Source organism: Frigoribacterium sp. NPDC087798, assembly GCF_044742985.1.
Classification (GTDB): domain Bacteria; phylum Actinomycetota; class Actinomycetes; order Actinomycetales; family Microbacteriaceae; genus Frigoribacterium.
Window position 1 is genome coordinate 1072607 of the sequence record NZ_JBIUVP010000001.1, and the last position, 112959, is coordinate 1185565.

Below are 112959 nucleotides of genomic sequence, written 5' to 3' on the forward strand. Positions count from 1 at the left end.
TGGGGCGTGACCCTCGGCCCCGTGCACCCACCGGTCGCCTGCCGGGTGTTCGCCGTCGTCCGGTCCGCCACCGACATCGGCTTCGGACACGCCGCCCTGGTCGGCCACCCCCAGCGCGGCTGGGAGAGCTACCGCGTGCACCACCACGACGACGACCGCGTCACCCTCGACATCCGCGTCGTCTGGCTCCCCGCCGCGTGGTGGATGCGGGCCGCCGGGCCGGCGTCCGCTTTCGCCCTCTCGCTGATCCTGCGGCGCAACCTCCGTGCCCTCGACGTCGTCGTGGCCTCCGCCTGACGGCACCGCGCCCTCACCGGACGGCCCGGTCACCCCTCCGTGGGGACGAGGAGGCACGGCTCACGAGAACAGGTCGTCGAGCCACCTCTGCCAGGCCGACCCGGTCGCGGCGGCGTCGGCCCCGTCGGCGAAGTCGTGGACGCTGACGCTCACCCCGGCCCCCCAGGCCTCCCGCCCGAAGACGCGGACGAGCGCGCTCGCGGTCCGCAGCCCCACGAACGACGCCGTGCGGTACGAGAGTCCCGCGGCGACCGGACCGACGCCGGGCAGGTCGACCACGACGGCGTCACCGACCTCGACGTCGTCGGCCAGGTCGAGGGCCTGCAGCACCCGGGCGGCCGATCCCGCCGCCCGCGACGACTCCGGGGCGTCGACGCTCGTGAACGTGGCCTCCCGGCCCCTGAACCACGCGACGTACTCGGCGAGGGTGTGCAGGTAGAAGTCGGTGTGCTCCTCGACGCCGGGCACCTGCCCCTCGTCGAAGACGCTCGAGTGCCGGTAGGTCAGCCGGGTCGCCTCCTCGGTGTCGTCGCCTGCCTCGAGGGCGAAGTCGAGCTCGTTGAACCAGCCGCCCTCGCCCTCCATGCGGTTGGCGTAGTGGCGACCCGGTCGCCAGGCCGTGACCACCCCGCCCGGCCCGGCCGCGCCTCCCACCCGGGGTTCGACCTCGCCGGGCCAGAGCCACCCGCCGGTGCCCGTGGTGACGGCGTCGAAGACCACGGCGGGAGAAGCGGCGAGGGTGACGGTCCGGACGATGTCGGCAGCGGGCACGATGACTCTTCTCTCGTCGAGGCGGGTGGGTCGGAGGCGGTGGGCCGCGGGTGGGACCCGGCGGGGTCAGCCTGCCACCGGGGACCCCGCCTGCGCCAGCGTCCCGGGCTCCGAGCCCACCGTGCCACACTGATCCGATGACCCCTCGACGTCGCCACGCCGGTTCGCCACGGCGTGCGGCCGCCCGCGACGCCTCGCGAGCGGGGGACGTCGACACGACCGTCACCGTGCGTCGCGTCGAGCGGGGCGACCTCTACGTGCGGGTCAACACGATCGGCGACACCGGCGACCGTCCGTTCGTCCTCGTGCCGGGCATCGGCGTCTCGTCCGACTACTTCGAGCGCCTCGCGCCGAACCTCAACGAATTCGGCCCCGTGCACGCTCTCGACCTGCCGGGCTTCGCCGGGGTGCCGCACCCGGGTCACGCCCTGAGCATCCGCGAGTACGCCGACCTCGTCGGCACCGCCATCGACGAACTGGGACTCCACGACCCGGTCGTCGTCGGGCACTCGATGGGCACGCAGATCGTCGTCGACCTCGCCGCGCGCCGACCCGACCTGTCGACCGTCGTGCTGATCGGGCCGGTGATCGATCCGGCCCATCGTCACGTGCTCGAGCAGGCGGTGCGGTTCGCCCGGGCCGCCTGGCACGAGCCCGGCCGGGTGAAGTTCCTGGCCCTGAGCGCCTACGTGCTCTGCGGGGTGCGTTGGTTCTCCCGCATCCTGCCGAAGATGATGACCTACCCGATCGAGCGGCACCTGCCGCAGATCGCCGCCGACACCCTGGTCATCCGGGGCGAGCACGACGCCGTCGCCCCGCGCGAGTGGGTGCGCCGCGTCGGCGAATTGTTGCCCGTGTCCCGCCTGTGGGAGATGCCCGGGGCCGCCCACTCCGTCATGCACGCCCACGCCGAAGAGGTCGCCAAGCTCTGCGTCGAGCACGCCCAGCAGCCGATCCGACACGACGAGGGCGTCGAGCTGCACCACTACGTCGATGCGGGGGACGGCGACGAGAGCGACGACTTCAGCCCCAGCCCGGCCGACTTCGTGAAGGCCGTGGGGGCGCGCCTGCGTTCGACCGCGGCGACCATGCGCGGTGACGACGAGGCCCTCGCGAAGGCCAAGACGGACCACGCCGAGTCGATGCAGGCGGCGTTCGACCGTCGCCAGGCCGAGAAGGCCGCGGCCGGCGCCGACCCCGACGACGGCCCGCACATCGAACCCACCACCGGCGGCGCGGACCGCTGACGGTACGGCTCGTCCCGGCCGCGCCGAGTCGGGGCGGGTCGGGTCGGGTCGGGTCGGGGCGGGTCGGGAACGCAGGAGGCGCGGGTCGCCTCGCCGCCGGACCCTCACGCCCCCGAGACGGTCAGCCCGATCAGCACGAGGTTGAGGGCCACGACGACGACCACGGCCACCCAACCGGCGATCCGCGTCCCGACGGCGTTGACGCCCGTGCCCATGAGCGACCGGTCGCTCGTCGCGACGACGAGGGGCACGAGGGCGAAGGCGATGCCGAAGCTCAGCACGACCTGGCTGAGCACGAGCAACCACGTCGGGCTGATGCCCGTCGCGAGCAGCACGAGGGCCGGGATCAACGTGACGACCCGGCGCACCATGAGCGGCACCTGCACGTGCAGCAGGCCCTTCATGATCTCGGCGCCCGCCATCGCCCCGATCGACGTGGACGCCAGACCCGACGCGAGGAGGCCGACGGCGAACAGGACGCCGATCACCGGTCCGAGCGCCGCCGCGATGGCCCGCTGGGCCCCGGGGATCGTGTCGGTGCCGCCCTGACCCGACAGGGTCGAGGCTGCGAGCACGAGCATGGCGATGTTGACGCCGCCGGCGACGAGCAACGCCAGCACGACGTCCCACCGGGTGGCCTTCAGCACGCGGGCACGATCCGCCCCCTCGGCCACGACGCCGTGGTGGTCGCGGGTGAGTGCGGAGTGCAGGTAGACCGCGTGCGGCATGACCGTCGCGCCGAGCATCGACGCGGCGAGCAGCACGGCCGTGCTGTCCTCGAAGCGGGGCACGAGACCGGCGAGCATGCCTCCGGCCGACGGCGGGGCGAAGAGCAGCCCCGCGCAGAAGCCGAGCGTGAGGACGGCGAGCAGGGCGATGACGACGGTCTGGAAGACTCGCCCGCTGCGGTACCTCGTGAGCAGCAGCAGGCCGAGCGAGACGAGGCCGGTGATCAGGCCCCCGACGACCAGCGGCACCCCGAAGAGCAGCTGGAGCGCGAGGGCTCCCCCGATGATCTCGGCGACGTCGGTCGCGGCCGCCACCAGCTCGGCCTGACCCCAGTACGCCAGCCGGAGGGGCCGACGACGGAGGCGCGTGCCCATCACCTCGGGCAGCGACCGACCCGTGACGATGCCGAGCTTCGCCGACAGGTACTGGACGAGCACCGCGATGGCGTTCGCGAGGACGAGCACCCAGAGGAGCGTGTACTGGTACGCCGCCCCGGCCGTGAGGTTGGCGGCGACGTTGCCGGGGTCGACGTACGCGATCGCGGCGACGAACGCCGGGCCGAGCAGGGTGCCGCGGGGTCGGGCGTGCACGACCTGCGGGGCACGGCCGTCACGGGGGTGGTCGGCGTCGGCACGGCGGGTGTCGGACGAGCTCATGCCTCGACCCTAGCAAGATTTCGGTGTCCCGAAACCTGGGTGTGAGGCATCCGTAACCCGCGCGCAGGCCGCACGCCGCGCCCGCACACCGAACGCCGCGCCCCAACGCCGAGAACCCCGTTCACGAAGACGAACCACGATTGATCGGGGTTCTTCTTCGCGAACGGGGTTCTTCTCGGTGATCGGCTACGTGCCCGATCGGACGAGCGGAGGTGTTACTCGGTGGCGGCGGTGATCTTCGCGACGCCGACGAGCATCTCGTCCTGGACGGCGTCGGTCCCGAAGGTCTCGTTCAGCAGCGACGCGGCGGCAGGGCTGACGTGCACCGTCGTGCCCTCGAGCACGGCGTTGCCGTCGACGACCTCGAGGGGCTTCAGCGTGCCACCGTAGAGGTTGAAGAGGTAGGCGTCTTCGGCGGCGACGGTGCCGTTGGCGGTCACGGTGCCGTAGAGCTTGCTCTCGCCCGGGTCGATGCGGAAGTCGGTGAGTTCGACGACGGTGCCGTCGGCCGAGGTCAGCGACAGGCCGGAGCCGTCGTGGTCGATCTCGCCCTGGACGTAGGGGCGCACGTCGCTGTCGGGGCCGTAGTAGTCGACGTTGCCGCCCGTGATCGGGAAGGCGAAGGTGCCGTCGGTGAAGGTCGCGGTGCCGACGACGCCGGGGGTCAGGCCCAGGCTCGTGAGGGCCTCGACGAAGGACGCGTCCACGGCGACCTGCGTGTCGACGCCGTTCGACAGATCCGGGATGGACGCCTCGGGCAGCATGCTCTCGCCGGGGCCGGGTTCACGGGTCTGGTTGACGGGGTGCGTCGGGGCCGTGTTGTTGCTCTCGGAGTCCGAGGTCGAGGCGCAGGCCGCGAGCGAGAACACGAGGGCGCCGGTGGCGACGACGCCGAGGACGCCTCGACCGAGGGAGGAACGGAAGGGGGTGCGCATGAATGGTCCTTGTCTGTGCTGCCCGGTGGGGTTGATCGGTGTTCGACGCCCGGGCCGCGTCGGATGGGGCGAGGGGGCGACCCGGCCGGGACGCCCCCTCGCGACGCTCAGTCCTCTTCGGAGAAGAAGCGGTCGACCTTGCGGTGGTACCGCTGACCCAGCAGGCCACCGAGGACGGCACCGGCGAAGCTCAGGACGACGACGAGGCCGAGGCCGATGAGACCGGCGAGGGACGACGACTGCAGGTCGTCCATCGAGGGCACGAACGGGTTCGGCGACGACGAGTCTCCGGTCTGGGTGCCGACGACGCCGACGACGATCGCCAGGACGATCGTGATGACCAGGCCCCAGAGCCAGGTCGCGAGCCCCTGCTTGAAGCCGCTGAAGCGGGCGATGCGCGACGCCGTGTAGCCACCGATGAGGTACCCGAAGAAGATGATCGCTAGCACCACGATGCCCGAGGTCAGCGCGAGCACGTCGGCGTTGTCGGTCGTGAAGCTGCGCAGGTCGGCCATGGCGGTCGAACCGGAGGCGACCCCGCCCCAGGCCGCGAGGACGCCGCCGAAGATCGTGATCATGACGAGGCCGAAGCCCGTCGCGGCGAACCAGCCGAGCAGGCCGGCGCCGAAGCGGATGCCGCCGAACTCCTCTTTCTGCTGGGCGAGCAGCTCACGGCGCACCGACACGTGGTCGATGCCCGAGTCCTTGACGAGGGGGTAGGCGTGGGAGCCGGTGTCGCGACCCGCGGCGGCTCCTGCGGCCGCGCCTCCGGCTGCCGCCGCGGTGGGCGCGACGGCGGTGGGGGCGTCCTGACCGAACGAGGGCTGACGCTCGGCCGCGGCGCGGTCGGTGGCGTCGCGTTCGGCGTCCGAGCGGTCGTCGACCCACCCGTCGTGCGAGGACGAGGAGGCGCCGGTCGCCGCGGTCGCGGACGCCGCGGTGGCCGTGTCGTCCCCTCGGTCACCGGTGGCGGGCTCGCCGGCGCGGGCGGCCTCGGCCGCACGGAGGGCCTCGTCGTCGTGCAGCGGACGGCGCGTGCCGTCCGAGGAGGCGGACCAGGCCCGCTGGGCGGGCTCGGTCGGCGCCACCATGGGAACCGCCTCGATGGGACGGCCGGTCGAGGCCGCGTCGCGGTCGGACTCCGAGAGGACCTCGGTGTCGCGGCGGTCGGCGTCGGTCGACGCGTCGGCGTCGGCGCGCTGGTCGGACCCGGTGTCGCCGGGGACGTACTCGGCGGGCACCGAATCGGGCAGCGCCTCCTCGTCGGACGACGCGGGAGCCTCGTGCGCGTCCAGGCCGGACGCCTCGGGGTTCGCGGGGGCCTCGGCGACGACCGGGCGGTCCTCGGCGTCGGCGACGGGGGCCTGCTGCGTCGGGGCGTCGGACCCGAAGTCGACGGCGGGCTGCTGCTGCGTCGGGGCGTCGCCGCCGAAGTCGACGGCCGGGGGCTGCTGGGTCGGGACCTCGGAGCCGTACGGCACCTCGGTCGGCTCGACCGTCTCGCCGGTCTCGTCGGACCGCGGGGCGTCGTTCGTGTCGCCGTACTGGGGATCGCGTCCCTCGTGGTCGGGGCGGTCGCGCCGCGGATCGTTCGCGTCGGTCATGGCTCACTCCTGTCGGTGGGGTCGTTCCCTGGATCTGTGATCCGCCTGAACGTTACGCCCGAACGGCACCCCGGGCCGGGAGCCCCCGCCCGTGCCCGCGGGACTCACGGGCGCGGACGAGCCGGTAGCGTGGACCGGACCGCCGAGCGACGAAGGACGACGACGTCATGACCGACACCAGCCAGACCCCCTCCGACCCGACCGCGACGGCCTCCGGCGCGACCGACTCCGCGGCGACGGGCCGCCGGGCCGCGGCGGCCGCCCGCACGCGACCGAAGGCCGACATCGCCCGTTCGTGGCTGCTCGTGCCGGGCACCGCCCCCGACCGTTTCGACTCGGCCCAGGCGTCCCGCGCCGACCAGATCGTCCTCGACATCGAGGACGCGGTCGACCCCGCCCGCAAGCCAGCCGCACGCGACGACGTCGTCGCCTGGCTCACGGGCGGCGGCGAGGCCTGGGTGCGCATCAACGACCGATCGACCGACTTCTGGTCCGACGACGTCGACGCCCTGATGGGCCTGCCCGGACTGCACGGCGTCATGCTCGCCAAGACCGAGGCGCCCGAACACGTCACCGAGACCTTCGACCGACTCGGAGGCGCGGTGCCGGTGCTCGCGCTCGTCGAGTCGGCCCTCGGCATCGAGGAGAGCCCCGCCATCGCCAAGGCCCGCGGAGCGTTCCGCCTCGCGTTCGGAAGCGGCGACTACCGCCGCGACACCGGCACGAGCGCCGACGACCTGGCCATGGCTTACCCCCGCTCCCGCCTCGTCGTGGCGAGCCGCATCGGCGGGCTGCCCGGCCCGATCGACGGCCCGACGGTGGGCAGCAGCCACCCCGTCCTGCGCGAGCAGTCCGGGGTCGCGGTCGCCCTCGGCCTCACCGGCAAGCTCTGCCTCGACGTCGAGCAGCTGCCCGTGATCAACGAGGTCATCAGCCCCACGCCGTCCGACGTCGCCTGGGCCCAGGACTTCCTCGCCGACTTCGAGGGACGCGGCCGGGTCATCCGCGACGGCAGCGACCTGCCCCGCCTGGGCCGGGCCCAGAAGATCGAGAAGCTCGCCTCGGCGTTCGGGGTGCAAGCCGCGAACTGACGGCTCGACGGAAGGAGGCGCGTCCCACTCGGGACGCGCCTCCTTTCTTTTTGCCCGGATATCTGGCAGACCGTTGACAGACGATAGTCAACGACATATCTTTTACACATCGCGACAGCACGTCGCGACCTCGATCTCTTCCCCCCGACCCGAGAGGAGTACCCCATGGGTACCGACTTCACCCCCGAGAACCACGGCGACCCCCGTCGCCGGCACCACAACTCCCCCGACGCCCGACACGACCCGATGGGCCGCGGCGAGGGTCACGGCCGCTTCGGCCGTCCGTTCGGCCGCGGGTTCCGCCCCGGTCCGGGCTTCGGCGGCTTCGGCCCCGGTTTCGGCCCCGGCGGCCCGGGCTTCGGTCCCGGCGGCTTCGGACCGGGCCGCGGAGGACGCGGCCGGGCACGACGCGGCGACGTGCGCCTCGCGATCCTCTCGCTGCTGTCCGACGCCCCGTCGAACGGCTACGGCCTGATCAAGGCGATCGCCGAGCGCACCGACGGCACGTGGAAGCCCAGCCCCGGCTCGGTCTACCCCACGCTGCAGCAACTCGTCGACGAAGAGCTCATCTCGTCCGACGAGACCGCGACCAAGAGCGTCTTCACGCTGACCGACGCGGGCCGGGCCCACGTGGCCGAACACGCCGACGAGATCGAGAAGGCCTGGGCCGCCACGGCGGACGACGCGAGCGACACCGACCGCGAGTTCCAGACCAGCCTCATGAAGCTCATGGGCGTCGTCAAGCAGTTCCACCACGACGGCAGCGACGCCCAGCGGGCCGCCGCCACCGCCAAGCTCGACGAGGCACGCCGCGCGCTCTACACGATCCTGGCCGACTGAGCCCCGGCGGGCCGGGGCTCGGCCGACCGAGCCCCGGCGGGCCGTCCGCCGGTGGCGGCCGGACCGATGTCGGGGGCCGTCGGCATGATGGGGCCACGAGCACGACGACCCCGCCGGAGGCGCACATGAGCACCGCAGACGACCCCACCACCGCGAGCACCGCCGACCTCGCGCAGGCGGGGTACGACCCGTCCTTCCTCACGGTCGACGTGCCCCTGCCGGCCGTCCACGCCACCGTCCGCGAGCTGCCCTACGTCCACTTCACGGTGCTGCTCGACCCCGTCCGGCGGTTGGCCGCCCTGACGGCCGTCAACATCGACGGGTCGTCGCTGGTCGACCTCGGCCGGGGCGACGACTGGCACCTCGACGAGCGCGTGCCCGACGACGAACAGACGGGTCCCGAGGTGTACGCCTCGAACGACCTCGACCGGGGGCACCTCGTGCGTCGGCGCGACCCGGTCTGGGGCGAGCGAGCCGTCGCGGCCGCGGCGAACGTCGACACCTTCAGCTTCACCAACGCCGCACCCCAGGCCGCCGAGTTCAACCAGTCGAAAGAACTGTGGCTCGGCCTCGAGGACCAGGTGCTGCAGTACGCCTCCACGCATCGGCAGCGGCTGACGGTCTTCACGGCGCCCGTGCTGCTCGACGACGACGCGCCCTACCGCGGCATCCGCCTGCCCCGTCGGTTCTTCAAGGTCGCGGCCTGGACGACCTCCGACGGCGGTTCGTTGCGCAGCGCGGCGTACCTGCTCGACCAGTCCCCCGAACTCGACGGCGTCGACCTCGAGGCGGCCTTCGCCCGCGCGCACGAGCAGGGCGACCCGCCGCCCCTCGGGCCGTACCGCACCTACCAGGTGCCCGTCCGCGACATCGCCGAGATGACCGGTTTCGACCTCGCCCAACTCGCCGAGGCCGACACGCTCCGGCCCGTGCCCACGATCGAGCCGCCGGACGGCATCCGCGCGGGGTGGGTGCCGCTGACGTCGGTCGACCAGCTGTCGTTCTGACCGCCAGGCGACGCGACCCCGGCTCGTCCAGGCGGCTCGCATCGGGCCGTGCCAGCATTCTCGGGCCATGGCACCGAACGACCGAGATCCCGTCGACCCCACAGACGCCCCGTCACCCCTGCCGCCCGAGATGCCGCGCAGCCTGACGGTCCTGCGCGACGAGGACGCCCCACCCGTGCGGGCCACACCCTGGCGAGAGGTCCGGGTGGACTTCTTGGTGCCGACCACCTCGACCGGTGCGGCCTCCGGCGTCCGGCACCTGCTCGACGAACCCGAACTGCACTTCTCACCCGGGCTGCGCCAGGGGACGCTCGCCCTGATGCCCCGACGGTCGGCACTCCTCCGCGTCGTGCTCGCGTGGGAGTGGTCGGTCGAGGCAGCGTCGTTCGCCGTGCACTCCTTCGAGCCCGAGCCCTTCTCGTCCGACGAACGAGACGCCCTCGAGGCATGGTTGCGGGCGACGGCGCGGCGGTTGCAGCTGTTCGACGGCGCCCTCGCGCGTGCCGTCGCCCGGGTCGACCACGACGTGGTCCGAGGCGTCGACACGAGCTCTCCCGAGGCCTCGCTGGCCGGCGCCGCCGCTGCGGCCCGGGCGGCAGCCCCTGCGGCCGCGGGTTCGCCCGCCTCGGGCCCGGTCGGGGGCCGTCCGGTGCCCCACCACTCCGACCCGGTCGACCTCTCGGCGGCCGGGCCCGCCGCCACGACGATGCGGACGGCCACCCTCGGGACGAGACTCGCCTCCCCCGCCGTCGGCGCCGCCCACCCCGTGGTCGACGTCACCCTGCCGGACGCGAGCGACCCCGGCTGGGAGGTCTTCGTCGACGCCCTGAGCCGCCAGACCCTCGGTTACCGTCGCACCCTCGACGACGGCGGCAGCGCCTACGCGTTCACCTACCTCGTCGCCGACGACGTCGACGACGTCACGCCCGACGACCTGGTCGACTGGCACGACGAACACATCCAGCGGCAACTGCTCGTCGAGGACGCCCGCCAGGCGTACGTGCACCTGCTCGCCGGGCTCGAGCCGCCCGTCTCGGTGCAGTACACGGTCTGACCGACGCGGCGCGCGCCTCCCGGGCAGGCAGTCGGGTCAGGGGGCGACGTCGACGATGGCGACGAAGCGGGTGCCGACGCCGTCGACCTCGGCGCGCACGACGCCCGGCTCGGGCTCGGGCAACTCGTCCGCACCGTGGTCGTCGCAGCTGAGGTAGGTGTACTCGGGCCACCACTTCTTGGGGCGAGCCGCCTCGTGGTAGCCGCAGACGACGCACTCCAGTTCGACCCAGACCGGCTTGCCCGTGCGGTTCGCCCTTGACTGCACCAGCCAGGCCGGCGGCGTCCGCTCGATCGCGACGAGTTCGTCGACCGTCATCTTCGGCGGCAGGCCGTGGCGCTTGGCCATCTCGAGCGGGATGTCCAGTCGCAGGGCGGCGTCTCGTCGCGTGATCACCCGCACACGCTACCCGTCCGCCCCCACCCCTCGCGAGCACCGGCGCTGTTGCCACGCGCAACACACGCCGTCAAGTCGGCCAGAGTGCCGACTTGCCCCCGAACGAGGGCCAGGCGGAAGCTCGACCCAGGCGGCACGTGTCCGATCCACCCGGTCGGTCGATCACCGGACCGCCCGGCAGGCACCATCCGACACGCACCACACGAACCAAGGGGAACCACATGAAGACCTCCGTCGCCGCCGCCCTCACCGCCGCAGCCCTCGTCGTCGGATCGCTCGGGGTCTCGACCTCGGCCGTCGCCGCCGGGCCCGTCGACACCATCCGGTCGACGGACGTCGTCGGCGGCGAGAAGGCTCCCACGACGCCGTGGGCCGTGCAGCTGGTCTTCCGGACCGGCGGCACCGCGAGCTACGCCTGCACCGGCGAGCAGATCAACGCCAGCTGGGTGCTGACCGCCCGCCACTGCATCGACGGCGTCACCTCGATGCAGGTGTACCACTCGAACAGCACGACGAACCCGGGCACCGCGATCGCCGTCGACCGCGTCGCCGCCGCCCCCGCGGGCGACATCGCGCTCGTGCACCTCGGCCAGCCGAAGGCGCTCGGCAGCTACCCGACGCTGAACCTCGGGTTCCAGGCGACGTCGTCGGGCAGCGGCACGATCATGGGCTACGGCCTGCGCGCGAACTCGGTGCAGTCCGACGGCCTGTACCAGGCGACGGTGGGCCTGACCGGCCGCAGCACCGACGCCTACGGCGGGGCCGCACAGCACCTGACCGGCACCACCGGCGCGGCGAACCACGGCGACTCGGGTGGCCCCCTGATCGTGGGCGGCCAGATCGTGGCCGTCTGCTCCACCGGCGACGAGGCCGACCCGGGCGCGAACACCCGCGCCGGCTCGAACTACGCCGTGCTGTCGCAGAGCGCGACCTGGATCCGCTCGACCGCAGGCCTCTAGTCCGCGACCTCGGGCGGGTCCGCCGGCGACGGGCGGCCTCGGACGCAGGGCCCGTACGGACACGCCCACCCACGGAACGCAGGAGGCGCGCCCCGGTCACGCGACCGGGGCGCGCCTCCGTCGTCGTGTCGACCCGCGCCTCCTCGGGGGGGGCGTCGGCCGCCGGACGTCAGACGATCGGCTTCTCGAAGCAGATCGACTGCGGGATGGTCGTGACGTAGGGCTCGTAGGTCGGGATGCGGGTGAAGCCGATCTTCTCGTAGAGGGCGACGGCGTCGGGCTGACGGTCCCCGGTCTGCAGGATGAGCCGGCGGGCACCGCCCTCACGGGCGACCGCCTCGAGCTCGGCCATCAGCAGCCGGCCGATGCCGCGGCCGCGCTGACCGTCCGCGACGATCACCCGCTTGACCTCCCATTCGCCGTCCCGGCTCTGCACGAGGGCGTGGCCGACGGGCGTGCCGCCGTCGGCACCGTCGTCAACGACCACCAGCACGGTGGCCAGCACGTTCGACGGGTGCACCGTGAGGGCGGCGTTCCGGGCCTCGACGACGTCGACGGGTTCGACGACGTCTCGGTGGTAGCGGACGGTCATCTCGGCGTCCATGGCGTCGCGCAGGGCGACGGCACGGGGATCGTCGAAGGCGACGCGTTCGAGATGCAGCGGGGGCAGGGCGGAGGGAGCGGTGTTCGTCACCAGACGATTCTGCCCCCTCGTGGGGTGCCTAGAGTCGCACGCCCCGCGCGGCCATGAACGGCACGGGGTTGGTCGAGGCGCCGCCGACGCGGGTCTCGAAGTGGAGGTGGCAGCCGGTCGAGTTGCCGGTCGAACCGACGAGCGCGATCAACTGGCCCGCGACGACGCTCTGCCCGCGGGACACCTTGATGCCCCCGTTGACGATGTGGCCGTACGCGGTCGAGACGCCGCCGCCGTGGCTGACCTGGATGTAGTTGCCGTAGCCGCCGGTCAGGCCCGCGAAGGTGACCGTCCCGGAGGTCGCCGCGTAGATCGGGCTGTTGCAGCCGGGGGCCAGGTCGATGCCGTCGTGCATGCGGTACACGCCGGTCACGGGGTTCACGCGCATGCCGTAGCCGCTCGACATGTACCCGGCGCTGGGGCGCACCCAGCCCGAGCCGCTCGAGGCACCGCCACCGCCGGACGAACCGCCGCCGGCGGACGGGGCGGGCGCGGGTGCGGAGGGCGTCGAGGGCCGGGCAGCGGCGGCCGCGGCAGCCGCGGCGCGCTGCTGACGGAGCGCCTCGGCCTGGCGGGCGGCCTCGGCGGCAGCGGCGGCCTTGCGGGCCTCTTCGGCCTGACGCGCGACCTCGACGCCGGTGGCGTAGTCGGCCTCGGTCTGCAGGCTCTGGTCTTGCAGCACGGCGAGCTGGCCCTGGAGGCGCGACTCGTTCTCCTGCTGGGCGGCGACGGCGGCCGCGGCCGCGTCGGACGCGGCCTGGGCCTCGTCCATCGAGACCTGGGCGGCTCCCTGCAACTTCACGAGCGCGTCCGAGGCGACCTTGGCCTGGTCGGACAGCGACTGGGCCACGTTGCGGTCGTTCACGGCCTGCTGACGGATGCCGTCGGTCTGCTCGGTGAGCTTGCTCATCGCGCCGAGGCGGTACAGCAGGTCGTCGGCCTGCTCGGTGTCGCCCACGAGCTGCGACGAGACGTCACCGCCACCGGTGCGGGCGAGCTGGGCCGAGACCTGACCGGCGCGCTGTTCGCTGGCGTCGGCCACCGCAGCCTTCTCGTCGGCCTGCGACTGCAGTTCGGCGAGCTTGGCGGCACCGGCGTCGGCGTCGGCCTGGGCCTGCTCGAACTCGGCACCGAGACGTTCGGCCTCGGCCTGGGCGGTGGTGGCGTCGCTCGCGAGCTGGTCGAGCAGCCCCTGGATGCGGCTGACCTCGGAAGCCTTCGCCGACTCGCTCGACCGGGCCGCCTGGACGTCGTCCCACGTCGGGTACGAGGCGGCCTGTGCGGGCGAGCCCCCGAGCACCGCGCCCGACGCGACGAGCGTGAGGCTGAGCAGCACCGTCGCCACGGCGGCGGCGACGCCCTGACGGCGGGGCAGGGACACGGGCGAAGTCACGGAGGAGCACCTATCTGTGGTCGGTCCTGAGCCCGCTGGACGCGCCGGATCGACGGTCGTCGGGGGTGGGGAACCCGCTCAGCCTACGGGCGGAACCGGGAAGGGTAAACCCGCACCTCAGGGTTTCTCGTCATCGGCATGTCCCCAGTCAGGGGTTCACAGGGGGATGCACGACATGACTCCAGTCACATCCTTCACACGATCTGTACCCCGATCGACGAGGAGGCGCGGGTCGGCGACACCCGTCGCCCACCGCGACGGGCATCGCCGTTCCGGGCCGGGCCGGGGCCGGGCCGGGCCGGGCCGGCCATCGGGCACCCGGCACCGGGCACGGGCGCCGAGCCGCCAGGCGGGTCAGTCGACGAAGGCCGAGTTCAGACGGTGGAGCGCCGCGGCCAGCGCGTCGACCTCGGCGGCCGTCCATCCCTCGAGCCGGTCGGCCAGTGCGGACCGGTTGGCGTCGACCGATCGGGCGAGCAGGTCACGACCACGGGCGGTCAGCGTGAGCGCCTGGCCGCGGCGACCCTCGACCGCGGCCCCCGCGCCGGGCTCGACCAGGCCCAGCTCGACGAGTCCGCCGAGCTGGCGCGAGACGGTCGAGCGGTTCAGCCCGAAGTCGGCGGCGATGTCGGTGGCGCGGCAGCCGGGGTGGGTGGCGATGAAGGTGACGAGAGAGTGCTCGACGAACGACAGCGGGGCACTCTTGTGCCGGGCACGGGCGACGGCCCGTCGGGACACGGTCTCGAGCTCCGAGTAGACCGTGTCGATTCCTCGATGCCCCCGCTGGTCCGTCACGTGTTCAGCCTAACGGCGGGTGGTCGGGAACACCGAGGGGGTCGTTTGTGTTGCATAATGCAACTGTAGACCGACGGGCAACGGCGCCCCCGACCCCGAGGAGCCCCGTGACGACCACCGACCTGACCCTGCACCGCCCGGACGACGGCGCGCGCCCCGACCACGACCCGTTCCGCGCCGACGCGCTCCGGGGGCGGGACGACCGACCCGACCCGCGCCTCCACCGGGCTCACCAGCACGCCGGGCCCACGACCGCGCGCCGCCCGCGTCCCGACGCCGCGGCCTGGCGGTCCCTCGGCCTGCACGTGCTCATCCCGCTCTTCCTGGCCACCGGCATGGCCCTCGCCTACCTCGGCGCCTTCGGCCACCCGACCCCGCACCACGTGCCCGTCGCCGTCGTGGGCAGCTCGGCCCAGAGCGAGGTCTTCGCCCAACAGCTCAACGACGCCGACCCGGACGCCCTCGACGTGCGCACCGTCGCCGACGCCGACGCGGCACGCAGGCTCATCACCGACCGCGAGATCTCGGGTGCGTTCGAGGTGGGCGCCACCGACGCGACGCTGTACGTCTCGTCCGCCGCGTCGGACACGACCGCGAGCGTCCTGCAGAAGGTGTTCGGTCCGGTCGCCTACCGACTCGGGCTGCCCCTGAAGGTCGACGACGTCGTCCCGAGCGGCGAGGGCGACCCGACCGGACAGGGCCTGTTCTTCCTGCTCGTCGCCCTGAGCGTCGGCGCGTACGCGAGTGCCGCAGCCATCTCGGCGGCGAGCGCCCGGCTGGGACTCGGCTCGCGCCTCCTCGCCGGGGTCGTCACGGCGGCCGTGATCGCGGCGATCGGCACCGTCGTGGTCGGCCCCGTCTACGGCATCGTCACGACCGGCCTCTGGGGCGTCGCCCTCGTCAGCTGGTTGTACGTGACCGCCGTCGTCGTGATCGGCATCGGCCTGCACCCCCTGCTCCGCCACTGGACGACGCCGGCCCTGACCATGCTCTTCGTCATGCTGAACTTCACCAGCTCGGGCGGAGTCTTCTCGTCGCAGCTCGTGCCGCCCTTCTTCGGCGCGTTGGGCGCCTTCTGGAACGGCTCGGCCTGGCTGCACGCCACGCAGTCGATCGTGTACTTCCCCGGCCAGGGATGGGGCCGGGCCGGTCTGACGCTCGCACTCTGGCTGGCCGCGGGGCTCGCCCTCGCCGGACTCACCCACCTCTGGAGCGTGCGCCGCACCCGGCTCGCGAACGAGCGCGTGGCCGTCCGCGAGGACGAGGAGGGCATCGCCGCCTGAGCCGCAGGGCGTCGGGGACGCCGGGGACGCCGGGCGCGGCGGTGACGAGTGCGACACCGGGCCCCGGGCCCGCCGGGCACGCGTGCGAGACTCGACCGGTGACGACGACGCACGAGACCCTCCGGCCACCCCGACGCGACGAGCGCAACTGGGCCGACAGCTTCAGCTACGGGGCGACCCGGGTCGTGCAGCCGACCACGATCGACGAGCTGAGCGAGCTCGTCGCCGGGGCCCCGCGCATCCGGGCCCTGGGCACGCGCCACTCCTTCAGCGACGTGGCCGACGGACCGGGGTTGTTGGTCTCGACCACGGCGTTGCCCGCCGACCCGGTGATCTCGGACGACGGCCACGGCGTCACCGTCGGGGCCGGCACGAACTACGCCGTCGTCGCGCAGCACCTCGACCGACACGGACTCGCCCTGCTGAACATGGGCTCGCTGCCGCACATCTCGGTGGGTGGAGCGATCGCGACCGGCACCCACGGCTCGGGACTCGGCCTCGGGAGCCTGTCGAGCGCGGTGTCGGCCCTCGAGATCGTCGGGCCCGACGGGTCGCTCCGGACCGTGCGTCGTGGACAGCCGGGCTTCGACGGCAGCGTCGTGGCCCTGGGCGCCCTCGGCGTGGTGGTCCGGGTGACCCTCGACGTCCAACCCGGGTTCCGCATGCGACAGGACACCTACGTCGACCTGCCCTGGTCGAGCGTCGACGACCACCTGGTGGACGTCATGGGAGCCGGGTACAGCGTCAGCTTCTTCCACGAGTTCGACCACCGCATCCGCGAGGTGCTGGTCAAGTCGCGCGTGCCCGACGGCCTCGCCGACGTGTCGATGCCCCGTGACCTGTGGGGCGCCCGCCCCGCCCCCGTCGACGAGCACGCCGAGGTCACCGGCACGAAGTCGACGCCGATGGACGGCAGCGTGGGGTCGTGGGCCGACCGGTTGCCGCATTTCCGCATCGACGCCACCCCGTCCGTGGGTTCCGAACTGCAGAGCGAACACTTCGTCGCCCTCGAAGACGGTGCGGCCGCCCTCCGCGCCGTACGACGCGTCGGCGACGAGCTACGCCCGCACCTGCACACCTGCGAGACCCGCACCGTCGCGGGCGACCCGCTCTGGTTGAGCCCGACACCTCAGGACAGCCTGGGCATCGCCTTCACCTGGAAGAAGCACCCCGCCGAGGTCGCGGCCTTGATCCCCCGGGTCGAGGAGGCGCTGGCCCCGTTCACCCCGCGCCCCCACTGGGGCAAGCTGTCGGCCCTGCCGCACGCGGCGATCGTCGCGGCCTACCCGAGACTGACGGATTTCGCCGACCTCGTGCGCGAGATCGACCCCGAGGGCAAGTTCGGCGGCCCGGCCGTGGAGCGCCTGCTCGCCTAGCTGCGACGGCGTGGAGCGCGTGCGCGCCTAGGCGCGACAGGTGGTCGACGGGTCGGGCCTGGAATCCGGCCTCGGGTCGGGCACCGGATCGGGCTTGGGGTCGGGCTTGGGGTCAGGCTTCAGTAGGACTCGCCGGTGGGGTCCGCCGCCTCGAGGTCGAGCAGCTCGGCCCCGCCGACGGGCAGGCCCTGCCAGGTCTGCAGGCGCCAGCCGCCCTCGACGCTGCCCTCGAGGGTGACGACCCCCGTGTTCTCGAGCAGGTGCTGACGGATGAACTCGTCGTCGGCGTTGACCGCCCGCGAGCCGACCCAGGCCCGGATGGCCGCACCGTGACTGACGGCCGCGACCGTCTCGTGCCCGTCGCCCTCGGCCCCGGCGATCAGGTCGGCCAACGCGGCGTCGTACCGCGCGTAGAACTCGTGCCCGTCCTCGGAACCGGGCACCCGGACGTCGAGGTCGCCCGATGCCCAGGAGAAGACGCAGCCGACGTAGGCCGTGACCGCCTCGGTGTCGCGTCGGCCTTCGAGGTCGCCCGCCTTCACCTCGCGCAACCCGTCGAGCACCGTCGGCGCGAGGCCCCGGGCGGCGGCCAGGGGAGCCGCGGTGAGCTGCGTCCGCACGAGCGTGCTGACGGCGAGGGCACCGATCGTCTCGTCGGCGAGGGCGGCGGGCAGAGCCTCGGCCTGCCGTCGACCGAGGTCGGTGAGCCCGACGCCGGGCGCGACGGTGCCGAGGACGCCCTCGACGTTGTCGGGGGTCTGACCGTGGCGGATCAACAACAGGCGCATGATCGTCAACCCTACGGTGGACCCCCGACACCGGCGGTCGGTCAGGCGTCGGGCCAGAGGCGACCGGCGTCCACGACGACGTCGGCCCGGGCGCGGGTGGCCCGCACGAGCCGGGCGTTCGCCTCGTCGGGACCCGCGGCCCAGGCCTCGGCGGCTCCGGGCGTCATGCCGAAGCGGACGTGGCGGGCGACGAGCCAGCGCCGTCGCCGCTCGGCCGGGGTGTCGACGAACCACACCTCGTCGAACGTCGCGCGCAGCGCGGGCCAGGGCGTGATCTCGGCCAGCAGGTAGTTCCCCTCGCTGACCACGACCTCGACGGACGGATCGACCTCGACCGCGCCGCCGATCGACTCCTCGACGCCCCGGACGTACTCGGGTGCCCACACCGTCCCCGACCGGGACCGCAGCCGCTCGAGCAGGGCGAGGTAGCCGTCGGCGTCGAAGGTGTCGATCGCGCCCTTGCGGTCGAGGCGGCCGAGCCGGGCCAGGGTGGCGCCCGCGAGGTGGAACCCGTCCATCGGCACGACCACGGCCCTCACCCCGACCCGCGTGAGCCCCTCGACGACGGCCGCGGCGACCGTGCTCTTGCCGCCGCCGGGCTCGCCGGCGACGCCGATCAGGGTGCGGACGGACGTCGGGGCGGGACCGCCGGGGGACGCGAGGCCCGCGGAGGAGCCGCGCCGCGCCTCCTGCGTCCGGGCGTGGACCGCCAGGGCTCGGGCGACGAGGTCCTCGACCGAACCGAGCGGCGTACCGGTCACTCGGGGCGGCCGGCCGAGCCCGGACCGGTGCCCGCCTCGTCGCCGACGTCCGCGGTCCGCAGCTCGGTGAGGGCCGCCTCACGCCGCGACCGGCGCCAGGCGAGCAGGGCGTGCAGGGCGATGGGCACGACCGACAGCACGACGAGCACGACCGCCAGCACGTCGATGTGGTCGCGGATGAACGGGATGCCGCCGAGCAGCGAGCCGAGCACCGTCATGCCCACGGCCCAGAGGAAGGCGCCGGTCACGTTGAAGAGCAGGAACCTGCGGTACCGGTAGCCCGCGGTCCCCGCGGCCAGCGGGACGTAGGTGCGGACGATCGGGACGAACCGACCGAGGATCAGGCTCGTGCCGCCGTACTTCGCGAAGAAGGCCTCCGCACGCTCGAGGTAGGCCGTCTTCAGGATGCGGGCGTCGTCCTTGAACAGGCGTCGGCCGAAGCGGTTGCCGAGGAAGTAGCCCACCTGGTCGCCGAGGACCGCGGCGACGAAGGCGCAGAGGGCGATCACCCAGACCTGCAGCCCCAGCGCCTCGTGCAGCACGCCGGCGGTGAAGAGCAGGGAGTCGCCGGGCAGGAACGGGAACAGCACGCCCGACTCGATGAAGACCATCAGCGAGATGCCGGCGAGGGCCCAGGGCCCCAGGGCGGGCAGCAGCTCGTCCGGGTTGAACAGGACGAACCCCCCGCCGGTGGAGGCGGGCAGGGCGGCGAGCAGGGTGTCGGCGATCACGAGGGACGACTGTAACGGGTCGACCCCGGGACGCGGCGTCCACCGAGCGGACCACTGGCACATCCACCGGTCTCGGCCGGGCGGGGGATGCCCCCGGGCGCACCGCGCCCCTAGCCTGGGGCGATGCGGACACCCCTCAGCATGCCGACGACAGGACGCACGCGATGATCGAAGCCCGGAACCTCACCAAGATCTACGGAGACAAGCGCGCGCTCGACGACGCCACCTTCACGGTCCGACCCGGCCTCGTCACCGGGTTCCTCGGCCCGAACGGCGCCGGCAAGTCCACCACCATGCGCATGATCGTCGGGCTCGACCGCCCCACCAGCGGCAGCGTCACGGTCAACGGCAAGCGGTTCGCCGACCACGCGGCCCCCCTGCACGAGGTCGGCGTCCTGCTCGACGCCAAGGCCGTGCACACCGGTCGCAGCGCCCACGACCACCTGCTCGCCATGGGCGCCACGCACGGCATCGGCAAGAAGCGCGTCGACGAGGTGATCGCCCTGACCGGCCTCGAGTCGGTCGCGAAGAAGCGCGTCGGCGGGTTCTCGCTCGGCATGGGCCAGCGCCTCGGCATCGCCGCCGCGCTGCTCGGCGACCCGGCCACCGTCATCCTCGACGAACCCGTCAACGGCCTCGACCCCGAGGGCGTCGTCTGGGTGCGCACCCTGGCCCGCTTCCTCGCGAGCGAGGGTCGCACCGTGTTCCTCTCGTCGCACCTGATGAGCGAGATGGCCCAGACCGCCGACCACCTCATCGTGCTCGGGCGCGGCAAGGTGCTCGCCGACTCCCCCATCTCGGACGTCATCTCGCAGGCGTCGGGCGACGCCGTGCGCGTCCGCAGCCCGCACGCCGACCACCTCGTCTCGCTGCTGCAGGGGCCGGACGTCGCCGTCACGGCCGTCGAACCCGGCGTGGTCGAGTTGCGCGGCATCACCGCCGAGCGGGTCGGCGACCTCGCCGCCTCGTCCGGCGTCGTGCTGCACGAGCTCACCCCGCTGGTCCGCTCGCTCGAGGACGCGTACATGACCCTCACGCAGGACTCCGTCGAATACCACGCAGGAGGCGCGGCGCGAGGCAGCCACGTCGCCCCCGACACGCAGACCCCCCAGGGAGCGACCCGATGACCGCCACGACCCCCACCCGTCACCGCGACCGACCCGTGCGCCCGACCTCGAAGCTCACCTTCGGCGGCGTGCTGCGCAGCGAGGTCATCAAACTGCGTACGCTCCGCTCGACCTGGTGGTGCCTGGCGATCATGGTCGTCATCATCGTCGGCTTCGGTGCCCTCTTCGCCCTGAGCGCGGGCCTGTTCCAGGCCGGCGAGGCCAGCACCGAGCAACAACAGCAGATCGTCGCGCAGTCCGTCTCGGTCGGCGTGGTGTTCGGCCAACTCGTCGCGTCGATCCTGGGCGCTCTCGTCATCACCGGTGAATTCGGCACGGGCATGATCCGGTCGACCTTCGCCACGGTGCCCAAGCGCCTGCCCGCGGTCGTCGCCAAGCTCGTCGTCGTCGCGCTGACGCTCTTCGTGGTGTCGCTGGTCGCCCTCGTCCTGACCCTGCTGATCAACAGCGCGATCCTGCCGTCGAACGACATCACGGTCGACTTCGGCGACGGTGCCCTCTGGCGCAGCGTGGTCGGAGCCGCGGCCTCGATCGCCTTCATCGGCATGATCGCCTTCTCGCTCGGGGCGATCATCCGCAACGGCGCCGGCGCCATCGCGGCCTCGGTCGGCCTGGTCTTCGTGCTGCCGATCATCGTGCAGATCTTCACGGCGTTCGTCGACGCCGCCTGGGTCTACACACTGGCCGAGATCATCCCGCCGAACGCCGCCGCCCGGCTCTACGACTACGTCGTCTCCGGCCAGTCGGCCATGGCCCTGCCGAGCCCCGACGGGGCCCTCGTCCTCGAGCCGTGGAGCGCCCTGCTGGTGCTCGTCGGCTGGGTCGTCGTGCTCTTCGGTCTGGCGCTCGCGCTCGTGAAGCGACGCGACGTCTGACCGACGGGCATCGCGCCTCCTCGGGGTGACGGCGACGCGATCGGACGGATCGGGAAGAACCGGACCGTCTCGTACGTTCGGTCGCACAGGCACACCGCCGTCACCTCCGAGGAGCCCCATTTGAGCATCGACCCCTCTCCCCCGACGACCGTCGGCGACAGCCGAGCCGGCGAGAGCCGAACCGGCGACACCGCGACGACGGGCGCCGACGGCGACCAGGCCGGCACCGAAGCGCGCAACAAGCTCGTCATCGGGCTGCTGCTCGTGTCGGCCTTCGTCGTGATCCTCAACGAGACGATCATGGGCGTCGCCCTGCCGAGCCTCACGCGCGACCTCGACATCACCGTCACGGCGGGCCAGTGGCTGACCACGGGCTTCATGCTCACCATGGCCGTCGTCATCCCGATCACGGGCTTCCTGCTGCAGCGCTTCAACACCCGCCCGGTGTTCATCACCGCGATGAGCCTCTTCAGCCTCGGGACGGCCATCTCGGCGATCGCTCCCGGCTTCGGCGTGCTGCTGCTCGGCCGCGTCGTGCAGGCCTCGGGCACGGCGATCATGATGCCGCTGCTGATGACCACCGTGCTCACCCTCGTGCCGCCGGCCACACGCGGCCGCACGATGGGCAACATCTCGATCGTCATCTCGGTCGCACCGGCCATCGGCCCGACGATCTCGGGCGTCATCCTGAGCGTGCTCGAGTGGCGCTTCATGTTCATCCTCGTGCTGCCGATCGCCCTCGTGGCGCTCGCGCTCGGTGCCGCCCGCGTCAAGAACGTCACCACGCCGAAGAAGGTGCCCCTCGACGTCACCTCGGTGATCCTGTCGGCCTTCGCCTTCGGTGGCATCGTCTTCGGGCTCAGCTCGATCGGCGAAGGGGCCGAGGCCGCCGTCCCCGCCTGGGTGCCGCTGGCCGTCGGCGTCGTCGCGCTCGTCGCGTTCGTGCTGCGTCAGCGCTCGCTGCAGCGTCGCGACCGCGCCCTGCTCGACCTGCGCACGTTCTCGTCGCGCACCTTCACGATCTCGGCGTCGGTGCTCGGCGTCGGCATGATCGCCCTCTTCGGCACCCTGATCGTCCTGCCGATCTACCTGCAGAACGTGCACGGCCTCGACCCGCTCGCCACCGGACTGCTGCTGCTGCCCGGCGGTCTCGTCCAGGGCCTGCTGTCGCCCGTCGTGGGACGCCTGTTCGACAAGTACGGTCCGACCGTGCTGCTCGTGCCCGGCACCACCCTGGTCAGCGCGGTGCTGTGGTTCATGTCCACGGTGTCCGAGTCCACCCCGATCCCGATGGTCCTCGCCGCCCACGTCGCCCTCAGCATCGGCCTGGCCTTCATGTTCACGCCGCTGTTCACCTCGGGCCTCGGGTCGCTGCCGTCGAACCTGTACTCGCACGGCAGCGCGATCGTCGGCACGGTGCAGCAGCTGGCCGGCGCCGCCGGCACCGCCGTGTTCGTCACCGTGATGACCCTGGCCGCCACCGCGGCGGCCAGCCAGTCCGGTGCCGGAGCCGCCGCCACGGGAGCCGGCGTGCGCGCCGCGTTCCTGGTCGGCGCGATCATCTCGGTGTTCGCCGTCGTGGGGTCGTTCTTCGTCCGGCGCCCGCCGGTCGTCGAGGGCGCCGAGCCGGTCGTCGCGCACTAGCCTGCGCGCGTCGCGCGCGGCGCGTGTCGCGTGGCGAGACGTGCGTCGGCGCTGCCGAGCTGCCGAGCTGCCGAGCTGCCGAGCTGCCGAGCTGCCGATGGTCACGGCCTCCCCCTCGGGGAAGCGCCGGCCGTCGGCAGCTCGTCGTCGCATCAGCCGTCCGTGAGGTCGTGGACCGTCGCGCAACCGACGTCCCGCGCCGCGTGATCCCGTCCCCCGACTGCCCCATGGCCGGCGGTGCGGCCTGCACCACCCGCGCCTCCTCAGCCCCTCCGGATTCAGTGCGGGTGCGGGTGCGGGTGCGGGCAACTCCTGTCTCGGGGCGCGCCCTGCCTCCGGGTCCCTGTCTTCTCCGCCCACGCCTCCTCGGAAGTCCTGCGTTGTCGACACGCGCCTCCTCGGCGGTCCTGCGTTGCCCGTGCGCGCCCTCATCTGCCCCTGCAGGTGCGGGCAACTCCTGTCTCGGGGTGCGCCCCACCTCCGGGCCCCTGTCTTCTCGGCCCGCGCCTCCTCAGGAGTCCTGCGTTGGCGACACGCGCCTCCTCGGGTATCTGCTTCCTCGACGTGCGGGCCGACGCGGACACGGGCTCCGAGCGCGAGTAACGTCCGGGCACGTGCAGATGATGCAGACTTGCAGGCTGCGCACCCGACGTCACGCATCCCCGGGAGGCCGACCCATGACAAGCTCACCCACCACCGCGTCGAACGGCGGCCCGAGCGGAGGCACGCGCAGCCTCGTCCCGGCTCGGATGGACCGTCTGCCGTGGACGAGGTTCCACTGGTCGATCGTCGTGGGCCTGGGGTTCTCTTGGGTGCTCGACGGGCTCGAGATCCAGATCGTGGCGTCGGCCGGGTTCCAGGCGGATCTCGGGCTCACCGCCGCCGAGGTCGGGCTGCTGGGCACGATCTACCTCGTCGGCCAGGTCTTCGGGGCCCTCATCTTCGGGCGGATGGCCGACAGCCTCGGCCGCAAGAAGCTGTTCATCCTGACCCTGGCGATCTACCTCGTGGCGAGCGCCATCGCGGGACTGTCGCCGAACTTCGTCTTCCTGGCCGTGTTCCGGTTCTTCGCCGGTGCAGGGATCGGCGGGGAGTACGCCGCCATCAACTCGGCGATCGACGAACTCATCCCGTCGAAGTACCGCGGACGAGTCGACATCGCGATCAACGGGACGTACTGGGGCGGCGCGGCCCTGGGCGCGACGGCCAACATCTTCTTGCTCGACCCCGACCTGTTCGCCGAGAACGTGGGCTGGCGCATCGGGTTCTTCATGGGGCCGGTGCTCGGCCTCGCGATCATCTACCTGCGCCGCCACATCCCGGAGAGCCCGCGGTGGCTGATGACCCACGGACGCGAGAAGGAGGCCGAGGCGACGGTCGACGACATCGAGGCCCGCGTCGAGAAAGACAAGGGCACCGACCACCTCACCCCCGTGTCGGACGACCAGGCCATCGAGGTGGTCGCGGCGGGGCGGATCGGGTTCGGCACCATCATCCGCACCCTGGTACACGACTACCCGAAGCGGACCTTCGTCGGCGCCGCGATGATGATCACGCAGTCGTTCCTCTACAACGCGATCTTCTTCACCTACGCACTCGTGCTGCAGAACTTCTACGGCACGAGCCCCAGCAGCACGCAGTACTTCTTCCTGATCTTCGCCGTGGGAAACCTGCTCGGGCCGCTGGTGCTGGGGCCGCTGTTCGACAGCTGGGGTCGACGACAGATGATCTTCCTGACGTACGCCGTGTCGGCGGCGGTGCTCGCCGTGTCGGCGATCCTGTTCCAGGCGGACGTGCTGAACGCCGCGACGCAGACCGCGTTCTGGAGCGTCTCGTTCTTCTTCGCCTCGGCAGGCGCGTCGTCGGCCTACCTGACGGTGAGCGAGATCTTCCCGCTCGAGCTACGGAGTCAGGTCATCGGCTACTTCTTCGCCCTCGGCCAGATCGTCGGCGCCGTCGCTCCGAGCCTCTACGGCGCCCTCATCGGCGACGGGAGCGACCGGGGTCCCCTCACGGGCGGGTACTTCTTGGGCGCCGGCGTCATGCTGGTCGGCGGCGTCATCGCGTTGATCTTCGGTGTCGACGCGGCTCGCAAGTCGCTCGAGACGATCACCACTCCGCTGTCGGTCGTCCCCTCGTCGAAGCAGTCGCCGCGGAGCTGAGGTGGGCCGGGCCGGCGGGCGGCTTGGCCAGGCCGGGCGGGGCTGGGCTGGGCTGGGCCGGGCCCGCGGGCGGGGTGGCTTCACCAAGCCGGCGGGCGGCTTGGCCAGGCCGGACGGCGGCCCGTGCCGCGGGCCGTGCCTCGCGACCGGCTTGGCCGGGCCGTGCGGCGCGATGAAGGCCAGCGGCACGGGACCCGAGCCCCACCGTTAGGTCCCCCCGATCGGGAACTCCTGACCGGCGCGCCGTCGGGGAATCGCCAGCCGCCACGATCGGCGACCCCGGGGTCCGAGCACTCGCGGCAACGAGGAGTTGCCGACATCCTCGGCGCGACGGGGGCCACCCGCCGTGAAGATCAGCGCATCGATCGCCTCAGCCGTCGACCGCCACCTTTTCTTCACCATCATGGCGCTCGCCCGGAACGGCACCCGCCCCTCACGGGCGATGTCGGAGTCCTTGACCCGGTCCTCGTCGAAACGCCGTTCGTGGTGTGCTCGTCCATCGGTCTCGAATCCGATGATGCCGTCGACCACCATGTCGATGATCTTGTTCGTCCCCGAGACGGGGATCTGACGCACGACGTGGCGTCCCGCGCGTCGGAGTCTCGTTCCGGCGGCGCTCTCGAGGATGCTCTCCGCGCCTCCTTCACTCCATGCTACGAGGCCGGCAGCGTCCACCCTCTTGCGGGACAACACCTCGGCGGCGTCGTCATCGTCCTGGACGATGCCTGCCTCCCTCGCCCAGTCGACGAGGATCACCGCGTCCTCGAAGGATGGCGCCTCGACGACCGCCCGTGCCAGGGCGTCGCGAGGATCGACCGCCCAGGTCGATCCGCGGCTGCTCAGGTCGACGGGGTCCCAGACGACACGGACCCCTCGGCGCCTCCGGAGGCGCGAGGCCGTCATCGGAACCGACACGGTGACGGGCGGTCGGCGCGACGACCACGACCACGCCCCGAGCAGGTGGAGGGCGGAGGCTCCCGTGAGCCGGCCACCGACCGCCACCGCGACGTAACGGGGGTCATGGGGCGACCACGTGGAGTACCACCCCCGCCGGGGCCGGACGACGCTGCGGGATCGCACGGCGACGGTGAGGTGACGGTCGGTCGCGCCGTGGGCGACGAGGTCGCGCTTGTGGAGCAGGCCTCCGGCGGACGAGACCAGTTCGGCGATCGTGGTCATGTCCACGAGCGTGTCGAAATCGCGGTAGCCAGCACCTCGGCGCGACTCGTATCGGGGACGCACGGCGGCGGCGGGCCCGTGGGGACGAGACGACGCCGAACCGGTCAGACCTTCTCCGCGGTCGGGACCGGGCTGCCGTCGCCAACTCCTGTTTCCAGCCCAGACCCGATGTCGTGCGAGAGTTCCGGCCCGGTGGCGATGCCCTGGGGGCAGGAGTTGCCGATCGTGCTGGTGCGGTGTCGGGAACTCCTGCCTCGGGCGTCGGCGTCGCGAGGGAGGCGCGAGGGCTCCGCCTCGGGAAGCCGACAGCCAGGAGTTGCCGACCGGGCCAGACGCTTGGCGGTGACAGCAGGCGGAACGGACAGGACAGGACATGACGAGACGGAACGGGGCAGTAGAGGGACGGGACAGGGACAGGGGCGGGACGAGGCGAGGCGGGGGCGGGACGAGGCGGGGCGGGGGCGGGGGCGGGGCGGCGATCAGGGAGTCGTGACCGCCGGGGGCATGCGCGCGAGGTCCGGACCGATGCCGATGTCGACGAGCACGACGCGTCCGGCTCGCTCCGCCCCCGGGCTCACGACGAGCCCGACCTTGTGCCCGCCGAACGTGACGGTGACGTCCGCGGGCAGCACGTGTGGCGGATCGGGGAGGGCCCCGTCGTCCACCCCGATGCCGCTCGGAACGTCGACCGCGATCACTCGTGGTGCGGGCTCCGTGACGTCGCCGTCCGCAGCCGAACCTCCGCCCGGGGACGTCCCTGCGCCCCTCCCCGTCACGGATGCCACAGCCGCCTCTGCACCCGCACCCCATGTCGCACCAGTGACCACCGGCAGCACCGCCTCCACCACGCGCAGCGAATCCCCCCGGAGCCCCGCACCGTTCGAGCCCGTCCCGACCAGTCCGTCGAGCAGCACGTCGTACGCGGGCAGAACCCCCGCCACGACCGCAGCATCGCACCAGGCTTCGACGTCGTCGAGCACGGCCCCTGCCGCGAGCGCCGCGGCCAGGGCGGCCTCGTGCACCCGTGACCCCACGGGCACGACCGTCACCGCGCCGCCCTGTGGCACGAGCTCGCGGGCGAGCGACTCCCCGGCGTAGAGCGCGTCACCGCCGTTGTTGCCGCTTCCGACGAGCAACAGGATGCGGCCCGCACGACCGTCCCGAGAGGACGAGGAGGCGCGCAACACGTCGCGCACGACGTCCGCGAGACCGTCGGCCGCCCGCCTCATCAAGGGTTCACCGGCCTCCAGGTGTGGGCGCTCCGCCTCGCGGATCTGTGCCGCCGTCCAAGCCTCGACCATGCGTCCACCCTCCTCCCCTCGACCGCCGGAAGACCGGGCCGCCCACCCCGGTCCGCCACGGCGCCGGGCCCCGCCGTGCCGCACCGCGCCGAGGAGGACCTGCTCGTGCGGCACCGCGCCGAGGAGGACCTGCTCGTGCGGCACCGGCCGAGTCGGTAACTCCGGGCCTGTGACGCGCAGGCGGCCGAGGGCGCCGCCCACGGGAGGCACGGGCGGCACGAGGGAGGAGTTGCCGACATCGCGCGCCACTCGGTACCTCGGTCGACCCGACCGCGAGCCGACCCGAGTCGACCGTCACGCGACCAGAACGGCACGACGAGCGGGAGGCGCAGCGGGCACGACGAGAGGGACGCGCAGCGGGCACGACGCGAGAGACGCGCGCAGGGGGCACGACGAGCGGGGCGCGCAGCGGGCACGACGAGCGGGACGCGCGCAGCGAGCGGGACGCGCGCAGCGAGCGGGACGCGCAGAGCGAGCAGAACGAGCACAGCGAGCACTACGACCACAACCGTCACGAGCTGTGTGGCGCTGCCAGACTGTCGGGATGCGTGCGACCACCCCGAACCCCGTCGACGGCACCGAGATCGCCTACGAGGTCGACGGGGACGGTCCGCCGCTCCTGCTCGTGCACGGCTCGGGCCTCTCGCGCGGCACCTGGCGGGGGCTCGGCTACCTCCGGGACCTGCAGCGCGACTTCACGGTGGTCGCCCTCGACATGCGCGGCCACGGCAAGAGCGGCAAGCCCCACGACCCCGAGTCGTATGCGATGGACCTGCACCGTGGTGACGTCGGCGCCGTGCTCGACGCCACGGGCCTCGAGCCCGCGCACTACGTCGGTTACTCGTTCGGCGCCCGCATCGGGCTGTCCGTCGCGGCGCACGAGCCCCGGCGCCTCCGGACGCTGACCACGATCGGTGGCAGCTGGGCCCCGATGAACGGCAACATCGGCGCGACCTTCACGCCCGACTGGCACGACGCCCTGACGACGGGTGGCATGGCCCGCTTCGTCGACCGCTGGGGCGAGACGATCGGCCGTCCGATCGATCCCGAGACCCGCCTGGCCTTCATGCAGGACGATCCGATCGCCCTGGCCGCCTTCTTCACCGCGGCCGAGACCGGTGGCGGCCTGACGGTCCCCCAGCTCGACTCGGTCGAGGTCCCCACCCTCTTGCTGGCGGGCACGCGGGACGTCGACCGCCACCGCGAGTCCCAGGAGGCCGCCCGCCGGATGCCGGCGGCCGTCTTCTACTCGCTCGTCGGCCAGGACCACGCCTCGTCGCTGCTCCCCGTCGACCAGGTGACGGACCTGCTGCGCACCTTCCTCGAGACCGTCGACGCCTGAGGCCCGCCCCGACGGGTCGTCGACCCGGAGGCGCGGCGCCCGAACGCAGGACGCCACCAGGAGGCGCGGCGCCCGAACGCAGGACGCGACCCGGAGGCGCGGTGCCGGTGCGCAGGACGCCACGGGACGACCCCGGCGAGCGCCGGTGCGCGCCGACTGCGAGAATGGACGCACCATGGGCATCAGTCGGCGAGCGTTCTTGACGGGATCGGTCTCGGGGGCCGCGATCCTCGTGCTGTCGGCCTGCACGACGGACTCCCCCGCGCCGACGGCCAGCCCCACCCCGTCCGCGACCACGCCGACCCCCACGCCGACGCCGACCTCGTCGGGCACGGTCGCCCCCGCCGCCTTCCGCCGCAGCTCGTGGGCCGACGATCCCTACTCCCTCGGGGCGACGAGCCACCTCACCCCCGGCACCTCCGACGCCGACCGCCGGTTGCTCGGCACCCCGCTCGACGAGCGCCTCTTCTTCGCCGGAGAAGCCGTCGCCTCGACGATGGGCGGCACGGTCTACGGTGCACGCCAGTCGGGCTTCGACGTCGCGGCGCAGGTCGCCGGGGTCGCCGCGGCCGACGAGCGCATCGCCGTGATCGGCGCCGGCATCGCGGGCGCGACCGCGGCGCGGTCCCTCGTCGACCGGGGCTACGACGTCGTGGTCGTCGAGGCCCGCGGCCGGGTCGGCGGCCGGGTGCACAGCGTGCACGACGACGACTGGCCCTACCCGGTCGAACTCGGCGTCGGCCTGCTCGAGGGCCCCGGGTCGGTGGCCCTCCAGGCTGCCCTCGCCCTCGCCCGCGTCCGCACCCGGCCGCTCGACGACACCGTCGAGGTCCGGACGTCCGACGGTGCGGTCGACTCCCTAGGCGACGCCGCCGACCGTCTCGATCGGGCCGCGTCCTGGGCCGCGGGGCGCTCCACCACGACCGACGCCGACTCCGGCACGAGCGTCGCCGACGCCCTCTCCGGCTCGGGGGCCGACGAGGTCTCGGCCCTGCCCGGTCCGGACGGGGTCTCGGACGCCGACCGTCTCGCCCTCGTGCTCGACGACCTCCTCCCGGCCCGCTGGGGGGTCGGGGCCGACGACCTCGCCGCCTCGGCCCTCGGCGACGACCCCGCGGGCGACCTGCTGCCCACCGGCGCCTCCGTGGTGACGGGTGGCCTGTCGGGCTTCGTCGCGGGCCTGCTCGACGGCCTCGACGTGCTCCGCGACAGCAACGTCGTCCGCGTCCAGTACGGCGACCAGGGCGTGGGGCTGAGGCTCGCGACCGGCGAGTCGCTCTCGGTCGACCGCGCCGTGTCGACCATCCCCCTGGGCGTGCTGAAGACCGGCGTGCCCGAGTTCTCACCCGACCTGCCGTCCACCCACACGGACGCGATCGAGGCCCTCGGCGTCGGCACGCGCGAGGTGCTCTGGTTGCGCTTCGACGAGGCCTTCTGGTCCACCCAGGCCACGGTCTGGGCCGTGCTCGACGACGACGCCCCCTACCGGCTCTTCGTCAACCTCATGCCGGCGACCGGCGCACCCGTGCTCGTCGCGCTGACCGGTGGCGACGCGGCGGCCGAGGTCGCCGGCCTCGACGACGACGACGCGGCGGTGGCCGCGGCGATGCAGAGCCTGGCGCCCTACCTCGACCTCGTGGCCGCCGGGTCCCCCGCGCCCACCGACGAGCCGACGGCCGACCCGACGTCCTGACCCGCGCCTCCTCGTCCGTCGACCGCAGGAGGCGCGGTGCCCGTCACCGACGCCGGCCCGCCACCCTGCCGTGCCCGCGCGTGCGGCCGCACGTGGCTCAGCGCGACGAGCCCCACGAGCACCCCGACGATCGTGCCCAGGGCGATGCCGTTGTACAACAGGAACTCGCCCGGCCAGGTGACCTGCGCCGGGTCGAGGAAGAAGTACGGGTACCAGCCGACGTCGGCGCCGCGGACGATCGTGAACACGCCCCACACGAGCGGGAAGACCAGCACCACCGAGAGCACCCGCCACCGAACCCGCGGCCGGTCGGGGCCGAACACCCAGTCCACGAGCACGAACGTCGGGATCACGAAGTGCAGCAGCTGGCTCGACCAGGGCACCTCGATGCGGTAGTCGTGACTCGCCGACTCGGCGACGATGATGCCGAACACGATGCCCGACACGATCACGTAGGTGCTGACCAGGGCGTGGACTCCTGCGAACCAGCCGGGCTCCTGCCGCCCACGCAACGACACGACGCCCGCGAAGGCGAGCACCACGACGTTCGCCATGTTGCTCTGCTGCGTGAAGTAGCTGAAGTAGTTGATCGAGCTGAAGGTGCTGAAACCGAGCACGTAGACGAAGTCGGCGACGAGGGCGACGACGCCGACGGCGGCCGCGAGCAGGCGTAGGACGCCGACGATCCGTCGCACCGTGTCACGCCCTCCGGATCTGGTCGGCTGTGGTCGGGGGAAACGTCGATCGTACTAGGCGCCCGCGCGACGCCTCGACGTGCGGAGGCCGGGCCCGCTCGTCGTGACGACGTGCGGACCCGGCCTCTGTGCCTCGGCGTCGCGACCGAGCGCGACGTCGTGCCGATCAGGCGATCAGCTGGGGATGTAGTTGAACTCGTCCGGGTTCGGACCCGTGCGCTCGTCCTTGTTCAGAGCGGTGATGGCGGCCACGTCGGCGTCGGTCAGCTCGAAGTCGAAGAGATCGAAGTTCTCTTCCACGCGAGAGCGCGTGACCGACTTCGGGAAGACGATGTCGCCACGCTGGATGTGCCAGCGCAGCGTCACCTGCGCGGTCGTCTTGCCGACGCGCTCGGCGATCTCGGTGATGGTCTCGTCCTTGAGCACGCCGCCCTGGGCGATGGGCGACCAGGCCTCGGTGTGGATGCCCTTCGAGACGCCGAACTCGCGCAGCGCGTCCTGGGTCAGGTAGGGGTGGACCTCGATCTGGTTGACGACCGGGACGACCGAGCCCTCGTCGAGGACGCGCTCGAGGTGGGGCTGCTGGAAGTTCGAGACGCCGATGGACTTCGCGCGGCCGCTGGCGTGGATCTCCTCGAGGGCCTTCCAGGTCTCGACGTAGTCGACGTCGATGCCGGGCAGCGGCCAGTGGATGAGGAACAGGTCGACGTAATCCTGCTTCAGCGCGTCGAGCGTGCCGTCGAACGCCTTCAGCGCGTCGTCACGCTTGTGGAAGCCGTTGTTGAGCTTCGAGGTGACGAAGATCTCGCTGCGGTCGATGCCGCTCTCGGCGATCGCCTCGCCGACGCCCGCCTCGTTGCCGTACATCTCGGCGGTGTCGATGTGGCGGTAACCGACCTCGAACGCGGTGAGGGTGGCGTCCTTGGTCTCGGCCGGGTCGACCTGGTAGACGCCGAACCCGAGCTGAGGGATCTGGATTCCGTTGTTCAGGGTGATGGTGGGGATCGTGGTCATGTGTAGAGCCAACCACTCACCCCCGTCGAACCTTCCGAGGAAACACTGGTGGACGTACCCCGGGCGTGTTACTGTGGTGAGTCGCTTGGGCCCCTCTTCTCAGAAGTGCCCCGTGCGGTGACGACCGAGTCCACACCGGTGCACCGCCCGAACAGCCTCGCGAGACGACCTCGCCGGATGCGCACGATGACCACCGATCATCGTTGCCCTACTTCTCCGGCCGCCGTCACCGCAGGCCCGACCACCGCCGTCAGGCGGACCACGAGCGCCCATCCGGCATCTCGTGCCACGGATTCTGTCGCAACACAGAGCACACATCGAAATCGAGCATCATGAACGACATCATCAGCATCACCGGCACGGTCATGACCGCGCCCACCCTCACCACCGCCCGCCTCGTCGAGTTCGTCGTCGTCGACGACCGCGGCACCCAGTTCGCCGTCCGCGCCTGGCGCGACGACGTCACCGCCGCCGTGCGCGTCGGTGCGTCGGTCGTCGTCGACGGAGCGGCCGGCTGGGTCATCCCCGGTCGCAGCTGGCGCCACGAGCCCAGCCGCACCATCGTGCAGGCCTCGTCGGTCGAGACCCGCGAGCTCGCCCTGGCCGCCTAGGCCCCGGCGGCGCCTGCGGGCGCGACGACCCGAGGAGGCGCGGTGAGGCTGTCGGCCGCACCGCGCCTCCTGCGGTTCCGGCCCCGAGGAGGCGCGGTGAGGCTGACGGCCGCACCGCGCCTCCTGCGGTTCCCGGCACCACGACGACGGGCCCGGCCACCGAGGAGGTGACCGGGCCCGTCGTCGTGTGCGGAACCCGCGAGGTCAGAGCCCCCGGGCGCGGACCAGGATCGGACGGTGGTCGCTGATGCCGGCCGGCAGGGTGACGACGTCCTCGATCTTGAGGTCGTAGCTCGTCGCGAAGTCGAAGTGGCCCTTCACGTACTTGTAGCCGAGGTAGGTCGGGGTCGAACTGCGGGTCAGCACGAAGCCGTCCCGCTCGATGTGCTTGCGGAGACCGCCGTGGAACCACGGGTAGTTGAAGTCGCCCACCATGAGCATCGGCACGCCGGGCGCCAGCGCTCGCATGAGGCGGTGCGCCGACTCGACCTGCTTCTTCCGCAGGGCGTTCGTGGCGGTGAGCGGGGCGGCGTGGAACGAGCCGATCAGCACGTCGCGTCCGCTCTGCCGGTCGGCCAGGTGCATGGCCAGGAGACGCTCGTGCGCCGGCGACATCACCCGGTCGTGCATCGACTTCTTCAGCGCGTAGACGTTCGTCCCCAGCAACTCGAAGCGCGAACGGCGGTAATAGGCCGCCAGCCCGAGACGGTTGTTGTGCGTCGACGCCGCGAGGGCGAACTCGCCGAACTCGTCGGGGATGTCCTTCGTGTCGGCCTCTTGCAGGCAGAGCACGTCGGCGTCGTTGTCCTCGGCGAGCGACCGGATCTCGCCCTTGGCCGTGTGCTCGCGAAGGTTGTAGCTGACGACGCGCATCGTGTGTCCGTTGTCTTCTGTCACGAGTAGCGAACCTAGTCCACGTCTGTTTCGGGGAGGTGCAGGTTGGACGAAAGGGGGGTGCCGGGTGAGGCGGACGTCGTGTCCGCCGCACCCGGCACCCCCTGGCGGTCGGCTACTCGCCGCGGTGGCTGCGGTCGGCGTCACCGGTCAGCGCCGCGCGGGCCGCACGGCGACGGGCCGAGACGACGAGCGCTGCACCGAGCAGGGTCAGCAGTGCGGCCAGCGTGACCGGACCGGCCAGCTCGGCCCCGGTGAAGGCGAGACCGGTGGTCGCTGCCGCGGCGGCCGGTCGAGGCGTCGACGCGGCCGGGGCGGTCGGGCCCGCCGCGGGGGCGGCGACCGCGGCCGGGGTCGTCGTCGGGACGGACGTCGGCGTGGTGGTCGCGCCGGAGACGCGGGCGAACCAGGCGTTCGAGGACGTCACGGCCTGGCCCGACTCGATGCCCCGCGCCGTCACGGTGCCGACGTCGTGGTGGTCGGCGGTGCCGGCCGTCACACCCGCGAGGGCGGCGGTGCAGTCGAACGAGGCGCCGACCGCGAGCGGGCCGGCCCAGGTGACACCGGTGGACGGTCCGCCCAGGGCACTGAAGTCGCAGCTCAGGCCCGTGACGGTGCCGTTGGCGACGACCGCGTCCGAGACCGAGACGTCGGCGAGCGCGTCGGCACCCGTGTTGGTCACCCGGTAGGCCAGCGAGGCGGTCCCGTCGGAGAGGACGACGGCGGCGTCGGCGGTGTCGGCCGCGTGGCCCGCGGCGTCGCCCTTCGTGATGGTCACGGCGGAGACGGGGACGTCACCGCTGCCCACTCCCCCGGCGGAGGCCTGGACCTTCGAGGCCGTGACCCGGCTGGCGGCGGCGACACCGGCCCGGACGGTCGATGCCGTCGCGGCGTTGGTGAAGGTCTGCGGGGCGGTCGCGGTGCCGGTGGGGGCGGCGAGGCTCACGGCGACGGCGGCACGGTACTGCGCGGTCCGCGTCTGCGCGCCCCACGAGACCGTGTACCCGGAGTCGGTGCAGTCGAACGAGGCCGGGGTCACGGCGACCGGGGCGGCCAGCGATCCGTCGGCCTTGGTGCGGATCTCGGTGAAGACGGCGGTGTCGCAGTCGAACGACCACGCCTCGCCGGCGGGGACCGAGTCACCGACGGTGGCCGAGTCGAACGGCCCCATCGGCGTGTTCACGCTCCAGACGAGGAAGTCGTCGGCCACGAGTCGACCCTGGTCGGCACGGGTGTAGGTGCCGAACTTCGTCACGACGTCCGAGCCGCGCAGCACACCGGTCGGAGTGACGACGGTCGTGAAGTCGCGACCGTCGTTCGTGGTCGACGTGAAGGGGGTCGGCACGCCCGACGGGGTGGTGCGTCCCTCGAAGTCGGACGTGACGAAGGCCTGGCCGCTGACGTTGAGGTGGTCCTCGGCGTAGGCGGTCATCGTGAAGGTGACCACGGACGGGCGCGTCCCGACGACGGCGGCGTCGGCCACGACCGCACCGGTGGCGGGGTCGCGGAGCGCGAAGTCGGTGGGCAGGTTCTTCAGGTGCTCGCTGAGCGTCAGCGTGAAGGTGTCACCGGCGAGGGTGTCGTCGGGCACCTGCCACGCGATCGTCGTCGTGAGCTGGGAGCCCTGCTTCGGCGTGGTCGGGGTGACCGTCACGTTCGTGATGGCACCGTCGATCTCGGCGGCCCGGGCCGGAGCCGCGGTGCCGGTGAGGGCGGCGGTGCCGGCCAGGGCGAGGGTGGCGAGCAGCGCGGCGGACAGGCGCAGGGCCCTCCGCCCGCGACGGGGAGACCCCGCGAGGGTGAGCGAATGCATGGTGGTGCCTTTTTCGGGTAGGGCAGACGCGCGCCTCGACCTGTTCCCCCGGTGCCGTGTTCGGGTACGGCGCCGGGGTCGGGTGAACAGGGATCGTCACGTCTCGGGTGACACCCAAACTAGGGCCGGCGTGCCGACCGTGTCCACCATCGGGGGGACAGATCACCCGGACGAGGAACGGGCGACGAGGGTGGCGCCCGAGCGACGGACGTTCCGCGGTGCGCCGTGCGCCGTGCGCCGTGCGCCGTGCGCGGTGGGCGGTGCGCGGTGCGCGGTGCGCGGTGCGCGGTGCGCGGTGCGCGGTGCGCGGTGCTCGGTTCGTCGGCAACTCCTGCACCCTGACCGACACCGGCCCCGACTCCCCCGCAGACGAGCCCCACCGCAGCACGAGCCAGGAGTTGCCGACACGGATCACCCCCGGTCGGCAACTCCTGCACCCTGCCCGGCACCCGCCCCGACTCCCCCGCAGGCGAGCGCCACCGCAGCACGAGCCAGGAGTTGCCGACACGGACCACCCCCGGTCGGCAACTCCTGCACCCTGCCCGGCACCCGCCCCGACTCCCCCGCTGGCGAGCGACGCCGCAGCAGGGACCAGGAGTTGCCGACACCGCGGCGGGGGGCGGAACACGGGCCAGGAGTTGCCGACACCACGGGGCGGGGCAGGCGGGGCGGGCGGGGGTGGGGACGCGAGGAGGCGGTGGTCGCCCTCCCGAGGGAAGGTGACCACCGCCTCCGGGTGGCTCAGGCCGTCAGGCCGTCAGGCCGTCAGGCCGTCAGGCCGTCAGGCCGTCAGGCCGCGGGTGCTACCCGCGCCAGGGGAACCAGCCGTGGAAGAGGTCGCCGAGGGCGTTCCAGATCCACTGCAGGATGTCACCGAGGCTCCAGCCGCCGGGGTGTCCGGGCTGACCGGGGTGGCCGGGCTGGCCCGGGCCGGGACCCGGGTCGGTGGGCGTCTCGGGCTCTTCTCCCGAGGCGACCGTGAGGTAGGTGACCTGCCCGGTGTCGCCGTACACGACGCGGCCGAGGAAGGTCTGCTCGTAGGGCAGGCCCGTCCAGGACGCGGTCAGCGTCGCCGTCTCGCCCAGCCCTGCGGAGAGGGTGGCCGGGTCGACCGTGAAGCCTCCGACGGCCGTCGCCGGGTCGAGCAGGTACGACGTCAGCGTGTAGTCGAGCTGCCCGGCACCGCTGTAGAAGTCGACCAGCAGGACGTACTCTCCCGCCGCGGGGGCGTCGAGGTCGATCTGCTCGTCCGCCGAACCGGTGGCCGAGGACGCCGCGAGCCGGTCGGGCGCACCGTCGGCGCCGGCCGTGTAGAGGAGCAGGTCGAGGTCCGCGGTGTCGTCGGCGCTGTCGAGCACGAAGCGCGCGTGGCTGGTGCCCTCGGCGATCGTGACCGGCGTCTCGGCCGCCGCGGTGCCTGCCGCACCCGAGCCGGTCGTGACCTGCCCGGCGGCGAGCCCCTCGGTGGTGAGCGGCAGCTCGAGGGCGTCGCCCGCCGTGACGTCGAACGCCTTCTCGCCCGTGGCGCCCTCGCCGGCCACCTCGGCCGGGGCCTGCAGCTGGACGGGGCGCACGGCGAGCGGGCTGCGCACGTCGTGGGTCCCGTCGGACCAGGTGAGGTAGCCGGTGGCGAACTGGTCGAGCTCCGCCGTCGTCCGGGTGAAGGTGACCGTGTAGTCCTGCTCCTCGCCCGCGGCGCCGAAGGTCAACGTCGAGGGTTCGACCGTCGCCGTCACGCCGTCCATCTCGATCGGGGCGACCGTGTAGGTCCCCGCCCCGGTCGAGGTGACGGTGCGCGTGACCTGGGCGGTGCCGGCCAGCGAGCCGACGCTGATCGACGGCAGGTTGAGCGACGAGTCCGTGCCCTCGACGGTGTCGATCGAGTCGACGTAGGCCTGCCAGTCGGCCGGACCGTTCTCGTAGAGCAGCCCGGGTTCGAGGAACGCGGTCGGGTCGACGTGGCCGGCGCCCTGGGCGAAGACGTCCCGGCTCGGAGCACCGTCCTCACCGACGAGGTCGTAGGCGGTCGTCATCATGGCCGACTTGACCTCGTCCGGGGTCCAGTCGGGGTGGACGTCCTTCGAGAGGTAGAGCGCGGCCAGACCGGCGATGTGCGGGGACGACATCGACGTGCCCGAGAGGAACTCGTACGTGCCGGGCTCGCCCTGCGCGTTGGCACCGTCGGCGAGGATCGCCACGCCGGGGGCCGAGATGTCGGGCTTCAGCAGGTTGCCGCCGTCGGCCGTCACCGGGCCGCGCGACGAGAAGCCGGCGATCTGGGGGGTGGCGGGCTCGGGCAGTGCGCCCCGGTTGCCGTCGAGCAGGGTGACGGTGGCACCTTCGGTGTCGGCGTACGCGTGGACCGCGTCGTAGTCGTCGGCGTTGAGGTGGACCGTGGGGACGGCGTGTTCGTCGAGGTCGACCGAGCTGCTCGTCGGGTTGACCAGCACCATGCCGATGCCGCCGGCGCGCTCGACCTCGGCCGACTTGGCCGTGCGGTCGTAGACACCGCGGTCGCAGAGCACGATCGTGCCGGCGGCCTTCGCCGGGTCGAGCGTGTCCGGTGCGCAGAGGGTCACCGCGGTGGCGTCGACGCCGGCGGCCGCGACGGCGGTCGACGAGACGAAGTCGCCCGTCAGGCCGTCGGTGCCGGTCGGCACGGTGATCGAGCCGCCCAGGTAGTCGGTGCCGTCGGCGGTCCGAACCGTCGCGCTGTAGCTGGGGATGGTCGACGCCGCGACCGTGGTGATCCACGGTGCCGCGTTGTCGGCGGTGGTCGCGGTCGGGCCGTCGTTGCCCGCCGAGGCCGCCACGAAGACGCCGGCCGAGGCCGCGCCGAGGAACGCCTGGTCGGTGGCCGAGAAGGTGCTCGTGGCCCCGCCTCCGCCGATCGAGTAGTTGATGACGTCGACGCCGTCGGTGACCGCAGCCTCGATGGCGGCGATCAGGTCGAGCGTGGCGCAGCCGTCGTCGTCGGTGGCGACGCGGTCGGGGCCGTCCCAGCAGACCTTGTAGGCCGCGATCTTGGCGGCCGGGGCGACGCCCGAGACGGTGCCGAACGAACGGTCGCCGATGGTGGCCTCGACGTCGGCGTTGCCCGCGGCGGTCGACGCCGTGTGCGATCCGTGGCCGTTGCCGTCGCGGGGAGAGAGGTACTCGCCCTGCTCCTCGGTGCCGATGTTGCCGACGCCGAAGCCGTCGACGAAGTAGCGCGCACCGATCAGCTTCGTGTTGCAGTCGCCCGCGTCGAACTGCACGCCGGTCTGGCACACGCCGGTGAAGGTGCCGCCGTCGCCCTTGGCGAAGACGGTCCGGTCGCCGTCGAGGTGGGGTTCGGCGTCGCTGGCCGACCCCAGGGGGTCACCGGCGAACGAGGCGTTGCCCGCCGCGATGCCCGAGTCGATGATGCCGACGACGACTCCTTCGCCGGCCTTCTCGCGTCCGCCGACGGCGTCCCAGACGCCACCGTTCCCCTCGGCGTCGCCCAGGCCGAGGAACTCGGTCGACGGCGTCGCCTGCAGCTTGAGCAGCTCGTTCTTCGAGACGGCGGCGACCGAGGGGTCGCTCGCGAGCTCGGCGGCCTGGGCGGCCGTGAGGTCGGCCGCGAAGGCGTTGGTCGTGATGGCGTAGCTCGCCTGGACGGTGGCGCCGGCCGCCGCCGCGACGTCCTGCTGGACGCCCTTCAGGTGCTCGGCGTAGTCCTGCACGGGAGCGCTCTGCGCGTCGAGGTCGCTGCCCTCGGGCACCGCGGTGCGGGCGAGGCCCGGCTGCCCGCCCTCGTAGGTCGCGGCCGCCGGCTCGCGCAGCGTGACGATGTACTTGCCGTCGGAGAACTGGCTGTCGCCCACGACGGCCGGGCCGTCCGCGGCGAAGGAGGCGGTGGCCGGCACCGCGACGAGGCCCGCGGCGACGACGCCGGTGGCGAGGAGGGTGGCGAAGCCGCCACGGAGTCGGGTGCGGGGCGGAGCGGTCGGCCTGCGTCGGCCGGATGGTGTGATCACGGATCGCCTTTCGATGCACGTCGTTCGGGACGTGCTGTCGGTGGTGCGCCGCAGCCCCGGGCCGCGGTCGATCCATAAGAACTACCTGTGAATGTCGGTGACCCTCTAGTAGGGGCCATGGCCGAAACCGGCCACTGACCGACTTCGGCCACAGAGTTCACACGAGGAGGCGCGGACGGGGCACCGCCGTCGTCCCCCCTTCGGCGGACGGTCGCCTCGCCGCACCTCCCTACCGCGTCGTCAGCCCGAGCCGCGCCGCCGCCCAGGCCGTCCCCGCGCCGAGCCCGCGCGACGCCGTCGACCAGTCGTGGCCGCTGCCGGGCACGACGTGGCGGGTGACGTCCATGCCCGCGGCCCGGGCGGCCGCCGCGACGACGGGCATCATGGGCCCGTAGCGCGAGTCGGTCCCGCCGACGGCGAAGAACCCAGCACTGTCGGCGTAGGGGGCCCGGGCGGCCAGCACGGCGAGCGGCTGGGCGGCGTCGTAGGCCGCCCGGTCGCCGGCGAAGCCGCGCTCGACCGTCGCCCGGGCTCCCCCGTCCAGCAGTGGTCCCCGCTGCCCCGAGACGTCGACGAACGAGGCGAAGAGCTCGGGGTGGCCCGCCGCCAGCTGCAGCGAACAGGTGCCGCCCTCCGAGAAGCCCGACACGGCCCACGCCCGACCGGGCGCCTGGACCGAGAGGTGGCTCGTGATCCACCGGGGCACGTCGACCGTCAGGTAGGTCTCGCTGTGACCGAGGGGTCCGTCGACGCACATCGGGTTGTTGGTCGGCCGCTCGAGCTGGTCGGGCATCACGACGATCGGCGCGAGGCCGTGATGCGTGCGGGCGAGGGCGTCGAGGGTCTCGACCATCCGTCCGGCGTCGACGAGGTTCTCCGGGGCGGCGCCGGGACCCTGTCCGGACAGGACGACGTCGACGGGCAGGGGCGGCGGATCGGCCACGAGGGCGGCGGGCGGCAGGTACACCAGGGCGTCCCGCGCGTCGAAGTGGGACGCCGTGCCCGGGATGGCGACGCTGCCGAGCCGTCCGCGGGACGGCAGGTCGGCGGGTGCCCGCCAGGTGCGTCCCAGGTCCGGGGCCGCCGGGGTCGACGTCCGTCCGGCCCGCACGGCCGCCCCCTGCGCGACCGGGACGACGAGCGGCGAGACGTCCGACACGCCGAGCAGGGCCCCCACGGTCGGGAAGAGCCCGCTGTCGCGGTCGATCGCGAGGCCGGTGGCGAGGGCCGTCACGACGATCGTCGAGGCGGCGAGGACCCGCCGCCCCGCGCCTCCGCGCACCACGGCGACCACGGCCGCGCCGACCACCGCCAGCAAGGCCCCGACCCAGAGACGGTCGACCCAGGTGGGCGGGACGTCGAGGACGTCCTCGACGTCTCCGAGCCACCAGGTGACCAGCGCGCCGAGGCCGGCCCCCAGCGCGGCGGCTGCGGCGACCCAGCGCCACCAGGTGCGGGCCCCGCGCGGACGGCGCACCGTCGAGACCACGAGCGCCCCGGCCACGGCGTACACGGCCGCGAGGGTGCCCGCGGACATCAGGGAGAGCCTCAGCACGAGGGCTCCGCACGGGGAGGATCGATCACGTCCGGGACGCTATCGAGGCGACTCGATGGGTGAGCCGTGAGAGGGCTGGGCGTCGGCTGACTCAGACCCAGCCGCGGCGTGCGGCCTCGACTCCGGCGTGGAACCGGTTGCTCGCGCCGAGCTCGTCGAACAGGGCGTGCAGGCGTCGCCGGAGCGTGCGGGACGAGATGCCGAGCTGACCGGCGATCACCTCGTCGGTCGCCCCCGCCGCCACGAGGGCGAGGAGGTCGCGCTCGGCGGGGGTGGGGGGTCGCATCGCGAGTCGCGCCTCCTGGTCCCGCGACGGCACGGTGGCTCCCGACGTCGCCGGCACGGTCGACGACGACGCCAGTCGCGCGGCCACCGCGGCCCAGTCGACCGCGGCCCCACCGGCCCCCGGGGTGCCCGGCACGGGCAACGCGCTGCGCCACCGGGCCTCGAACAGGTCGTGGAGGGCGGCGACGAGCGGCTCAGACTCGGTCACGAGGGCCTCGGGCCGGTCCGGGTCGTGCCCGATCGAGACGAGGGCCACCCGGCGGTCGGCGACGGCGAGCTTGACCGGCAGGTCGTGCGTGATGCGGGCCTCCTCCCCGTCGGCGCCGAGGCGGTGGACGCCCTGCCAGCTGCCGTCGGCCGAGATGCTGGCGACCGTGTAGACCGCCCGCCACCGCACGCCGCGCCCGAGGGCGACCCGCTGGGTGGACTCGTTCGACGCGACCACGTAGGGCGGACGGTCGAAGGCGACGAAGTCGGTGGTCGCCCGGTGCTCCAGCCTCGAGTACCAGTCCCCCACGGCCGCGTGCCCGACGACCACCCGCGTGAGTTCGTCGGCGTCGTGCGGGCGGCGGCCCTCGTCGAACAGCGCTCCCAGCTCGGGCACGGCCGCGCGCACCTCGACGAGCGCGTCGGCACGCGCGGCGACGACGGCCGGCACGGCCACGCGCGGGTCCACCGCGCCGTAGCCCTCGCCCCCCGCCGAGCGCTGGACGAGCCCGAGCGAACGGAGGCGCTCCAGGGCGGCCAGGGCCGTCGCCTCGTCGAGGTGCACGGCCCGTGCCACGGCCTGGGGCGTCGGCCCGGCCGCCGCTCCCGCGGCGTCCGCCAGCCCGGCCCCGGCGACGACGTGACGGTAGACCGCGACGGCCACGTCGTCTATCCCGAGGGCGGCGAAGGACGGAAGGGGCACGGGACGATCTTGCCCCGTCACAGCCGACTCTTGGTAGCGTCGTCCAGATGACCGGACACGGGGCGGGGCGGTGAGCCGCGAGACGATCGCGTCGCCGTCGGCGGCGAGGCTGCGCCGACCCGCTTTCTCGATCGGTCTCGCCGACCGGTTCTCGGGCAGCTGGCGCAGCGTGCTGGTCGTCTACCTCGCGTCGCGGCTGTTCTCGACGAGCGTCCTCTTCGCCGTCTACGAGGTCGCGAAACTCGCCGGTGCGACCTTCATCACCCCCGGCAGCGACCGCAGCTTCCTCGACTTCACCTCGTCGTGGGACGCCGACCGGTACCGCACCATCGCGCTGCACGGCTATCCCTCGACCCTGCCGACCGATGCGACCGGCGAGGTGCTGCCGAACGAGTGGGCGTTCCTGCCGGTCTTCCCGTACCTCTGCCACCTGCTGATGGTCGCCACGGGCATGGACTTCGTCGTCGCCGCCCCTCTGCTCGCCACCGTCTTCGGTGCGGCCGCGGCGGTCGTCCTCCACCGCCTGCTGGTGACGAAGGTCGGACGCACCGGCGCGCTCTGGGCCGTGCTGCTGTTCTGCTTCGGACCGATGGCCTTCGTCATGTCGGTCGGCTACGCCGAGAGCCTCTTCCTGCTGCTGATGTTCGGCGGTCTGCTCGCCATGCAGCGGCGGAACTACCCGCTCGTGGCGGCGGCGGGCATCGTCGCCTCGTTCGTCCGACCCGGGGCGCTCGCCCTGGCGTTGGCGCTCGGCATCCACCTCATCGTGCGCTGGCACACCGAGCGGGAGCGACCCGGGGCCCGCACGGCCGCTACCTCCGCCGCCTCGACCACGACCTCGTCCTCGTCCTCGTCCACGGCCACGGGGCACGGCGCGGCCGGTGCCGGCGCGCCGTCCGCGTCGACGCCGCGGTCCCCCGGTGACGCCGGGACGCGACGGATCGCCGGGATCGGCAGCGCGCCTCCTGCACTCGTCCTCGCCGCCCGCACGACGTTCCGTCGTGCCTGGGCCGGGTTGCGCGAGTTCGTCGTCGGTGGCCGGATGCCGAAGCGTGAGTTGACGACGATCGTCGTGGCGGGGCTCTCGATGGCCGCCGCGGGACTCGCCTGGCCGGTGGTCGCCCACGTGGTCACGGGCCAGTCCGACGCCTACCTCGAGACCGAGATGGCCTGGTGGGTGGACTACGTCGGCCGGCCGGCGTTCGTGCCGTTGACCCCGTGGTTCCTCCTCGCCGGGCGGTGGCTGGGCATCGGGGGCATCGTGCTCGTGCTGGCCATCATCGCGTCGTTCACCTTCTGGGTGACCCGACGCTCGACCCTGCGGCTCGGTCACGAGCTCGTCGCGTTCACCGCGGGGTTCTTCGCCTACCTCGTCGCGGTGTTCCTGCCCCAGCAGAGCCTGTTCCGCCTGCTCATGCCCCTCAGCCCCCTGCTCGGCACGCCCGCGATCTCGTCGCGACCGTGGGTGCGGCGCACGATGCTGCTCGGCGGGGCCGCGCTGCAGCCCGTCGCCGTCGTGTTCGTCTTCCTCTTCACCGCGCCGTAGCCGCCGGCGCGATCCCGGCCCCGACGGGCCGTGCGGTGGCGGCTGTGCGGTGGCGGGTCGGCAGCAGCGGGCTACGCCGGGGCGGGGCCACGCGGCGGCGGGCTGGCGCAGTGGGCTGCGCAGCAGCGGGCTACGCGGCGGCGGGGGCCAGCTGCATCGCGTCGGCGAGGAGCGCGACCGACCGGAGGCGCGCCTCCGTCGACGAGGCCGAGTGCGCGACGATCAGCTCGTCGGCCTGGGCGGTGCGGGCGAACTGCTCCATGTACTCGCGTGCGTCGCCGGGCGTGCCGACGGCGGTGTAGGTCGTCATGGTCTGGACGTGCTGCCCCACCGGGGTGCGCAGCAGGTGGTCGAGCTCGTCGTCGCCGAACTCGCGAGTGGGGTCGATCTGCCCGCTCTGGCGCAGCAGCATCATGAGGCGCTGACGCTTGACGGCGGCGAACTGCGTGTCGGCGTCGTCCGCGTCGTCGGAGACGATCGCGTTGACGGCGGCGAGCACGTACGGCTCGCTCAGCTGGGTCGACGGCTGGAACTCGCGACGGTAGGCCGAGACGGCGTCCACCAGGTCACCGGGGGCGAAGTGCGAGGCGAAGGCGTAGGGCAGACCGAGGGCGGCGGCGAGCTTGGCGCCGAACAGCGACGAACCGAGGATGTACAGCGGCACGTTCGTGCCCGCACCGGGGACGGCCTGGACGCCGGCGACGCGCGACTCCCCCGCGAGGAACGCCTGCAGTTCGACGACGTCCTGCGGGAAGCGCTCGGACGACGAGGGGTCGCGGCGCATGGCACGGAACGTGGCCTGGTCGCTGCCGGGGGCTCGGCCGAGGCCGAGGTCGATGCGCCCCGGGTGCAGGGTCTCGAGGGTGCCGAACTGCTCGGCGATGGCGAGCGGCGAGTGGTTCGGGAGCATGACGCCGCCCGAGCCGAGGCGGATGGTCGAGGTCTGGCTCGCGATGTGGGCGATCAACACCGACGTCGCGCTCGAGGCGATGGAGGCCATGTTGTGGTGCTCGGCGTACCAGACCCGCCGGTACCCGCTCGCCTCGGCCTGCTGCGCCAGGGCCACGGAGGCCGCGAAGCTCTCGCGCACGGTCTGGCCGGGTGCGACGGGGGCGAGGTCGAGGATCGAGAGGGGAATGCTCATGCGGGGGTGAACAACGACGGGCGTCGCCGTATGCCCCGCGAGGGAAAACGAGTGGTCCCGGACCGTCGTCCGCCGTGGGGCGGAGGACGATCCGGGACCACTCGATGCGCGGGGGCGCGAAGGGCGCTGACGGGGCGAGGAGGGCGCGAGCCGGGCGCGGCCTACAGGCCGCGGGCGAGGCGGTGGTACGCGGCGTTCCAGGCGACCTCGTGACGGAAGTCGCGGATGCGGGTGTCCTCGTCGATCACGAGCAGCTCGGTCTCGACGATGCGGGCGAGGTCCTCGAAGGCCTCGAGCCCGACCGCGGTCGACATGACCGTGTGGTGGGCGGCGCCGGCCGTCAGCCACGCCTCGGCCGACACGGCGAACGACGGACGGGGCTTCCACACCGCGCGCCCCACCGGGAGGTTCGGCAGGTCCTCGTCGGGGTCGACCACGTCGACCACGTTGACCGTCAGGCGGAAGCGGTCGCGCACGTCGCTCATCGCGACGACGACGGCCGGGCCGGGGTCGGCGGAGAAGACCAGGCGCACCGGGTCGTCCTTGCCGCCGATGCCGAGCGCGTGCACCTCGAGGGAGGCGCGCCCCGACGTGAGCGCCGGGCTGACCTCGAGCATGTGCGCCCCGAGGATCTTCTCCTCGCCGGGCACCAGGTGGTACGTGTAGTCCTCCATCAAGGAGGCGCCACCCGGCAGCCCGGCGCCCATCACGTTGGCCGCACGCACCAGCACCGAGGTCTTCCAGTCGCCCTCGGCGCCGAAGCCGTAGCCCTCGGCCATCAGGCGCTGGACCGCGAGGCCGGGCAGCTGCTTGAGCGCGCCCAGGTCTTCGAAGTTCGTCGTGAAGGCACTGAACCCGCCCTCTTCGAGGAACGAGCGCAGACCGATCTCGATCGCCGCACCGTCTCGGAGCGACTGGTGACGCTCGCCGCCCGCCCGCAGCGCGGGGACCACGTCGTACTCGGCCTCGTACACCGCGACGAGCTCGTCGATCGCCGTCTCGGACGCCGCGGCGACGGCCTCGGCCAGTTCGTTGACGCCCCAGGTGTTGACCTGGACGCCGAAGGCCAGCTCGGCCTCGGTCTTGTCGCCCTCGGTCACGCCGACGAAGCGCATGTTGTCGCCGAAGCGTGCCAGCTTGAGCGAGCGCATGGCCGAGGCGCCCGCGGCGGCGCGCATCCAGGTGCCGACCTGCTGCTGCACGCGCGGGTCGCTGACGTGGCCGACGACGGTCTTGCGGGGCACCCCGAGACGGGTCTGCATGTAGCCGAACTCGCGGTCGCCGTGGGCGGCCTGGTTGAGGTTCATGAAGTCGAAGTCGATGTCGGCCCAGGGCAGCGCGACGTTGGCCTGGGTGTGCAGGTGCAGCAGCGGCTTGCGCAGGGCGTCGAGGCCGCCGATCCACATCTTGGCCGGGCTGAAGGTGTGCATCCAGGCCGTGACGCCGATGACCGAGTCGTCGAGGTTCGCCTCGAGCATCGTGCGACGGATCGCGTCGGCGTCGGTCAGGACGGGCTTCCAGACGAGGCGCACGGGCACGTCGGAGGCGGCGGCCAGTTCGTCGGCGATGGCACGCGACTGGTCGGCGACCTGCTGGAGCGTCTCTTCGCCGTAGAGGCCCTGGCTGCCGGTGAGGAACCAGACCTCGCGCGAGGCGAGGAAGGCGGTGGGGTCGAGGGTGTCGTTCGTCACTTCAGTTCTCCTGCGGGTGCTTGTCCGTAGACGTTCTGGTACCGGTCGAAGAGGGCGTCGATGCTCTCTGCCGGGATGGGGATGGGTTCGCCGAGCTGGCGGGTGATGTGGACGGTGCGGGCCACGTCCTCGGTCATGACGGCGGCCTTGACCGCGTCGCGGGCGTCCTTGCCGATCGTGAAGACGCCGTGGTTCTGCATCAGCACGGCCCGGCTTCGGTGCCCCTCGAGCGTCGCGACGATGCCGCGGCCGATCGAGTCGTCGCCGATGATCGCGAACGGCCCCACGGGGATCTCGCCGCCGAACTCGTCGGCCATCGCCGTGATCACGCACGGGATCGCCTCGCCGCGCGCGGCCCAGGCCGTGGCGTAGGTCGAGTGCGTGTGCACGACTCCGCCGACGTGCGGCATGGTGCGGTAGACGTAGGCGTGGGCGGCGGTGTCGCTCGACGGACTGCGGTCGCTGCCCGGCGTGCCCTCGACCACGGTGCCGTCGAGGCGGCAGAGGATCTGGTTCTCGGCCGTGAGGTCGTCGTAGAGCACCCCGCTGGGCTTGATCACGAAGAGGTCGGTGCCGGGCACGCGACCCGACACGTTGCCGCCCGTCCAGACGACGAGCCCGTAGCGCACGAGCTCGGCGTGCAGGGTGGCGACGTCTTCTCGGGTGGCGTCGATGGCCGCCTGCGTCGAGCGGTCGATCCAGCCGGTCATGCGGTCACCTGCGCGTCGCTCGTGGCGGAGGCGGTGGCGTCCTGTTCGACGGCATCCGTGCCTCCACCGCCCTCGGTCGTCGCCGAGGGAGCCGAGGAGGCGCGGGTCGCCTCGCGACGCATCGCCCGCAGGCGGTGCATCACGTCGTTGCCGCCCCGACCGAACCAGTCGTGCAGCAGGAGGTACTCGGCGTACAACGCGTCGTAGGCGTCGGCGGCGGCCTCGTCGGGGACGTAGGTCGCCCGGTCGACGCTGCCCATGGCCTCGGCCGCCGAGCGGATGTCGGGGTAGGCACCCGCGGCGACGGCGGCGTGGATGGCCGACCCGAGGGCCGGGCCCTGCTCGCTCGTGATCGTCGAGATCGGCATGCGGAGCACATCGCTGTAGGTCTGCATCAGGTGCTTGTTCTTCAGCAGACCGCCGGCGGCGATGAACTCGGTGACCGGCACGCCCGACTCCTCGAAGGCCTGGACGATGCGGCGCGTGCCGAACGCCGTGGCCTCGAGCAAGGCCCGGTAGCCCTCTTCGGGCGTCGTGCTGAGCGTCTGGCCGACGATGACGCCGCTCAGCTCGTGGTCGACGAGCACCGAGCGGTTGCCGCTGTGCCAGTCGAGGGCCACGAGGCCGTGGGCCCCGACGGGCTGCTCGTAGGCGAGGTCGGTGAGGTGCTGGTGCACGCTCTTGCCGGCCGCCGCGGCGTCGTCGACCGACGACTGCGGCACCTGGTTCTTCACGTACCAGGCGAAGATGTCGCCGACGCCGGACTGACCGGCCTCGTAGCCGTAGAGGCCGTCGACGATGCCACCGTCGACGACGCCGCACATGCCGGGCACCTCGGCGAGCTTGTCGCCGTTCATGACGTGGCAGGTGCTCGTGCCCATGATGGCGACCATCTGGCCGGGCTGCGTGGCCTTGGCGGCCGGGGCCGTGACGTGCGCGTCGACGTTGCCAACGGCCACGGCGATGCCCTCGGGCAGTCCGGTCCAGCCGGCGGCCTCGGCCGTCAGCGTGCCCGCGACGTCGCCCAGGGCGCCGATCTCGTGCACGACCTTGGTCTCGGCGAAGTCGGCGAAGTCGGGGTTGAGGGCGGCGAGGAACTCGCGGCTGGGGTACTCGCCGTCCTGGTAGATGCCCTTGTACCCGGCGGTGCAGGCGTTGCGCACGTAGCGGCCGCTGAGCTGCCAGACGATCCAGTCGGCGGCCTCGACCCAGTGCTCGGTCGCGGCGTAGACCTCGGGGTCCTCTTCGAGCAGCTGCAGCCCCTTGGCGAACTCCCACTCGCTCGAGATGAGCCCGCCGTACCGGGGCAGCCACGACTCGCCCCGCGACGCGGCCAGTTCGTTGATGCGGTCGGCCTGGCCCTGCGCGGCGTGGTGACGCCACAGCTTGACGAACGCGTGCGGGCGGTCGGCGAAGCGGTCGAGCTCGTTGAGCGGGGTGCCGTCGGCGGTGGTCGGCACCATGGTGCAGGCCGTGAAGTCGGTGCCGATGCCGACGACCGCGGCGGGGTCGACGCCCGACGCGCGGAGGGCTTCGGGAACGGCGTTCTTCAGCACGTCGACGTAGTCGGACGGCACCTGCAGGGCCCAGTCGGCGGGCAGGCGCTCGCCCGTTCCGGGCAGCGTGCGGTCGACGACCGCGTGCGGGTACTCGAACGTGGCGCTGGCCAGCTCGGCGCCGTCACGCACGCGCACGACGACCGCGCGGCCGCTGAGCGTGCCGTAGTCGACGCCGACGACGTACGTCTCGGCCGAGGCGCCGGCGGGGTCGGGGGCCGCGGGCGACGGGTCGGAGGGGATGGCGGTCTCAGCCATGGAACGTCCTTGTCCTGATGCGAAAGTGAGCGCTCACATTCTCACATGAGCGAGTGGGACCGTGCAATCTCGCACGGGCGGGTCGGGGTCGGTCAGCGGGCCGGGGCCGCCGTCGATCGGCGGACGACGAGCTCGGGGTCGAGTGCCGCCACGGGCGCCTCGTCACCGGCGAGCACGGCCTCGACGGTCGTCATGAGTCGGCGCCCGAGCGCCTCGAAGTCCTGCCGCACGGTGGTCAGCGGCGGGACGAAGTGTTCGGCCTCGGGGATGTCGTCGAAGCCGACGATGCTCACGTCGCGCGGCACGACCCGACCGGCGTCGACGTAGGCGTGCACGACGCCGAGCGCCATCTGGTCGTTGCCGCAGAACACGGCCGTGACGTCGTCGCGCCCGGCCAGCTCTCGGCCGATGCGATGACCGGAGCCCGGGGTCCAGTCGCCGCGCAGCAGCACCGTCGAGTCGACGCCGAGCCGTTCACAGGCCTCGCGCCAGCCCCGCTCGCGGTCGCGACCGTCCATCCACCCGTCGGGCCCCGCGACGTGGGCGATGCGGCGGTGACCGAGCGAGACGAGGTGCTCGACGGCCGCCTCGGCCCCGGCGGCCTGGTCGAACGAGACCGTGTGGTGGCCGTCCTCGGCCTCGCTGTCGGCGGTGACCAGCGGCACCGACACCCCGGAACGCCGCAGCACCTCGAGGGCCTCGGCGTCGGGAGCGATGAGCACGATGGCCGCCACGTTCTGGCCCACCAAGGAGTCGAGGGCCTGCCGCATGCCCTGCCGGTCGTCGACGTCGAGGGTGGCCATCGACACCTGGTACCCGGCTCGTCGGGCGGCACCGTTGAAGCCGTGCATCGTGCTCGACGGCCCGTAGAACGGGAACCCCGTGCTGATCACGCCGAGCGACCTCGTCCTGCGGCTGGCCAGCGCCCGGGCGGTGAGGCTCGGCCGGTAGTGGAGCTCGTCGATGGCGACGTCGACCTTGGCCTTGGTGGCGGGACGGACCGTCGGGTCGCCGTTGACGACCCGCGAGACGGTCTGGTGCGAGACGCCGGCTGCGGCCGCGACGTCGAAGAGGGTTGCCACGAGGTGATCCTAGTTCGGTTCGGTTTTCGGGACGGTGGCGTCGTGTGCGGCCGGCCCGCGCCTCCTGCGGTCTGGTCGGTGCCCGCCGGGGGCGAGGAGACGAGGAGGCGCGGCTCCCGTGACCGGGAACCGCGCCTCTCGCGGATGGTGACCGCTCGTTACTTGCCGGACGAGGCGGCGCGACGCTTGTTGAAGACGTCGAACGCGACCGCGGCGAGCAGCACGAGGCCCTTGATCAGGGACTGGTACTCGGTGCCGACGCCGAGGATCGACATGCCGTTGTTCAGGATGCCGATGATGAGACCACCGACGATGGCGCCGGTGACCGTGCCGATGCCGCCGGTGACGGCGGCGCCACCGATGAACACGGCCGCGATGGCGTCGAGCTCGAACCCGTTGCCGGCGCTGGGGCTGGCGAGGTTCAGCTGGCCGGTGAAGACGACGCCGGCCAGGGCGGCGATGACGCCCATGTTGACGAAGAGCAGGAACGTGACGCGCTTCGTCTTGACGCCGGACAGCTCGGCGGCGTGCAGGTTGCCACCGATCGCGTAGACGTGACGGCCGAACACCGAGTTCTTCATGATCATCGAGTACGCGACGACGAGCACCGCGAGCACGACCAGGACGATCGGGGTGCCCGAGTAGCTGGCGAGCAGGAACCCGACGTACATGACCAGGGCGACCGTGAAGACCATCTTGGTGATGAACCACAGGAAGGGCTCGTCCTCGAGCTGGTACTTGCGACGCGTGGCACGGCCGCGGAGGCCGGTGCCGATGAGGGCCAACGAGGCGACGGCGCCGAGGACGAGCGTCAGCGGCTCGTACCCGGTGGTGCCGAAGGCGGGCAGGAAGCCCGACCCGATGTCGCGGAACCCCTGGGGGAAGGGCGAGATCTGCTGGCTCTGGAGGGCGATCTGGGCGGCACCGCGGAACGCGAGCATGCCGGCCAGGGTGACGATGAACGCCGGGATGCCGAAGTAGGCGATCCAGAAGCCCTGCCAGGCCCCGACCAGGGCGCCGAGCACGAGGCAGAGCACGACGGCGAGCGGCCAGGGCAGGCCCCACTGGGTGATCATGACGCCGGCCATGGCGCCGGTGAAGGCGACGATGGAGCCGACCGAGAGGTCGATGTGGCCGGCGATGATGACCATCACCATGCCGATGGCCAGGATCAGGATGTAGCTGTTCTGGACCACCAGGTTCGACACGTTGATCGGTGCCAGCGTGATGCCGTTCGTGGTGACCTGGAAGAACAGCACGATGACGATCAGCGCGATGAACAGGCCGATCTGGCGCAGCTGCCCGCCGAGGTACGAGACGGCACCCGTGATCGGGTTGCCACCCGAACCGGACTGCGGCTGACGGGAGGTGGGCGACCCGCCCGTGGGCTTCGGGTCGGTGGCCTGGGTGGGGCTAGGCGCGCTCATTGACGGGGCTCTCTCGTTCGAGGGTCATGTACTTCAGGAGGAATTCGGGGGTCGCCTCGGCGATCGGCACGTCGGCCGTGATGCGCCCCTCCGAGAGGGTGTAGATGCGGTCGCAGATGCCGAGCAGTTCGGGCAGCTCGGACGAGATGACGATGACGCCCTTGCCCGCGTCGGCGAGCTGGTTGATGATCGTGTAGATCTCGTACTTCGCGCCGACGTCGATGCCACGGGTGGGCTCGTCGAGGATGAGCACGTCGGGGTCGGCGTACATCCACTTCGACAGCACGACCTTCTGCTGGTTGCCGCCCGAGAGCTTTCCCGTCACCGACGCCACGGTGGGCGCCTTGATGTTCATGCTCTTGCGGAAGCGCTCGGCGACGGTGCTCTCTTCGGACCGGTTGACGAAGCCCCAGTTGGCGAGCTTGCCGAGGGCCGAACCGGACACGTTGCGCGTGATGTCGTCGATCAGGTTGAGGCCGTACTTCTTGCGGTCCTCGGTGGCGTAGGCGAGACCCGCGGCGATGGCCTTGCTGACCGTCGACGTGTCGATCTTCTCGCCGCGCTTGTAGACGGTGCCCGAGATGCCGGTGCCGTAGCTCTTGCCGAAGACGCTCATCGCGAGTTCGGTGCGTCCGGCACCCATCAGCCCGGCGATGCCGACGATCTCGCCGGCCTTCACGGTGAGGTTGGCCTGGTGGATGATCTCGCGCGTCGAGTCGAGGGGGTGGTGGACGGTCCAGTCCTCGATGCGCAGCAGCTCGTCGCCGACCTTCGACTCGTGGGCCGGGTAGCGGCTCTCGAGGTCACGGCCGACCATGCCCTTGATGATGCGGTCCTCGGACACCTCGTCGGCGTGCATGTCGAGGGTCTCGATCGTCTTGCCGTCGCGGATGATCGTCACCTTGTCGGCGATCGCCTTGATCTCGTTGAGCTTGTGGCTGATGATGATCGATGTGATGCCCTGCCCCTGCAGGCTCTTGATCAGGTCGAGCAGGTGGGCCGAGTCGTCGTCGTTCAGGGCGGCGGTGGGCTCGTCGAGGATGAGGATCTTCACGCGCTTCGAGAGCGCCTTGGCGATCTCGACCAGCTGCTGCTTGCCGACTCCGATGTCGACCACCTTGGTGACCGGGTTGTCGCGCAGGCCGACGCGGGCCAGCAGGCCGGCGGCGTCGAGGTTGGTCTTGTTCCAGTCGATGAAGCCGTTCTTGGACTGCTCGTTGCCGAGGAAGATGTTCTCGGCGATCGAGAGGAACGGGCTGAGCGCCAGCTCTTGGTGGATGATGACGACGCCCGCGGCCTCGGAGTCGTTGATGTTCTTGAAGTCGACGGGCTGGCCGTCGAGCAGGATCTGACCGTCGAACGAGCCGCTCGGGTAGACGCCCGAGAGCACCTTCATGAGCGTCGACTTGCCGGCGCCGTTCTCGCCGCAGATCGCGTGGACCTGGCCGCGCTCGACCTCGAGCGTGACGTCCTGCAGGGCCTTGACGCCGGGGAACGTCTTGGTGATCTCCCGCATCTCGAGGATCGTGTTCGCCACGTGTTCCTTCTTCCGTGTGTCGGGTGGGTGCCGCTGGGGAGCAGAGAAGCGAGGAGGCGCTGGTCGGCGACCGGCGCCTCCTCGGTTCTCGCAGGGGAGGGACCTACTTGAGGTCGGCCTCGGTGTAGTAGCCGCTGTCGATCAGGACCTCTTTGTAGTTGTCCTTCGTGACGATGGTCGGCTGGAAGAGGTACGTCGGGACGACCTTCACGCCGTTGTCGTACGTCTTGTCGTCGTTCGTCTCGGGCGTCTTGCCGGTGAGCAGGTCGTCGGCCATCACCACGGACTGGTCGGCGAGCTGACGCGTGTCCTTGTAGATGGTCGAGTACTGCTGACCCTCGATGATCGACTTGACCGAGGCGGCCTCGGCGTCCTGGCCGGTGATGACCGGGAGGGCGTCGCTGGTGTAGCCGGCACCCTCGAGCGCCGAGATGATGCCGATCGAGATGCCGTCGTAGGGCGAGAGCACGCCGTCGAGCTTGGTGCCGCCCGAGTAGGTCGAGGCGATCAGGTTCTGCATGCGGGCCTTGGCGGTGGCCGGGTCCCAGGCCGCGGTGGCGGCCTGCGTGAACTGGTCCTGACCGGAGCCGATGGTCAGCGAACCGTCTTCGATGTAGGGCTTGAGGGTGTCCATCGCGCCGTTGAAGAAGAAGGTGGCGTTGTTGTCGTCCGAGCTGCCGGCGAAGACCTCGATGGTCTTGGGCGAGGCGCCGTCGACCTTCTTGCCGTCGGCGTCGGCGAGGCCGAGACCGGTCAGGAGGCTGGTGCCCTGGTCGACGCCGACCTTGTAGTTGTCGAACGAGACGTAGTAGTCGACGTTCTCGTTGCCCGTCAGCAGGCGGTCGTACGAGATGACCTTGATGCCGGCCTTGGCGGCCGAGTCGAGCTGGTCGCTGAGCGAGCCACCGTCGATCGAGGCGACGATGAGGACCTTCGCGCCCTTGGTGATCATGTTGCTGATCTGCTGGACCTGCTGGGGGATCTTGTTGTCGGCGTACTCGAGGTCGACCTTGTAGCCCTTGTCCTCGAGGGCGCTCTTGACGGCGTCGCCGTCCTTGATCCAGCGCTCGGACACCTTGGTGGGCATCGCGACGCCGACCAGCGCACCGGCGTTGTCGCCGCTGCTGCTGCCGCCGGCGTCACCGCCGCGTCCGCCGCCGCCGCCGGAGCAGGCGGCCAGGGAGAATGCCATGCCGACGGCGACGATGCCGACGAGGAGCTTTTTCTTCACGGTTGTTCCATTCGTGTCAGGTGTCATCTCGACGGCGTCGTCGATGACGGGTGATGGTGCTGTGAGGGGATCTCTGTGGTGCGGGCGCTCGACGGCTCGGGTGGCCGGGGACGCGCCGGGCCGACGGGTGCGCGAGGCCTGCCCGTCGGGGCTGAGGGGGACGTCAGGCCGGGGCGACCGCGAGGAGGCGCGGGGCGGGCGACGTGCGGACGGCCCGGTGGGCGGCCGGGCGGCGGAGGGAGGAGCTGTTCACGGTTGACCTCTTCGTCAGGAAACGTGTGGCTGGGGTGTCGCGGAGTGGAGCGGGATGGCCCGTCGCGGGGACGGTCGAGCGCTGACCTGAGAATGTGAGCGCTCACATCGGTGGTGCTGGGCAATACTGAACGAGGTCCAGGTGCTTGTCAAGTCGGTCGGCGCCCGGCGTGTCGCGACAGGATTTACACGTTCGCCACACGCCGTTCACGCGCGTGAGCGGTCGTCACGTCACAGTGTGCCCATGATCACCGCGACCGCGACCGTCCACACGGCGCACGACGCCGCCGGCCTGTTCTGGTTGTCGCGCCGCCTGCTCGCCGAGCACCGGGCCGCGAAGGTCGAGGTGGGCCAGTACCTCGTGCAGCTCGCCGACGCCGGGACCGTGCTGCTCACCGAGCTGCCCGAGGCCCTGCGGTTCGACGTCGTCGTCCGGGACGAGCTGACGGCACGCCGCACGCGCCGGGCGCTCGAGGCCGCCCTCGAACGCTGCCTGCCCGGCACGGTGTCGGCCATGACCTGGCAGACCGAACCCGTCGCCGTCTGAGGGCGGCCCGGCGCGACACCCCCGAACCAGCGCGACACCCCGGGTTCGTGGGGTGTCGTGCTGGTTCGGAGGTGTCGGGCCGCACTAGAACGCGGTGATGGTCCAGCTCGCCGTGTGGGCCTCGCCCGGGGCGAGCAGCACGAGGTCGTCACCCGAGTTGAAGGCGTCCGGCGGGCAGGTCATGGGCTCGACGGCCAACCCGACGCGGTCGTTCTCGGGTTCGGGACGGTCGGCGGTGTGCACCTGCACCCAGGGCAGCTCGGTCCCCCACGACATGGTGACGCCGTGGCCGTCGCGCGCGGTCACCGTGGCGGTGACCCGCGCCTCCTGAGCGGGGCCCCCACCGGCGTCGCCGTCAGGGGTGCCGAACGCGAGGTCGGTGAAGGCGTGGTCGACGAACAGGTCGCCGACCGGGTGCCCGTCGCGGAAGTCGAAGCCGTCACGGTCACCGACGGGCCGCGTGCCGACGGGGACGAGGCGGTCGTCGGTCACCTCGAGGTAGCTCGCGGCGGGCAGCGTGAACGACCAGTCGTCGACGCGACCCTCGCCGGCGACGAGGTAGGGGTGCGGCGCGGTGCCGTAGGGGGCGACGCCCGTGCCCGCGTTGCGGGCCGTGACCGTCGTGGTGAGCCCGTCGTCGGTCAGCTCGTAGACGACCGACAGCGCCAGCCGCCACGGGTAGCCGTCGCTCGGCACGAGCACGAACGAGGCCGAGGCCCGCGCGGCCTGGGCCTGGTCGATGGTCCAGTCGGCCCAGTGGGCCAGGCCGTGCAGGGCGTGACCGCGCTCGACCTCGTTCAGCGGGAGCTGGTGTTCGACCCCGTCGCGCTCGTAGCGTCCGTCGGTCACGCGGTTGGGCCACGGGGCGAGCAGGGCCCCGCGGAAGCCCGGCCGCACCTCGTCGGCGGCGAACGGCACGACCAGGTCGCGGCCCTCGAACGTGAGCGTGCGCAGCGTGGCCCCGACCCCGGCGATCTCGGCCCGGTAGCCGTCCCGCTCGAGCACGACCTGCGCGCCGGAGACCGGCACCGGCGACGTGACGAGGCGAGCGGTCGGCGGCGCCCCCGGTGCGGGCTCGACGACGGGAGGCACGGTGCCGTGCGGCGGCACGGGGGCGACGGGGGTGGGCTCAGACATGCGCGGGCTCTCCGAGGACGGACGCGGACAGGAACGGGTTGCGGAAGCGGCCCTCGGGGTCGACCGACGCGACGTGGGCGGCGAAGTCGCCGAGACGCGGGAACACCCGGCGCAGTTCGGCATGCGTGGCGGTCGAGACCTTGCCCCAGTGCGGGCGGGCGTCGAACGCGCCGAGCACCCGCTCGATCTCGGGCAGGACGGCGAGCACCTCGTCCGGGCGGCGGTGCCAGGTGAAGTGGAAGGCGACGCTCTGACGTCCGCCGCTCGGGCTGATCCAGGCGTCGTCCGGGGCGATCGTGCGGATCTCGCTGACCATGAGCACGTCGGCGAAGGTGTGCGCGATGCCACGGAGCCCCTCGATCGCGGCCGCGGCGTGCTCGGCGGGGATCAGGAACTCGCTCTGGATCTCTTCGCCGGCGCTCGGCGTGAAGTCGAAGCGGAAGTGCGGCAGGCGTTCGAGCCACGGGCCGGCCACGCCGCCCTGCTGCGTGACGGCCGCGGTCTCGGCCCCGGGGATCATGTGCGTGGTCGCGTCGGCCCGGACGGCGCCGAGGTCGCGGAGGTCGAGACCGACCGCGTCGCCGACCCGGTGCTTCGACCAGACCTGGTCGACCCCCGCGCCGTCGTACCGCGTGAAGAAGCTCAGGCTGTACGCGCCGGCGAGCACGGCGTCGAGGTGCTCGAGGGCGGCCGCCCACGGCAGGTCCTCGTGGATGGTCTGCTCGACGTCGAAGGTCGGCACGGTGTCGAGTTCGAGGCTCGTGACGACGCCGACGGCGCCGAGCGAGACGACGGAGGCGCCGAACGCGTCGTCACCGCGGCGGACGGTCTCGAGGCTGCCGTCCGCGCGGACGAGCTCGACGGCGCGGACGCCGGCCGAGAGGGCGGGATTGCGCACGCCGGAACCGTGCGTGCCGGTCTGGACCGCTCCGGCGACCGAGATGTGGGGCAGCGAGGCGAGGTTGTGCAGGGCGAGGCCGCGACGCTGCAGCTCGCCCGCGAGGGCGGCGTGCGTGGTACCCGCGCCGACGCGGACGGTGCCGGCGGCCGAGTCGACCTCGACCGGGGTGTCGAGCGCGTCGAGCGAGACGAGGACGCCGTCGGTGTCGGCGACCCGGTTGAACGAGTGGCGCGAGCCCAGGGCCTTGACCCGACGGCTGCCGGTGACGACGTCACGCAGCTCGTCGATGCTCGTGGGGCGACGCAGGTCGGTCGTCGAGTACTCGACGTTGGCGGCCCAGTTCTGCATGGAGACTCCTTCGGCTCGGGGTGCTGCGTCGAGTCTAGGCGAGCCCCACCGCCGGGAGTGAGCGCTCACTCGCCTCGGGCGGCGGCCTGCCAGCCGAGCAGCGGGCCGAGGCGCTCGGCGGCGTCGGTCAGCACCTGCGTGTACTCGGCGAGTCCGAAGTCGAACGGCAGCTCGACGATCAGGTCGTCGACCTCGCGCATCGCGGCGTTCTCGTGCAGCTGCTCGGCGATCCACTCGGACGGGCCGACGAGGTCGCGGTCGAACATCATGCCGCGGGGTCCGTGGGCCACGGTGGTGCGGTCGCGACGGGAGGACGCGTAGGCCTCGTACGCCGCACGCTGCTCGGCGGTGGCCGTGTCGGTGGGCAGGACGACCGCGCCCTTGGCGACCCGCGCCTCCGGACCCGAGGGGTGGACCGCGCGGAAGGCGCGGATCTGCTCGAGTTGCGACGCCGCGAAGCGGGTCGGCTCGATCGGCCCGGGCGCGCCCGCGAAGCTGACGTTGCTGATCAGCATGCCGAGGCCCTGGCGACCCGCCCACTCGGCCGACCGGGGGCTGCCCGCGCCGTACCAGACACGGTCGGCGAGGCCGGGGCTCTGCGGCTGCACCCGCCCGGTGAAGACCTCGATGCCCTCGGTGCCCTCGAACGCGCTGACCTGCTCGCCCCGGACGAGCGAGAGGAACTTCTCGACCCGGCCGTACGAGAAGTCCTGGTGGTCGGCGGCGTCCCCGTAGAGGTGCGGCCCGACCTCGTCGTAGGCGCGAGGCTCGCCGACGCTGACGCCGAGCTGCAGCCGGCCGCGCGAGAGCACGTCGACCGTGCCCCAGTCCTCGGCGAGACGGAACGGGTTCTCCCAGCCGAGCGGCATCACGGCCGTGCCGAGGGTCAGGCGCGAGGTGCGCTGCGCCGCGGCCGAGAGGAACGCGACGGGCGACGAGATGCCGAACTGCAGGTGCCGCGTGCGGGTCCAGCCGCCGTCGAGCCCCAGCGCCTCGGCCCGCTCGAACAACTCGAGCCCCTGCTCGAGTCCGACGGTCGGGTCGTCGCCCTCGAAGGCGCCGATGGTGAGGAAGCCGAGACGACGCAACGGCCTCGCGGCGGCGGACGGAGCGGGCGACGAGGAGGCGGTGGTCACCCGTCGAGCCTAGCCAGACGACCCGGGGTCGCCGGGCCGGACCCCGGCCCTCGTCCCCCCGTGCGACATCCCCGGACGGCGTCCCCCGGGGTGCGTCCCCCGCATTGGGGACCGGCCCACCCCCGTACTGGGTGCCTGTGCCCCGTTGTCCCCCACCTCGGAGTGCGGTTCGCTGGACGGAGCCGTTCGAGGGTCACGTCCACGACGACACGACCACGCACGCCACCACGACTCCAGGGGAACAGAACACGATGGACACCGCAGAGCCCGACACCGGACGCCCGGGCACGAACGACCCCTCGGACGCGGCGCTCGTCCTCGACCCCACCGCGACCGTGGGCACCGTCCGGACCACGCCGGCGCACCCGGCCCGCATCCGCCGCGAACGCGCCACCCGTCTGCGTCGCCCCGCCACCTTCGTGCTGTCCTGGCTCGACCTGCCCAACGACGGCAGCGACCCCACCCTGCCCCTCGGCACGTGCCTCGTGCTGCGCACGGTCGGCCGACCGGCACGGGACGTGCTCGTCGACCTGCCCGGCGGGCCCGTCCGGGGTCGCGACAAGCTGCGCCCCGGCGCCCCCCTCGGCATCGCGACCCCCGTCGAGCTCGACGCTCTGGTCGCCCTCGGCACCGTCTTCGTCGAGTGGTCGGACGCTCGCGGTGTCAGCCGGACCACGTGGCTCCGCGTCCCGCCGGTCCCGGCTCGGTACCGCAGCCCCGCCGCCCACTGACCACGTCGACACGTCCACCCCTGACCGGGACGTCGCCGGGACGGACGTGAGCGACGCGCCGACGCGCGCCGCCCCTCCCGGGCTCAGCGCCGGTACGCCGCCGCCGGGTGCGTCGCGGGGAGCCGGGGTCCGCCGCCGGTCAACCGCTCGCGCAGCGTCTCGCCGGGCACGTACGCCTCGCGCAGTCGACCACGACGACGCAGCTCGGGCACGACCAGCTCGACGAAGTCGGTCAGCGTGTCGAACGAGTGGTACTGGCGCAGGTTGATGCCGTCGATGCCCTCGTCGTCGAGCCAGCGCTCGACGGCGTCCGCGACGACGGTCGGGGTGCCGGCGACGAAGAACGTGCCGCCCCAGGCCTCGTCGACCGAGTCGATCAGCTGCCCCACCGTGATGTCGAGCGGCAGCGCGGCGGCTCCCGGGTGGTCGAGCCGACCCTCGGCCTCGAGCGCCTCGCGCACGGTCCGGTCGCGGGGGTGCGCCGGGGCGTCGAAGGGGATGCTGCGGTGGATCAGCTTGCCCTGCTCGCTGGCGAACGAGCGGTAGAGCGCCAGCTTCTCGGCGACGACCTCGTCGGTCTCGCCCGTGATGACGCCGGCCTGCACGATGAACGACACGTCGGCGGCGGAGCGTCCGGCCGCGACCGCCGCCACGCGCGTGGCCGCGCCGACCGCCCGGACGGCGGGGCCGCCGGTGAAGACGACCTCGGCGTTGCGGGCCGCCTGCTCGACGCCCTTCGGCGACGCCGTCGCGAGGAAGAGCACGGGCGTGCGCTGCGGCGACGGCTCGCTGAGGTGCGGGCCGGCGACCCGGAAGTGCTCGCCGACGTGGTCGATCGCGTGCACCTTGGCGGGGTCGGTGTAGACGCCGGAGCCGGGCTCGAGCCCGTCGGCGGTGGGGTCGGCGACGACGGCGTCGTCCTCCCACGAGCCCTCCCACAGCTTGTAGAGCACGTCGAGGTACTCGGCGGCGCGGGCGTAGCGCTCGGCCTTGGGGATCTCGGCGTCGAGGCCGAAGTTGCGGGCGGCGTTCGGCAGGTACGACGTCACGACGTTCCAGCCGACGCGCCCCTTCGTGAGGTGGTCGAGGGTCGACATCCGCCGCGCGAACGCGAAGGGCGGCTCGTAGCTCGTCGAGAAGGTTATGCCGAAGCCGAGGTGCTCGGTCACCGCGGCCATGGCCGGCACGACCATCATCGGGTCGTTGTTGGGCGCCTGGATGCCCTCGAGCAGTGCCGGTGCCGGGCTGTCACCGAACACGTCGTAGGCACCGAGCACGTCGGCGATGAAGATCGCGTCGAAGCCGCCACGCTCGGCCAGGCGGGCCAGCTCGAGCCAGTACGCCAGGTCTTTGTACTCGCTGCGGTGGTTGTGCGGCAGTCGCCAGAGACCGTGCGTGATGTGCCCGACGCAGTTCATCTCGAAGAGGTTGAGGATCAGCTTCTTCTTCGGGGCGGGGGTCCCGGCGTCGACGGCGGGGGCGGGGACGGTGGCGGACGGCTCGGGCGCGGGGGTGTCTGCGGTGCTCACGCGTCCTACTGTGCCGCACCGCGCCTCCTCGTCCACCGGGCGGTGACGCCGTGTCGCCCGAGGGGAGAACCGGGCGGCACCACACCGCACCGCGTCCCGTGCACGACACCGCGACGAGACGAGGTGTGGTGCACGGAACGCGGTGCGGCGCGGCGCGGCGCGTCAGCGCTCGCGGATCGTGGTGGTCACGTCGACGAGGCTGGGATCGGCGGGTGCCGAGCCGAAGCCGAACCGCACGGGCGGGTCGAGCGGGGCCAGCGGCCCGAGGGCGCGACCGTCGAGACGGGCGTCGACCGCGACGATGCGCCGGGCCAGCGTCACGCCGTAGTACTCGCGACGACCTCCACCGGCCGTGCCCGCCGTGCGGGCACCCCGGACAATCAATCGGGCCACCGGGTCGATCAGCGTGAGCCAGCCGGGGCGGGTCGCGAACGCCCGGGGCACGAGCCGCAGCAGCCAGCCGAGCGCGGACACGGGCCCGATCTCGAGCGACAGGTCGAGGACGTCGCCGCCCGCGTCGTCGGGGCCGGCCGAGACCCGCAGCGTCCGGTCGACGCCGCGCCACGACACGGGCTGCACGCGCACCTCGTCGAACGTGTAGGTCGACGAGACGTAGTCGGCCACGGCCTGCGACGGCGCCAGCAACGTGCGGTGGCCGTCCGCACCCTCGACCATCACGTCGACGAAGCGGCCGAGCGGCGAACGGTCCCACAACCCGACGACGACGCGCGTGCCGGACTCCGTGCCGAAGCCCGCGATGCGTCCGTGGAACCGCTGGTCGGGGGTCGCTCTGCTCATCGCTCGACCGTACGCCGACGGTGCTGCACGCACCGCGCCTCCGGGTCCGTCGCTCCCCCGCTCGTCGCGGGCCGAGGCGGACCCGGAGGCGCGGGTCGTCGGTTCGGGAGGCGCTACTCGGCCACGCGGGCCGAGACGGTCTCGAGGGCGGCGAGCTCGTCGGCGCTGAGGGCCACGCTCGCGCTGGCCAGCAACGCGGGCAGCTGCTCGAGGGTGCGGGCGCTGGCGATCGGGGCGACGACGCGGGGCTGCGCCTGCAGCCAGGCGAGGGCGATCGTGGCGATCTCGACCTGGTGGGCGCTCGCGATGTCGCGCAGGGCGGCCACGACGTCGAGCCCCTCGTCGCTGAAGTAGCCCTCGACGTTGCCGCTGCGGGCCCCGGCGATGTCGTCACGGCTCTGGTACTTGCCGGTGAGGAAGCCCGCGGCGAGCGAGAAGTAGGGCGTCACGCCGAGCTGGTTCAGGGCGGCGAGCGGAGCCAGGTCGCGCTCGTAGGACTTGCGGGTCACGAGGTTGTAGTGCGGCTGCAGTGCGACCGGGGCCGCGAATCCCTCGCGGCGCGCGATCTCGACCCACTCGGTGATGCGCTCGGGCGAGAAGTTCGAGATGCCGACGTGCCGCACCTTGCCGGCCTTCTGCAGCGCGTCGAAGGCGCCGAGGGTCTCGGCGAGGTCGTCGCCGGTGTCGAAGTGCGCCCAGTACAGGTCGATGTGGTCGGTCTGCAGGCGGGTCAACGAGGCGTCGGCCGCGGCGGCGACGTTGGCGGCGCCGAGCCCGGGGAACTCGGGGTGCTGGCTGACCTTGGTGCCGAGCACGATCTGGTCGCGACGCGAGGCGCCACCCTGGGCGAGCCAGGTGCCGATGACCGTCTCGGACTCACCGCCCGAGTTGCCGTCGGCCCAGGCCGAGTAGACGTCGGCCGTGTCGACGAAGTTGCCGCCGCCGGCGACGAAGGCGTCGAGCACCGAGTGCGACTCGGCCTCGTCGCTGGTCCAGCCGAAGGTGTTGCCGCCTAGGGCGAGGGGGAAGACGTCGAGGTCGGATGTTCCGATGAGGGGCATGCGGGGGTTCCTTTCGCGAACGTCGCGTCGGGTCGGCGCGGCGACTACCCAGGTCTAACGCGTGCGGCGCGGGTTCGTTCCCAGGTCCGCGGCGTTGCCGGGTGCGCGCTCAGTACCCCTGCTCGACGTCGACGACGCCCTCGGGGTCGCCGCCCTCGGCGAGCGCGCGGATGTTCGCCTCGACCCGGGCCTGGAACAGCGGCTCGGTCATGTCGTTCGTGTTCGCCTGGTGCGGGGTGACGAGCGCACGGGGTTCGGCCCACAGGGGGTGACCGTCGGGCAGCGGCTCGGGGTCGACCACGTCGAGGCCCGCGGCTCCGATCCGCCCCTCGGCGAGTGCCGTCACGAGCGCGTCCGTGTCGACGAGCGGGCCGCGGGCGATGTTGACCAGCACGGCCGTGTCCTTCATGGCGGCGAACTCGGCGGCACCGAGCAGGCTGCGAGTGCCGTCGGTGAGGGCCGCGGCGACCACGACGACGTCGCTCGTCGGCAGGACCTCCGCCAGGCGGTCGACCGTGATCGTCCGGGCGGCACCCGGCACGGCCTCGTCGGTGCGGCGCACCATCGTCACCTCGACGTCGAACGGCTGCAGCAGCCGCAGCAGCTCGGTGCCGATGCCGCCGGCCCCGACGATGGTGACGGACGCGCCGTTCAGCGAGATGCCGCGCTGCTCGCGCTCCCACGAGGAGGCGCGGGCCCTGATCTGCAGGGAGCGCAGCGTCGCCAGCGTCAGCGCCAGGGCGTGCTCGGCCACGGGTGCGCTGTACGCGCCCTTGGCACTGGTGAAGACGAGGCCGTCGCGGGCGGTGGCCTGCATGGTCTCGACGTAGGCGTCGACCCCGGCGCTCGGCAGCTGGACGACGCGGACGCGGGGGTGCTCCTCGATCGCCGCGCGCAGGGCGTCCTGGTCGACGCGGCCACCGAGGACGAGCATGTCGGTCTCGTCGCCGAGCTCGACCAGGCGGGCGTCGGTCGCGTCCACCGCCCTCGTCGCGGGGGCGACGCCCCAGGCGTCTCCGGACGACGCCTCGGAGTCGGCGGAGGCGGAGGGCAGGACGGTGACGGCGACGGTGCTCATCGCTCCACCGTATCGATCCGGTCACGAAAGCGACTCAGGCTCGTGTCTGCGTCGAGCCGGTGGCAGAGTGACGCCGTCTGCAGGTCGCGAAACCCGATCGTGGACGCGGGAGGCACGGGTCAACGGCGACACGCGCCTCCTTCCCCTCACCCCACCCCGTCGCTCCCGTCGCACGACGGTCGACGGTCGCGGCCCCCGGGGGTACGCTGTCCCACGGCCCAGGCGGGCCCACGGCCCCACCGGGCCCGGCGGCAGCACGACGGAAGGCAGGTGAGCGGCGATGGCTGGTGACAGTACTGGCGCCCCGCGGCATCGCCCCGTGATCGCGCCGTCCGCCCCGCTCGCCTGAGCAGCGGGCCCGACCGACCACGAGCGAGGCCCACGGGCACCGACGTCTCCTGTCGACGCACGTCGTCGACGACCCGACACCCCGGTGTCGTCTCGTCGCCCGTGTGCGTCGCCCCGGCCCCCACCGCACACCCGCCGTCCGCACGGCTGTCGTGACCACCACCGGTACGACATCGTCCCTCGACGGACGGTCGTCGCACCCCGAACGGCAGGAGCGCAGACCATGGCACTCATCGACAACGGCATCTACGTCGCGGGACACCGCACCGACAGCCCGGCGAACCTCGACGAGACGTTCGAGTTGCTGCACGAACACCAGGGCATGGCCTGGATCGGGCTGTACCGCGCCGACCCCGACGAGGTGCGCTCGATCGCGCAGGAGTTCGAGCTGCACCCGCTCGCCGTCGAGGACGCGCTCAAGGGCCACCAGCGCGCGAAGCTCGAGCGCTTCGGCGAGACCCTCTTCGTCGTGCTGCGGTCGGCCCGCTACCTGGACGCCGAGGAGACGGTCGAGTTCGGCGAGGTGCACGTGTTCGTCGGTCCGGGCTTCGTCATCACGATCCGGCACGCCGAGAACCCCGACCTGGGTCGGGTGCGGCGCCGCCTCGAGTCGAACCCCGAGCTGCTCGCCCTCGGACCCGAGGCCGTCCTCTACGCCGTGCTCGACCAGGTGGTCGACGGCTACGGCCCGGTCGTCGCCGGCATCGAGAAGGACATCGACGAGATCGAGGACGAACTCTTCGGCGGCGACCCCGAGGTGTCACGGCGCATCTACGAACTGCTGCGCGAGGTGATCAGCTTCCAGCGCGCGACGAGCCCGCTGCGGGGGATGCTCGAGAACCTGCTGCGAGGGTCGGACAAGTACGGCGTCGACGTCGAGTTGCAGCGCTCGCTGCGCGACGTGCTCGACCACGTGTTGCGCATCGGCGAGCGCGCCGACACGTTCCGCGCCCTGCTCGAGAACGCGCTGACCGTGCACTCGACGCTCGTCACCCAGGCGCAGAACGACGAGATGCGGCGCCTGTCCGAGGCCGGGCTCGCCCAGAACGAGGAGACCCGGCGCCTGTCGGAGGTCGGCCTGCAGCAGAACGACGAGGTCAAGAAGATCTCGGGCTGGGCGGCCATCCTGTTCGCCCCGACCCTGGTCGGCGGCGTCTACGGCATGAACTTCGACCACATGCCCGAGCTGCACTGGCAGTTCGGCTACCCGATGGCGGTCGCCGCCATGGTCGCGGTCGGCGCGAGCATCTGGGGCGTCTTCAAGTGGAAGAAGTGGCTCTGACGCCGTCGCACCGGTGACGCCGTCGGGCGGGTGATGCGGAGAACGCAGGAGGCGCGGGTCGGGTGACCCGCGCCTCCTGCGTCCACGAGGCGGTGCGGTGCTGCGGTCGGGGCCTAGGCCTCGAGCGCGGCGTCGAGCGTGATCTCGACGCCGGTGAGGGCCTTCGAGACGGGGCACGTCTCCTTGGCGTTCTGGGCGGCCTCGAGGAAGCCGGCCTCGTCGATGCCGGAGACCTCGCCGCGGACGGTGAGGGCGATGCCGGTGAGCTTGAAGCCGCCGGCCGAGTCCGGGCCGAGCGAGACGTCGGCCTTGACGTCGAGCGCCTCGACGGTGCCGCCGGCCTGGCCGAGGACGGCCGAGAACTGCATGGCGTAGCAGGCCGAGTGGGCCGCGGCGAGCAGCTCTTCGGGGCTGGTGGAGCCGTTGGCGTCGTCGGCGGCACGCTTGGGGAACGAGACGTCGTAGGTGCCGAGCTTCGAGCTCGAGAGCTCGACCTGGCCTTCGCCGGTCTCGAGGCTGCCGTTCCAGGCGGTGCGTGAGGTGCGAGTGGGCATGTGGTGCCTTCTTTCGTGGAGGGGCCGACGTCGGGGTCGGCCCGGGGTGGGGTGTTCGGGGTGTTCTGGTCGGTCGGTGAGGCGGGTCAGAGGTGCTGGTCGGTGAGGGCGGCCGTGTTCGCCCGGACGGCGGCGGCGAGCGCGGCGATGTCGGCTCGCAGCGTCTGCAGGTCGGTCAGCTCGAGACCGGTGGCGCCGCAGATCTGGTCGGCGAAGCCGGCGGCCTGCTCGCGGAGCGCGACCCCGGCGTCGGTCAGGGCGACGTCGACGGTGCGCTCGTCGGAGGCCGAGCGTGTGCGCGTGACCAGGCCGTGGGCCTCGAGCCGCTTGAGCAGGGGCGACAACGTGCCCGACTCGAGCTGCAGCTGGTGGCCGAGCTCGGAGACGGTCGTCGGGCCGCCCTGCCAGAGGACCAGCAGCACGAGGTACTGCGGGTAGGTGAGGCCGAGCGGCGCGAGCAGGTCGCGGTACCGCGCCGTGACGGCACGCGAGGCGTTGTAGAGCGCGAAGCAGATCTGCTCGTCGAGCACCGGCGCCGGGCCCGGGGTCGTCGTCTCGGCTGCTGTCGTCATGTCGGCGACTGTAGCACGTCGCGGACGACTTGGTTGTGCACAACTCATTCGCTCTTTGCTGCCGCAGTCGACGCGAACCCACCTCAGTCGACGTCGGCCCGGCGTTCCCGGAAGGCGATCATGTTGACGCGGTTGCCGCAGCGGACGCTGCAGAACCGCTTGGACCCGTTGCGCGACAGGTCGACGAAGACCCCGTCGCAGTCCTCGGCGGCACAGGCCCGCAGCCGGCCGGTCTCGTCGGTGCGGATGACGTCGACCAGCGCCAGGGCCGACTCGACGCGGATGCGGTCGGCGAGGGGCGCGTCGTCGCTCGTCGCGTGCAGGTGCCAGTCGAGGCCGTCGTGTCGCACGAGCCGGGGCGACGAGACGCTGTCGGCCAGCATGCGGTTGACCTCGGCGGCGAGCAGGTCGCGCTCGAGCGTCCAGATGCGTCGCAGTTCGGCCCGGACGCCCTGCACCGAGGCCAGTTCGGCGTCGTCCCGGTCGAAGCGGCCCGAGAAGGCGAACGAGTCGAGCAGGGCCGTCAGCTCGGCACGGGTCGAGAGCTCGTCGCCACCGGACCGACTCGCGCCGGCACCGGTGTTGACCAGGGCGACGTTGAACTCGAGGACGTCTTCGGTGTCAGGGGCGAAATGCAAGTTGACTCCTTGTCAGAGGCGGTCCTACGCTCGCCACAGAGACGGCGCGTCAGCACCCATTGTGCACGACGGCCCTGACACAAGGAGTCCTCGTGAGCACCGGTGCGACCACGACCACGATCGCGACGACGCCCCTCGCCGCGGGGCGCCCCGCCTCGACCACCGCCGGCCTGCTCGTCGCCCTGCTGGCCGCCGCCTCGTTCGGATTCTCGGGCCCGTTCGTCAAGCCGTTGCTCGAGTCGGGCTGGAGTCCCGTGGCCGCCGTCACGGTCCGCGCCCTGATCGGCGGGGTCGTGCTCGCCCCCGTCGCCCTCTTCGCCCTCCGGGGCCGCCTGGGTCCGATCTGGCGGGCCCGGTGGCGCGTGCTCGGCATGGCGGTGGTCGGCGTCGCCGGCACCCAGGTCTTCTACTTCGCCGCGGTGGTGCGCATCCCGGTCGGCACCGCGATCCTGGTCGAGTACCTCGCTCCGCTGCTGCTCGTCGGCGTGGCCTGGGCGACCTCGCGACGCGTCCCGCAGGCCGTCGTGCTCGTGGGCTCCGTGATCGCCTTCGCGGGCCTCCTGCTGGTCGTCGCCCCGAGCGGAGGCGTGGCCCTCGACCCCGTCGGGCTCGCCCTGGCGGGGGCGGCGATGGTCTGCTGCGCCGCCTACTTCGTGCTCGCCGCCCGGCCGAGCGGCGACCTGCCCCCGGTCGCCCTGGCGGCCTCGGGCCTGCTCGTCGGCGCCGGGCTGCTGGGACTGCTGGGACTGACCGGACTCGTGCCGTTCACGACCTCCGCGGCCGACGTGCCCCTGTTCGACGTGATCGTGCCGTGGTGGGTGCCGATGCTCGTGGTCGGGGTCGTCGCCACCGCGGTCGCGTACGCCACGAGCATCACGGCGAGCAGCATGCTCGGCTCCCGCCTGGCGTCGTTCGTCGGCCTGCTCGAGGTGGCGGCCGCCGCGCTCTACGCCTGGCTGCTGCTCGGCGAGGCCCTGACCCCGCTGCAACTCGGCGGCGGCCTGCTGATCGTGGTCGGCATCGGCTTCGTCCGGGCCGAACGCACCCGCGAGGCCGCGGTCGTGGCCGACGCGGTGGCCGAGCCGCCCGTCGTCGACACGACCCGCGCCTCCTGACCCTCTCGACCCGACCTGACCCGCGCCTCCGGGGCCGGGCATAGGGTCGAGGGGTGACTCCGACGACGCTGCCGCGCAGCACGCCCTCCGCCCAGAACGTCGACGCGGCGGGCATCGCCGCGTTCGTCGACGCCCTCGAGACCACCGCCGGCGTCGAGCCGCACAGCATCATGCTGCTGCGCCACGGGCAGGTCGTCGCCGAGGGCAGGTGGGCTCCGTACTCGGCCGACCGCGCCCACCTGCTCTACTCGCTGAGCAAGAGCTTCACGTCGTCGGCCGTCGGGTTCGCCGTGGCCGAGGGCCTGATGGGGCTCGACGACACCGTGCTCGGCCACTTCCCCGAACTCGACGACGAGGTCACCGACCCGCGCAGCCGCTCGATGCTCGTGCGCCACGTGCTCGCGATGGCCAGCGGGCACCGCGCCGAGACCCTCGACCGTGCGCTCGCCGTCGACCCGGTCGACGTCGTCCGGGGCTTCCTGCTCACGCCGCCCGACGACGAGCCCGGCACCGTCTTCGCCTACAACCAGCCCTGCACGTTCGCCGCCGGCGCGATCGTGCAGCGCGTCACGGGCCAGCCGCTGAGCGAGTACCTGCGACCACGCCTGCTCGACCCGCTCGGCATCGGCGAGGTCGGGTGGCAGCGCGACGCGTCCGGCCGCGAGCTCGGCTTCAGCGGGCTGCACGCCACCACCCACGCGATCGCCGCCCTCGGCCAGCTCTACCTGCAGCAGGGCGAGTGGGACGGCGTGCAGCTGCTGCCTCGCGAGTGGGTCGCCGAGGCCACGCGCTCGCACGTCTCCAACGCGGGCGAGTCGAACCCCGACTGGGCGCAGGGCTACGGGTTCCAGTTCTGGAGGGCCCGCCACGGCTACCGCGGCGACGGCGCCTACGGACAGTTCGCCGTCGTGTTGCCCGAACACGACGTCGCGCTCGCCCTGACCGGCCAGTCGCTCGACATGCAGGCCGTGCTCGACGCGGCGTGGGCGCACCTGCTGCCCGCCTTCGGGACGGACGCGGCGCGCGTCGGCGACGCCCCGGCCGACGCCGCCCTGGCGTCCCGCCTCGCCGACCTGGCACTGCCCGGGGTGGCCGGTCCCACCGAGCACGACGCCGCACCCGTCCGGCCGGCGGACGAGGAGGCGCGGGACGGTGAGCAAAACTCCCCCGGCACCGACCGGCTCGTGTCGTTCACCGCGGCCGACGGCAACGACCAGCCCGGCCTCACCCTGGTCGACCTGCACGCCTCGGCCGACGCCGCGACGACGCTCACCCTCGTCGAGGGCGACTCCCGCCTCGTGGTCCGGGTCGAGGCCGAGGACTGGGTCGTCACCGACGGCTCGGTCGGCGGGGCCGGCTCAGGCGCCGGCTCCGCCGGGCCGGTCGCGGCGAGTGCCACCCGGTCGGCCGACCTGCTGCACGTCGACCTCGTCTTCCTCGAGACGCCGCACCGCCTGCACCTCACGCTCGACGAGTCGGACGGGACCTTCACGGCATTGTGGGAGACCCAGCCGCTCCACGCACCCGCGCTGGCGCAGCTGCGCATGCCGCGCAACTGACGCGACCCGCGCCTCCGAGGCGCCGACCCGGCTGGGTCGGCGCAGGACTCAGCCGAGGACGCCCGTGTGCTCGAGCACGATGTTCACGCCGATGAGGATGAGGATCACGCCACCAGCGATCTCGGCCGGCTTGCCGAACCTCGCACCCACCCGGCGCCCGACGAGCACGCCGACGAAGGTCAGGACGGTGGTGGTCACACCGATCAGCAGGATCGCCCAGCCGATCGAGACCGGCAGGAACGCCAGGGTCACCCCGACCGCGAGGGCGTCGATGCTCGTGGCGATCGCGAGCACGGCGAGTTCGCGGAGGTTCAGCCGGTCGGTGTCCTTCTCGTCGTCCTCGCCCGACGAGAACGCCTCGTAGAGCATCTTGCCGCCGATCAGGGCGAGCAGTCCGAAGGCGACCCAGTGGTCGAACGGCGCGATGTACTGCGCGAACGTCGAGCCGAGCAGCCAGCCCAGCAGCGGCATCAACGCCTGGAACGCGCCGAACGTCACGGCGATGACGACGGCATGACGAGCGTTGAACCGCGTCATGTGCAGGCCCTTGCCGAGGGCGACGGCGAAGGCGTCGGCGGACACGCCCAGCGCGATGAGGAAGAGAGCCCAGAACGACATGGGGGCAGCGCCTTTCGAGACGGTCGGGTGGAGACACCGCTGTCTCGGAACCTGACGATCCTGCCATGCCCGACGCGCCTCCTCGGCCGGAAAAGCCCTGATCAGAGGTATTCGGCGCGCCGAATCCGTGGTGTCGGCGAACCGTCGCGCGGGGCGTCGCGCGCCGAACGCCTTCCCCGGTCGACGGTTATGAGGCGCGGCGCGGCTCAGGAGGCGCGGCGCGGCTCAGGCGGGGACGAGCACGTCGCGGGGCAGCACGGCGTGCACGCCCCAGGTGCGGTTGGCGACCTGGGTGACGCGCAGGTCGACGACCGTGCTGGCGAAGGCCAGCGCCGTGGCGGCGTCGAGCGAGTAGAGCTGACGCATCCACTCGACCATCGCGGCGAGCGCGTCGCCGCTGGCGACGTTGAGGTCGGCGTCGAAGCCGAAGGTGATGCGCGCCTCGGGGGTCTCGGCGTGGATCGTCGAGAGCGGGCGGTCCGTGGCGAGGCCGACCCGCGCCTCCGTCGTCATGCCGGTCTCGATCGCGGTGCCCCCGACCTCGCCGTCGCCCTGGGCCGCGTGCCCGTCGCCGAGGTAGAGCAGGGCGTCGTCGACCGCCACCGGCAACCAGAGGGTCGTGCCCGCGACGAGGTCACGGCAGTCGATGTTGCCGCCCACGGAGGTGCGGGGCGGGATGGTCGAGTGCTCTCCGGCCTCGGCGGGGGCGAGTCCCATGACGCCGAGGAAGGGCGCGATCGGTCGACGCAGGCCCCGGCTCTCGGTGGCCGTGCCGGCGTCGCGGTCGATGCTCCAGAGCAGCCAGGCGGCCTCGGCGTCGACCAGGCCGAGGTGGCGGGTGATCGGGGTGTCGGCGGCCGCGGCGACCGTGAAGCCCCAGTCGTCGGGGGTGAGCGCGAGCAGGTCGAGCTGGAGCATGTCGCCCGGCCGTGCCCCGCGGACGGCGATCGGACCGGTCAGGGCGTGACCCCGCCGCGTCGGGAACAGGTACGGGGTGACCTCGCCGGGCACGGTCTGCGGCTCGAGGTGGCCCGAGGCGTCGAGCGAGCGCACGACGACCGTGTCACCGGGGTCGATCGTCAGCACGGGGGCGTGGTCGCGCGAGAAGACCTCGTGGGCGGTGTCGGTGCGGGGGTCGAGGCGGTGGGTCGTCATCGTCCGAGCGTAGGCCGCGACGCCGACACCGACGCCCCGCCGGACGTGCCGCGCCCAGGGGCCGTCGGTACGATGGAGCCCTGTTCCGCCCAGACCCCGCCCCACCTGCTCACAGAGAGACCGACGCCCCCATGGTCCTGTTCTTCCACGTCCTCATCATCGCCATCTCGGTCGTCGGCGCCGGCCTCATCTCGGCCGCTCTCGTGGGGCTCGCGACCTCGAAGTAGCGCGCACCCCCTCGGCGTCCCTCACCCGGATGGGGGTCGTCGATCATCCGGCACGCGGTGGCGTAGCCGACCCCCAAAGACCCATTTGACGGTCGGACGCCTCGGCCTGCACGATGGCCCCATGTCCGCACTCGACGAACTCCGCGCCACGGCCCACCCGATCCGCCTGCGCCTCCTGTCGCCCCTGACCGGCGTCGCGATGAGCGCCGCCGAGGCCGGTCGCGAGCTCGGGCTGTCGCAGGCGACGGCGAGCTACCACCTGCGCGTGCTCGAGCGCGTGGGTCTCGTCGAGATCGTCGAGGTGGTCACGATCCGCGGCGGCGAGGCCAAGCGCTACCGGCACCTGTCGTCGGCGCAGCCGTTCCCCGTCGTCCCGCCCACCGTCGACAGAACTGGCGACGACACCGACGCCGAACGCGCCCGCTACGTCGACGCCCTGGCCGACGAGCTGCGTCGCCGCTCCCCGCGGCGGGCGGACGGCCCCCAGATCTCGACCGACGCCGAGCTCTGGGTCGACCCCGAGACCTGGCAGCGGGTCGTGCGCCACGTGGGTCACGCCTCCGCCCTCCTGCACGCGGCCGCGCAGCGCCCCCGGACGCCCGGCACGAACCCGGTCTCGATGACGGCCGCCCTGTTCCCGATGAGGCGACCGTGACCGGGGACGCAGGAGGCGCCTCCTCGGTCCCCCGGGTCCCTCACGACCGCCGGGGCCCCCTCGCGCACGGCCCGTTCCGCTGGCTGCTCGCGGCTCGGACGACGGGCGTGCTCGGCAACGCCGTCGCCCCGATCGCCCTCGCGTTCGCCGTGCTCGACCTGACCGGGTCGGCGGCCGACCTCGGCCTGGTCGTCGCGGCCCGGTCGATCGCCAACGTCGCGGTGCTGCTCTTCGGCGGCGTGATCGCCGACCGGCTGCGGCGCGACGTCGTGCTCGTCGGGACGTCGCTCGCCGCCGCCGGGACGCAGGCCGTCGTCGCCTCGCTCGTCGTCACGGGGTCGGCGACGATCCCGCTGCTCGTCGTGCTGAGCGTGCTGAACGGGGCGGTCGCGGCCGTGAGCCTGCCCGCGGCGGCGGCCCTCGTGCCCGAGACGGTGCCCGACGCCCTGCTGCGGCCCGCCAACGCACTGCTGCGCCTCGGCCTCAACGGCGGCAGCGTCGTCGGGGCGTCGGCGGGGGCGGGGATCGTGGCGGTGGTCGGTCCGGGCTGGGGCCTCGCCGTCGACGCGGCGGGCTTCGCCCTCGCGGGCGTGCTGTACTCGCGGCTTCGGCTGCGGCTGCCCGTCCGGTCCGCCACCCCGCCGAGCGGCGGGGCGGACGCGGGCGCAGGGGCGGGCTCGGGGGCGGGCGCGGGCGCGGGCTCGGGGGCGGGACCGGGCTCGGGCCCGGGCTCGTCGGTGATCGCCGACCTGCGCGAGGGGTGGCAGGAGTTCACCCGGCGCTCGTGGGTCTGGATCGTGGTGGCGCAGTTCGCGGTGCTCAACGCCGCGTTCGTGGGGGCGACGACGGTGTTGGGCCCCGTCGTGGCGGACGGGTCGTTCGGGCGGGCGGCCTGGGGGCTGGTCGTCGCGGCCCAGACGGTCGGCCTCGGCCTCGGAGCCGTCGTCGCCCTGCGCTGGCGGCCCCGGCACGGCCTCGCCGTGGGCGTGGGGCTGATGGCCGTCACGGCGGTGCCGGTGGCGACGCTCGGACTGGCTCCGGTGGTGCCCGCGCTGGTGGTGGCCTTCCTGTTGGGCGGCGTCGCCCTCGAGATCTTCGCCATCTCGTGGGACCAGTCGTTGCAGAGCCACGTGCCCCGCGCCTCCCTGGCCCGGGTCTACTCGTACGACATGGTCGGCTCGTTCGTGGCCGTGCCGCTCGGCGAGGTGTTCGCGGGGCCGGCGGCGCAGTACGTCGGCACGCGTCCGACGCTGCTCGTCTGCGCGGCGATCATCGTGGCGGCGACCCTCGCGGCCGTGTCGACGCCGGGCGTCCGCCGACTGACGACCGACGAGGTGCGCCCACGGGTCACCGAGCCCTGACGGTCGCCAACTCGTCCCAGTGGGTGGTGGCGCGGGGCGACACCATGTCGCGCTTCATCGACCACCCGCGACGGTGGCGGAGACCCGCGATGCCGAGCCCCAGGGTGTCCTCGCCGAACTTGCCGGCGATGCGGTCGATGACGGCGCCATAGGCGGGCGGTGCCGCGTCGGCCTCGCCGAAGACGTCGAGGCTCGCGTGTTCGTCACGGGGGGTGAGCTCCATCAGGGTGACGCCCGCCCGGACGTAGCGCTTGCCGGGTTCGAGCTGCGGCCCGAGGGCGGCGATGGCCGAGCGGTACAACAGGGCGGCGTCGTCGGTGGGCTCGGGGAACGCCACCGACACCGAGTGGTTCGTGTGGGCGGCGCTGTCGGAGAACGGCGAGGTCGCGGTGAAGCACCGCATCATGCGCGTCAACGACCCCTGCCCGCGCAACCGGGCCGCGGCCCGCTGCGTGTAGACCGACAGGACCTCTTCGAGCTCGGTGACGGTCGTGATGGGCACCGCGAACGACCGCGAGTGGTAGATCTGCTCGCGGTCGGGCTGCACCTGCTCGATCGGCAGGCAGTCGACCCCGCGCAGTTCGTGCACCACCCGGGCCTGCACGACGCCGAAGCGCGTGCGGATGCGGGCCGCGTCGGCGTCGCGGAGGTCGGCCGCGGTGTGGATGCCGAGCGGCGCGAGCTTCTTCGCCGTGCGGCGACCGATGCCCCAGACGTCGCCGACGTCGACGCTCGCGAGGATGGCCGTCTGCTGCTCGGGGGCGTAGCTGCCCAGGTGGCAGACGCCGGCGAGGGCGGCGTTCTGTTTGGACCCCCGGTTGGCGAGTTTGGCAAGGGTCTTGGTCGGCGCGATGCCGATGCTGACGGGCAGCCCGATGAGCTTGCGCAGGGCGCGGCGGATCTCGCGGGCCTGGGCGATCGTGTCGTCGAGCGAACCGGTCAGCTCGATGAACGACTCGTCGATCGAGTACACCTCTTGGTCGCTGGTGTACCGACTCAGGATCTCGGCCGACCGCGCCGACATGTCGCCGTAGAGCTCGTAGTTGCTCGACACCGCGACCACGCCCTGCATCGCCGCGATCGGGGCGATGCTGTGCCACGGTGCCGCCATGTCGACGTTCAGCGCCTTCGCCTCTTGCGAACGGGCGATGACGCAGCCGTCGTTGTTCGACAGCACGACCACCGGCCGCCCCTCGAGGGCCGGGTTGAAGACGCGCTCGCACGACACGTAGAAGTTGTTGGCGTCGACGATGGCGACGCTGCGCTCGGACGCGGTCGACCGGGATGTCGTAGCGGACTCAGACACGGTGCAGGCACCTCGTCACGACGCCCCAGATCGTCGCCTCGTCGAGCTCGGACAGCACGATCTCGGGGTAGGCCGGGTTCTCGGGGCTGAGCACCATCCGCCCCTGCCGGTACGAGAGGCGCTTGACGGTGAGCTCGGCATTGACGACCGCGACGACCACGTGGCCGTCGTGGGCGTCGAGCCCCCGGTCGACGACGAGCTCGTCACCGTCGAAGATGCCGGCGCCGGTCATGCTGTCGCCGCTGACCCGCACAAGGAACGTCGCGGTGGGGTCGCGCATCAGGTGCCGATTGAGGTCGACCGGCCCGTTGTAGTAGCCCTGCGCCGGAGAGGGGAAACCGGCGTGGACGGCTTCGGCGGCCTGCTGCGGCAACAGGTGGTCGGGACGTTCGTCGCCCCCGACGGGGCCGATGACGGCGGTCACCGTGTGCCCTCGCACCCGGCACGGGGGTCGCCGAGGAGGCGCACGCCGGTTCGCACGGACGACTGCCGGTGATCTCTCATCACGCCTCCCACCGAGGACGCTACGTCAGACCACCGACACCGCGCTCCGCGCCGGGACGGCCGCCCCGCCGCAACCGCCGACCCCGAGCGTGCCGCCCCACCGCGACCGCCGACCCCGCGAGTGCCGCGCCACCGGCACGACGTCCCGCCCCGATTCCTTCGGCCACCCCGTCGCCCGACCGCCCGCCCCGCCGCGTGGTCGGCAACTCCTGCCTCGTGCTGCGTCGTTCCGCGGCGGCCCCGAGCCTCCGGGCCCGGGGACTCGCGCTGCGGCACCATCCCGGAGTTGCCGACGGGAATCGTGGTGACGCGCGGTCCCGACCGGAGCCGAGCCCGCCCGCACCCCCGGCACGCCCCGCCGCCACCCCGGCACTCCGTCACCCCGGCGCCCCGGCACCCCGCTCTGCGCGTCGCCTCGCGGTGCGGGCAATTCCTGCCGGGTGTCGCACCGAGCTGCGCGAGCCCCGGGACTCCGGGCCCGGGATCAGGCGCTGCGGCACCAGCCCGGAGTTGCCGACACGAGTGCGCGACGACACGAGCGCACGGCGCACGACGCATGGCGCACGAGCGCACGGCACGGTCCTGACGCGACGTGCACGTCCGCACTGCCGAGCCCCGCCCGCGGCACGCAGACGCGTGCGGTCGTCGGCGGCGGGAGCCTCAGCCGGCGAGGGCGTCCCGGAGGGCGGTCTCGTGATCGACCAGTCGACCGGCGCGGGCCGACGGGGCCACCTCGTCGAGCCGCTCGACGAGGCGCAGCGCGGCCGCCAGCACGGCCGGTTGGTCGGGGGCGTAGGTGCGGACGGTGTGGAACAGCGAGTCGACGAGCGCCTCCACGGACGGCCACGTGACGAGGACGGCGGGTGCACCCCGGTCGTCCAGCAGCGCCGTGACGGGCTCGCCCCGACGCCACAGCGGGACGAGCACTCCGGCCGACATGTCGAGCGCGCTCACCGCGGTGTACGGGTCGTTGCTCCCCGAGGCGAGACCGCGCACGGCGATCTCGACGAGTTGCTGCAAGGCGAACCCGACGTCCTGGTGAGGCGTCCGGGCGGGCCCCAGGGTGGTCGCCCGTCGCAGTTCACGGACCGTGTCAGACCCCGGGGAGGCGCTGGTCACCGCGAGCGGGTCCCCCACGATCACGTACCGGCCGGGCATCGCGACGACGTCGACGACGAGGCCGTCACGCACGGCGACGCGTCGGAGCGCCTCCCACGCGACGGTCTGCACGTAGCCGTCGGCGTCGGCACGGACGACGGCCGCGTCGGCCGGGAGCGGACCGTCCGCCGAGGACCGGGCCCGCGCCTCCTGGCTGACGTCGTCGGCCGGGCTCGTGGGGTAGACGACGTCGGTCACGGCCCGGAGGTCGTCGAGCACGCGCGCCTGCAACGAGGTGATCTGCACCGAACCGGCGATGTGGTGGATGAAGAAGACCAGCACCCCCACGTCGAACACGCTGAGCAGGACCGCGACGTGGACGGCGATCACCGGGACGAACGCGCTGGTGTCGTCGACCTCGGTGTGGACGGTGCGCATCACGACGATGCAGTACAGGAAGGTCGAGGTGAAGGTCGCCAGCACGAACTGGTTGGCACGGTCGGCCATGAAGTTGCGGACGAGTCGCGGGCCGTAGGTCGACGACGTCGTGGCGAGCACCGAGATCGTGATCGAGAACGACGTCCCGGCGACGGTCAGCATCGACGTCCCGATGCCCGAGAGCAACGACCGTCCCCCGGAGGCGCTGAGGGCACCCAGCAGCGGCAGCCCCTCGGTCACCGTCGTCGGCAGGGACCGGTCGACCGTCACCAGCACCTCGGCGAGGACGACGGCGACGAGCCCGAACACGGCGGGCAGGAACCAGAACGACTCCCGCACGCGGGTCAACGACAGCATGCCGCCGAGCGTAGACGGTGCCTCCCGCCGCGCACCGCCCGAGGAGGAGGACGCCGCGACCGACGCCCCCGCCGATCAGCGGGTCGTGACCACCCGTCGTCCGAGGTCGGAGTCGAGCATCGTGTCCATGGCCGTGTCCACCAGGCGGTCCCCGAGGGAGCGCTCGATGCGGCCGGAGGCGACCAGCGAGGCGATGCCCTGCATCGTCGCCGCGAAGAGCATCTTGAAGTGGTCGCGCGACTCGTCGCCGGACGCCTCGGACTCCGTCGGCCCCAGGGCTCCGTCGAGGACGGCGAAGAGGGTGCCCGCCGCCTCGCGCACGGCCTCGGGCTTCGTCGTCACCTTGGTCTGGAACATGAGCTCCATCAGCGCGGCATCGTCGACGGCGAAGTCGACGTAGGCCCGGGCGACGCGATGGAGGCGTTCCGTCCGACCTCCCCCGCCGTCGAGCGCGCGCCGCACCGCGGTGGTGAGCCGCTCGAACCCGGCTCCGGCGAGCGCGTCGAGCAGCGCCTGCCGATCGACGAAGTGGCTCCGAGGGGCACCGTGACTGACCCCGGCCCGACGGGCGAGGTCGCGGAGCGAGAGGCCGTCGACGCCGGACTCGCGCACAACCTCGATCGCCTCGTCCAGCAGCACCGCGCGGAGGTTCCCGTGGTGGAAGGGCCGCTGCGACATGCTTCGATCCTAATCCCCGACTAGTCATTGACTAGATACTAGACACCGCCTAGATTGAGGCCATGACGACTCCACGCACCCTTCTCGTGCTCGGCGCCACGGGGCAGACCGGGCAGCACTTCACGCGACTGGCACTCGACGCCGGGCATCGACTCCGCGCTCTCGCGCGGACGCCCGGCAAGCTCGCGATCGAGCACGACGACCTCGAGGTCGTCCAGGGCTCCCTCGACGACGACCTCGACCTCGACGCCCTGCTCGGCGGCGTCGACGCCGTCGTGATGATGGTCGGGGACGCGGCCGCCCAGCGCGAGCGGCAGGTGAACGCGACCTTCGTCCGAGCGCTCGTCCCCGCCATGCTCCGCAGCGGCACGCGACGACTCCTGTACCAGGCCGGGGGCCTGAGCGCGGCACCGGGCAAGCCCCTCGCACCGGTGCTGCGGATCGTCCGCAGCACGATCGCCCGCGCGTACATCGGGCAGCACGAGGACAACGAGGCCGTCATGCGCTACCTCGACCAGGACGCCCGCGACGTCGAGTGGATGGTCCACCGGGCCGGCATCGGCTCCGACGGCCCGTCCAAGGGCGAACTGCACCGCTCCTCCTCGTTCATCAGCATCGGCACGTTCGCCGACTGCGCCGCCTACGACCTGCGGCTGCTCTTCGACGATTCGGCCGTCCACACCTGCGACGGCAGCCGCTACCGGCGGGGCTGATCGACCACCGGCGCGGCTGATCGGCTACCGCGGGGCGCTGGTCCGCAGGGCGGCGGCGAGGACGACCTCGAGAGCCTGCACCTGGCGCGCCGCGGTCCAGCGGCCGGGGTCGCCGGTCGCCAGGCTCGAGACCCCCTCCACCGCCGCGACGAGGGCCGCCGCCCGGGTGCCCGCCTCGTCGTGGCCCCCGGGATCACCGACCTCGAGCAGTCGCGTCAGACGGTCGGCGAAGGCGCGGCTGGCGAGGGCGTGCCGCTCGGCCAGGACGGGATCGTCGAGCGCCGCGGCCAGGAAGCCGACCCACACGCGGGCCTCGGCGAGACGCTCGTCGTCGGTCGGCAGGGTGCCCAGGACGACGGCGCGTACGGCGGCCACCGCGTCGCCGGCATCGCCCTCGAGCGCGTCCGAGCGCTCGCGGGTGCGCTCGTGGAGCACGTCCCGGGCGTGGAGCAGCAGGGCCCGCTTGTCCCGGAAGGTGTGCAGGACGAGGCCCGTGGTGCAGCCCGCCCGTTCGGCGACCGCGCGGAGGGTGAGCCCCGTCGGCCCGCGCTCGGCGAGGGTCGTGAACACGGCGTCCGAGAGACGCCTCCGGGTGTCGTCCACGTCACGCGTCCTGCTCATCCCGTGATCGTAACGCATGTTACCGTAACGGTTGTCACGAAAGGACGACCCATGCGCTGGACGATCACCCGGACCCCCTTCGACCACCCCGACGCCGACGGCCTCCGCCGCGCACAGCGGGTCGAACTCGACGCCCGGTACGGCAGCGACGACCACGAGCCGGGCACGCCGCCGTCGGCGGCCGACGTCCCGGTGTTCCTCGTCGCCCGCGCGGACGACGGCCGGCCGATCGCCTGCGGTGGCCTGCGCCCTCTCGCCGACACGGTGGTCGGCCCGGCCACGGTCGAGGTCAAACGCATGTACGTCTCGCCCGAGGCGCGGGGATCGGGGGTCGCGACCGCCGTCCTCCGAGCCCTCGAGGACGCCGCACGCGACCTGGGCTCCCGCCGGATCGTGCTCGAGACGGGCATCCTCCAGCCGGACGCCATCCGCTTCTACGAACGCGAGGGCTACGAGAGCATCCCGCTCTTCGGCTCGTACGCCGGGTCGGCCGAGTCGGTCTGCTTCGCCCGCGACGTCTGAGCCGCGGCCGCGGCACCCCGTCGACCCGCAGGCGCCCTGCCGACCCGCAGGCGCCCTCCCGACCCGCGGCGGGGCATCCCCCCCGGGGCGGGGCACGTCTTCTGGAGTAGGGACAGCCGCCGGTGGATGCGGCATCGTGTCCGTCAGACCTCCCGTCGGCAATTCGTGACGAAACCTGCTCGACCCTCGTCCCCATTGCTGAGGCCACGTCCCACCAGCGTGCGACCCGGAGAGGAGGACCAGGAGATCACCGTGTTCAGCACCTACATGCCCGCGACCGGACCGGCGCCCGACGAGCGCGCACCGGACGAGCGCGCACCCGACGAGTTCCGCCGGGACGCCTGGTCGAGCGACGACGTCGAGGAGGCGCGCGACAGTCTGCAGACGGTCCTCGCCGGCCGGGACTTCCGCGCCCGCGTCGACTCGGAGCCGTTCGCGTTCCGCTTCGCCTCCGCCGGCGACGCCCGTCTGGCCCTGCAGACCGGCACCTTCACCGGTCACCTGCAGGGCACGATCCCGTGGTCGCGGGACTACGTCGTGTCCTGGTTCCAAGAGGGCTCCGTGACCATCGACCACCCCACCGGGCAACTCACCAGCGTGGGCACCCGGCCGTTCCTGACCCCGACCGAGACGTCGTTCTCGTTCGTGATGACACCCCACCGGCACGGCATCGTCCACATCGACGGCGCCTTCTTCGAGGAGGTCGCCACCGAACGCCACGGCGGGCCGGCGCAACGGATCGTCTTCGACTACGCCGCCGTGCCGAGCGACGTCGCCCTCGCCGCCTGGCAGCGCACCCTCGGCGCCGCCACCCCGACGATCGTCGACCCGCGGACCCCTCCCCTCGCCCGCCACGGCGCCCAGACGGCGATCGTCAGGACGCTGCTGGACGTGTTCCCGTGGCGAGCGGTCGACGTCCCCGACACCCTGCGCACCGAGCGGACGAAACGCCTGCGACTCGCCGCCGAGTACGTCCACGCCTACGCCGATCAGGCGATCTCGTCGGCGGACATCGCCACGGCAGCCGGCATGCACACCCGGACCCTGCAGCAACTGATGAACGAGCACCTGGGCTCCAGTCCGTCGAAGTACCTGAGACACGTCCGCCTCGACCGGGTGCGCCAGGACCTCGTCGCGGGCGACCCGGGGACGACCCTCGTCTCGGAGGTCGCCGGCCGCTGGGGCTTCGGGAACATGGGCCGGTTCTCGGCCGCGTACCTGGCCCGCTTCGGCGAGCACCCGAAGGACACCCTCGCGCGCTGAGCGGTCGGAGGCGCGGGTTCCGTCATCGCCGGTGGTCCGTGTATCGTCTCCCTCACTGAGGTAAAAGGCGTCGCGATCCGCGACGCACCCGCACGCGGCATCGGACGATCCGCCACTTCTTCCCTCGAAGGAGTGCGCCCTCGTGTCGCCCAGCCCCCACCTCATCCGCCGCGCCGGCCTCCGCACCGGCGACGCGCCTCCTCGCCTCTCGGACGCCTGGATCGCCCTCGCCGGGTTGTCCGCGGTGTTCCTGTTCGAGATGCTCGACAACTCGGTGCTGAACGTCGCGCTGCCGACGATCGGCCGCGAGCTGGACGCCTCGACGACGGGCCTGCAGTGGGTGTCCGCCGCCTACTCGGTCGCCTTCGGCGGGCTCATGCTGCTGTTCGGCGCCGTCGCCGACCGCGTCGGCCGCCGCCGCGTGATGATGACGGGACTCGTCCTGCTGGCCGCGGCGAGCCTCGCCACCGCGGCGGTCACGACGACCGGGGAACTCGTCGCCGTCCGCGTGCTCATGGGGGTCGCGGCCGCGATGACCACACCGGGGTCGATGGCGCTGGCGTTCCGCCTCTTCGACGACGAGGGCCTGCGCGTCCGCGCGCTGACCGTCATCTCGACCGCGGGGCTCGTCGGCCTCGCCGTCGGACCGACGGTCGGCGGGTTCGTGCTGGCCGTCGCCCCGTGGCAGGTGCTGCTGCTCGCCGACGCGCCGATCGCCGTCCTGGCCCTGGTCGGCATCGGGCTCGGTGTCGCCCGGGACGACCCCGCGGGGCTCCGACGCGACCCGGTCGACGTCGCCGGAGCGCTGCTCGGCACGGCGACCGTGTCCACCGCCCTCGTGACGCCGACCGTCCTCGTGGAGTCGGGTGGCACCTCCGGGTGGGGGTGGCTCGGCGTCGCCGTGACCGTCGTCGGCGCCGTCGGGTTCGTGGCCCGGGAGCGGTCCGCCCGGCACCCGGTGGTCGACCTCTCGCTGCTCGCCCGTCCGTTGGTGTCGAGCGGCCTCGCGTTCAAGGCGGCGTCGGGCCTCGCCGTCGCCGGGCTCTCGTACCTGGTGACGCTCCAGCTGCAGTTCGCCTGGGGCTGGCCGCCGGCCCTGGCCGCCGTGGGGACGCTTCCGCACGTCGTCGTGCTGCTCGCCGGCGGGCGCCTCGTCGGGCCGTTCGTCCGGCGGGTCGGTCTGGCCCGGGCGGCGGGGATCAGCGCGGCGTCGGTCGTCGCGGGCCTCGCGGTCTTCGGCGCCCTGGGTCGCCACGGGTACGTGTGGGTGCTCGTCGCGCTCGTGCTGGTCGCGGCGGGGATGCGCGTGGTCGGGGTCGTCGCGGGCGCCTCGGTGCTCACCGGCCTGCCCGCCGACCGCACCTCGGTCGGTGCCGCCCTGGTCGACACGTCGAGCGAGCTCGCGAGCGGTGCCGCCGTCACCGCGGCCGGGACGGTCGTCGCCGTGCTCGTCGGCGGGAGCATCACCTCGACCACCTGGACGGCCGCACGTCTGGCCACGTTCCAGGACGCCCTGACGGTCGCGGGCCTCGGGCTCGCCGTCGTCGCCGCCGCGCTCGTCGCGGTCGGGACGACCCGTGCGCGGGCCGCCGACGGCAGGACCGACCGCGGCCGCGCCGACCCCGGCCGCGGCGACCCCGGCCGCACCGAACCGGCCCCCGAACCGCTCTCTACCCCGACCCGTTCGACCACCACCACCGAGGAGACCTCCCGTGCCTGACACCACCGCCCTGCCCCGTCCGCCGTTCGACCCCGAGTTCGCGCCCTTCCTGGAGGCGATGGACGCCCGCGGCCGCTTCCGCCTCGAGACCGGGATGCTGCCCCGGATGCGACAGCTCGAGACGACGGAGGCGCAGCTCGACGAAGGACTGCGCGCCCGCGGTCTCGAGAGGCGCAGCATCACCGTCCCCGGGCACCTCGGCGACCCGATCGACCTCGCGGTCGTCCAGCGGATCGGCCGCACCGGGCCGGCGGCCTGCGCCTACGCGATCCACGGGGGCGGCATGATGTTCGGCCACCACCTCGGCAACCTCGACTCGTACGACGACTGGCTGCTCGTGCACGACGTCGTCCTCGTCAGCCCGGACTACCGCCTCGCGCCCGAGCACCCCGACCCCTACCCGGTCGAGGACTGCTACGCCGGTCTCGTCTGGGTCGCCGAGCACGCCGACGAGCTCGGCGTCGACCCCGACCGCGTGGTCGTCGTCGGTCAGAGCGCCGGGGGCGGGCTCGCCGCGGGCACCGCGCTCCTGGCCCGTGATCGACGCGGCCCGGCCCTTCTCGGGCAGGTGCTCGTCAGCCCCATGCTCGACGACCGCGACGCGACCGTCTCCGCCCGGCAGTTCGACGGGGTGGGCGTCGCCGACCGGGAGATGACCCGGTTCGGCTGGGACGCCTACCTCGGCGACCGTCGTGGTGACGACGACGGCGTGTCGATCTACGCCGCTCCCGGCCGCGCGGCCGACCTCGCGGACCTGCCACCGGCCTACGTCGACTGCGGCAGCGCGGAGGTGTTCCGCGACGAGGCCATCGCCTACGCGGGGGCGCTCTGGGCGGCCGGGGTGCAGGCCGAGCTCCACGTGTGGCCGGGGGCCTTCCACGGGTCGGCGAGCATGCTGCCGCAGGCGACCCTGTCGCGCCGAGCCGTCGCGGCCCTGCGGGACTGGACCGGGCGCCTCCTCGGCTCTACCGCCTGATCGAGGCCGAGATGGAGCCCGGTCACGATCAGGGGGCGCCGCGGCGGCGACGGGACACGCTCAGGAGTCCCGCCGCCGCGCGGCGAGGGCGAGGAGCGCACCGAGACCGAGGAGGCCGAGCACCGCGATGCCGAGGACGGCCGGTTCGCTGCCCGTGAAGGCGAGCAGACGGTCACCCCGTGACGCTCCGGGCCCGGTCGACGGGTCCGAGGTCGTGCCCGCGGCACCGACGGCATCGACGGGTGCCTCCGGGTCGACGGGGGCGCCCGGGTCGACCGGGGCACCCGGGTCGACCGGCACACCGGGATCGACCGGCTCCCCCGGGTCGACGGCCGGCAGGAGGCCCGCGTCGATGCCGAGGTCCCGGTCGACCCCGACGAGCTCGTCCCCCTCGAGGACGGTCGAGAGCGCCACCGTCGCGGTTCCGTCGAGCCCGGCGTCGGAGTCGACGGTGTCGTCGTCTCCCTGGTGGCGTGCGGTCCAGACCCGGTCGGGCAGCGAGGAGAAGGCGACGGTGTACGCCCCCGGGCGGAGCCCGTCGACGACGTACGTGCCCGCGACGTCGGTCGTGGTGCCCCGCTCGACCCGACGGCCCCGGTCGTCGGTGCCGGTGAGGGTCACCGGGAGGAACGGGATGCCGGCCTCGGCAGGCCCCTGGAGCCCGTCGGCGTCCGCGTCGTCCCACACGCGGTCGCCGACGGCTCCGGCGACGACGGTGATGGCGGCCCGGTTCGAGAACGCGGCGAGCGCGAGGTTCGTCGCGCGCAGGCCGAACCGGTTGGTGACGACGTCCCCGTCACGTGCCTCCGTCGTCGCCGCGGTGAGGTCGTGCGTGACGACCTCGCCGACGTCGACGGCCGTGGTCCGCTGGATGCGGACGGCGGTGACGTCCTCGAGCGCCACCTGGTCGCCGCCCGTCCCGATGCGGGACGCGTCGAACCAGGCGGTGTCGCCCCCGGGGGCGTTGCTCGGGTCGTCGCCGTCCAAGGAGATGCCGCCCGGGGCGGCGGTCGTGTAGCGGACGCGTTCACCGGCGTCGGGGTCGACCTCGACCGGGGCGGCGAGGTCGACCTGCCCCCCGCTGGCCCCGACGGTGGGCAGGACGTCGATCAGGTCGACGGCCGCGATGGGGACGGAGTCGGTGTTGCGGTACTCGAGCGTCCAGACGAGGTCGTCGCCGACGACGACGGTGGGCTCCTCCGCGGTTTTCTGGACGCCGATGCCGCTCGAGGACTCGACGCGGACGCCTCGGAGCGCCGTGCGGAGCCCTTCGGGCGACAGGTCGTCGTCGGCGGCGACGTGGGCGGTGTTGTTCACGGACCCCGGCGGGGCCGTCCCGGACACGTCGAGCCGGTACGTGAGGGGCGCGATCGGACGGTTGGGGACGACGTCCTCGAGGGTCCAGACGATCGACTCGTGGAGCTCACCGTCGATCGTCGTGGTCTCGACGCTCGTCGGTTCGAGGGAGCTCGAGCCACGCTGGTACGTCGTGTGCGCGGGCAGGACGTCCGTCACGGTGAGGACCTGGGGGCGGCCCCCCTCCGTCGCGTTCGTCAGCGTCGGGTAGAGGGCGTAGTCCATGCTCGTGCCGGCGACGACGAACGCGGTCTTGTCGGGGGTGGTCTCGGCGGTGGTGCCGGGGTCGACGACCTTCTTCACGACCCGGGCCCTGACCTGCGTGACGATGACGCTGTCGGCCAGCGGCCCGACACCGTTGGCCGCGGGCGCCGTGTCGTGGACCCAGGCGCTCGTGCCGTCGAAGAACGAGCCGAAGTCGTGGACGCGGGTGTCGTTCGGGGCGGCCTGCACCTCGAAGTAGCTGAAGAGGTTGCCGGCCCGCCCACCGGCGACCGTCCCGACGGCGCGGATCTTCCCGATCGCGTCGACACCGCCGGGGACGTCGTCGGGGCTGTCGTACCAGGGACCGTCGGAGTCGTCGCACGTGGCGTCCCGACCGACGGTGGGGTCCGTGAAGGAGAACGCCGCGTACTCGATGCGGACGCCCTCGTTCCAGCCGTTGGTGGTGGCGTGCTCGCCGAACAGCGTCGTCAGCTGTTGGAAGCGGTTGTCGTAGACGTCGCAGGCGATCGCTCCGACGTAATCCGAGACGCCCCTGTTCGCGAGGGAGACCTGGGAGCGGAGGCGCGTCCCGGGGGTGACGTAGGGGTCTCCCGACTTCGCGGAGCCGACGGCGGTGGAGCCGTCCGCCCGGGTCTGGCCTAGGTGCTTGAAGCCCCCTCCCGGGACGAAGAACGACAGGTTGCGGTCGACCGAGTTGTTCGCCAGCGGCTCGGTCGAGCCCGGGAAGTTGGACGCACCGCTGATGCCCGTCGTCTGCAGCTGGGTGAAGGTGTTGGTCGCGATGAGGGACTGGCCGGCATCGAGGGCGGGAACCCAGATGCTGATGTACCCGCTGATCACGTAGGGCTTGACGCCCCCCTGGATCGGCTGGCCGGTGGCGCTCTGCGAGGGGATGCCCCTCGACGGCGTGATGTCGGTGTCGGTGCCCGTGATGGTCACCTCGACGGGCTGCCCCGGAGCGGACTGCGTGCACTCGAAGCGGCCGGAGTGCAGCACCGTCGTGGACCTCCCCCCGCTGCCGCCGGGGAGGACCGGGAAGGTGCGCCCGTCGTTGAGCCCGCAGGCGGCCCGCCCGTCGTGGCCGACGAGGACCGCGGGGGACGGCAGGTCGCCGAACATCCGGGAGACGTCGTCCTGGAAGGTGAAGGTGCCGCTCGAGCGTTCGTAGCCGAGGAGCCCCTGCCCGGCGACCACGGGCTCCCACGCGACGGTCACGGGGTACTGGAGGACCGTCCCCTCCGTTCCGTCGGGGCCGACGACACCGGGGTGGAAGGTGGAGTTCGCGACGGATTTCGCGAGGTCGAAGCGCGGTGCCGCGGAGACCGTCGTCGCCACGGATGTGACGGGCCCTGCCGGTTCGGCGACGCCGTCACCGGTCACGGTGCCCGTGATGGCGACCGTGTCGCCGCCGGCCCGGGAGTCGATGGTCAGGACGACCGGGGTCGCGAGGACCTGCCCCTCGCCGACGGTGCCGACGTTGCAGGTGAGTTCGGGGCCGACGATCGCGGAGCCGTCGACCTCGCAGGTGTTCGGCATCCCGGCCCACGTGGTGCCGTCGGGTGCGGTCACGGTGAACCGCTCGTTCGTCACCGAGCCGCCGTTGGCGCTGACGGTGACGCGGTAGGTGATGGCGTCGAAGGTGCGGACGATGCCGTTGGAGGCGCCGGCGTCGGCACCGGGGCCCTCGGCGGGCGTGAAGGGGCCGCTGCCGTCGGCGCGGCGTTCGATGTCGAGGTCGACGGTCGCGGTCGAGGCGGCGGCAGCCGGGGCCGACGTCGGAGCAGCCGGCTCCGTGGCGGTGGGCGTCGCCGCGGCCGGTGCCGCGGCAGCCGGTGTCGCCGCGGCCGGTGTCGCCGCGGCCGGTGTCGCCGCGAAGGCCGCGGTGACCATGGCCAGGGCCACCGTCGCACCGACCCCTCGGATCGATGTGGTCGTCTTCATCGTGTGGCCCCTTCGCCGATCGTCGACACGCCACCCGGAAGGTGACATGTTCGAGTTCACATGTCGGTTGCCATGCTAGGGCGCGTCGAAGGCAGGGGGAACCCCCGGAAGAAGGTGACTCGACCCCTCGTCAGTCGCGCTTGGCGCAGGTGACCTGGTCGGCGGACTGGCCCGAGACGTTCCCGGGCAGGGCCGCCGAGGTCGGTGCGGGCGTCGGCGCCGGGGTCGCTCCGGCGCCCGGGACGACGTCGACCGCCCCGTCGGTCGCCTCGCCCGACGGCTCGCCCCCGGCCCCCGTGGACGGAGACGCCGACACACCCGGCGCGGCCGGGGCGGCCGGGTCGAGCACCGCCGACCGTCCGAGGCTGTCCGCCGAGAGGGTCAGCGGCAGGTTGCGCTGCAGGGCGTCGTCCAGCACCGCGGCCGCCGACTCGTCGACCAGCACGCGGTTGCGGTCGGCGGGGTCGTCCACCGCCGGGTACTGCACGAAGACCATGTTCGACAGCCCGACCGTGTTCACGGCGAGGGCGAGCTTGGCGAGGGTCGACGCGTCGGCCAGCGTGTCGCTCAGCGTCATGTTCGCGAACGCCACCCTCGCGATCGCCAACACCTTGGTCGGGTCGGTCAGCGTCCCCGCCGACACCGTCTGCCGGGCGAGCGCCGAGAGGAACGTCTGTTGGTTGCTGATCCGCCCGAGGTCGCTCGAGTCGCCGACCCCGTAGCGCGAGCGGAGGAAGGCTCCGGCCTCGGCCCCCGACAACGTCCGCGTGCCGGCCGGGAGGTCGAGCGCGGGCTGGACCTCGGTGTCGCGGATCGGCGTCGCCAGGCACACCTCGACGCCGCCGATGGCGTCGGCCATCGACACGACCCCCTCGAACGTGATCGATCCCGCGTAGTCGATCTGCAATCCGGTCAGCTGTCCGATCGTCTGGGCCACGCACGACAGCCCGTTCTTCGGTCCGCCGCGTCCCAGCGCGGTGTTCAGCATCGCGCCCGAGGTCGCCGGGCTGACCGTGCCGTCGTCGTTCGGGCAGGCCGGCATCGGCACGATGAGGTCGCGCGGGAAGCTCACGACCGCCATGTTCGTGTGGTCCTCGGAGATGTGCACGAGCACCGTGGAGTCGTTCTTGCCCGCCCCCGAGCTGGCCTGCTGGTTGGCGGCGTCGTCGAACCCGGTGCCCAGCCCCTCGCGGGTGTCGGTGCCGATCAGCAGCAGGTTCACCTCACCGGTCTGCGCCGTCAGCTGCGGCACCGGCGAGGCGGACGACCCGTCGGGTCCGGCGAGCTGCACCGTGGGCCTCGCGCCCTGCAGCACCTGCCACGTGGCGATGGCCGCGATCGAGGTCGTGCTGACGAGGACCACGGCCAGCGCGGCCGCCGTCACCTTCGCCGCGAACGCCACGGGGTGCCCACGGCGGAGGCGACCGTGGCGGGCGATCCCGCCCTGCCGCACCGCGCCTCCTCGATCGGCGGGGTCGTCGTGGCCGTCGAGGGCCCGCTCGGTGCGTCCGTCGTCGGTCATGCGCGCCCCCTCGGCGAGAGAGGGCTCGGGAGACCCTCGTCGGGACGAAGCATAGGAGGCGCGGGCCGGGAAACCCCGGAGGTCGCCCCGCCGTCGTCCCCGGCCAACCGGGTCAGGCGGTCTCGCCGAGCGTGGCCGGCGCGACGGCGGGGAGGACGTCCTCGGTCCAGTCGACCCGCAGGGAGCCGGACCCCGACCAGCCACGCAACTCGGCGCCGACCGTGTCGCGGAACGTGGCCGCCTCGTCCTGGTCGCCCACGACGACGTCGAGCCGCAGCCGCGCCAACTGCTCGGTGACGCGGACCGGCAGGCCCCAGGCCTGCAGCACGAGCACCTCGGACGCGGCGCTCAACGCCGGGAAGTGCCGCCGGAGCTTCTGCTCGACGACGTGCAGCACGGCCACCTCGTCGGTGGGGCGGATCACTCCGGTCAGCGAGATCATGCCTGATGGTCCGCCCGGGAGGTTACGGCAGTGTGGCCGCCCGCTGTGAAAGCACCCGGGCCTAGCTTCCTCCCCCGCGGCGGCTTGTCCCCCGGCCGGTCCCCCGCGGCCACGACCGTGTTGGCAGATCGGCCCCGGGTGGGCATGATCGTCACATGGCGAAAAAGCTCAAGACGGCCCACCGCGACCTCGTCGAGGCGCTCGACCACCACCGCAAGGTCATGCAAGAGAAACCGCTGTCGAGCAAGCGTGCCGGTCGGGCGACCGCCAAGCTGCGACTCGCCGTCTCGGCCTACTCGGCGGTCGTCGCCGACAAGACGGGCCAGCCCGACCCGTTCGTCGACTACGACGCCCTCGACCCGGCCACCGTCGCGTCGCTCGCCGCCGAACGCGACGCCATCGCCCACAAGAAGTCGTCCGACCAGGGCACGCTCGACTGACCCGGCCGCGCCGCGCCTCCGCGGGGTGGCGTCGCACCGCCGACTGGACGTCGCACCGCCCACTTCGACGGTGCGATGCTCAGTCGGCGGTGCGATCCCGGCGCGTCGACTCGGGGCGGGCTACTCGGCCCGGCGACCCGGGGCGGGTCAGCCCGGGGCGGGTCAGCTCGGGACGGCCGCGCCCTCGACGAGGGTCCAGCCGCCGTCGGCCGCCCGGCGCACCGCGCCGGCCCGCTCGAACGCGTCGAGCCAGCCACCCATCGGCCACTCGCCCCACCGCGCGGCGAAGAGGCCGCCGTTGCGCACGACGTCGGACAGGTGGCGCCACGGCGGTGACGACGTCGGGTGGTACTGGTGGTACGCGTGGGCGCCGCCGACCCAGACGAGCGGGACGTCGAGCGAGCGAGCGGTGAAGGCGAAGTCGGTGTCCTCGCCGCCGTAGCCCTCGTATCGCTCGTCGAAGCCGCCGAGCCGCGCCCAGGCGTCCGGCGTCACCGCGAACGACAGCGACCAGAACAGCGGATAGTCCGCGGTGCCCGCGACGAGCGTCGTCCCCGCAGGAGGCGCGGGTCGCGCCGCGTGCGGAGCGGTCGCCCCCTCGAGCCCCTCGCCGGTGCCGAGCACGAACCCCTCGGGCAGGTAGGTGACGGGTCCGCTCAGGAGAGCCCCCGGGTGGTCGAGCGCCGCCTGCTCGTAGTGGCGGAAGAGATCGGGGCCGGGGACGCAGTCGGCGTCGAGGAACACGATGAGCGTGGCGCCGTGACCGACGGCCGCGTCGGCTCCGCGGTTGCGTCCGGCGGCGAGGCGCAGGCCGTCGGGACCCGGCGGGACGTGCAGGGTCGTGACCCCGGCCAGGGCGGGCACGTCGGGAGCGGGGGTCTCGTCGAGCCAGACGACCACGTGGCCGGCGTCGGGCGCCACCTGCCGGACGAACCGTAGCTGGTTGGCGACGTGCTTCATGCGGGTGGCGGACGCGAGGGTCACCACCACGACGGTCACGAGGCGACCCCCGCGAGGTCGGTGCCGACGGCGGGGTCGGAACCGGCGGCGGGCTCGGCGCACGCGGGGCCGACGCCGTGCGTGCCCCGACCGGCCACCTCGACGACCACCGCGGCGGCGCGGGCGGCAGCCCCCTCGACCTGCCACGTCGACCAGTCGGGCCGCAGCCCCCGGGCGCGCTCGACCGCCGACGGCCACTCGTCGTCGGCGGGCCAGGACGGCGCCACGACGGCGAGACCGGCCCGGTCGAGCGCCCGGGCGGTCGTGAGCTGTTCGTCGAAGGGTCGGGTCTGCGGCACGACCACGGCACGTGCGCCGAGGGCGGCGAGGTCGGCGACGGTGTTCTGGCCGGCCCAGGTCACGATCACCTCGGCCGAGGTCATGGCCGACCACGGATCGTCGACCCAGGTGTCGAGCCCGAGGGCCGACCAGGTCGTGCCGGGCGTGGCCCGAGCCGCGCGGGCGACCGCGGCCGAGAGGTCCCCGTGGTCGCTGCCGCCGGCACCGCCCACGAAGAGGACGCTGCCGGGGACGACGGCCGACCCGCGGTCCGAGGCCCCGCGCCCGTCCTGCCGCGAGATCCCGCCGACCCAGCGCACCTTCTCGGCGACCCGGTCGAGCGCCGACGAGTCGTGCGTCCCGGCAGGCCAGGGAGCGATCACGCGCGACGCGGCGTCGTACGCGAGTCGATGGGGTTCGTCGGTGCGGTCGCCGGGTTGCGAGACCACGACGACCTCGACGCCCAGCAGCCGCACGAAGAGCGTCACCTCGACCGAGACGTCGACGACCATCGCGTCGAAGGGGCGCCCGCCGGCCGCGGCCCCGGCGATCTCCCCGGCGATGCGGCTCAGGCGGGAGGCGTGCCCGGGGTGCCCCACCGGGGCCCAGTGCAGCAGGCCGCCCACGGTCGGCGAGGCGTCGGCGGGGTGACGGACCACGCCGTCCGGGCCCGTGGTCGGGGCGTCGTCGCGCTCGAGTTCGACCCAGGTGGTGTCGTCCGGCAGGTCGACAGGGGCGCTCAGCGAGCTGAAGACGACGACGTCGGCGTCGAGGTGCGGCCGGACGGCCGAGAAGCGGGTGCGGTGCCCGGCGCCGTGGTGGTGCACGTACCAGCCGACGAGGGGGCGGGCGACCGTCGAGGTCACGCCGTCACGACCCGTCGGCCCGTGCCGGCCGGGCGCACGGCCGACAGGCCGCCGGCGAGGGACGAGGAGGCACGGTGTCGGCCACCCACGCCGGTCGCCTCCGTCGCGGCGACGGCGGACGTGCCCGGCACGCGCTCGTCCGAGGCCACGACGTCGGCGTACAGCCGCTCGAGGACGGCGGCCCGGGCTCGCAGCGAGAACCGGTCGACGGCGTCCTGCCGCACGGTGCGGCGGGCGTCGGCGTCCGTCCCGACCCGGCGCAGCAGGTCGTCGGCCGCGCGCGCCATGCCGTCGAGGTCGCCGGCGGGGACGAGGGCGGCCCCGACCGAACCCGCCACGACCTCGGGAACTCCCCCGACGGCGAACGAGACGACCGGCGTGCCGGTGACCAGCGCCTCCGCGATGACGAGGCCGAAGGGCTCCTCCCACACGGGCGTGACGAGGGCGCAGCCGCTGTGGCCGACGAGGGCCGCGAGCTCGGGCTGGCGCAGTTCGCCGACGTAGTGGGCGGTGGCTCCGAGGTGCGGGGCGACCTCGGTCTCGAAGTAGTCGACGTCGCCGATGCGGCCGGCGATCACGAGGCGGCGCCCGGCGCGACGGGCGACCTCGAGGGCGAGGTGCAGCCCCTTCTCGGGGACGATGCGTCCCGACCAGACGAGGTCGTCGCCCCCCGGTCCGAAGCCCCAGCGCTCGGTGTCGACGCCGTTCGGCAGGACGCTCGCCTCGACGCCCTCCCTCGCCCAGGCGGCGGCGGTGTGGCCGCTGACGGCGACGAAGCGGCTGCGCGGCCCGGTGGACGAGCGGTGCGCGGCGAGCATGGCGGGCAGGGTCGGCGTGTGCAGGGTGCTGACCATCGGCACGCCGATGCGGTCGGCCCGGGCGAGCGGGGCGCCGTGCAGGCTGTGGTTGTCGACGAGGTCGTAGTCGTCGGCGTGGTCGGCGACGAACTGCAGGGCGCGTTCGAGCGCCGGCAGCGCGCGCTCGAGGTAGCCGACGGGGTAGGTCGTGTCGGTCGCCTCGGCCGGGTCGTCGAAGACCACGGCGGGCAGGACGAACTCGGGCGGGCTCTGGTCGAGGTGGTCGGATCCCTCGGTGGCGATCAGCGAGACGCGGTGGCCGCGCTCGCGCAGGGTGCGCACCTGGTGGTGGACCGACGACTCGAGGCCGCCGGCGAACGGCTCGCGGATCGGGTAGCGCAGGGGCGCCACGACGACGATGCGCAGGGGCCGGGAGGCGCGGGTCACGCCGTCACCGCCGCGACCGCCGCGAGGGCGCGCTCGTACACCGCGAGGTGCGCGGCGGCCACGTCGTGGCGTTGTCGTCGCCGCACGGACCGACGCTGCCGCTGCAGGGCGGCGCGGTGCGGGGTGCCGCGGCGCGAGGCCGGCACCCGGGCCGGGGCGTCGTGTGCGTCGGCGGTCTCGTCGACGGCCTGCGGGCTGACCAGGGCGATGACGGCCGCGGCCAGCGACGCGGGGTCGTCGAGGTCGAAGGAGGCGGTGGTCCCACGGTCGGGGTGCTGCGCCGCGGCGTGGCCGACGCGGGGCGCGGCGACCGGGACGGCGAGGTCCCAGCACAGCTCGACCCAGCCCGAGTGCGTGCCGTGGCGGTACGGCAGCACCGAGACGTCCAGGTCGGCGAGCGACCGCTCGAGCCGGGCGTCGGTCAGGCGCGGGTGCTCGGCGAGGGACGCCGACGGGCCGGCGGCCCGGACGAGCTCGCGGATGCGCTCGGCCTGCTCGGGGTCGCGCACGCGCTCGTTCAGGTCGACCCGCGCCTCCACGGCGGCACCGGTGGCGCGCAGGGCGTCGACCGCCGCGAGCAGGGTGCGGACGGTCTCGACGCCCGCGACGTTGGGGCGCAGGTCGCGGAGGTGGACCCCGACGACGACCGTGTCACCAGGTGTGCCGACCGGCAGCTCGACCTCGGGGTCGACGATGGCCGGATGCGCGATGACGGTCGGGCGACGACCCCACCGGGCCTCGACCTCGTCGGCGGCCGCGTCGGTGAGGGTGATCAACTCGTCGGCGGCCGGGATCAGCACGTCGAGGTGCTCGACGTGGGGCGCCTGGTCGACGAGCTGCGGGTTCGTCAGGTCGTGCACCGTGTACACGAGCGGCAGGCGCAGGTCGCGCAGGGCCTCGACGACGGCGACGAGGTGGTCGGTCGGGTACGACTCGGTGCCGAAGTGCACGTGCAGCAGGTCGATCTCGTCGGCGTGGGCGCGGAGCCAGTCGGCGTCCAGCACCACCGGGGGCCACCAGCGGTCCGGCTCGGCGGGGTCGGGCAGCGGGTCGGCGAGGTGGACGACGCGGCCGGAGGCGTCGTCGGGGTCGAGCAACGAGCGGACGTACGGGTGGCCGGCCGGGACGGAGGCCACGCGGAGGGGCGCGACGACGACGGTCTCGTCGGACGCGGGGGCCGTGGTCGACGGCGACGTCGGGGCGTGATGGGTCATCGGGGCCTCCTCGGCGTGATCAGGTCGCTCGCCGTGGCGGACCGGCGCGAGGCCTGTCTCGCGGGACGACGAGCACCCGCGACGATGCGGGTGAGGTGTGCCGGGGCTGGCGGCGGGAAAGGATGACGCGACCGGGGAAGTCGCTGTTGACTCAACATAGGCCCGCGCGACCCCCTTTGTCCGTTCCGAGCGCGGGCCGGAGGGAAGCATGTCCGAACAGCGAACCGAACCCGACGGCCGCACCCGTCACTACGGCGACTTCTACGGTCTGAGCGAGCCGGAGGGCGACGGGGCGATCGCCCTCGTGGTGGGCAACTGCCAGGCCGAGTCGCTGCGGATCTTCCTCGACGGCGGGGGCCTCAGGACCGTCCGGATGCCGCCCGTGCACGAGCTCACGGCCGCCGACCTGCCGCAGCTCGGCCGGTGGCTCGGCCGGGCCGGGCTGCTGGTCTCGCAACCGGTGCGCGACGACTACCACGACCTCCCGCTCGGCACGGCCCAGCTGGCCGCGATGCTGCCCCGGGAGGCGCGGGTCGTCCGGGTGCCCGTCGTCCGGTTCGCGGGCCTCTACCCCGCGCACGTCATCGTGCGCCCGCCGAGCGACGTCTCGCTCGTGCCGCCCGTGGTCGAGTACCACGACGTCCGGCTGATCGCCGAGGCCGCCGGGCGGCCCCTCCCGGGAGGCGCCCTGACGCCCGCCGTCGTCCGGTCGGTCGCCGAGCAGTCGCTGGCCGAGCTGCGGAAGCGCGAGGTCGCCCACGACAGCGTCGTCGCGTCGGACCTGTTCGAGGTCGGCGCGGGCGACGACGGGGCCGGCACGCCGCGCTTCGACCAGATGCGCACCCTGAACCATCCCGGCAACCCGGTCTGGACGGCCCTCGCCTCGCGCGTCCGCGAGCGCCTCGGCCTGCCCGAGCACGTCGTCGACCCGGGCCGACCCGTGCTCTCGAGCGTGCACGCCCCGCGCGAGCAGGCGGTGATCGACGCCTGGGGCCTCGACGACGAGGCGACCGACCACTGGGTCGTCGGCGGTGAGCGCGTCGACGCCGACGAGGTCCGCCGGGCACACCTCGCCTGGTACGCCGAGCACCCGGACGCGGTCGAGGCCGCGCTGGCCCGGCACGCCGACACGTTCGCGTTGTGGGGTGCGGCGTGAGCGGCGGGGCGGCCGATTCCTCGACCCGCGAGGCGACCGCGCGCGACTCGGCCCGGTCGACCGCGCGGGACGGTGCGGCGGCCACGATCGACCTCGTCGAGCTGCCCGTGGTGGTCACGCACCACGATCCGCAGCACGGCGTCGCGACCTACGCGGCCCAGATCGCCGCGACGGTGGAGGCCCGCACCGGTCGGCACCTCGCCCTCGACGTCGCCGACCTGCTCGACGTGCCGGACATCGACGGGGGCGTCGATGCGGGCCCGGCCGACAGCGTCGACGTCGGCGTCCCGCGGGCCCACCTGCAGTTCACCGACCGGCTCTGGGGCCCCTCGCCGGCCGCAGCGGCCGACGTCGTCGAGCACCTGGCCGACACGACGGCGCTCACGGTCACCCTGCACGACCTGCCGCAGCCGTCGGACGGCGAGCGCAACCTGAGGAGGCGCGGTGAGGCCTACGGTCGCGTGGTGGCCGCCGCGCGAGGCGTCGTGGTCAACAGCGACCACGAGCGCTCCCTGTTGCGCGAGTGGGTCGGCTTCGACGGCCCGGTCGAGGTGATCCCCCTGCCGGTCGACCGGCACCCCCTGCCGGCGGAGCGGACCGGGCCGGCCGGGCTCCCCGGGCCCGCCGGGCCGGCCGGGCTCCCCGAGCCGGACGGCGACGTCGCGGTCATCGGCTTCTTCTACCCGGGCAAGGGGCACGCCGAGGTGGTGGCGGCCGTGGCCGGACTCGCGGCCGCGCGGCTCGACGCCGCCGGCGACCGGGGCGGCAGCGGGGCGACGCGACCGGACGCGCGGGCGACCGGCGTCGTGGCGCTCGGCCGCGCCTCCTCGGGGCACGAGGCCGAGCTGCAGCAGCTGGTCGACGAGGCGGCAGCGCTCGGCGTGCCGTTCGGCGCGACGGGCTACCTCGACGACGCGACGCTGCTCGATCGCGCCCGGCGCGCGTCGGTGCCCGTGGCGGCGCACCAGCACGTGTCGGCCTCCGGATCGATCGCGACCTGGATCGCGGCCGGGCGACGACCGCTCGTGCCCGACACGAGGTACTCGCGGGAGATGGCCGCCCTCCGGCCGGGCACGCTCACGCTCTACCCCGACGGCGGTCTGGCGGCGGCGATCGCGACCGCCCTGGCCGACCCGGCGTCGACCTGGCTCGACGACGACGCCCGGACCCTGCCCGGCCTCGACGAGGTGGCCGACGCCTACGCGGCGTGGTGGGCCGAGGGGGTGCGCTGGTGAGCCGCGACGCCGGGTCGCCGGTGTCCGACGCGACCGACACCGCGCCTCCTGCGGGTGGGCGGTTCGTCGTCGGCAACGCGTGGGACGCCCTCGACGGGGTGTGGCCCGACCTGCCGCCGCTCGTGTCGGTGGTCGTCGTGCACTACCGGCAGCAGGCCGAGCTCGACCGGACGCTGGCGGCGCTCGCGCGTCAGAGCTACCCGGCCGAACGGCTCGAGGTGATCGTCGTCGACGACGGATCGCCGACGCCACCCACCGTGCCCGAGGGGGTGCGGCTGATCGTGCAGGAGGACCTCGGGTTCCGGCTCTCGGCCGCCCGCAACGTCGGCGTCGCCGCGTCGTCGGGATCGGTGCTGTGCTTCGTCGACGCCGACACGTCACCCGAGCCGGACTACGTGCTGCGGCTGACCCGACTGCCGGCGCTCGCCCCCGAGGCGGTGACGGTCGGCCAGCGGAAGCACGCGGACTTCGCGGGGGTGCTGGGTGGTGACGGCGGGGCCGGTGACGGCGTGGCCGTGCCGGTGTCGGAGCCGGTCGAGGTGGCAGGGCCGGCCCACGAGCTGGAGCAGCCGCGCTGGTTGCAGCAGGCGTACGGCTGGTCGGCCGACCTGCTGCACGCCGACGACCGGTCGTACCGTCACCTGATCGGGGCGGTCACCTGCTGCACCCGCTGGTTCTTCGACCAGGTCGGCGGCTTCGACGAGTCGTTCACGAGCTACGGCGGCGAGGACTGGGAGTGGGCCCACCGCGCGTGGCTCGCCGGCGGCGTGTTCGCGCACGTGCCGGGCGCCGTGGCGTGGCACGACGGGCCGGACTGGGCGGGACGGGCGACGAGTGCCGGCCGCGCGTCGGCGGGGTCGGGGTCGGGGGGTTCGGCGGGGTCGGCGGCGGCGGCGGCGGTCGCTCGCGAGGACGAGGAGGCGCGGCGTCAGGTCGAGAAGAACGGCGAGACCCTGCGCCTCGCGGACCTGATCGCCGTGCGCGGCTCGCGTGGGTTCGGAGTGCGGAGTCGCGCGGTGGACGTCTGCGTCGACCTGGTCACCTCGGTCGGGACGTCGATCTCGGCCGGTGCGGCGTTCGTGGCGGTCGACAGCGTGCTGGCGGCGATGCCGGACGTGACGGTCGTGGTGCCGGACGACGTGGCCCCGGTCTTCGAGGCGGACCAGCGGGTGCGGGGCCGCTCGTCGGACGCTGCCGCCGCGGCGCTGGCCGGTGCCCGGGTGCTCGTGACGCTCGACGGGCCCGTGCGGGTGCTGCCCGCGGTGGAGGCCGGCGGCTCGGACGACGCCCGGGTGCAGGCCCTGGCCGCTGCGGTCGGCCTCGGGGACGACGTCGCGCGCGACCTGCGGACGGCGACGGACGCGGTGGGCGTCGGGTCGCTCGGCACGCTCGAGTTGGCGGACCCGTCGGGCCGCGTGCTCGTGACGATCGAGTCGCGCCGCGCCGCCCTGCGCGCCCGACGCTGGGGGGCGGGCGTCGCGTTCGTCTCGCACCGCGCCTCCGTGGACTGGCTGACGCCCGTCACGGGCGAGCCGAGCGTCGCCGCCTACCTCGGCGGCTGGGGCTGATTCCGGGGTCCGACGCACTCATTCTCGCGGCCGCGTCGAGTGGTCCCCCATCGTCCTTCGTCGACCGACGAGGGACGGTTCGGGACCACTCGACCGACGTTCAGGGGGTGGGTGCGACCAGGGTGAGCCAGCCCTCGTCGACGACGTAGCCGAGGGTGGCGTTCGCGGCGACGATGGCGGGGTTGTCGGCCGAACCTCCGGTGCGGAAGCGGAGCACGCCGGCGTCGAGGAGGGCCAGCACCGACGCGGCCTTGACCGCCGCCGCGAGGCCTCGACCGCGGTGATCGGGATGCACGACGGTGACGTCCGTCTCGGCGGTGGGACCGTCGAGGTCGACGACGGTCAGGCCGACGAGGCGACCCGTCGACGTGAGGGCACCCCAGGCCCGGCGGGTCGGTCCGGGTGTCGCCGACGACCGGTCGAAGGGCTCGTGCCGTGTGGCCACGCTGCCCGGGTAGTCGTCGAGGGTCTGCGCGTCGAGAGCGAGGACGTCGTCGACGTCGTGCGGACCGAGCTCGCGGATCGTGACGTCGGCGACCCTGCCGGACGCGAGGGCGCGGAGGCGGTCACGGTCGAGGCGGTCGCCGTCGAGCCGGGCACCGAACGACCGGGCCGCGACGGTCCACCCGGCGCGGAGGAGAGCGGCGGCCTCGGGTGAATCGTCACGGAGGACGGCCGGTGTCTGCACGGTCCGATGGTACGACGCCCCCGCTCGGTAGGGTGGTCGGGTCGCGGTGGGCGGCGCGGACGAGGGGGATCTCATGAGCGACCAGAACGACGGAGCGGACCAGCGGGGCGGGCAGCCGCAGCAGCCGCAGCAGCCGCCCTACCGGCAGCCGACGCCTCCGCCGTACGGGCAGCAGCCCGGGTACGGCCTCCCCCCACAGCCCTCGTACGGACAGCCGCCGCAGGGGTCGCCCTCCGGCCCGGGTGGTGCGGTCCCCCTCTGGGCGCCGCTGTACGGGGCGGGCCCGGTCGTCGCGGTGAAGCGGTTCTTCCTCAAGTACGCCGACTTCACGGGGCGCGCGAGCCGCAGCGAGTACTGGTGGGTGGTCCTCGCGAACACGGTCCTCTACTTCGTCCTCGGCATCGTCGGGTTCCTCGCGGGCCTCCCGGGGAGCACGACCGACTACGACGGCACCCTCGAACCCGGACCCGGTTCCATTCCCTTCGGCTTCGTCTTCGCGATCCTCTTCTTCGGGACGATCGTGCCGTTCCTCTCCCTCGGAGCGCGGCGACTCCACGACATCGACCTCAGCGGGTGGTTGCTGCTCATCAACCTCGTCCCGTACCTCGGCGGATTCGTCATCTTCATCCTGTCGCTGCTCGGCCCGAAGCCCGGCGGCGCCCGGTTCGACCGGCCCCGGGCCTGACGGCACCCCAGCCCGGGCGCGGTGACGGCGGCGGACGCGTCACGGTAGTTTCTCGACCATGAGCGCTCCCGACGCCCGCGTGCCCGACGACCGACGTGCCCTCGTCCAGCCGGAGCTGCGCCCCGGCGAGCACCTGCTCTGGTCGGGCGGCCCGGACGAGAGCGTGACCTTCGGTCGCAACGACCTGTTCCTCGTGCCGTTCAGCCTGCTGTGGTGCGGGTTCGCGATCTTCTGGGAGGTCTCCGCGCTGCGCGACGGGGCATCGTGGTTCTTCGTCGCCTTCGGTGGGGTCTTCGTGGCGATCGGCCTCTTCTTCGTGGTCGGCAGGTTCCTGCTCAAGCGGGCCCGGAAGGCGAAGACGGGCTACGCGGTCACCGACCAGAGGTCGTTCCTGGTCGTCGGGTCGACCGTCCACCAGGCGCCGGCGAAGCAGCAGAACCAGGAGGTCTCGTGGTCCCGGGACCGCACCCACGTCAGCGTCGACTGGACCGACTCGATCACGGGGAACACCCCGTTCGGCGCACGGCAGCGCGGCCTGACCAACACGGGTCTCGACGGGGTCATGGCCCCGCTGCCGATGACCTTCGTGGACGTGCGCGACGGCGAGGCGCTGCTGCGCGCGCTCGACGAGGCCGGGCGTCCGGAGGCGCGGTGAGGGCCGTCCGCGGATTGCTCCGTCGACGAGAGGCGGACGTCGACGAACCCCGCCGCAGTCAGGCCTGGCGTGACCTCGTCGACCGGGTGCTCGTCGAGTTCGACGCACTCGACCCCTGCGGACTGGAGCCCGGCACGGAGGACGGCGCCCCGTGGAACGAGTACGAACCCGACGCCGTCCCGATGACGACGGCGACGGCGACGGCGACGACGACGGCATCGGGCCGCGTCTCCGGCGGTACCGTGAACCCGTGTCCTCCCACCTCCGCCTGATCGAGCCGCGAGACGCCCCCGAGTTGGCCCGGGCGTTGACGCGCAACCGTGAATTCCTGGCGCCCTGGGACCCCGTGCGCGGTGACGCCTACTTCACGCCCGAGGGGCAGCTGTCGGTGATCTCGTCGCTGCTGGCGCAACGATCCCGGGGTGAGGCGCAGCCGTTCGTCATCGTCGACGAGGGTGCCGTGGTGGGCCGGCTGACCCTCAGCGGGATCGCCCGTGGCCCCTTCCGGTCCTGTGACCTGGGCTACTGGCTGTCGGAGGACCGCAACGGGCGCGGCATCATGACCTCGGCCGTCGGCGAGGCCGTCGACTGGGCGTTCGGCGACGCCGGCCTCCACCGTGTCCAGGCGGGGACGCTCCGTCACAACGTCGCCTCACAGCGGGTCCTGCAGAAGGCGGGTTTCGAGCAGTACGGCATCGCACCGTCCTACCTCGAGATCGCGGGCCGCTGGCAGGACCACGTCCTCTTCCAGCGGGTCGACGACTCGACGGCGACGTGATCCGTCCACGACAGGCTCGGCCGTTCCCTTGAAGGGTGTGACCCCGCCATCCGTTCCATCCGGACACCCGCCGCGACACCGGCCCGGAACTGCCGACACCGACACCGGCAGCGCCCCCCGTCGGCAACTCCTGGCTCCCGTCGCGGTAGCTCTCCTCCCCCGGTGGTCCCGGTACTCCGTCGCAGCACCGGCCCGGAGTTGCCGACACCGAGACCGGTGGCGAACTCGGTGTCCACTCCGACCCAGACGCCCGCCTGCCCACCCCCTCGCCAGCAGCACGCGTCGCATCCCAGGGCGGCAAATCCTGACTCCTGTCGCGGCCGTGCCCATCCCCCGCGGATCCCGCCACCCAGCCACAGCACCAGCCCGGACTTGCCGACACCGACACCGACACCGAAGTCGAACCCGGACCCGCGAGGGCCCGCTCCGTCGTCCGACAGCGGACCGGTAGCCCCGTCAGAGCACCGTGTACCCGGCGGCGAGCGCCGAGCGACCCGTCAGGGCCGTCAGGAGGCGCGGCGCGTCAGCCCACGGAGCATCGGCCACGAGGGCCCCGAGTACCACCAGCGCCTGACGACCCGCGACCTCGGGCGCCTGCCCGTCGAGCCCGGCGGCCGCCCTGAGGTCGCCCGTGTGCACCACGAGCTCGACGACGCGCGTCGGGAGGTACGCCTCGAGCCGCCATTCGCCGACCGGCGTCTCCACCCGCGCGTCCGCGGTCCGTGCGGCCACCACGCCGGTCACCCGTCGCACGACGGCGTCGACGCTCTCGGGCAGGTGGGCGCCGAGGTCCCGTCCTGCCTGCCGCCCCCGCTCGGCGACCTCGTCCGAAACGGCACGGCCGCACCGGACCGCCCGGTAGTAGTCGACGGTCCGGTGGCCGGAATCCGACGACCCGGGCCGCAGGTACTGCTCGACCGTGAGCAGGGCCCGCGACGTGTGGCCGACGAGGTCGCGGTGGTTCCACTCGCCGAGGGCCGGGGCGTCCCAGAGGCCCGGCGGCCGGTCCAGCTCGTGCACCGTCTCGGCGAACCATCGCGCCGCCGCCCCGAACGCGTCGCGGACCGTCGCGAAGCTCTCGCCCATGGGGTGAGCCTAGATCCGGCCGTGACCTGCGTCGCGGGGTGTCCACCCGGCCGTCACCATGCCCTAGCCTCGCCATCGTGGGGAAACGTCAGATCTACGTCGAGACCGTGATCGACGCCGACCTCGACCGGGTCTGGGCCGCCACCCAGGACTCCGCCCAGCACGTCCGCTGGGACGTCCGCTTCTCGAGCATCACCCCCGGGCCGCCGGACGCCGACGGGTCGACCCCGTTCCGCTACGTCCGCCGTACGCCCGTCCACACCGTCCGGGGCACGGGCGTCAGCATCGGCGAGCGCCACGGCCGGGACGGTTCGCGCACGTCCGCCCTGCGCTTCGCGACCGACGACGTCCTCTCGCCGATCCGGGCCGGTCGCGGGTACTGGCGCTTCGTCCCCACCGCCGACGGACGGACGCGCTTCGTGACCGGCTACGACTACGACCCGGGTTGGGGCCCGCTCGACCTGGTCGTGCGTCCGCTGCTCGGTTGGGCGACGGCGTACAGCTTCGACCGCCTGCGCCTCTGGCTCGAGACCGGCCGCGAACCCGAGCGGTGGCCGCTCGCCTGCGCTCTCGCGTTCTGGCGTCCGGACCGCCCCCGCGCCTCCCGCACCCTGCGTGCGCCCGCCGGCGGCACGCGCGCGGGCGACCACCTGAAGGAGGCGCCGGTCACCCTGGCCGCGCTGCCCGACCCCGCGAGGCGGTCACCCCGATGACGTCGATCTTCGAGCGGGCCCTCGGCGAGGACTTCACGCGTCTGCACCCGATGATGCAGCGACGTTTCGGCGTCGGTCTCGACTCGGGCGAGGCCTGCGTGGGCCGGGGGGTCATGTCGTCGATCCGGCGGGGCCCGTGGTGGACGGTGCCGTTCTTGCAGATCGGGCGGTTGCGCAACATCCTGGTGCCCGACGTCGGCCACGACGTGCCCTTCGTCATCGAGAACTACCCGTACCGCGACGCACTCGGACGCGAGACGGTCACCTTCGTCCGCTCGTACTCGGTGCCGCGCCGCCGCGCGGGAAGACGGCCGGTCCGATTCGACGCGACGATGGTGCTCGACCGGAGGCGGGTGCTCGACTACCTCGGCACGCACCAGCACCTCGCGGTCGACCTCGACCTGTCGGTCGACGACCGCGGCGGCCTCGTGCTGCGATCCGGGGCGCAGCGCTTCCACGAGGGCCCCGTCTCGTTCCGCTTCCCGATGCTGTTCAGCGGTCGGGCCGAGTTGCACGAGTGGTGGTCCGACGACGACGAGTCGTTCCACGTCGACCTCGAGGTGCACAACCACCGCCTCGGGTTCCTCTTCGGCTACCGCGGCGCCTTCACCTGCGAGTGGGTCGCCGCCTCCGATGCGCCCGCCCGGCTCAAGCCGCGACGCACCGAGGCGCGTCTCTAGGCCCCGAAGTGGAGCGTGCGTCCCGTCCCCCTGTTGGCAAGTCCTGGCTCCCGTCACGCCCGCACCCGTCCCACGCCGATCCACGCACCCCACCGCAGCACCAGCCAGGAATTGCCGACACCGCAACCGCCAGCACCACTGACCCAGGCACCGGCACCGGCACCGGCACCGGCCCCAGCGTCAGACCCCGTCGGCAAGTCCTGGCTCCCGTCACGGCCGCACCCGTCCCACGCCGATCCCGACACCCCGCCGCAGCACCGGCCAGGAGTTGCCGACACCGCGACCGCCACCGCCACCGCCACCGCCACCGGCACCAGACCTCGTCGGCAAGTCCTGGCTCCCGTCACAGCCGCACCCGTCCACGCCGATCCCGACACCCCGCCGCAGCACCAGCCAGGAATCGCCGACACCGCGACCGCCAGCGCCACTGACCCAGGCACCGGTCCCGGCCCCATCCCCGGCCCCAGCGTCAGACCCCGTCGGCAAGTCCTAGCTCCCGTCACGGCCGCACCCGTCCCACGCCGATCCCGACACCCCGCCGCAGCACCAGCCAGGAATCGCCGACACCGCGACACCGGCACGGCGTCGGCGCCGGCGCCGGCGTCGGCGCCGGCATCGTCGGCCACCGGGGAGGGGCGGGTCGAGTCCCGGCGGAGGAACGACCCGGCCGGTCACATCAGCAGGCGAGGGAGGGCCGTGTACGCGACGACGAACAGGATCGACAGGGCCACCACCGACCCCGCCGTGACGACGGGCACCCACGACGGGACGGACGACCGGGTCCGCATGGTGCCCCAGGCGAGGAAGCCCGCGCCGAGGACCAGTTGGAGCACCCAGTAGATCGCGCCCGGTCCCTGGTCGAGGACGACGAGCCCGTAGAGCCCCTCCCCCACGAGCACCGTCGAGAGCGGCACGACCGCGAGGGTGCGCCGGGTCGGCGACGACGCGCGAAGGAGTGCGGCGCTGACGCCGATCACCGGGCCCACGAGGAGACCGAGGATCGTGAAGACGTTCTGGAACGGTTCGTCATAAGGGAAGTCGCGCCATCCCGACACGATCCGGTAGCCCTCGACCAGCAGCACGAACGCCACGGCACCCAGGACGGCCGACAGGGCTGGACGGGCCCGCGTGGTCAGGACCAGCGCGAAGACGAGGATCGACCAGCCACCGGACGAGTTCGCGAAACCGCCGAGCCATTCGGGCAGGACGCCCTGTGCCGGGCTCGTCAGTCCGCCGAGCACCAGTGCTCCGGCCGCCACCGCGGCGACCCGACCGGCGCCGTGGACGATCGTCGCGGCCCGGCCCCCCTGCCGTCGGGCGGTCGGCGAGGCGGGGCGGTCGAGTCGGGTCTCGGGCATGGCAGCTCTCCTTCGAGGAGGTGCCAGCGTACGAACGCCCGGCGTCGGCACGCGTCCTCCGCGGGTCGCAGGCCGTGCAGCTCGAGGATGACCTCGCCCGTCGTCGGGTCCCGCGACGTCGGGGCGTCGGACTCGGAAGGACGAACCACGCCCGCCCGGAGACGATGCCGCCGAGCCCGCGTGCCGCCGGACCCGCGTGCCGTCAGAAGGTGGCCAGGGCGCTCACCCTCATCTGCTGCACCCGGGCGTTCGCACACGCCTCGAAGCTCGACCCCGAGGCGGGGACGAAGATCGACTCGAGCGAGCCGGGCGGGTAGACGCGGAACCCGTCGGTCGCCTGCGGGCGGCACTCGGACGCGTCGTAGTTCCCCGTCTGGGCGATCTGCACGATCGTCTGCACCTCGGCACCGGGGGCGAGCGTGTGGGCCTCGTGCGGCGTCGCGCGGTCGAGCGCGGCCGAGGCGCCGATCTGGGTGCCGTTCCCGTCCCCGACGAACGAGACACCGGGCCAGCCCTGGAGGGTGCAGGAGCGCTGACCGCCGTTGGTCAGGACGATGGCGACGCCGTAGCTGCCGGCCGCACCCCCGCCTCCGTCGGCGATCTCGGCGGTGAGCTCGCCCACCGTGCACCGCGAGGACGCGTCGCCCGGGGCGCCGTCGCCCAGGTCGCCACCGCCGCCGGACGCCCCGTCGGGACCCGGCGTCGCCGTGGGAGAGGAGGCGCTGGTCGGCGAGTCGGTCGCCGACGAGCCGGTCGTCGGTGAGGCCGTGACGGTCGTGGTGGGGGCCGCCGTCGCCTCGGGGCCGCCCGGCGCCGAACAGCCCGAGAGCACGACGGCGAAGGACGCCACGACGACCGCGGCGGGGACGAGGGAACGGAACGGACGCTTCATGCCTCCACCGAAGCACGCTCGGCCAGGTTCTTGCACACTCTGCACCTTTACCCGCTCGTTCCCCGGTCTCCGCCGGGACGACGAAGGGCCCGGCATCCGCGGATGCCGGGCCCTTCGTGGTGCCGACCGGGGTCGGCGGGACGATCAGTTCTTGCCGAGGTCGTCCTTGGCCTTCTCGGTCTCGAGACGCTCGTCGCTCATGTGCTGGTCCTTGTGACCCTGCTTCGTGAGCTCTTCGTCGTCCGTGCGCTTGCCGACGGCCTCTTCGGCCTTGCCGGCGGCCTTCTGGACGAAATCTTTTGCCTTGTCACCAACGGACATGACGTACCTCCTGGTTGTCGGTCGACCGGACTGACCCGGTACACCCGTGACGGTAGGCCGGGTGTCCGCGGGCCGCCGGGGTTCACAGGCTGTTCCAGGTTCGTACCCGGGCCGGGACCCGACCGATCGGTCTCGACCCGGTCCACGCCGTCGCCTAGGATCGTCGCCGAGGGGGCACCATGGCACGACACACACCGGGGGCGGGCGACGACGAGGGAGTCACGCCCGGTCACGAACCCTTCGCGCCCCCCGCGTCCACCGACGACGACGCCGTCACGGTCGACGCGACGGACGCTGCCGGACCCCGACTCGTCGCCTGGTCGCACCCCGGCACCGCGGGTTCGGCCACCACCGCCAGCGCCGCCAGCGCTGCCTCGGCCGACCCGGTCGGCGCGACCGACGACGACCAGGACGGCGAACCCGTCCCCCGGTCCCGCCGTCGCCGCCTCGCCGTCATCGGCGGCGTCGCCGCCGCGGCCCTCGTCGCCGTGGTCGTGAGCGCGGTCCTGTCCACGAACGGCTCCGCCCCGCTCGCGGCCGGGGCACCGACCGGGTCCGCGAGCCCGACCACGATCGCCCGCACCTCGACACCCTCCCCGAGTGCCTCCCCGTCGCCGATGCCGACCGCCCCCGCGACGCCCTCGCCCCGGGCGGCCACCCCGCCGCCCGAGGATGCTGCAGTTCCGGCGCCGTTCATCACCCCGGTGCCCGCGGGCACGGTCGTCGCCGAGTCCGACGTGGCGTCCCCCAAGGGCAGCATCCACTTCCACTACCGGGTGGTCGCCACCGGCGACGGCACCTACACGACCGACGTGACCGACTTCACCTCGAGCCTGCCCGTGCCGGTGGGGGTGTCGTTCTACCAGGTCGCTCCGTCCGTCGGCGACGGCATCACCTTCGGAGGCGACGGGGGTTCCGAGATCGGGGGGCCCACCGCGACCCCGGCATCGGCGTCCTGGAGCTTCGGAGCGGTCACCCAGCCGTCGTACCTCTCGACCCTCGTCGTCCACTCGACCAGCACCTCCCCGGACGTCCCCGTCGAGATCTCGGCCGGGAAGGTGCTCGCCGTCGCCCCGGTCGCCTGGTCGGTGCCGCCGCGTGGGACGAACATCGCCCCGGTCGACTCGGGTGCGGTGGCCTTCGCCACGGGAGCGCTCGAGGCGACCACGGCGTCCGGTTCGCCCAAGCGGTACACCGTCGCGCCCGACGACCTCATCGACGCCGTCGCCCGGCGCTTCGGCATCTCGGTCTCGGCGCTCCTCTACATGAACCAGGGCCTCCAGGTCATCGACGACGCGCAGCACCTGTTCGCGGGCACGACGCTCGTCCTCGACCCCGACAGCGTCTGAGCCGGGACGTCCCGCACGACGACGCCTAGGGTCGGGGTGGTGCCCCGCCTCCCCGTGCTCGTCCGTCACGCCGTGTGGTGGGTGCAGGACTACGCCTACGCCGCCGTCTGGCAGGTGAGGGCCGTCACGAGTCCTCGCGACCCGGAGCGCTACCTCGGCGGCACCGGTCGGCCCGTGCTCGTCGTCCCCGGCGTGTGGGAGACCTGGGCCTTCCTCCGACCGATGATCGAACGCCTGCACGCCGAGGGCCACCCCGTGCACGTGCTCGACGACCTGCGGTGGAACAGCCGCCCGGTCGAGGCCACCGCCCGCGACGTCGCCGCCTACCTGCTCGCACACGGACTCACCGACGTCGTGATCGTCGCCCACAGCAAGGGCGGCCTGATCGGCAAGTACGTCATGGCGCTGCTCGACGAGACCCGCCGCGTGCGGTCGATGGTCGCCGTCTGCTCGCCGTTCTCGGGGTCGCGCTACGCCACCTGGCTGGTGCTGCCCGCCCTCCGGGCCTTCTCACCCCGCGACGCGACGACGATGCGGCTCGCACGGGACGAGTCGGTCAACGGCCGCATCACCTCGGTCTTCGGCGAGTTCGACCCCCACATCCCCGAGGGCAGCGAACTGCCCGGCGCCGTCAACGTGCGCCTCCACGCGGGCGGCCACTTCCGGGTGCTGGCCCACCCCCGGACGATCGCCACCGTCCTCGCCGCCGCCGGCGAGCCCGTCGAGCCGGTCAGGCCGGCGTGAGCAGGTCGTGCGCGAGCACGTCGGCGACGGCCAGCACCTTGTAGCCCTCGCTCTCGAAGAACACCGTCATGCGGTCGGCGTCCGTGCTCATCACGGTGCCCTCGCCCCAGGTCGCGTGCACGACGCGCGCGTCGGGCGCGAACGCAGGAGGCGCGGTGTCGGTGACGTCGTCCTGCTCGCCTCCGCGCGCCTCCCGGGGGCCGCCTGCCCTCTCGGCGGCCCGGCAGCCGTCGCAGTTGCCGCACCGCTCGGGCGAGTCCTCGCCGAAGTAGCCGAGCAGGAAGTGCCGACGGCAGCCGGGCGCCTCGGCGAAGGTGCGCATCATCTCGATGCGCGAGCGCTCGACCCGGTCGCGGGTCTCGGCGACCCCGCGCGCCGCCTCGGCGGCACTGCGGGCGTCGAAGCCGTCGACCGGCTCGAACCCCTTCGACGACTCGGCCAGGGCACCGCCCTCGAGCAGCAGGTCGATGAGGCGCGAGACCGTGCGCGCGCCGAGGGCCAGCTGGTCCGACACCTCCGATCGCCGGACGGGCCGACCCGCCGCCGAGAGCGCGGTAAAGACGCCCCGCAGGTCCGCGCGCCCGGGGAGGCCGGAGGCGAAGAACGAGCGCAGCGAGAGGTCTTCGGGGCGGTAGTGGAGCGTCGCGGTGGCGGGGTCGCCGTCGCGCCCGGCCCGGCCGATCTCCTGGTAGTACGAGTCGAGCGAGTCGGGCACGTCGGCGTGCACGACGAACCGGACGTCCGGCTTGTCGATGCCCATTCCGAACGCACTCGTCGCCACGACCACATCGACCTCGCCCGCGTGGAACCGCTCGTGCAGTTCGCCCCGCTCGGCCGAGCGCTGGCCGCCGTGGTATCCCACGACGGTGCGGTCGGGGCAGCGCTCGGCGATCGCGGCGGCGTAGTGCTCGGTCGCCTTGCGGGTGGCGACGTAGACGATGCCCGGCGTCGTCGAGGCGGCCACCTGCTCGACCACGGCGCGGGCCTTCTCGTCGTCGTCCTCGTGCCGCACGACCTCGAGGGAGAGGGTGGGCCGGTCGAAGCCGTGACTCAGCACGAGCGGGTCGTCGAGGCGGAGGCGTTCGACGATCTCGTCCCGCACCGGGCCCGACCCGGTCGCCGTGAGGGCCAGCACGGTGGGTCCCCCGAGACGCTCGACGACCTCGCCGAGGTGCAGGTAGTCGGGCCGGAAGTCGTGCCCCCACGACGAGACGCAGTGCGCCTCGTCGACGACGAAGAGGGCGACCCCGGCGTCGCTCAGGCGGTCGACGGTCTCGTCCCGGGCGAGCTGCTCGGGGGCGAGGAAGACGTAGGTGACCTCTCCGGCGGCGAGGCGCTCCCAGCCCTCGTCGTTCTCGGCGTCGGTGTGGCCCGAGTTGATCGCGACGGCGGGCGGGGCGTCGGGGCGTCCGACGAGTCCCGCGACCTGGTCCGCCTGCAAGGCGATCAACGGCGAGACGACGACCGTGGGCCCGTCGAGCACGGCGCCGGCCACCTGGTAGATCGCCGATTTGCCGAATCCCGTGGGCATGACCGCGAGGGTGTCCCGGCCGGCGACCACCGCCTCCAGGGCCTCGAGCTGGGCGGGGTGCAGGTCGGTCCAACCGAAGAGGTCGGCGGCGGCACGGGTGATGTCGTCGGTGCGGGCGGTGCTCGTGCGGGCGGTGCTCGTGCGGGTGCGTGCGGGGCGCGTCGTCGTGCTCATGTGGTCCTCGTTCCGGTGGGGCAGAGGTCCATCCCAGGCACGTGCGGGGCGACACGCGCAGGGCTGCCAGGCGATGCCCGGCCCTGCGTACCCCACCCGCCGCGGGTCGCGCATGGTACCCCTCGGTGGGCCCGCCGCGCCGTCCGTCGCGCCTCCCGTCGCGCCTCCCGCGCACCGGCCCCGCGCCACCCGTCACGGGCGGAGGCGCGGGTCCAGCCGTCGCGGACCCCGTGGGCGTAGCGTCCGGTGCATGAGCGACGAGAAGCAGACCGAACCCGTCATGGACGGGGCCACCGAGGCGACCGACCACGAGAAGCTGAGCGGCCTGATCGAACAGGTCGAGGCCGACCACGGCGACGAGGGCGCGGCCTCGATGGCCGACCACCTCCGCGACCGCATGGACGAGACCGCGCAGGCCGACGAGAGCCCGGCGGACGCCGAGGAGTGAGTCCCGGGGCTCCACCGCGAGGTGGAGCCCTCCGGCCCCGGTCGTGACCTAGCGTCGAGGGATGTACTCCAACGGCTTCTCCCTCGTCGGTGTCCTCTACCCCGTCTTCTTCGTGGTGGTGTTCGCCTTGGCCGTCACGCTGGCCGTGCTCCTGATCAGGACCCTGCTCTGGGTGATCCGGGCACTGACGGCCTACACGCGAGAACGAGAACTCCGCATCGACCTGCTGCTCGCCGGTGACGACGACCCGGCCGGCCCGCCGGCACCCGGCGGTCCCGCGATCTGACGACCAGGAGGCGCGGGTTCAGTTCCGGGCGACCGCGACGACCTCGCGGACGAGGTCGGCCACCAGCCCGGGCCGTTCGAGACCCGGCAGGTGGGCCACGTCGGGCAGCACCCGACCCGGTCCCCGACCGAGACGTCGAGCCGTCTCGGCGTAGAACGGCTCGTCGGCGGGGATGTCGAGCTCGCCCCAGGTCGCCAGGACCGGCGTCGCGACCTCGCCGAGGCAGCTCCACGTGTCGAGCCCGGCGTCTCCGGCCCCGTCCGGTGCGGCGACCTCGAGGATGCGGGCGTTCATCCGCTCGAAGAGTTCGCGGGGGGCACCCGTGACTCGGCCGCTCTGCGCCGCAGGGCCGTCGAGCCACAGGTGGGCCAGCAGACGGACCTGCGCCTCGACGTCGCCGCTGCCGGACGCCTCGTCGAGGGCCTCCATCAGCGGGCCCGATGCCGGGTCGGGGGTCCAGTCGAACGGGGTGTCGTCGTCGGTCATGCCGCTGACCGCGGCACCGATCAGCAGCACGCCCGCCACGCGCTCGGGTGCGGTCACGGCCAGGTCGAGGGCGAGCGCACCACCCATCGAGTTGCCGACGACGAACGCCCGCCCGACGCCCAGCCGGTCGAGCAGCTCGACGAGGTCGGCCAGGTGCGTGGCGTCGCCGTCGGCCGCGGAGGCCGGGCTCTCGCCGAACCCCCGGCGGTCGTGGGCAACCAGGTCGAGCCCGTCGGCCGCGAGTTCGTCGGCGACGCCCGTCCAGCTCCGGCGGTCGGCGACGCCGGCGTGCAACAGCACCACGGTCGGGCCGTCGCCCCGCCACCGGGTGGCCGCCAGGGCGGTGCCGTCCGACAGGGTCACGTCCGCGCGTTCGCCGCTCATGTCAGCCACGGTAGCGCTCCGCCATGCCGTCGCCCAGACCCGCGTGCCGCCGCTCGGACGACCTGACGGCCCGACGGCCCGACGGCCTTACTACCCCGACGGTCTAGACCCGCTGCTGGCGCGGCACGACGACCCGCTCGAAGACGACCACTCCGGCCGTCGCGATCGGGATCGCCACGAGGGCACCGAGGACGCCGCCGAGCGCCCCTCCCCCGAAGGCCGCCACGATGACGAGGGCGCCGGGCACCGCCACGGCCTTGGACATCACCCGTGGGGTCAGCACGTAGGCCTCGACCTGGGCGTAGACGAGCAGCACGATGCCGACGACGATCGCGGTGACCGGCGAGACGGTGATCGTGGCGGCGATGATGATCGCGTAGGCCACGACCGTGCCGACCACCGGGATAAGTGCGCCCAGGAACGCGAGGGTCGCGAAGAGCACCGGCACCGGTCCGCCGGCGATCGTCAGCACGATGAAGACGAACACGGCGTTGACGGCGGCGAGCGCGACCTGCCCGGCGACGTAGCGGCCGACCGACAGGAAGATCTCGTCCGAGATGCTCATGACGTTCTCGCGGTGGCTGCGGGGCACGGCGCGGCTGAGCGAGCGCAGCATCTGCGGGAGGGTGATCGCGAAGTAGAGGGTGAGGATCGCGACCACGATCACCGCGGTGATGGCGTTGGTGATCCCCTGACCGACGGCGAGCAGGCCACCGCCGAGGGCGA

General features: G+C 73.1%; 103 protein-coding genes (2 of these 103 only partly in view). 43 read left to right on the forward strand and 60 right to left on the reverse strand.

The window, feature by feature from the left end; all coding sequences use genetic code 11:
• Positions 1 to 297: the 3' portion of a DUF1990 family protein gene (locus tag ACIOSR_RS04990; RefSeq protein ID WP_173151437.1), read on the forward strand. 240 nt of this gene lie to the left of the window's left edge; the window shows 297 of its 537 coding nt (coding positions 241–537); the start codon falls outside the window, past its left edge; it ends in the stop codon at positions 295 to 297.
• A gap of 60 nt (positions 298 to 357) precedes the next feature.
• Here the strand turns inward: ACIOSR_RS04990 and ACIOSR_RS04995 are convergent, their stop codons facing one another.
• Complete coding sequence (locus tag ACIOSR_RS04995; RefSeq protein ID WP_402751975.1) at positions 358 to 1068, reverse strand: hypothetical protein; 711 nt, start codon at positions 1066 to 1068, stop codon at positions 358 to 360.
• Between the two features lie 137 nt (positions 1069 to 1205).
• Here ACIOSR_RS04995 and ACIOSR_RS05000 point away from each other — a divergent pair, with 137 nt between their 5' ends.
• Entirely contained in the window at positions 1206 to 2315 is a 1110-nt protein-coding gene (locus ACIOSR_RS05000; RefSeq protein ID WP_402751976.1) for an alpha/beta fold hydrolase, read from the forward strand.
• Positions 2316 to 2419: 104 nt separating this feature from the next.
• Here the strand turns inward: ACIOSR_RS05000 and ACIOSR_RS05005 are convergent, their stop codons facing one another.
• The 3 genes from ACIOSR_RS05005 to ACIOSR_RS05015 form a co-directional block, all read right to left on the reverse strand.
• Positions 2420 to 3700, reverse strand: coding sequence for an Nramp family divalent metal transporter (locus ACIOSR_RS05005; RefSeq protein WP_402751977.1), 1281 nt, complete (start codon positions 3698 to 3700; stop codon positions 2420 to 2422).
• Between the two features lie 215 nt (positions 3701 to 3915).
• A complete protein-coding gene (locus tag ACIOSR_RS05010) occupies positions 3916 to 4635 on the reverse strand; it encodes a hypothetical protein (protein ID WP_402751978.1) in 720 nt (239 codons plus the stop codon).
• 107 nt (positions 4636 to 4742) lie between these two features.
• The gene (locus tag ACIOSR_RS05015) at positions 4743 to 6239 is read right to left on the reverse strand and encodes a hypothetical protein (protein WP_402751979.1); all 1497 of its coding nucleotides are present in this window, start codon (positions 6237 to 6239) and stop codon (positions 4743 to 4745) included.
• A 167-nt stretch (positions 6240 to 6406) separates the two neighbouring features.
• Between ACIOSR_RS05015 and ACIOSR_RS05020 the strand changes: the two genes are divergently transcribed.
• The 4 genes from ACIOSR_RS05020 (at position 6407) to ACIOSR_RS05035 (ending at position 10231) form a co-directional block, all read left to right on the forward strand.
• The gene (locus ACIOSR_RS05020; protein ID WP_082460322.1) at positions 6407 to 7330 is read left to right on the forward strand and encodes a CoA ester lyase; all 924 of its coding nucleotides are present in this window, start codon (positions 6407 to 6409) and stop codon (positions 7328 to 7330) included.
• Positions 7331 to 7576: 246 nt separating this feature from the next.
• On the forward strand, positions 7577 to 8170 hold the full coding sequence (locus ACIOSR_RS05025) for a PadR family transcriptional regulator (RefSeq protein ID WP_402752205.1): 594 nt from the start codon (positions 7577 to 7579) through the stop codon (positions 8168 to 8170).
• Between the two features lie 125 nt (positions 8171 to 8295).
• Positions 8296 to 9177 carry a DNA/RNA non-specific endonuclease gene (locus ACIOSR_RS05030; RefSeq protein WP_402751980.1) on the forward strand — a complete coding sequence of 294 codons (882 nt, stop codon included), beginning with the start codon at positions 8296 to 8298 and terminating at the stop codon, positions 9175 to 9177.
• Positions 9178 to 9244: 67 nt separating this feature from the next.
• On the forward strand, positions 9245 to 10231 hold the full coding sequence (locus ACIOSR_RS05035; RefSeq protein WP_402751981.1) for a hypothetical protein: 987 nt from the start codon (positions 9245 to 9247) through the stop codon (positions 10229 to 10231).
• A gap of 36 nt (positions 10232 to 10267) precedes the next feature.
• Here ACIOSR_RS05035 and ACIOSR_RS05040 read toward each other — a convergent pair whose 3' ends face one another.
• Positions 10268 to 10627: a hypothetical protein gene (locus ACIOSR_RS05040; RefSeq protein WP_056046678.1), complete on the reverse strand. Its 360-nt coding sequence runs from the start codon at positions 10625 to 10627 to the stop codon at positions 10268 to 10270.
• A gap of 221 nt (positions 10628 to 10848) precedes the next feature.
• Here ACIOSR_RS05040 and ACIOSR_RS05045 point away from each other — a divergent pair, with 221 nt between their 5' ends.
• Positions 10849 to 11586: a trypsin-like serine protease gene (locus ACIOSR_RS05045; RefSeq protein WP_056046680.1), complete on the forward strand. Its 738-nt coding sequence runs from the start codon at positions 10849 to 10851 to the stop codon at positions 11584 to 11586.
• Positions 11587 to 11755: 169 nt separating this feature from the next.
• Here the strand turns inward: ACIOSR_RS05045 and ACIOSR_RS05050 are convergent, their stop codons facing one another.
• The 3 genes from ACIOSR_RS05050 to ACIOSR_RS05060 all read right to left on the reverse strand — a co-directional run bounded on the left by ACIOSR_RS05050 (position 11756) and on the right by ACIOSR_RS05060 (position 14468).
• A complete protein-coding gene (locus ACIOSR_RS05050; protein WP_402751982.1) occupies positions 11756 to 12280 on the reverse strand; it encodes a GNAT family N-acetyltransferase in 525 nt (174 codons plus the stop codon).
• 28 nt (positions 12281 to 12308) lie between these two features.
• Positions 12309 to 13673 carry a peptidoglycan DD-metalloendopeptidase family protein gene (locus ACIOSR_RS05055; RefSeq protein ID WP_148053639.1) on the reverse strand — a complete coding sequence of 455 codons (1365 nt, stop codon included), beginning with the start codon at positions 13671 to 13673 and terminating at the stop codon, positions 12309 to 12311.
• A gap of 354 nt (positions 13674 to 14027) precedes the next feature.
• Positions 14028 to 14468 (reverse strand): MarR family winged helix-turn-helix transcriptional regulator, encoded by a 441-nt coding sequence (locus ACIOSR_RS05060; protein ID WP_402751983.1) that lies wholly within the window; start codon positions 14466 to 14468, stop codon positions 14028 to 14030.
• A gap of 107 nt (positions 14469 to 14575) precedes the next feature.
• Here ACIOSR_RS05060 and ACIOSR_RS05065 point away from each other — a divergent pair, with 107 nt between their 5' ends.
• Positions 14576 to 15751 carry a hypothetical protein gene (locus ACIOSR_RS05065; RefSeq protein WP_285063059.1) on the forward strand — a complete coding sequence of 392 codons (1176 nt, stop codon included), beginning with the start codon at positions 14576 to 14578 and terminating at the stop codon, positions 15749 to 15751.
• 98 nt (positions 15752 to 15849) lie between these two features.
• Positions 15850 to 17127, forward strand: a complete 1278-nt coding sequence (locus tag ACIOSR_RS05070; RefSeq protein WP_402751984.1) for an FAD-binding protein — start codon at positions 15850 to 15852, stop codon at positions 17125 to 17127.
• Positions 17128 to 17246: 119 nt separating this feature from the next.
• Here ACIOSR_RS05070 and ACIOSR_RS05075 read toward each other — a convergent pair whose 3' ends face one another.
• Genes ACIOSR_RS05075 through ACIOSR_RS05085 form a run of 3 tightly spaced genes read right to left on the reverse strand, consistent with a single transcriptional unit; the run spans position 17247 to position 19407 of the window.
• Positions 17247 to 17915 carry a histidine phosphatase family protein gene (locus ACIOSR_RS05075; protein WP_402751985.1) on the reverse strand — a complete coding sequence of 223 codons (669 nt, stop codon included), beginning with the start codon at positions 17913 to 17915 and terminating at the stop codon, positions 17247 to 17249.
• A 41-nt stretch (positions 17916 to 17956) separates the two neighbouring features.
• Positions 17957 to 18676: a nucleoside/nucleotide kinase family protein gene (locus tag ACIOSR_RS05080; protein ID WP_402751986.1), complete on the reverse strand. Its 720-nt coding sequence runs from the start codon at positions 18674 to 18676 to the stop codon at positions 17957 to 17959.
• Entirely contained in the window at positions 18673 to 19407 is a 735-nt protein-coding gene (locus ACIOSR_RS05085) for a DedA family protein (RefSeq protein ID WP_235452643.1), read from the reverse strand. The genes ACIOSR_RS05080 and ACIOSR_RS05085 overlap by 4 nt, the downstream gene beginning before the upstream one ends.
• A 164-nt stretch (positions 19408 to 19571) precedes the next feature.
• Between ACIOSR_RS05085 and ACIOSR_RS05090 the strand changes: the two genes are divergently transcribed.
• The 4 genes from ACIOSR_RS05090 (at position 19572) to ACIOSR_RS05105 (ending at position 25215) form a co-directional block, all read left to right on the forward strand.
• The gene (locus ACIOSR_RS05090) at positions 19572 to 20534 is read left to right on the forward strand and encodes an ABC transporter ATP-binding protein (RefSeq protein WP_043593111.1); all 963 of its coding nucleotides are present in this window, start codon (positions 19572 to 19574) and stop codon (positions 20532 to 20534) included.
• Complete coding sequence (locus tag ACIOSR_RS05095) at positions 20531 to 21409, forward strand: ABC transporter permease subunit (protein ID WP_056046690.1); 879 nt, start codon at positions 20531 to 20533, stop codon at positions 21407 to 21409. Before ACIOSR_RS05090 ends, ACIOSR_RS05095 begins: the two co-directional genes overlap by 4 nt.
• A gap of 120 nt (positions 21410 to 21529) precedes the next feature.
• On the forward strand, positions 21530 to 23053 hold the full coding sequence (locus ACIOSR_RS05100; protein ID WP_207114414.1) for a DHA2 family efflux MFS transporter permease subunit: 1524 nt from the start codon (positions 21530 to 21532) through the stop codon (positions 23051 to 23053).
• Positions 23054 to 23730: 677 nt separating this feature from the next.
• Positions 23731 to 25215, forward strand: coding sequence for an MFS transporter (locus ACIOSR_RS05105; RefSeq protein WP_402751987.1), 1485 nt, complete (start codon positions 23731 to 23733; stop codon positions 25213 to 25215).
• A 207-nt stretch (positions 25216 to 25422) separates the two neighbouring features.
• Here the strand turns inward: ACIOSR_RS05105 and ACIOSR_RS05110 are convergent, their stop codons facing one another.
• Complete coding sequence (locus tag ACIOSR_RS05110; protein ID WP_402751988.1) at positions 25423 to 26394, reverse strand: hypothetical protein; 972 nt, start codon at positions 26392 to 26394, stop codon at positions 25423 to 25425.
• Between the two features lie 479 nt (positions 26395 to 26873).
• Positions 26874 to 27695, reverse strand: a complete 822-nt coding sequence (locus tag ACIOSR_RS05115) for an NAD(P)H-hydrate epimerase (protein WP_173151475.1) — start codon at positions 27693 to 27695, stop codon at positions 26874 to 26876.
• Between the two features lie 544 nt (positions 27696 to 28239).
• Between ACIOSR_RS05115 and ACIOSR_RS05120 the strand changes: the two genes are divergently transcribed.
• Together ACIOSR_RS05120 and ACIOSR_RS05125 are read left to right on the forward strand one after the other, a co-directional pair.
• A complete protein-coding gene (locus ACIOSR_RS05120) occupies positions 28240 to 29037 on the forward strand; it encodes an alpha/beta fold hydrolase (protein ID WP_056046697.1) in 798 nt (265 codons plus the stop codon).
• A gap of 175 nt (positions 29038 to 29212) precedes the next feature.
• The gene (locus tag ACIOSR_RS05125; RefSeq protein WP_402751989.1) at positions 29213 to 30730 is read left to right on the forward strand and encodes an FAD-dependent oxidoreductase; all 1518 of its coding nucleotides are present in this window, start codon (positions 29213 to 29215) and stop codon (positions 30728 to 30730) included.
• Here the strand turns inward: ACIOSR_RS05125 and ACIOSR_RS05130 are convergent.
• Together ACIOSR_RS05130 and ACIOSR_RS05135 are read right to left on the reverse strand one after the other, a co-directional pair.
• Positions 30661 to 31425, reverse strand: coding sequence for a Pr6Pr family membrane protein (locus ACIOSR_RS05130; RefSeq protein WP_285063070.1), 765 nt, complete (start codon positions 31423 to 31425; stop codon positions 30661 to 30663). The two genes, ACIOSR_RS05125 and ACIOSR_RS05130, sit on opposite strands and share 70 nt — an antisense overlap.
• Before the next feature lie 174 nt (positions 31426 to 31599).
• Positions 31600 to 32439 (reverse strand): aldo/keto reductase, encoded by an 840-nt coding sequence (locus ACIOSR_RS05135; RefSeq protein ID WP_159825978.1) that lies wholly within the window; start codon positions 32437 to 32439, stop codon positions 31600 to 31602.
• Between the two features lie 332 nt (positions 32440 to 32771).
• Between ACIOSR_RS05135 and ACIOSR_RS05140 the strand changes: the two genes are divergently transcribed.
• Positions 32772 to 33050: a hypothetical protein gene (locus tag ACIOSR_RS05140; RefSeq protein WP_402751990.1), complete on the forward strand. Its 279-nt coding sequence runs from the start codon at positions 32772 to 32774 to the stop codon at positions 33048 to 33050.
• A 204-nt stretch (positions 33051 to 33254) separates the two neighbouring features.
• Here ACIOSR_RS05140 and ACIOSR_RS05145 read toward each other — a convergent pair whose 3' ends face one another.
• From ACIOSR_RS05145 to ACIOSR_RS05165, 5 genes are all read right to left on the reverse strand, one after another.
• A complete protein-coding gene (locus ACIOSR_RS05145; protein ID WP_307785101.1) occupies positions 33255 to 33947 on the reverse strand; it encodes an endonuclease/exonuclease/phosphatase family protein in 693 nt (230 codons plus the stop codon).
• A gap of 112 nt (positions 33948 to 34059) precedes the next feature.
• The gene (locus tag ACIOSR_RS05150; RefSeq protein ID WP_402751991.1) at positions 34060 to 35757 is read right to left on the reverse strand and encodes an Ig-like domain-containing protein; all 1698 of its coding nucleotides are present in this window, start codon (positions 35755 to 35757) and stop codon (positions 34060 to 34062) included.
• Positions 35758 to 36560: 803 nt separating this feature from the next.
• Positions 36561 to 39758 (reverse strand): S8 family serine peptidase, encoded by a 3198-nt coding sequence (locus ACIOSR_RS05155; RefSeq protein ID WP_402751992.1) that lies wholly within the window; start codon positions 39756 to 39758, stop codon positions 36561 to 36563.
• A 229-nt stretch (positions 39759 to 39987) separates the two neighbouring features.
• Positions 39988 to 41295 (reverse strand): alpha/beta hydrolase, encoded by a 1308-nt coding sequence (locus ACIOSR_RS05160; protein WP_402751993.1) that lies wholly within the window; start codon positions 41293 to 41295, stop codon positions 39988 to 39990.
• 109 nt (positions 41296 to 41404) lie between these two features.
• A complete protein-coding gene (locus ACIOSR_RS05165) occupies positions 41405 to 42508 on the reverse strand; it encodes a hypothetical protein (protein WP_402751994.1) in 1104 nt (367 codons plus the stop codon).
• A 70-nt stretch (positions 42509 to 42578) separates the two neighbouring features.
• Between ACIOSR_RS05165 and ACIOSR_RS05170 the strand changes: the two genes are divergently transcribed.
• Positions 42579 to 44054, forward strand: a complete 1476-nt coding sequence (locus ACIOSR_RS05170; RefSeq protein ID WP_402751995.1) for a mannosyltransferase family protein — start codon at positions 42579 to 42581, stop codon at positions 44052 to 44054.
• 130 nt (positions 44055 to 44184) lie between these two features.
• On the opposite strand, the gene ACIOSR_RS05175 is transcribed toward ACIOSR_RS05170, so the two are convergent.
• From ACIOSR_RS05175 to chvE, 8 genes are all read right to left on the reverse strand, one after another.
• Complete coding sequence (locus tag ACIOSR_RS05175) at positions 44185 to 45198, reverse strand: LLM class flavin-dependent oxidoreductase (protein ID WP_056047824.1); 1014 nt, start codon at positions 45196 to 45198, stop codon at positions 44185 to 44187.
• A 161-nt stretch (positions 45199 to 45359) separates the two neighbouring features.
• Positions 45360 to 46889 (reverse strand): L-arabinose isomerase, encoded by a 1530-nt coding sequence (araA, locus tag ACIOSR_RS05180; RefSeq protein WP_123570588.1) that lies wholly within the window; start codon positions 46887 to 46889, stop codon positions 45360 to 45362.
• Positions 46886 to 47599, reverse strand: a complete 714-nt coding sequence (locus ACIOSR_RS05185; RefSeq protein ID WP_043595113.1) for an L-ribulose-5-phosphate 4-epimerase — start codon at positions 47597 to 47599, stop codon at positions 46886 to 46888. The genes araA and ACIOSR_RS05185 overlap by 4 nt, the downstream gene beginning before the upstream one ends.
• A complete protein-coding gene (gene araB / locus ACIOSR_RS05190) occupies positions 47596 to 49413 on the reverse strand; it encodes a ribulokinase (RefSeq protein WP_402751996.1) in 1818 nt (605 codons plus the stop codon). Before araB ends, ACIOSR_RS05185 begins: the two co-directional genes overlap by 4 nt.
• Before the next feature lie 92 nt (positions 49414 to 49505).
• Positions 49506 to 50495 (reverse strand): LacI family DNA-binding transcriptional regulator, encoded by a 990-nt coding sequence (locus ACIOSR_RS05195; RefSeq protein WP_402751997.1) that lies wholly within the window; start codon positions 50493 to 50495, stop codon positions 49506 to 49508.
• Positions 50496 to 50653: 158 nt separating this feature from the next.
• Positions 50654 to 51922 carry a multiple monosaccharide ABC transporter permease gene (mmsB, locus tag ACIOSR_RS05200; protein WP_082460334.1) on the reverse strand — a complete coding sequence of 423 codons (1269 nt, stop codon included), beginning with the start codon at positions 51920 to 51922 and terminating at the stop codon, positions 50654 to 50656.
• Positions 51909 to 53459 (reverse strand): multiple monosaccharide ABC transporter ATP-binding protein, encoded by a 1551-nt coding sequence (mmsA, locus tag ACIOSR_RS05205; RefSeq protein ID WP_402751998.1) that lies wholly within the window; start codon positions 53457 to 53459, stop codon positions 51909 to 51911. Before mmsA ends, mmsB begins: the two co-directional genes overlap by 14 nt.
• Positions 53460 to 53562: 103 nt before the next feature.
• Positions 53563 to 54717 (reverse strand): multiple monosaccharide ABC transporter substrate-binding protein, encoded by a 1155-nt coding sequence (chvE, locus tag ACIOSR_RS05210; RefSeq protein ID WP_056046734.1) that lies wholly within the window; start codon positions 54715 to 54717, stop codon positions 53563 to 53565.
• Between the two features lie 469 nt (positions 54718 to 55186).
• Between chvE and ACIOSR_RS05215 the strand changes: the two genes are divergently transcribed.
• Complete coding sequence (locus tag ACIOSR_RS05215; protein WP_056046737.1) at positions 55187 to 55489, forward strand: hypothetical protein; 303 nt, start codon at positions 55187 to 55189, stop codon at positions 55487 to 55489.
• Between the two features lie 84 nt (positions 55490 to 55573).
• On the opposite strand, the gene ACIOSR_RS05220 is transcribed toward ACIOSR_RS05215, so the two are convergent.
• From ACIOSR_RS05220 to ACIOSR_RS05230, 3 genes are all read right to left on the reverse strand, one after another.
• Positions 55574 to 56626 (reverse strand): aldose 1-epimerase family protein, encoded by a 1053-nt coding sequence (locus ACIOSR_RS05220; protein WP_173151495.1) that lies wholly within the window; start codon positions 56624 to 56626, stop codon positions 55574 to 55576.
• Positions 56619 to 57875 carry an FAD-binding protein gene (locus tag ACIOSR_RS05225; protein ID WP_402751999.1) on the reverse strand — a complete coding sequence of 419 codons (1257 nt, stop codon included), beginning with the start codon at positions 57873 to 57875 and terminating at the stop codon, positions 56619 to 56621. The genes ACIOSR_RS05220 and ACIOSR_RS05225 overlap by 8 nt, the downstream gene beginning before the upstream one ends.
• A 65-nt stretch (positions 57876 to 57940) precedes the next feature.
• Entirely contained in the window at positions 57941 to 59011 is a 1071-nt protein-coding gene (locus ACIOSR_RS05230; protein ID WP_123570595.1) for an LLM class flavin-dependent oxidoreductase, read from the reverse strand.
• 251 nt (positions 59012 to 59262) lie between these two features.
• Here ACIOSR_RS05230 and ACIOSR_RS05235 point away from each other — a divergent pair, with 251 nt between their 5' ends.
• Positions 59263 to 59742: a hypothetical protein gene (locus ACIOSR_RS05235; RefSeq protein WP_173151501.1), complete on the forward strand. Its 480-nt coding sequence runs from the start codon at positions 59263 to 59265 to the stop codon at positions 59740 to 59742.
• An 83-nt stretch (positions 59743 to 59825) separates the two neighbouring features.
• Here ACIOSR_RS05235 and ACIOSR_RS05240 read toward each other — a convergent pair whose 3' ends face one another.
• The 4 genes from ACIOSR_RS05240 to ACIOSR_RS05255 all read right to left on the reverse strand — a co-directional run bounded on the left by ACIOSR_RS05240 (position 59826) and on the right by ACIOSR_RS05255 (position 64208).
• The gene (locus ACIOSR_RS05240) at positions 59826 to 61271 is read right to left on the reverse strand and encodes an NtaA/DmoA family FMN-dependent monooxygenase (protein WP_402752000.1); all 1446 of its coding nucleotides are present in this window, start codon (positions 61269 to 61271) and stop codon (positions 59826 to 59828) included.
• 162 nt (positions 61272 to 61433) lie between these two features.
• Positions 61434 to 62069 carry a hypothetical protein gene (locus ACIOSR_RS05245; RefSeq protein WP_123570597.1) on the reverse strand — a complete coding sequence of 212 codons (636 nt, stop codon included), beginning with the start codon at positions 62067 to 62069 and terminating at the stop codon, positions 61434 to 61436.
• A 113-nt stretch (positions 62070 to 62182) separates the two neighbouring features.
• Positions 62183 to 63130, reverse strand: a complete 948-nt coding sequence (locus tag ACIOSR_RS05250; RefSeq protein WP_173151505.1) for an aldo/keto reductase — start codon at positions 63128 to 63130, stop codon at positions 62183 to 62185.
• A 109-nt stretch (positions 63131 to 63239) separates the two neighbouring features.
• Positions 63240 to 64208: a D-isomer specific 2-hydroxyacid dehydrogenase family protein gene (locus ACIOSR_RS05255; protein WP_402752001.1), complete on the reverse strand. Its 969-nt coding sequence runs from the start codon at positions 64206 to 64208 to the stop codon at positions 63240 to 63242.
• 571 nt (positions 64209 to 64779) lie between these two features.
• Here ACIOSR_RS05255 and ACIOSR_RS05260 point away from each other — a divergent pair.
• Entirely contained in the window at positions 64780 to 65838 is a 1059-nt protein-coding gene (locus ACIOSR_RS05260) for a magnesium and cobalt transport protein CorA (protein ID WP_056046751.1), read from the forward strand.
• A gap of 113 nt (positions 65839 to 65951) precedes the next feature.
• Here the strand turns inward: ACIOSR_RS05260 and ACIOSR_RS05265 are convergent, their stop codons facing one another.
• The 3 genes from ACIOSR_RS05265 to ACIOSR_RS05275 form a co-directional block, all read right to left on the reverse strand.
• Entirely contained in the window at positions 65952 to 66392 is a 441-nt protein-coding gene (locus tag ACIOSR_RS05265; protein WP_056046752.1) for an OsmC family peroxiredoxin, read from the reverse strand.
• Between the two features lie 86 nt (positions 66393 to 66478).
• On the reverse strand, positions 66479 to 66964 hold the full coding sequence (locus ACIOSR_RS05270; RefSeq protein ID WP_173151509.1) for a MarR family winged helix-turn-helix transcriptional regulator: 486 nt from the start codon (positions 66962 to 66964) through the stop codon (positions 66479 to 66481).
• 83 nt (positions 66965 to 67047) lie between these two features.
• Positions 67048 to 67602 (reverse strand): CGNR zinc finger domain-containing protein, encoded by a 555-nt coding sequence (locus ACIOSR_RS05275; RefSeq protein WP_402752002.1) that lies wholly within the window; start codon positions 67600 to 67602, stop codon positions 67048 to 67050.
• 92 nt (positions 67603 to 67694) lie between these two features.
• Here ACIOSR_RS05275 and ACIOSR_RS05280 point away from each other — a divergent pair, with 92 nt between their 5' ends.
• Together ACIOSR_RS05280 and ACIOSR_RS05285 are read left to right on the forward strand one after the other, a co-directional pair.
• Positions 67695 to 68717 (forward strand): EamA family transporter, encoded by a 1023-nt coding sequence (locus ACIOSR_RS05280; RefSeq protein WP_402752003.1) that lies wholly within the window; start codon positions 67695 to 67697, stop codon positions 68715 to 68717.
• Positions 68718 to 68770: 53 nt separating this feature from the next.
• Positions 68771 to 70276, forward strand: coding sequence for a serine hydrolase domain-containing protein (locus ACIOSR_RS05285; RefSeq protein WP_402752004.1), 1506 nt, complete (start codon positions 68771 to 68773; stop codon positions 70274 to 70276).
• A gap of 48 nt (positions 70277 to 70324) precedes the next feature.
• Here the strand turns inward: ACIOSR_RS05285 and ACIOSR_RS05290 are convergent, their stop codons facing one another.
• Positions 70325 to 70894, reverse strand: a complete 570-nt coding sequence (locus ACIOSR_RS05290; protein WP_056046758.1) for a manganese efflux pump MntP family protein — start codon at positions 70892 to 70894, stop codon at positions 70325 to 70327.
• Between the two features lie 225 nt (positions 70895 to 71119).
• Positions 71120 to 72049: an acetamidase/formamidase family protein gene (locus ACIOSR_RS05295; protein WP_056047845.1), complete on the reverse strand. Its 930-nt coding sequence runs from the start codon at positions 72047 to 72049 to the stop codon at positions 71120 to 71122.
• A 348-nt stretch (positions 72050 to 72397) separates the two neighbouring features.
• Here ACIOSR_RS05295 and ACIOSR_RS05300 point away from each other — a divergent pair, with 348 nt between their 5' ends.
• Both ACIOSR_RS05300 and ACIOSR_RS05305 read left to right on the forward strand, forming a co-directional pair.
• A complete protein-coding gene (locus ACIOSR_RS05300; protein ID WP_402752005.1) occupies positions 72398 to 72931 on the forward strand; it encodes an ArsR/SmtB family transcription factor in 534 nt (177 codons plus the stop codon).
• Entirely contained in the window at positions 72928 to 74292 is a 1365-nt protein-coding gene (locus ACIOSR_RS05305) for an MFS transporter (protein ID WP_402752006.1), read from the forward strand. The genes ACIOSR_RS05300 and ACIOSR_RS05305 overlap by 4 nt, the downstream gene beginning before the upstream one ends.
• Here ACIOSR_RS05305 and ACIOSR_RS05310 read toward each other — a convergent pair.
• The 4 genes from ACIOSR_RS05310 to ACIOSR_RS05325 all read right to left on the reverse strand — a co-directional run bounded on the left by ACIOSR_RS05310 (position 74279) and on the right by ACIOSR_RS05325 (position 78673).
• Positions 74279 to 75598: a Y-family DNA polymerase gene (locus ACIOSR_RS05310; protein ID WP_056046762.1), complete on the reverse strand. Its 1320-nt coding sequence runs from the start codon at positions 75596 to 75598 to the stop codon at positions 74279 to 74281. The two genes, ACIOSR_RS05305 and ACIOSR_RS05310, sit on opposite strands and share 14 nt — an antisense overlap.
• Positions 75591 to 76022 (reverse strand): translesion error-prone DNA polymerase V autoproteolytic subunit, encoded by a 432-nt coding sequence (locus ACIOSR_RS05315; RefSeq protein WP_143048573.1) that lies wholly within the window; start codon positions 76020 to 76022, stop codon positions 75591 to 75593. The genes ACIOSR_RS05310 and ACIOSR_RS05315 overlap by 8 nt, the downstream gene beginning before the upstream one ends.
• Positions 76023 to 76762: 740 nt before the next feature.
• Positions 76763 to 77995, reverse strand: coding sequence for a DUF2254 domain-containing protein (locus ACIOSR_RS05320; RefSeq protein WP_402752007.1), 1233 nt, complete (start codon positions 77993 to 77995; stop codon positions 76763 to 76765).
• 75 nt (positions 77996 to 78070) lie between these two features.
• Positions 78071 to 78673, reverse strand: coding sequence for a TetR/AcrR family transcriptional regulator (locus tag ACIOSR_RS05325; protein WP_402752008.1), 603 nt, complete (start codon positions 78671 to 78673; stop codon positions 78071 to 78073).
• Between the two features lie 62 nt (positions 78674 to 78735).
• Here ACIOSR_RS05325 and ACIOSR_RS05330 point away from each other — a divergent pair, with 62 nt between their 5' ends.
• Positions 78736 to 79386 (forward strand): NAD(P)-dependent oxidoreductase, encoded by a 651-nt coding sequence (locus tag ACIOSR_RS05330; RefSeq protein ID WP_402752009.1) that lies wholly within the window; start codon positions 78736 to 78738, stop codon positions 79384 to 79386.
• 24 nt (positions 79387 to 79410) lie between these two features.
• Here the strand turns inward: ACIOSR_RS05330 and ACIOSR_RS05335 are convergent, their stop codons facing one another.
• Entirely contained in the window at positions 79411 to 80007 is a 597-nt protein-coding gene (locus ACIOSR_RS05335; protein ID WP_402752010.1) for a TetR/AcrR family transcriptional regulator, read from the reverse strand.
• A gap of 51 nt (positions 80008 to 80058) precedes the next feature.
• Here ACIOSR_RS05335 and ACIOSR_RS05340 point away from each other — a divergent pair, with 51 nt between their 5' ends.
• The 4 genes from ACIOSR_RS05340 (at position 80059) to ACIOSR_RS05355 (ending at position 84488) form a co-directional block, all read left to right on the forward strand.
• Complete coding sequence (locus ACIOSR_RS05340) at positions 80059 to 80529, forward strand: GNAT family N-acetyltransferase (protein ID WP_056046772.1); 471 nt, start codon at positions 80059 to 80061, stop codon at positions 80527 to 80529.
• A gap of 252 nt (positions 80530 to 80781) precedes the next feature.
• The gene (locus ACIOSR_RS05345) at positions 80782 to 81792 is read left to right on the forward strand and encodes a helix-turn-helix domain-containing protein (protein ID WP_402752011.1); all 1011 of its coding nucleotides are present in this window, start codon (positions 80782 to 80784) and stop codon (positions 81790 to 81792) included.
• A 142-nt stretch (positions 81793 to 81934) separates the two neighbouring features.
• On the forward strand, positions 81935 to 83512 hold the full coding sequence (locus ACIOSR_RS05350) for an MFS transporter (protein WP_402752012.1): 1578 nt from the start codon (positions 81935 to 81937) through the stop codon (positions 83510 to 83512).
• Complete coding sequence (locus ACIOSR_RS05355) at positions 83505 to 84488, forward strand: alpha/beta hydrolase (RefSeq protein ID WP_402752013.1); 984 nt, start codon at positions 83505 to 83507, stop codon at positions 84486 to 84488. The genes ACIOSR_RS05350 and ACIOSR_RS05355 overlap by 8 nt, the downstream gene beginning before the upstream one ends.
• A gap of 60 nt (positions 84489 to 84548) precedes the next feature.
• On the opposite strand, the gene ACIOSR_RS05360 is transcribed toward ACIOSR_RS05355, so the two are convergent.
• From ACIOSR_RS05360 to ACIOSR_RS05370, 3 genes are all read right to left on the reverse strand, one after another.
• The gene (locus tag ACIOSR_RS05360; protein WP_402752014.1) at positions 84549 to 88010 is read right to left on the reverse strand and encodes an SdrD B-like domain-containing protein; all 3462 of its coding nucleotides are present in this window, start codon (positions 88008 to 88010) and stop codon (positions 84549 to 84551) included.
• Positions 88011 to 88140: 130 nt separating this feature from the next.
• Positions 88141 to 89532 (reverse strand): LCP family protein, encoded by a 1392-nt coding sequence (locus ACIOSR_RS05365; protein ID WP_402752015.1) that lies wholly within the window; start codon positions 89530 to 89532, stop codon positions 88141 to 88143.
• Between the two features lie 112 nt (positions 89533 to 89644).
• Positions 89645 to 89974 (reverse strand): hypothetical protein, encoded by a 330-nt coding sequence (locus ACIOSR_RS05370; protein WP_402752016.1) that lies wholly within the window; start codon positions 89972 to 89974, stop codon positions 89645 to 89647.
• 155 nt (positions 89975 to 90129) lie between these two features.
• On the opposite strand from ACIOSR_RS05370, the gene ACIOSR_RS05375 reads away from it, so the two are divergent.
• On the forward strand, positions 90130 to 90414 hold the full coding sequence (locus ACIOSR_RS05375; protein WP_043595140.1) for a hypothetical protein: 285 nt from the start codon (positions 90130 to 90132) through the stop codon (positions 90412 to 90414).
• A 162-nt stretch (positions 90415 to 90576) separates the two neighbouring features.
• Here ACIOSR_RS05375 and ACIOSR_RS05380 read toward each other — a convergent pair whose 3' ends face one another.
• From ACIOSR_RS05380 to ACIOSR_RS05395, 4 genes are read right to left on the reverse strand one after another with little or no spacing between them, the layout of a single operon-like run.
• On the reverse strand, positions 90577 to 91413 hold the full coding sequence (locus ACIOSR_RS05380; RefSeq protein ID WP_402752017.1) for a glycosyltransferase family 2 protein: 837 nt from the start codon (positions 91411 to 91413) through the stop codon (positions 90577 to 90579).
• On the reverse strand, positions 91410 to 92558 hold the full coding sequence (locus tag ACIOSR_RS05385) for a glycosyltransferase (RefSeq protein ID WP_402752018.1): 1149 nt from the start codon (positions 92556 to 92558) through the stop codon (positions 91410 to 91412). The genes ACIOSR_RS05380 and ACIOSR_RS05385 overlap by 4 nt, the downstream gene beginning before the upstream one ends.
• A complete protein-coding gene (locus tag ACIOSR_RS05390) occupies positions 92555 to 93802 on the reverse strand; it encodes a glycosyltransferase (protein ID WP_173151560.1) in 1248 nt (415 codons plus the stop codon). The genes ACIOSR_RS05385 and ACIOSR_RS05390 overlap by 4 nt, the downstream gene beginning before the upstream one ends.
• Entirely contained in the window at positions 93799 to 95016 is a 1218-nt protein-coding gene (locus ACIOSR_RS05395; protein WP_402752019.1) for a glycosyltransferase, read from the reverse strand. The genes ACIOSR_RS05390 and ACIOSR_RS05395 overlap by 4 nt, the downstream gene beginning before the upstream one ends.
• 208 nt (positions 95017 to 95224) lie before the next feature.
• Here ACIOSR_RS05395 and ACIOSR_RS05400 point away from each other — a divergent pair, with 208 nt between their 5' ends.
• Genes ACIOSR_RS05400 through ACIOSR_RS05410 form a run of 3 tightly spaced genes read left to right on the forward strand, consistent with a single transcriptional unit; the run spans position 95225 to position 98975 of the window.
• Positions 95225 to 96172, forward strand: coding sequence for a WcbI family polysaccharide biosynthesis putative acetyltransferase (locus ACIOSR_RS05400; protein ID WP_402752020.1), 948 nt, complete (start codon positions 95225 to 95227; stop codon positions 96170 to 96172).
• On the forward strand, positions 96169 to 97407 hold the full coding sequence (locus ACIOSR_RS05405; protein ID WP_402752021.1) for a hypothetical protein: 1239 nt from the start codon (positions 96169 to 96171) through the stop codon (positions 97405 to 97407). The genes ACIOSR_RS05400 and ACIOSR_RS05405 overlap by 4 nt, the downstream gene beginning before the upstream one ends.
• Complete coding sequence (locus ACIOSR_RS05410) at positions 97404 to 98975, forward strand: glycosyltransferase family 2 protein (RefSeq protein WP_402752022.1); 1572 nt, start codon at positions 97404 to 97406, stop codon at positions 98973 to 98975. The genes ACIOSR_RS05405 and ACIOSR_RS05410 overlap by 4 nt, the downstream gene beginning before the upstream one ends.
• A gap of 100 nt (positions 98976 to 99075) precedes the next feature.
• On the opposite strand, the gene ACIOSR_RS05415 is transcribed toward ACIOSR_RS05410, so the two are convergent.
• On the reverse strand, positions 99076 to 99663 hold the full coding sequence (locus tag ACIOSR_RS05415) for an acetyltransferase (RefSeq protein ID WP_402752023.1): 588 nt from the start codon (positions 99661 to 99663) through the stop codon (positions 99076 to 99078).
• A gap of 73 nt (positions 99664 to 99736) precedes the next feature.
• Between ACIOSR_RS05415 and ACIOSR_RS05420 the strand changes: the two genes are divergently transcribed.
• The 4 genes from ACIOSR_RS05420 to ACIOSR_RS05435 are packed head-to-tail and all read left to right on the forward strand — an operon-like array spanning position 99737 to position 101781.
• The gene (locus ACIOSR_RS05420; RefSeq protein WP_402752024.1) at positions 99737 to 100348 is read left to right on the forward strand and encodes a DUF805 domain-containing protein; all 612 of its coding nucleotides are present in this window, start codon (positions 99737 to 99739) and stop codon (positions 100346 to 100348) included.
• 58 nt (positions 100349 to 100406) lie between these two features.
• Positions 100407 to 101003, forward strand: coding sequence for a hypothetical protein (locus ACIOSR_RS05425; RefSeq protein ID WP_123570621.1), 597 nt, complete (start codon positions 100407 to 100409; stop codon positions 101001 to 101003).
• Positions 101000 to 101275 carry a hypothetical protein gene (locus ACIOSR_RS05430; RefSeq protein ID WP_402752025.1) on the forward strand — a complete coding sequence of 92 codons (276 nt, stop codon included), beginning with the start codon at positions 101000 to 101002 and terminating at the stop codon, positions 101273 to 101275. The genes ACIOSR_RS05425 and ACIOSR_RS05430 overlap by 4 nt, the downstream gene beginning before the upstream one ends.
• Positions 101254 to 101781, forward strand: a complete 528-nt coding sequence (locus ACIOSR_RS05435) for a GNAT family N-acetyltransferase (RefSeq protein WP_402752026.1) — start codon at positions 101254 to 101256, stop codon at positions 101779 to 101781. Before ACIOSR_RS05430 ends, ACIOSR_RS05435 begins: the two co-directional genes overlap by 22 nt.
• Before the next feature lie 456 nt (positions 101782 to 102237).
• Here the strand turns inward: ACIOSR_RS05435 and ACIOSR_RS05440 are convergent, their stop codons facing one another.
• Positions 102238 to 102867 (reverse strand): maleylpyruvate isomerase N-terminal domain-containing protein, encoded by a 630-nt coding sequence (locus ACIOSR_RS05440; protein ID WP_402752027.1) that lies wholly within the window; start codon positions 102865 to 102867, stop codon positions 102238 to 102240.
• Positions 102868 to 102944: 77 nt separating this feature from the next.
• Between ACIOSR_RS05440 and ACIOSR_RS05445 the strand changes: the two genes are divergently transcribed.
• A complete protein-coding gene (locus ACIOSR_RS05445) occupies positions 102945 to 103580 on the forward strand; it encodes an SRPBCC family protein (protein WP_402752028.1) in 636 nt (211 codons plus the stop codon).
• A complete protein-coding gene (locus ACIOSR_RS05450; RefSeq protein ID WP_402752029.1) occupies positions 103577 to 104260 on the forward strand; it encodes a DUF4166 domain-containing protein in 684 nt (227 codons plus the stop codon). The genes ACIOSR_RS05445 and ACIOSR_RS05450 overlap by 4 nt, the downstream gene beginning before the upstream one ends.
• A gap of 671 nt (positions 104261 to 104931) precedes the next feature.
• Here the strand turns inward: ACIOSR_RS05450 and ACIOSR_RS05455 are convergent.
• The 3 genes from ACIOSR_RS05455 to ACIOSR_RS05465 form a co-directional block, all read right to left on the reverse strand.
• Complete coding sequence (locus ACIOSR_RS05455; RefSeq protein WP_402752030.1) at positions 104932 to 105618, reverse strand: DUF6518 family protein; 687 nt, start codon at positions 105616 to 105618, stop codon at positions 104932 to 104934.
• A 202-nt stretch (positions 105619 to 105820) separates the two neighbouring features.
• Positions 105821 to 106510 carry a DUF4232 domain-containing protein gene (locus ACIOSR_RS05460; protein ID WP_402752031.1) on the reverse strand — a complete coding sequence of 230 codons (690 nt, stop codon included), beginning with the start codon at positions 106508 to 106510 and terminating at the stop codon, positions 105821 to 105823.
• A 144-nt stretch (positions 106511 to 106654) separates the two neighbouring features.
• Complete coding sequence (locus ACIOSR_RS05465) at positions 106655 to 106831, reverse strand: CsbD family protein (protein WP_157485369.1); 177 nt, start codon at positions 106829 to 106831, stop codon at positions 106655 to 106657.
• A gap of 179 nt (positions 106832 to 107010) precedes the next feature.
• Between ACIOSR_RS05465 and ACIOSR_RS05470 the strand changes: the two genes are divergently transcribed.
• Together ACIOSR_RS05470 and ACIOSR_RS05475 are read left to right on the forward strand one after the other, a co-directional pair.
• Positions 107011 to 108180, forward strand: a complete 1170-nt coding sequence (locus tag ACIOSR_RS05470) for a LysM peptidoglycan-binding domain-containing protein (protein WP_402752032.1) — start codon at positions 107011 to 107013, stop codon at positions 108178 to 108180.
• A 39-nt stretch (positions 108181 to 108219) separates the two neighbouring features.
• The gene (locus tag ACIOSR_RS05475; protein ID WP_402752033.1) at positions 108220 to 108924 is read left to right on the forward strand and encodes an alpha/beta fold hydrolase; all 705 of its coding nucleotides are present in this window, start codon (positions 108220 to 108222) and stop codon (positions 108922 to 108924) included.
• Here ACIOSR_RS05475 and ACIOSR_RS05480 read toward each other — a convergent pair.
• The gene (locus ACIOSR_RS05480; RefSeq protein ID WP_402752034.1) at positions 108911 to 110629 is read right to left on the reverse strand and encodes a RecQ family ATP-dependent DNA helicase; all 1719 of its coding nucleotides are present in this window, start codon (positions 110627 to 110629) and stop codon (positions 108911 to 108913) included. The two genes, ACIOSR_RS05475 and ACIOSR_RS05480, sit on opposite strands and share 14 nt — an antisense overlap.
• A gap of 250 nt (positions 110630 to 110879) precedes the next feature.
• On the opposite strand from ACIOSR_RS05480, the gene ACIOSR_RS05485 reads away from it, so the two are divergent.
• Together ACIOSR_RS05485 and ACIOSR_RS05490 are read left to right on the forward strand one after the other, a co-directional pair.
• Positions 110880 to 111077, forward strand: coding sequence for a hypothetical protein (locus tag ACIOSR_RS05485; protein WP_054146271.1), 198 nt, complete (start codon positions 110880 to 110882; stop codon positions 111075 to 111077).
• Between the two features lie 61 nt (positions 111078 to 111138).
• Positions 111139 to 111363 carry a hypothetical protein gene (locus tag ACIOSR_RS05490; protein ID WP_159828029.1) on the forward strand — a complete coding sequence of 75 codons (225 nt, stop codon included), beginning with the start codon at positions 111139 to 111141 and terminating at the stop codon, positions 111361 to 111363.
• An 18-nt stretch (positions 111364 to 111381) separates the two neighbouring features.
• Here the strand turns inward: ACIOSR_RS05490 and ACIOSR_RS05495 are convergent, their stop codons facing one another.
• Both ACIOSR_RS05495 and ACIOSR_RS05500 read right to left on the reverse strand, forming a co-directional pair.
• Positions 111382 to 112233: an alpha/beta fold hydrolase gene (locus ACIOSR_RS05495; protein WP_402752035.1), complete on the reverse strand. Its 852-nt coding sequence runs from the start codon at positions 112231 to 112233 to the stop codon at positions 111382 to 111384.
• Positions 112234 to 112336: 103 nt separating this feature from the next.
• Positions 112337 to 112959, reverse strand: the 3' portion of a protein-coding gene (locus tag ACIOSR_RS05500) for an AI-2E family transporter (protein ID WP_123570632.1). Its footprint extends 502 nt past the window's final position; only the last 623 of its 1125 coding nucleotides appear in the window; its start codon lies beyond the right edge, outside the window; the stop codon is at positions 112337 to 112339.

Coding starts and splice junctions, on each gene's coding strand:
- ACIOSR_RS05000 (WP_402751976.1), top strand. CDS start 1,206: ATGACCCCTCGACGTCGCCACGCCGGTTCGCCACGGCGTGCGGCCGCC.
- ACIOSR_RS05005 (WP_402751977.1), bottom strand. CDS start 3,700: ATGAGCTCGTCCGACACCCGCCGTGCCGACGCCGACCACCCCCGTGAC.
- ACIOSR_RS05010 (WP_402751978.1), bottom strand. CDS start 4,635: ATGCGCACCCCCTTCCGTTCCTCCCTCGGTCGAGGCGTCCTCGGCGTC.
- ACIOSR_RS05015 (WP_402751979.1), bottom strand. CDS start 6,239: ATGACCGACGCGAACGATCCGCGGCGCGACCGCCCCGACCACGAGGGA.
- ACIOSR_RS05020 (WP_082460322.1), top strand. CDS start 6,407: ATGACCGACACCAGCCAGACCCCCTCCGACCCGACCGCGACGGCCTCC.
- ACIOSR_RS05025 (WP_402752205.1), top strand. CDS start 7,577: ATGGGCCGCGGCGAGGGTCACGGCCGCTTCGGCCGTCCGTTCGGCCGC.
- ACIOSR_RS05030 (WP_402751980.1), top strand. CDS start 8,296: ATGAGCACCGCAGACGACCCCACCACCGCGAGCACCGCCGACCTCGCG.
- ACIOSR_RS05035 (WP_402751981.1), top strand. CDS start 9,245: ATGGCACCGAACGACCGAGATCCCGTCGACCCCACAGACGCCCCGTCA.
- ACIOSR_RS05045 (WP_056046680.1), top strand. CDS start 10,849: ATGAAGACCTCCGTCGCCGCCGCCCTCACCGCCGCAGCCCTCGTCGTC.
- ACIOSR_RS05075 (WP_402751985.1), bottom strand. CDS start 17,915: ATGCGCCTGTTGTTGATCCGCCACGGTCAGACCCCCGACAACGTCGAG.
- ACIOSR_RS05090 (WP_043593111.1), top strand. CDS start 19,572: ATGATCGAAGCCCGGAACCTCACCAAGATCTACGGAGACAAGCGCGCG.
- ACIOSR_RS05095 (WP_056046690.1), top strand. CDS start 20,531: ATGACCGCCACGACCCCCACCCGTCACCGCGACCGACCCGTGCGCCCG.
- ACIOSR_RS05105 (WP_402751987.1), top strand. CDS start 23,731: ATGACAAGCTCACCCACCACCGCGTCGAACGGCGGCCCGAGCGGAGGC.
- ACIOSR_RS05110 (WP_402751988.1), bottom strand. CDS start 26,394: ATGACCACGATCGCCGAACTGGTCTCGTCCGCCGGAGGCCTGCTCCAC.
- ACIOSR_RS05115 (WP_173151475.1), bottom strand. CDS start 27,695: ATGGTCGAGGCTTGGACGGCGGCACAGATCCGCGAGGCGGAGCGCCCA.
- ACIOSR_RS05120 (WP_056046697.1), top strand. CDS start 28,240: ATGCGTGCGACCACCCCGAACCCCGTCGACGGCACCGAGATCGCCTAC.
- ACIOSR_RS05125 (WP_402751989.1), top strand. CDS start 29,213: ATGGGCATCAGTCGGCGAGCGTTCTTGACGGGATCGGTCTCGGGGGCC.
- ACIOSR_RS05135 (WP_159825978.1), bottom strand. CDS start 32,439: ATGACCACGATCCCCACCATCACCCTGAACAACGGAATCCAGATCCCT.
- ACIOSR_RS05140 (WP_402751990.1), top strand. CDS start 32,772: ATGAACGACATCATCAGCATCACCGGCACGGTCATGACCGCGCCCACC.
- ACIOSR_RS05150 (WP_402751991.1), bottom strand. CDS start 35,757: ATGCATTCGCTCACCCTCGCGGGGTCTCCCCGTCGCGGGCGGAGGGCC.
- ACIOSR_RS05160 (WP_402751993.1), bottom strand. CDS start 41,295: ATGTCCGCGGGCACCCTCGCGGCCGTGTACGCCGTGGCCGGGGCGCTC.
- ACIOSR_RS05175 (WP_056047824.1), bottom strand. CDS start 45,198: ATGAGCATTCCCCTCTCGATCCTCGACCTCGCCCCCGTCGCACCCGGC.
- ACIOSR_RS05185 (WP_043595113.1), bottom strand. CDS start 47,599: ATGACCGGCTGGATCGACCGCTCGACGCAGGCGGCCATCGACGCCACC.
- araB (WP_402751996.1), bottom strand. CDS start 49,413: ATGGCTGAGACCGCCATCCCCTCCGACCCGTCGCCCGCGGCCCCCGAC.
- mmsB (WP_082460334.1), bottom strand. CDS start 51,922: ATGAGCGCGCCTAGCCCCACCCAGGCCACCGACCCGAAGCCCACGGGC.
- chvE (WP_056046734.1), bottom strand. CDS start 54,717: ATGACACCTGACACGAATGGAACAACCGTGAAGAAAAAGCTCCTCGTC.
- ACIOSR_RS05215 (WP_056046737.1), top strand. CDS start 55,187: ATGATCACCGCGACCGCGACCGTCCACACGGCGCACGACGCCGCCGGC.
- ACIOSR_RS05220 (WP_173151495.1), bottom strand. CDS start 56,626: ATGTCTGAGCCCACCCCCGTCGCCCCCGTGCCGCCGCACGGCACCGTG.
- ACIOSR_RS05225 (WP_402751999.1), bottom strand. CDS start 57,875: ATGCAGAACTGGGCCGCCAACGTCGAGTACTCGACGACCGACCTGCGT.
- ACIOSR_RS05235 (WP_173151501.1), top strand. CDS start 59,263: ATGGACACCGCAGAGCCCGACACCGGACGCCCGGGCACGAACGACCCC.
- ACIOSR_RS05245 (WP_123570597.1), bottom strand. CDS start 62,069: ATGAGCAGAGCGACCCCCGACCAGCGGTTCCACGGACGCATCGCGGGC.
- ACIOSR_RS05250 (WP_173151505.1), bottom strand. CDS start 63,130: ATGCCCCTCATCGGAACATCCGACCTCGACGTCTTCCCCCTCGCCCTA.
- ACIOSR_RS05255 (WP_402752001.1), bottom strand. CDS start 64,208: ATGAGCACCGTCGCCGTCACCGTCCTGCCCTCCGCCTCCGCCGACTCC.
- ACIOSR_RS05260 (WP_056046751.1), top strand. CDS start 64,780: ATGGCACTCATCGACAACGGCATCTACGTCGCGGGACACCGCACCGAC.
- ACIOSR_RS05265 (WP_056046752.1), bottom strand. CDS start 66,392: ATGCCCACTCGCACCTCACGCACCGCCTGGAACGGCAGCCTCGAGACC.
- ACIOSR_RS05270 (WP_173151509.1), bottom strand. CDS start 66,964: ATGACGACAGCAGCCGAGACGACGACCCCGGGCCCGGCGCCGGTGCTC.
- ACIOSR_RS05290 (WP_056046758.1), bottom strand. CDS start 70,894: ATGTCGTTCTGGGCTCTCTTCCTCATCGCGCTGGGCGTGTCCGCCGAC.
- ACIOSR_RS05295 (WP_056047845.1), bottom strand. CDS start 72,049: ATGACGACCCACCGCCTCGACCCCCGCACCGACACCGCCCACGAGGTC.
- ACIOSR_RS05300 (WP_402752005.1), top strand. CDS start 72,398: ATGTCCGCACTCGACGAACTCCGCGCCACGGCCCACCCGATCCGCCTG.
- ACIOSR_RS05320 (WP_402752007.1), bottom strand. CDS start 77,995: ATGCTGTCGTTGACCCGCGTGCGGGAGTCGTTCTGGTTCCTGCCCGCC.
- ACIOSR_RS05325 (WP_402752008.1), bottom strand. CDS start 78,673: ATGTCGCAGCGGCCCTTCCACCACGGGAACCTCCGCGCGGTGCTGCTG.
- ACIOSR_RS05330 (WP_402752009.1), top strand. CDS start 78,736: ATGACGACTCCACGCACCCTTCTCGTGCTCGGCGCCACGGGGCAGACC.
- ACIOSR_RS05335 (WP_402752010.1), bottom strand. CDS start 80,007: ATGAGCAGGACGCGTGACGTGGACGACACCCGGAGGCGTCTCTCGGAC.
- ACIOSR_RS05340 (WP_056046772.1), top strand. CDS start 80,059: ATGCGCTGGACGATCACCCGGACCCCCTTCGACCACCCCGACGCCGAC.
- ACIOSR_RS05360 (WP_402752014.1), bottom strand. CDS start 88,010: ATGAAGACGACCACATCGATCCGAGGGGTCGGTGCGACGGTGGCCCTG.
- ACIOSR_RS05365 (WP_402752015.1), bottom strand. CDS start 89,532: ATGACCGACGACGGACGCACCGAGCGGGCCCTCGACGGCCACGACGAC.
- ACIOSR_RS05370 (WP_402752016.1), bottom strand. CDS start 89,974: ATGATCTCGCTGACCGGAGTGATCCGCCCCACCGACGAGGTGGCCGTG.
- ACIOSR_RS05375 (WP_043595140.1), top strand. CDS start 90,130: ATGGCGAAAAAGCTCAAGACGGCCCACCGCGACCTCGTCGAGGCGCTC.
- ACIOSR_RS05395 (WP_402752019.1), bottom strand. CDS start 95,016: ATGACCCATCACGCCCCGACGTCGCCGTCGACCACGGCCCCCGCGTCC.
- ACIOSR_RS05400 (WP_402752020.1), top strand. CDS start 95,225: ATGTCCGAACAGCGAACCGAACCCGACGGCCGCACCCGTCACTACGGC.
- ACIOSR_RS05420 (WP_402752024.1), top strand. CDS start 99,737: ATGAGCGACCAGAACGACGGAGCGGACCAGCGGGGCGGGCAGCCGCAG.
- ACIOSR_RS05425 (WP_123570621.1), top strand. CDS start 100,407: ATGAGCGCTCCCGACGCCCGCGTGCCCGACGACCGACGTGCCCTCGTC.
- ACIOSR_RS05440 (WP_402752027.1), bottom strand. CDS start 102,867: ATGGGCGAGAGCTTCGCGACGGTCCGCGACGCGTTCGGGGCGGCGGCG.
- ACIOSR_RS05450 (WP_402752029.1), top strand. CDS start 103,577: ATGACGTCGATCTTCGAGCGGGCCCTCGGCGAGGACTTCACGCGTCTG.
- ACIOSR_RS05455 (WP_402752030.1), bottom strand. CDS start 105,618: ATGCCCGAGACCCGACTCGACCGCCCCGCCTCGCCGACCGCCCGACGG.
- ACIOSR_RS05460 (WP_402752031.1), bottom strand. CDS start 106,510: ATGAAGCGTCCGTTCCGTTCCCTCGTCCCCGCCGCGGTCGTCGTGGCG.
- ACIOSR_RS05465 (WP_157485369.1), bottom strand. CDS start 106,831: ATGTCCGTTGGTGACAAGGCAAAAGATTTCGTCCAGAAGGCCGCCGGC.
- ACIOSR_RS05470 (WP_402752032.1), top strand. CDS start 107,011: ATGGCACGACACACACCGGGGGCGGGCGACGACGAGGGAGTCACGCCC.
- ACIOSR_RS05480 (WP_402752034.1), bottom strand. CDS start 110,629: ATGAGCACGACGACGCGCCCCGCACGCACCCGCACGAGCACCGCCCGC.
- ACIOSR_RS05485 (WP_054146271.1), top strand. CDS start 110,880: ATGAGCGACGAGAAGCAGACCGAACCCGTCATGGACGGGGCCACCGAG.
- ACIOSR_RS05490 (WP_159828029.1), top strand. CDS start 111,139: ATGTACTCCAACGGCTTCTCCCTCGTCGGTGTCCTCTACCCCGTCTTC.
- ACIOSR_RS05495 (WP_402752035.1), bottom strand. CDS start 112,233: ATGAGCGGCGAACGCGCGGACGTGACCCTGTCGGACGGCACCGCCCTG.